This window comes from Plantibacter flavus (assembly GCF_051487245.1).
Lineage (GTDB): Bacteria > Actinomycetota > Actinomycetes > Actinomycetales > Microbacteriaceae > Plantibacter > Plantibacter flavus_B.
Window position 1 is genome coordinate 112,246 of the sequence record NZ_JAHVDH010000002.1, and the last position, 115,343, is coordinate 227,588.

Annotated in this window: 105 protein-coding genes and 1 tRNA gene (2 of these 106 only partly in view); 63 read left to right on the plus strand and 43 right to left on the minus strand. The window is 67.6% G+C overall.

Annotated elements, in window-relative coordinates; genetic code table 11:
* The 3 genes from KXS11_RS04385 to KXS11_RS04395 form a co-directional block, all read left to right on the plus strand.
* On the plus strand, positions 1–3,334 hold the 3' portion of the coding sequence (locus KXS11_RS04385) for a pyruvate carboxylase (RefSeq protein WP_437384241.1). Its footprint begins 74 nt before the window's first position; only the last 3,334 of its 3,408 coding nucleotides appear in the window; the start codon falls outside the window, past its left edge; the stop codon is at positions 3,332–3,334.
* 170 nt (positions 3,335–3,504) lie between these two features.
* Positions 3,505–4,851, plus strand: coding sequence for a MinD/ParA family ATP-binding protein (locus KXS11_RS04390; protein ID WP_437384242.1), 1,347 nt, complete (start codon positions 3,505–3,507; stop codon positions 4,849–4,851).
* A 17-nt stretch (positions 4,852–4,868) separates the two neighbouring features.
* Positions 4,869–5,360: a peptide deformylase gene (locus tag KXS11_RS04395; RefSeq protein WP_437384243.1), complete on the plus strand. Its 492-nt coding sequence runs from the start codon at positions 4,869–4,871 to the stop codon at positions 5,358–5,360.
* A 54-nt stretch (positions 5,361–5,414) separates the two neighbouring features.
* Here KXS11_RS04395 and KXS11_RS04400 read toward each other — a convergent pair whose 3' ends face one another.
* Positions 5,415–7,244: an AMP-dependent synthetase/ligase gene (locus KXS11_RS04400; protein WP_437384244.1), complete on the minus strand. Its 1,830-nt coding sequence runs from the start codon at positions 7,242–7,244 to the stop codon at positions 5,415–5,417.
* Positions 7,245–7,426: 182 nt separating this feature from the next.
* Here KXS11_RS04400 and KXS11_RS04405 point away from each other — a divergent pair, with 182 nt between their 5' ends.
* The 3 genes from KXS11_RS04405 (at position 7,427) to KXS11_RS04415 (ending at position 10,581) form a co-directional block, all read left to right on the plus strand.
* On the plus strand, positions 7,427–8,380 hold the full coding sequence (locus tag KXS11_RS04405) for an ROK family glucokinase (protein ID WP_437384245.1): 954 nt from the start codon (positions 7,427–7,429) through the stop codon (positions 8,378–8,380).
* Between the two features lie 50 nt (positions 8,381–8,430).
* Positions 8,431–9,120 carry a lysophospholipid acyltransferase family protein gene (locus KXS11_RS04410; protein WP_437384246.1) on the plus strand — a complete coding sequence of 230 codons (690 nt, stop codon included), beginning with the start codon at positions 8,431–8,433 and terminating at the stop codon, positions 9,118–9,120.
* A 114-nt stretch (positions 9,121–9,234) separates the two neighbouring features.
* The gene (locus KXS11_RS04415; RefSeq protein WP_437384861.1) at positions 9,235–10,581 is read left to right on the plus strand and encodes a class II 3-deoxy-7-phosphoheptulonate synthase; all 1,347 of its coding nucleotides are present in this window, start codon (positions 9,235–9,237) and stop codon (positions 10,579–10,581) included.
* 77 nt (positions 10,582–10,658) lie between these two features.
* Here KXS11_RS04415 and KXS11_RS04420 read toward each other — a convergent pair whose 3' ends face one another.
* The 3 genes from KXS11_RS04420 to pknB all read right to left on the minus strand — a co-directional run bounded on the left by KXS11_RS04420 (position 10,659) and on the right by pknB (position 13,550).
* On the minus strand, positions 10,659–11,060 hold the full coding sequence (locus KXS11_RS04420) for a VOC family protein (RefSeq protein WP_437384247.1): 402 nt from the start codon (positions 11,058–11,060) through the stop codon (positions 10,659–10,661).
* A gap of 10 nt (positions 11,061–11,070) precedes the next feature.
* On the minus strand, positions 11,071–11,529 hold the full coding sequence (locus tag KXS11_RS04425; RefSeq protein ID WP_437384248.1) for a helix-turn-helix transcriptional regulator: 459 nt from the start codon (positions 11,527–11,529) through the stop codon (positions 11,071–11,073).
* A gap of 74 nt (positions 11,530–11,603) precedes the next feature.
* Positions 11,604–13,550, minus strand: coding sequence for a Stk1 family PASTA domain-containing Ser/Thr kinase (gene pknB / locus KXS11_RS04430; RefSeq protein WP_437384249.1), 1,947 nt, complete (start codon positions 13,548–13,550; stop codon positions 11,604–11,606).
* A gap of 162 nt (positions 13,551–13,712) precedes the next feature.
* Between pknB and KXS11_RS04435 the strand changes: the two genes are divergently transcribed.
* Positions 13,713–14,054: an Rv2175c family DNA-binding protein gene (locus KXS11_RS04435; protein ID WP_437384250.1), complete on the plus strand. Its 342-nt coding sequence runs from the start codon at positions 13,713–13,715 to the stop codon at positions 14,052–14,054.
* A 54-nt stretch (positions 14,055–14,108) separates the two neighbouring features.
* On the opposite strand, the gene KXS11_RS04440 is transcribed toward KXS11_RS04435, so the two are convergent.
* The gene (locus KXS11_RS04440; RefSeq protein WP_437384251.1) at positions 14,109–15,209 is read right to left on the minus strand and encodes a polyprenyl synthetase family protein; all 1,101 of its coding nucleotides are present in this window, start codon (positions 15,207–15,209) and stop codon (positions 14,109–14,111) included.
* 75 nt (positions 15,210–15,284) lie between these two features.
* On the opposite strand from KXS11_RS04440, the gene KXS11_RS04445 reads away from it, so the two are divergent.
* From KXS11_RS04445 to KXS11_RS04560, 24 genes are all read left to right on the plus strand, one after another.
* Positions 15,285–15,659, plus strand: coding sequence for a DUF3040 domain-containing protein (locus tag KXS11_RS04445; RefSeq protein WP_437384252.1), 375 nt, complete (start codon positions 15,285–15,287; stop codon positions 15,657–15,659).
* Positions 15,660–15,973: 314 nt separating this feature from the next.
* Positions 15,974–16,405, plus strand: a complete 432-nt coding sequence (gene mraZ / locus KXS11_RS04450) for a division/cell wall cluster transcriptional repressor MraZ (protein WP_437384253.1) — start codon at positions 15,974–15,976, stop codon at positions 16,403–16,405.
* Between the two features lie 104 nt (positions 16,406–16,509).
* Entirely contained in the window at positions 16,510–17,463 is a 954-nt protein-coding gene (gene rsmH, locus KXS11_RS04455; protein WP_437384254.1) for a 16S rRNA (cytosine(1402)-N(4))-methyltransferase RsmH, read from the plus strand.
* Positions 17,460–18,053, plus strand: coding sequence for a hypothetical protein (locus KXS11_RS04460; RefSeq protein ID WP_437384255.1), 594 nt, complete (start codon positions 17,460–17,462; stop codon positions 18,051–18,053). The genes rsmH and KXS11_RS04460 overlap by 4 nt, the downstream gene beginning before the upstream one ends.
* Before the next feature lie 73 nt (positions 18,054–18,126).
* Complete coding sequence (locus KXS11_RS04465; protein ID WP_437384256.1) at positions 18,127–19,899, plus strand: peptidoglycan D,D-transpeptidase FtsI family protein; 1,773 nt, start codon at positions 18,127–18,129, stop codon at positions 19,897–19,899.
* A 26-nt stretch (positions 19,900–19,925) separates the two neighbouring features.
* Positions 19,926–21,470 carry a Mur ligase family protein gene (locus KXS11_RS04470; RefSeq protein WP_437384257.1) on the plus strand — a complete coding sequence of 515 codons (1,545 nt, stop codon included), beginning with the start codon at positions 19,926–19,928 and terminating at the stop codon, positions 21,468–21,470.
* A 1-nt stretch (position 21,471) separates the two neighbouring features.
* Positions 21,472–22,878 carry a UDP-N-acetylmuramoyl-tripeptide--D-alanyl-D-alanine ligase gene (locus KXS11_RS04475; protein WP_437384258.1) on the plus strand — a complete coding sequence of 469 codons (1,407 nt, stop codon included), beginning with the start codon at positions 21,472–21,474 and terminating at the stop codon, positions 22,876–22,878.
* Positions 22,875–23,972 carry a phospho-N-acetylmuramoyl-pentapeptide-transferase gene (gene mraY, locus KXS11_RS04480; RefSeq protein WP_437384259.1) on the plus strand — a complete coding sequence of 366 codons (1,098 nt, stop codon included), beginning with the start codon at positions 22,875–22,877 and terminating at the stop codon, positions 23,970–23,972. Before KXS11_RS04475 ends, mraY begins: the two co-directional genes overlap by 4 nt.
* Positions 23,969–25,480 (plus strand): UDP-N-acetylmuramoyl-L-alanine--D-glutamate ligase, encoded by a 1,512-nt coding sequence (murD, locus tag KXS11_RS04485; RefSeq protein ID WP_437384260.1) that lies wholly within the window; start codon positions 23,969–23,971, stop codon positions 25,478–25,480. Before mraY ends, murD begins: the two co-directional genes overlap by 4 nt.
* Positions 25,458–26,708 carry a putative lipid II flippase FtsW gene (gene ftsW, locus KXS11_RS04490; RefSeq protein WP_437384261.1) on the plus strand — a complete coding sequence of 417 codons (1,251 nt, stop codon included), beginning with the start codon at positions 25,458–25,460 and terminating at the stop codon, positions 26,706–26,708. The genes murD and ftsW overlap by 23 nt, the downstream gene beginning before the upstream one ends.
* Entirely contained in the window at positions 26,705–27,802 is a 1,098-nt protein-coding gene (locus tag KXS11_RS04495) for a UDP-N-acetylglucosamine--N-acetylmuramyl-(pentapeptide) pyrophosphoryl-undecaprenol N-acetylglucosamine transferase (RefSeq protein WP_437384262.1), read from the plus strand. The genes ftsW and KXS11_RS04495 overlap by 4 nt, the downstream gene beginning before the upstream one ends.
* Before the next feature lie 27 nt (positions 27,803–27,829).
* Positions 27,830–29,242, plus strand: a complete 1,413-nt coding sequence (gene murC, locus KXS11_RS04500) for a UDP-N-acetylmuramate--L-alanine ligase (protein ID WP_437384263.1) — start codon at positions 27,830–27,832, stop codon at positions 29,240–29,242.
* A gap of 10 nt (positions 29,243–29,252) precedes the next feature.
* On the plus strand, positions 29,253–30,296 hold the full coding sequence (locus KXS11_RS04505) for an FtsQ-type POTRA domain-containing protein (RefSeq protein ID WP_437384264.1): 1,044 nt from the start codon (positions 29,253–29,255) through the stop codon (positions 30,294–30,296).
* A 156-nt stretch (positions 30,297–30,452) separates the two neighbouring features.
* On the plus strand, positions 30,453–31,700 hold the full coding sequence (gene ftsZ / locus KXS11_RS04510; protein WP_437384265.1) for a cell division protein FtsZ: 1,248 nt from the start codon (positions 30,453–30,455) through the stop codon (positions 31,698–31,700).
* Positions 31,700–32,410 (plus strand): YggS family pyridoxal phosphate-dependent enzyme, encoded by a 711-nt coding sequence (locus tag KXS11_RS04515; protein ID WP_437384266.1) that lies wholly within the window; start codon positions 31,700–31,702, stop codon positions 32,408–32,410. The genes ftsZ and KXS11_RS04515 overlap by 1 nt, the downstream gene beginning before the upstream one ends.
* A gap of 44 nt (positions 32,411–32,454) precedes the next feature.
* Positions 32,455–32,970, plus strand: coding sequence for a cell division protein SepF (locus KXS11_RS04520; RefSeq protein WP_437384267.1), 516 nt, complete (start codon positions 32,455–32,457; stop codon positions 32,968–32,970).
* A 7-nt stretch (positions 32,971–32,977) separates the two neighbouring features.
* Positions 32,978–33,274 (plus strand): YggT family protein, encoded by a 297-nt coding sequence (locus tag KXS11_RS04525; protein WP_437384268.1) that lies wholly within the window; start codon positions 32,978–32,980, stop codon positions 33,272–33,274.
* A gap of 157 nt (positions 33,275–33,431) precedes the next feature.
* Positions 33,432–34,067, plus strand: coding sequence for a DivIVA domain-containing protein (locus tag KXS11_RS04530; RefSeq protein WP_437384269.1), 636 nt, complete (start codon positions 33,432–33,434; stop codon positions 34,065–34,067).
* A 13-nt stretch (positions 34,068–34,080) separates the two neighbouring features.
* The gene (gene lspA, locus KXS11_RS04535) at positions 34,081–34,698 is read left to right on the plus strand and encodes a signal peptidase II (RefSeq protein ID WP_437384270.1); all 618 of its coding nucleotides are present in this window, start codon (positions 34,081–34,083) and stop codon (positions 34,696–34,698) included.
* Positions 34,695–35,618, plus strand: coding sequence for an RluA family pseudouridine synthase (locus KXS11_RS04540; RefSeq protein ID WP_437384271.1), 924 nt, complete (start codon positions 34,695–34,697; stop codon positions 35,616–35,618). Before lspA ends, KXS11_RS04540 begins: the two co-directional genes overlap by 4 nt.
* Before the next feature lie 193 nt (positions 35,619–35,811).
* The gene (dnaE, locus tag KXS11_RS04545; protein ID WP_437384862.1) at positions 35,812–39,276 is read left to right on the plus strand and encodes a DNA polymerase III subunit alpha; all 3,465 of its coding nucleotides are present in this window, start codon (positions 35,812–35,814) and stop codon (positions 39,274–39,276) included.
* 87 nt (positions 39,277–39,363) lie between these two features.
* Positions 39,364–40,716 carry a histidinol dehydrogenase gene (gene hisD, locus KXS11_RS04550; RefSeq protein ID WP_437384272.1) on the plus strand — a complete coding sequence of 451 codons (1,353 nt, stop codon included), beginning with the start codon at positions 39,364–39,366 and terminating at the stop codon, positions 40,714–40,716.
* Entirely contained in the window at positions 40,716–41,201 is a 486-nt protein-coding gene (nrdR, locus tag KXS11_RS04555) for a transcriptional regulator NrdR (protein WP_437384273.1), read from the plus strand. Before hisD ends, nrdR begins: the two co-directional genes overlap by 1 nt.
* A 57-nt stretch (positions 41,202–41,258) precedes the next feature.
* Positions 41,259–42,296 carry a quinone-dependent dihydroorotate dehydrogenase gene (locus KXS11_RS04560; RefSeq protein ID WP_437384274.1) on the plus strand — a complete coding sequence of 346 codons (1,038 nt, stop codon included), beginning with the start codon at positions 41,259–41,261 and terminating at the stop codon, positions 42,294–42,296.
* Positions 42,297–42,358: 62 nt separating this feature from the next.
* Here the strand turns inward: KXS11_RS04560 and KXS11_RS04565 are convergent, their stop codons facing one another.
* Positions 42,359–42,958, minus strand: coding sequence for a DUF3043 domain-containing protein (locus tag KXS11_RS04565; protein WP_437384275.1), 600 nt, complete (start codon positions 42,956–42,958; stop codon positions 42,359–42,361).
* Between the two features lie 43 nt (positions 42,959–43,001).
* On the opposite strand from KXS11_RS04565, the gene KXS11_RS04570 reads away from it, so the two are divergent.
* The 6 genes from KXS11_RS04570 (at position 43,002) to KXS11_RS04595 (ending at position 48,603) form a co-directional block, all read left to right on the plus strand.
* Entirely contained in the window at positions 43,002–44,462 is a 1,461-nt protein-coding gene (locus KXS11_RS04570) for a dipeptidase (protein ID WP_437384276.1), read from the plus strand.
* A gap of 101 nt (positions 44,463–44,563) precedes the next feature.
* Positions 44,564–44,935 carry an iron-sulfur cluster insertion protein ErpA gene (erpA, locus tag KXS11_RS04575; protein WP_437384277.1) on the plus strand — a complete coding sequence of 124 codons (372 nt, stop codon included), beginning with the start codon at positions 44,564–44,566 and terminating at the stop codon, positions 44,933–44,935.
* Positions 44,936–45,098: 163 nt separating this feature from the next.
* Positions 45,099–46,001, plus strand: a complete 903-nt coding sequence (gene ctaC / locus KXS11_RS04580; protein WP_437384278.1) for an aa3-type cytochrome oxidase subunit II — start codon at positions 45,099–45,101, stop codon at positions 45,999–46,001.
* Entirely contained in the window at positions 45,998–47,725 is a 1,728-nt protein-coding gene (gene ctaD, locus KXS11_RS04585; protein WP_437384279.1) for an aa3-type cytochrome oxidase subunit I, read from the plus strand. Before ctaC ends, ctaD begins: the two co-directional genes overlap by 4 nt.
* Positions 47,726–47,728: 3 nt before the next feature.
* The gene (locus KXS11_RS04590; RefSeq protein ID WP_437384280.1) at positions 47,729–48,151 is read left to right on the plus strand and encodes a cytochrome c oxidase subunit 4; all 423 of its coding nucleotides are present in this window, start codon (positions 47,729–47,731) and stop codon (positions 48,149–48,151) included.
* Positions 48,151–48,603 carry a GNAT family N-acetyltransferase gene (locus tag KXS11_RS04595; RefSeq protein WP_437384281.1) on the plus strand — a complete coding sequence of 151 codons (453 nt, stop codon included), beginning with the start codon at positions 48,151–48,153 and terminating at the stop codon, positions 48,601–48,603. Before KXS11_RS04590 ends, KXS11_RS04595 begins: the two co-directional genes overlap by 1 nt.
* Before the next feature lie 742 nt (positions 48,604–49,345).
* Here the strand turns inward: KXS11_RS04595 and qcrB are convergent.
* From qcrB to ctaE, 4 genes are read right to left on the minus strand one after another with little or no spacing between them, the layout of a single operon-like run.
* Complete coding sequence (gene qcrB / locus KXS11_RS04600; protein ID WP_437384282.1) at positions 49,346–50,980, minus strand: cytochrome bc1 complex cytochrome b subunit; 1,635 nt, start codon at positions 50,978–50,980, stop codon at positions 49,346–49,348.
* Positions 50,977–52,062 (minus strand): cytochrome bc1 complex Rieske iron-sulfur subunit, encoded by a 1,086-nt coding sequence (gene qcrA, locus KXS11_RS04605; RefSeq protein WP_437384283.1) that lies wholly within the window; start codon positions 52,060–52,062, stop codon positions 50,977–50,979. Before qcrA ends, qcrB begins: the two co-directional genes overlap by 4 nt.
* Positions 52,063–52,097: 35 nt before the next feature.
* The gene (gene qcrC, locus KXS11_RS04610; protein WP_437384284.1) at positions 52,098–52,943 is read right to left on the minus strand and encodes a cytochrome bc1 complex diheme cytochrome c subunit; all 846 of its coding nucleotides are present in this window, start codon (positions 52,941–52,943) and stop codon (positions 52,098–52,100) included.
* 18 nt (positions 52,944–52,961) lie between these two features.
* Positions 52,962–53,591, minus strand: a complete 630-nt coding sequence (ctaE, locus tag KXS11_RS04615; protein WP_437384286.1) for an aa3-type cytochrome oxidase subunit III — start codon at positions 53,589–53,591, stop codon at positions 52,962–52,964.
* 183 nt (positions 53,592–53,774) lie between these two features.
* On the opposite strand from ctaE, the gene trpD reads away from it, so the two are divergent.
* From trpD to dhaM, 4 genes are all read left to right on the plus strand, one after another.
* Positions 53,775–54,839 carry an anthranilate phosphoribosyltransferase gene (gene trpD, locus KXS11_RS04620; RefSeq protein WP_437384287.1) on the plus strand — a complete coding sequence of 355 codons (1,065 nt, stop codon included), beginning with the start codon at positions 53,775–53,777 and terminating at the stop codon, positions 54,837–54,839.
* Positions 54,840–55,001: 162 nt separating this feature from the next.
* Complete coding sequence (gene dhaK, locus KXS11_RS04625; RefSeq protein ID WP_437384289.1) at positions 55,002–56,003, plus strand: dihydroxyacetone kinase subunit DhaK; 1,002 nt, start codon at positions 55,002–55,004, stop codon at positions 56,001–56,003.
* 6 nt (positions 56,004–56,009) lie between these two features.
* Positions 56,010–56,651 carry a dihydroxyacetone kinase subunit DhaL gene (gene dhaL / locus KXS11_RS04630; RefSeq protein WP_437384291.1) on the plus strand — a complete coding sequence of 214 codons (642 nt, stop codon included), beginning with the start codon at positions 56,010–56,012 and terminating at the stop codon, positions 56,649–56,651.
* Positions 56,648–57,361 carry a dihydroxyacetone kinase phosphoryl donor subunit DhaM gene (gene dhaM / locus KXS11_RS04635; RefSeq protein WP_437384293.1) on the plus strand — a complete coding sequence of 238 codons (714 nt, stop codon included), beginning with the start codon at positions 56,648–56,650 and terminating at the stop codon, positions 57,359–57,361. The genes dhaL and dhaM overlap by 4 nt, the downstream gene beginning before the upstream one ends.
* A 305-nt stretch (positions 57,362–57,666) precedes the next feature.
* Here dhaM and KXS11_RS04640 read toward each other — a convergent pair whose 3' ends face one another.
* The 3 genes from KXS11_RS04640 to KXS11_RS04650 form a co-directional block, all read right to left on the minus strand.
* Positions 57,667–58,326 carry a TetR/AcrR family transcriptional regulator gene (locus KXS11_RS04640; RefSeq protein WP_437384294.1) on the minus strand — a complete coding sequence of 220 codons (660 nt, stop codon included), beginning with the start codon at positions 58,324–58,326 and terminating at the stop codon, positions 57,667–57,669.
* Positions 58,327–58,427: 101 nt separating this feature from the next.
* Complete coding sequence (locus KXS11_RS04645; protein WP_437384296.1) at positions 58,428–58,763, minus strand: YciI family protein; 336 nt, start codon at positions 58,761–58,763, stop codon at positions 58,428–58,430.
* 255 nt (positions 58,764–59,018) lie between these two features.
* Positions 59,019–61,391 carry an ATP-binding cassette domain-containing protein gene (locus KXS11_RS04650; RefSeq protein ID WP_437384298.1) on the minus strand — a complete coding sequence of 791 codons (2,373 nt, stop codon included), beginning with the start codon at positions 61,389–61,391 and terminating at the stop codon, positions 59,019–59,021.
* A 177-nt stretch (positions 61,392–61,568) separates the two neighbouring features.
* Here KXS11_RS04650 and KXS11_RS04655 point away from each other — a divergent pair, with 177 nt between their 5' ends.
* Positions 61,569–62,168, plus strand: a complete 600-nt coding sequence (locus KXS11_RS04655) for an HdeD family acid-resistance protein (RefSeq protein WP_437384300.1) — start codon at positions 61,569–61,571, stop codon at positions 62,166–62,168.
* A gap of 65 nt (positions 62,169–62,233) precedes the next feature.
* On the opposite strand, the gene KXS11_RS04660 is transcribed toward KXS11_RS04655, so the two are convergent.
* A complete protein-coding gene (locus KXS11_RS04660) occupies positions 62,234–62,998 on the minus strand; it encodes an SDR family oxidoreductase (protein ID WP_437384301.1) in 765 nt (254 codons plus the stop codon).
* A 193-nt stretch (positions 62,999–63,191) separates the two neighbouring features.
* On the opposite strand from KXS11_RS04660, the gene KXS11_RS04665 reads away from it, so the two are divergent.
* The 4 genes from KXS11_RS04665 (at position 63,192) to KXS11_RS04680 (ending at position 65,940) form a co-directional block, all read left to right on the plus strand.
* Positions 63,192–63,689 carry an NfeD family protein gene (locus KXS11_RS04665; protein ID WP_437384303.1) on the plus strand — a complete coding sequence of 166 codons (498 nt, stop codon included), beginning with the start codon at positions 63,192–63,194 and terminating at the stop codon, positions 63,687–63,689.
* Positions 63,686–64,666, plus strand: a complete 981-nt coding sequence (locus KXS11_RS04670; protein WP_437384305.1) for an SPFH domain-containing protein — start codon at positions 63,686–63,688, stop codon at positions 64,664–64,666. The genes KXS11_RS04665 and KXS11_RS04670 overlap by 4 nt, the downstream gene beginning before the upstream one ends.
* A 7-nt stretch (positions 64,667–64,673) precedes the next feature.
* On the plus strand, positions 64,674–65,456 hold the full coding sequence (locus KXS11_RS04675) for a glycerophosphodiester phosphodiesterase family protein (protein ID WP_437384306.1): 783 nt from the start codon (positions 64,674–64,676) through the stop codon (positions 65,454–65,456).
* Positions 65,457–65,577: 121 nt separating this feature from the next.
* On the plus strand, positions 65,578–65,940 hold the full coding sequence (locus KXS11_RS04680; protein WP_437384308.1) for an RNA polymerase-binding protein RbpA: 363 nt from the start codon (positions 65,578–65,580) through the stop codon (positions 65,938–65,940).
* A gap of 83 nt (positions 65,941–66,023) precedes the next feature.
* On the opposite strand, the gene lnt is transcribed toward KXS11_RS04680, so the two are convergent.
* The 9 genes from lnt to KXS11_RS04725 form a co-directional block, all read right to left on the minus strand.
* A complete protein-coding gene (gene lnt, locus KXS11_RS04685) occupies positions 66,024–67,520 on the minus strand; it encodes an apolipoprotein N-acyltransferase (RefSeq protein ID WP_437384310.1) in 1,497 nt (498 codons plus the stop codon).
* 65 nt (positions 67,521–67,585) lie between these two features.
* Entirely contained in the window at positions 67,586–70,006 is a 2,421-nt protein-coding gene (locus KXS11_RS04690; RefSeq protein WP_437384312.1) for a DEAD/DEAH box helicase, read from the minus strand.
* Positions 70,003–70,764, minus strand: a complete 762-nt coding sequence (tatC, locus tag KXS11_RS04695) for a twin-arginine translocase subunit TatC (RefSeq protein WP_437384314.1) — start codon at positions 70,762–70,764, stop codon at positions 70,003–70,005. The genes KXS11_RS04690 and tatC overlap by 4 nt, the downstream gene beginning before the upstream one ends.
* A gap of 137 nt (positions 70,765–70,901) precedes the next feature.
* Positions 70,902–71,168 carry a Sec-independent protein translocase subunit TatA gene (gene tatA / locus KXS11_RS04700; RefSeq protein WP_437384315.1) on the minus strand — a complete coding sequence of 89 codons (267 nt, stop codon included), beginning with the start codon at positions 71,166–71,168 and terminating at the stop codon, positions 70,902–70,904.
* A gap of 79 nt (positions 71,169–71,247) precedes the next feature.
* A complete protein-coding gene (locus KXS11_RS04705) occupies positions 71,248–72,255 on the minus strand; it encodes a helix-turn-helix transcriptional regulator (RefSeq protein WP_437384317.1) in 1,008 nt (335 codons plus the stop codon).
* Positions 72,248–73,288, minus strand: coding sequence for a helix-turn-helix transcriptional regulator (locus KXS11_RS04710; protein WP_437384319.1), 1,041 nt, complete (start codon positions 73,286–73,288; stop codon positions 72,248–72,250). The genes KXS11_RS04705 and KXS11_RS04710 overlap by 8 nt, the downstream gene beginning before the upstream one ends.
* Before the next feature lie 79 nt (positions 73,289–73,367).
* Positions 73,368–74,330 carry an FKBP-type peptidyl-prolyl cis-trans isomerase gene (locus tag KXS11_RS04715; protein WP_437384321.1) on the minus strand — a complete coding sequence of 321 codons (963 nt, stop codon included), beginning with the start codon at positions 74,328–74,330 and terminating at the stop codon, positions 73,368–73,370.
* A gap of 72 nt (positions 74,331–74,402) precedes the next feature.
* Entirely contained in the window at positions 74,403–75,452 is a 1,050-nt protein-coding gene (locus KXS11_RS04720; protein ID WP_437384323.1) for a tRNA (adenine-N1)-methyltransferase, read from the minus strand.
* A complete protein-coding gene (locus KXS11_RS04725; RefSeq protein WP_437384325.1) occupies positions 75,449–76,156 on the minus strand; it encodes an HAD family hydrolase in 708 nt (235 codons plus the stop codon). Before KXS11_RS04725 ends, KXS11_RS04720 begins: the two co-directional genes overlap by 4 nt.
* Before the next feature lie 81 nt (positions 76,157–76,237).
* On the opposite strand from KXS11_RS04725, the gene KXS11_RS04730 reads away from it, so the two are divergent.
* Positions 76,238–77,188: a PAC2 family protein gene (locus KXS11_RS04730; protein WP_437384327.1), complete on the plus strand. Its 951-nt coding sequence runs from the start codon at positions 76,238–76,240 to the stop codon at positions 77,186–77,188.
* A 12-nt stretch (positions 77,189–77,200) separates the two neighbouring features.
* Here KXS11_RS04730 and mshC read toward each other — a convergent pair whose 3' ends face one another.
* From mshC to KXS11_RS04745, 3 genes are all read right to left on the minus strand, one after another.
* A complete protein-coding gene (mshC, locus tag KXS11_RS04735) occupies positions 77,201–78,439 on the minus strand; it encodes a cysteine--1-D-myo-inosityl 2-amino-2-deoxy-alpha-D-glucopyranoside ligase (protein ID WP_437384329.1) in 1,239 nt (412 codons plus the stop codon).
* A complete protein-coding gene (locus KXS11_RS04740) occupies positions 78,436–79,260 on the minus strand; it encodes an undecaprenyl-diphosphate phosphatase (protein ID WP_437384330.1) in 825 nt (274 codons plus the stop codon). Before KXS11_RS04740 ends, mshC begins: the two co-directional genes overlap by 4 nt.
* Before the next feature lie 137 nt (positions 79,261–79,397).
* The gene (locus KXS11_RS04745; RefSeq protein WP_437384332.1) at positions 79,398–80,717 is read right to left on the minus strand and encodes a M20/M25/M40 family metallo-hydrolase; all 1,320 of its coding nucleotides are present in this window, start codon (positions 80,715–80,717) and stop codon (positions 79,398–79,400) included.
* Between the two features lie 174 nt (positions 80,718–80,891).
* On the opposite strand from KXS11_RS04745, the gene KXS11_RS04750 reads away from it, so the two are divergent.
* Positions 80,892–80,974: transfer RNA gene (locus tag KXS11_RS04750), tRNA-Leu, on the plus strand.
* Positions 80,975–81,150: 176 nt separating this feature from the next.
* Here KXS11_RS04750 and KXS11_RS04755 read toward each other — a convergent pair.
* Entirely contained in the window at positions 81,151–82,968 is a 1,818-nt protein-coding gene (locus KXS11_RS04755; RefSeq protein WP_437384334.1) for a DEAD/DEAH box helicase, read from the minus strand.
* Positions 82,969–83,115: 147 nt separating this feature from the next.
* On the opposite strand from KXS11_RS04755, the gene KXS11_RS04760 reads away from it, so the two are divergent.
* Positions 83,116–83,925, plus strand: a complete 810-nt coding sequence (locus KXS11_RS04760; RefSeq protein ID WP_437384335.1) for an SGNH/GDSL hydrolase family protein — start codon at positions 83,116–83,118, stop codon at positions 83,923–83,925.
* Between the two features lie 33 nt (positions 83,926–83,958).
* On the opposite strand, the gene KXS11_RS04765 is transcribed toward KXS11_RS04760, so the two are convergent.
* A complete protein-coding gene (locus tag KXS11_RS04765) occupies positions 83,959–85,203 on the minus strand; it encodes a D-alanyl-D-alanine carboxypeptidase family protein (protein WP_437384337.1) in 1,245 nt (414 codons plus the stop codon).
* A 55-nt stretch (positions 85,204–85,258) separates the two neighbouring features.
* Complete coding sequence (locus KXS11_RS04770; protein WP_437384339.1) at positions 85,259–86,062, minus strand: TrmH family RNA methyltransferase; 804 nt, start codon at positions 86,060–86,062, stop codon at positions 85,259–85,261.
* 143 nt (positions 86,063–86,205) lie between these two features.
* Here KXS11_RS04770 and KXS11_RS04775 point away from each other — a divergent pair, with 143 nt between their 5' ends.
* Positions 86,206–87,108 carry a Sir2 family NAD-dependent protein deacetylase gene (locus tag KXS11_RS04775; RefSeq protein ID WP_437384340.1) on the plus strand — a complete coding sequence of 301 codons (903 nt, stop codon included), beginning with the start codon at positions 86,206–86,208 and terminating at the stop codon, positions 87,106–87,108.
* Positions 87,109–87,147: 39 nt separating this feature from the next.
* Here KXS11_RS04775 and KXS11_RS04780 read toward each other — a convergent pair whose 3' ends face one another.
* A complete protein-coding gene (locus KXS11_RS04780) occupies positions 87,148–88,047 on the minus strand; it encodes an alpha/beta fold hydrolase (RefSeq protein ID WP_437384341.1) in 900 nt (299 codons plus the stop codon).
* A 107-nt stretch (positions 88,048–88,154) separates the two neighbouring features.
* On the opposite strand from KXS11_RS04780, the gene KXS11_RS04785 reads away from it, so the two are divergent.
* On the plus strand, positions 88,155–88,922 hold the full coding sequence (locus KXS11_RS04785; protein WP_437384342.1) for an exonuclease domain-containing protein: 768 nt from the start codon (positions 88,155–88,157) through the stop codon (positions 88,920–88,922).
* A gap of 79 nt (positions 88,923–89,001) precedes the next feature.
* Here the strand turns inward: KXS11_RS04785 and KXS11_RS04790 are convergent, their stop codons facing one another.
* The 3 genes from KXS11_RS04790 to glgA form a co-directional block, all read right to left on the minus strand.
* Entirely contained in the window at positions 89,002–89,250 is a 249-nt protein-coding gene (locus KXS11_RS04790) for a type B 50S ribosomal protein L31 (protein WP_056005588.1), read from the minus strand.
* Between the two features lie 170 nt (positions 89,251–89,420).
* Entirely contained in the window at positions 89,421–90,233 is an 813-nt protein-coding gene (locus tag KXS11_RS04795) for an ABC transporter ATP-binding protein (RefSeq protein ID WP_437384343.1), read from the minus strand.
* A gap of 66 nt (positions 90,234–90,299) precedes the next feature.
* The gene (gene glgA / locus KXS11_RS04800; RefSeq protein ID WP_437384345.1) at positions 90,300–91,481 is read right to left on the minus strand and encodes a glycogen synthase; all 1,182 of its coding nucleotides are present in this window, start codon (positions 91,479–91,481) and stop codon (positions 90,300–90,302) included.
* Between the two features lie 45 nt (positions 91,482–91,526).
* Here glgA and KXS11_RS04805 point away from each other — a divergent pair, with 45 nt between their 5' ends.
* Together KXS11_RS04805 and serB are read left to right on the plus strand one after the other, a co-directional pair.
* Positions 91,527–92,771, plus strand: coding sequence for a glucose-1-phosphate adenylyltransferase (locus KXS11_RS04805; RefSeq protein ID WP_437384347.1), 1,245 nt, complete (start codon positions 91,527–91,529; stop codon positions 92,769–92,771).
* Positions 92,768–93,475, plus strand: a complete 708-nt coding sequence (gene serB / locus KXS11_RS04810; protein WP_437384349.1) for a phosphoserine phosphatase SerB — start codon at positions 92,768–92,770, stop codon at positions 93,473–93,475. Before KXS11_RS04805 ends, serB begins: the two co-directional genes overlap by 4 nt.
* Before the next feature lie 33 nt (positions 93,476–93,508).
* Here the strand turns inward: serB and fabG are convergent, their stop codons facing one another.
* Entirely contained in the window at positions 93,509–94,219 is a 711-nt protein-coding gene (gene fabG / locus KXS11_RS04815; RefSeq protein WP_437384351.1) for a 3-oxoacyl-ACP reductase FabG, read from the minus strand.
* A 162-nt stretch (positions 94,220–94,381) separates the two neighbouring features.
* On the opposite strand from fabG, the gene KXS11_RS04820 reads away from it, so the two are divergent.
* From KXS11_RS04820 to KXS11_RS04830, 3 genes are read left to right on the plus strand one after another with little or no spacing between them, the layout of a single operon-like run.
* Positions 94,382–94,690, plus strand: a complete 309-nt coding sequence (locus KXS11_RS04820) for a DUF3099 domain-containing protein (protein WP_437384352.1) — start codon at positions 94,382–94,384, stop codon at positions 94,688–94,690.
* On the plus strand, positions 94,687–94,911 hold the full coding sequence (locus KXS11_RS04825) for a hypothetical protein (protein ID WP_437384353.1): 225 nt from the start codon (positions 94,687–94,689) through the stop codon (positions 94,909–94,911). The genes KXS11_RS04820 and KXS11_RS04825 overlap by 4 nt, the downstream gene beginning before the upstream one ends.
* Positions 94,908–95,756 (plus strand): SURF1 family cytochrome oxidase biogenesis protein, encoded by an 849-nt coding sequence (locus tag KXS11_RS04830; protein WP_437384355.1) that lies wholly within the window; start codon positions 94,908–94,910, stop codon positions 95,754–95,756. The genes KXS11_RS04825 and KXS11_RS04830 overlap by 4 nt, the downstream gene beginning before the upstream one ends.
* Before the next feature lie 39 nt (positions 95,757–95,795).
* Here KXS11_RS04830 and KXS11_RS04835 read toward each other — a convergent pair whose 3' ends face one another.
* The 7 genes from KXS11_RS04835 to sufB all read right to left on the minus strand — a co-directional run bounded on the left by KXS11_RS04835 (position 95,796) and on the right by sufB (position 102,841).
* A complete protein-coding gene (locus KXS11_RS04835; RefSeq protein ID WP_437384863.1) occupies positions 95,796–97,394 on the minus strand; it encodes an ABC-F family ATP-binding cassette domain-containing protein in 1,599 nt (532 codons plus the stop codon).
* Positions 97,395–97,494: 100 nt separating this feature from the next.
* The gene (locus KXS11_RS04840; protein WP_437384356.1) at positions 97,495–98,661 is read right to left on the minus strand and encodes a MalY/PatB family protein; all 1,167 of its coding nucleotides are present in this window, start codon (positions 98,659–98,661) and stop codon (positions 97,495–97,497) included.
* Positions 98,662–98,755: 94 nt separating this feature from the next.
* Positions 98,756–99,085 carry a metal-sulfur cluster assembly factor gene (locus KXS11_RS04845; RefSeq protein ID WP_437384358.1) on the minus strand — a complete coding sequence of 110 codons (330 nt, stop codon included), beginning with the start codon at positions 99,083–99,085 and terminating at the stop codon, positions 98,756–98,758.
* A gap of 28 nt (positions 99,086–99,113) precedes the next feature.
* Positions 99,114–99,890 (minus strand): Fe-S cluster assembly ATPase SufC, encoded by a 777-nt coding sequence (gene sufC / locus KXS11_RS04850; protein ID WP_437384359.1) that lies wholly within the window; start codon positions 99,888–99,890, stop codon positions 99,114–99,116.
* Positions 99,891–99,894: 4 nt separating this feature from the next.
* Positions 99,895–100,218, minus strand: coding sequence for a non-heme iron oxygenase ferredoxin subunit (locus tag KXS11_RS04855; RefSeq protein WP_437384361.1), 324 nt, complete (start codon positions 100,216–100,218; stop codon positions 99,895–99,897).
* Positions 100,215–101,423, minus strand: coding sequence for a Fe-S cluster assembly protein SufD (sufD, locus tag KXS11_RS04860; RefSeq protein WP_437384363.1), 1,209 nt, complete (start codon positions 101,421–101,423; stop codon positions 100,215–100,217). The genes KXS11_RS04855 and sufD overlap by 4 nt, the downstream gene beginning before the upstream one ends.
* Positions 101,423–102,841, minus strand: coding sequence for a Fe-S cluster assembly protein SufB (gene sufB, locus KXS11_RS04865; protein ID WP_437384365.1), 1,419 nt, complete (start codon positions 102,839–102,841; stop codon positions 101,423–101,425). The genes sufD and sufB overlap by 1 nt, the downstream gene beginning before the upstream one ends.
* A gap of 246 nt (positions 102,842–103,087) precedes the next feature.
* On the opposite strand from sufB, the gene KXS11_RS04870 reads away from it, so the two are divergent.
* Positions 103,088–104,092 carry a COX15/CtaA family protein gene (locus KXS11_RS04870; RefSeq protein WP_437384367.1) on the plus strand — a complete coding sequence of 335 codons (1,005 nt, stop codon included), beginning with the start codon at positions 103,088–103,090 and terminating at the stop codon, positions 104,090–104,092.
* Between the two features lie 15 nt (positions 104,093–104,107).
* Here KXS11_RS04870 and KXS11_RS04875 read toward each other — a convergent pair whose 3' ends face one another.
* Positions 104,108–106,657 carry a DEAD/DEAH box helicase gene (locus KXS11_RS04875; protein ID WP_437384368.1) on the minus strand — a complete coding sequence of 850 codons (2,550 nt, stop codon included), beginning with the start codon at positions 106,655–106,657 and terminating at the stop codon, positions 104,108–104,110.
* Positions 106,658–106,661: 4 nt separating this feature from the next.
* Complete coding sequence (locus KXS11_RS04880; RefSeq protein WP_437384369.1) at positions 106,662–107,582, minus strand: heme o synthase; 921 nt, start codon at positions 107,580–107,582, stop codon at positions 106,662–106,664.
* Between the two features lie 331 nt (positions 107,583–107,913).
* Here KXS11_RS04880 and tkt point away from each other — a divergent pair, with 331 nt between their 5' ends.
* The 6 genes in view from tkt to pgl are tightly spaced (at most 25 nt apart) and all read left to right on the plus strand, a layout consistent with a single transcriptional unit that may run on beyond the window.
* On the plus strand, positions 107,914–110,004 hold the full coding sequence (gene tkt / locus KXS11_RS04885) for a transketolase (protein ID WP_437384371.1): 2,091 nt from the start codon (positions 107,914–107,916) through the stop codon (positions 110,002–110,004).
* 24 nt (positions 110,005–110,028) lie between these two features.
* Positions 110,029–111,138: a transaldolase gene (gene tal / locus KXS11_RS04890; protein ID WP_437384373.1), complete on the plus strand. Its 1,110-nt coding sequence runs from the start codon at positions 110,029–110,031 to the stop codon at positions 111,136–111,138.
* Positions 111,135–112,748 (plus strand): glucose-6-phosphate isomerase, encoded by a 1,614-nt coding sequence (locus tag KXS11_RS04895; RefSeq protein WP_437384374.1) that lies wholly within the window; start codon positions 111,135–111,137, stop codon positions 112,746–112,748. Before tal ends, KXS11_RS04895 begins: the two co-directional genes overlap by 4 nt.
* Before the next feature lie 25 nt (positions 112,749–112,773).
* Positions 112,774–114,318 carry a glucose-6-phosphate dehydrogenase gene (gene zwf, locus KXS11_RS04900; RefSeq protein ID WP_437384376.1) on the plus strand — a complete coding sequence of 515 codons (1,545 nt, stop codon included), beginning with the start codon at positions 112,774–112,776 and terminating at the stop codon, positions 114,316–114,318.
* Positions 114,315–115,277: a glucose-6-phosphate dehydrogenase assembly protein OpcA gene (locus KXS11_RS04905; RefSeq protein WP_437384378.1), complete on the plus strand. Its 963-nt coding sequence runs from the start codon at positions 114,315–114,317 to the stop codon at positions 115,275–115,277. Before zwf ends, KXS11_RS04905 begins: the two co-directional genes overlap by 4 nt.
* Positions 115,277–115,343, plus strand: partial view of a 6-phosphogluconolactonase gene (gene pgl / locus KXS11_RS04910; protein WP_437384380.1) — the 5' end (the start) only. Its footprint extends 722 nt past the window's final position; 67 of the gene's 789 nt are visible here — the first part of the coding sequence; the start codon lies at positions 115,277–115,279; the stop codon falls past the right edge of the window. The genes KXS11_RS04905 and pgl overlap by 1 nt, the downstream gene beginning before the upstream one ends.

The window sequence follows — 115,343 nt, forward strand, 5'->3', positions numbered from 1 at the left end:
GGCGAAGACGGTTGCGGTGTTCCCGTATGAGGACCGCAATTCGATGCATCGGCTGAAGGCCGATGAGGCCTACCAGATCGGTACCGAGGGCCACCCGGTGCGGGCATACCTCGACGTCTCGGAGATCATCCGTGTCGCCAAGGAGTCGGGTGCCGATGCGATCTACCCCGGATACGGCTTCCTGTCGGAGAACCCCGAACTCGCCGAGGCGGCCCGGGCTGCCGGCATCACGTTCATCGGTCCGCCGTCGTCGGTGCTCGAGATGGCCGGCAACAAGGTGACGGCCAAGGAGCACGCCATTGCGGCGGGCGTTCCGGTCCTGAAGTCCACGCCCGCCAGCCGCGACATCGAGGAACTCCTCGCTGGCGCTGCCGAGATCGGTTTCCCGATCTTCGCCAAGGCCGTCGCCGGTGGTGGCGGACGTGGCATGCGTCGCGTCGACACCGCTGAAGAACTGCGCGGCGCACTCGAGGCGGCCATGCGCGAGGCGGACAGCGCGTTCGGCGACCCGACGATGTTCCTCGAGCAGGCGGTCGTCCGCCCCCGGCACATCGAGGTGCAGATCCTCGCGAGTGCCGACGGCGAGACGATCCACCTCTTCGAACGCGACTGCTCGGTCCAGCGCCGGCACCAGAAGGTCGTCGAGATCGCTCCGGCGCCGAACCTCGACGAGGACACCCGTCAGGCCATGTACCGCGACGCGATCGCGTTCGCCAAGTCGATCGGCTACGTCAACGCCGGCACGGTGGAGTTCCTCCTCGACACCGCCGGTGAGCGCAAGGGTCAGCACGTCTTCATCGAGATGAACCCGCGTATCCAGGTGGAGCACACGGTCACCGAGGAGGTCACCGACGTCGACCTCGTCCAGTCGCAGATGCGCATCGCCGCCGGTGAGTCGCTCACCGACCTCGGTCTCACTCAGGACTCGCTGCAGCTGCGTGGCTTCGCACTCCAGTGCCGTATCACCACGGAAGACCCGACGGCCGGGTTCCGCCCCGACACCGGCAAGATCACCACCTACCGCTCGCCCGGTGGAGGCGGCATCCGCCTGGACGGCGGAACGGTGGCCTCCGGCGCCCAGATCAGCCCGCACTTCGACTCGATGCTCGCGAAGCTCACCTGCCGCGGACGCACCTTCGAGGCGGCGGTCACGCGCGCCAAGCGTGCACTCGCCGAGTTCCGCATCCGTGGCGTGTCCACCAACATCCCGTTCCTGCAGGCCGTCCTGGAGGATGACTCCTTCGTCGCTGGCGATCTCAGCACCTCCTTCATCGACGAGCGCCCGCAGCTCCTCCGCGGCCACGTCTCGAAGGACCGCGGTACGAAGGTTGTCAACTGGCTCGCCGATGTCACGGTCAACCAGCCGAACGGTGCCCGTCCGGCTGGCGCGGACCCTGCCGCCAAGCTGCCGTCGATCGACATCTCGACCGAGGCCCCGGCCGGTTCGCGCCAGCGCCTGCTCGAGCTGGGTCCGAAGGGCTTCGCCGACGCGCTGCGCGCTCAGAAGGCCCTCGCGGTCACGGAGACCACCTTCCGCGACGCCCACCAGTCGCTCCTCGCGACGCGGGTGCGCACGAAGGACCTGCTCGCGGTCGCGCCGTACGTCTCGCGCCTGACACCTGAGCTCCTCTCCGTCGAGGCCTGGGGCGGCGCGACCTACGACGTCGCCCTCCGGTTCCTCGGCGAGGAGCCGTGGGAGCGCCTCGCCTCGCTGCGACAGGCGATGCCGAACATCGCGATCCAGATGCTGCTGCGCGGCCGCAACACGGTCGGGTACACGCCGTATCCGACCGAGGTCACGAGCGCGTTCGTGCACGAGGCGGCTGCGACCGGTATCGACATCTTCCGCATCTTCGACGCCCTGAACGACGTCTCGCAGATGCGGCCGGCGATCGACGCGGTCCTCGAGACCGGCACCACGATCGCCGAGGTCGCGGTCTGCTACACGGGTGACCTCCTGAATCCGGCCGAGGACCTCTACACCCTCGACTACTACCTGCGACTCGCCGAGAAGATCGTCGAGTCCGGTGCCCACGTCCTCGCGATCAAGGACATGGCCGGTCTCCTGCGCCCCTCAGCCGCCGCGAAGCTCGTCTCGGCATTCCGCGAGCGCTTCGACCTCCCGGTGCACGTGCACACGCACGACACCCCGGGTGGCCAACTTGCCACGCTGCTCGCCGCGAGCAACGCCGGAGCCGACGCGGTCGACGTCGCAAGCGCCCCCATGGCGGGCACCACGAGCCAGCCGTCGGCGTCATCGCTCGTCGCGGCCCTCGCCCACACCGAGCGCGACACCGGGATCTCCCTCAAGGGCATCTCCGACCTCGAGCCGTACTGGGAGGCCGTCCGGGCCATCTACCGTCCGTTCGAGTCCGGACTCGCCGGCCCGACCGGTCGTGTCTACACGCACGAGATCCCGGGTGGTCAGCTCTCGAACCTGCGTCAGCAGGCCATCGCCCTCGGCCTGGCCGACCACTTCGAGCTCATCGAGGACATGTACGCCGCGGCGAACAACATCCTCGGACGGGTCCCGAAGGTCACCCCCTCGAGCAAGGTCGTCGGCGACCTCGCACTGCACCTCGCAGCAGTCAAGGCCGACCCCGCCGACTTCGAGGCGAACCCCGAGAAGTACGACGTGCCGGATTCGGTCGTCGGTTTCATGGCGGGCGAGCTCGGCGAGCTGCCCGGTGGATGGCCCGAGCCGTTCCGCTCGAAGGTCCTCGCCGGACGCTCGGTCGACATCGGTGTCACGCCGATCTCGGCGGAGGACCAGGCAGCGCTCGACGGCGAGTCGGCCGAGCGTCGCGCGACGCTCAACCGGCTGCTCTTCCCGGCGCCAACGAAACAGTTCGAACAGCAGCGCGAGCTGTACGGCGACCTCTCCGTCGTCGACACGGCCGACTACCTGTACGGTCTCGAGCCGGGGGTCGAGCACGTCGTCGAGATCGACAAGGGCGTCCGCCTGTTCGTCGGCCTCGAGGCGATCGGTGCCGCAGACGAGAAGGGCATGCGAACGGTCATGGCCACGCTCAACGGTCAGCTCCGTCCCGTGTTCGTCCGTGATCGCAGCATCGAGGTCGACTCGAAGGCGGCCGAGAAGGCCGACGCCTCGGTGCCCGGGCACGTCGCCGCACCGTTCTCCGGTGTCGTGACGGTCAAGGTCGCTGTCGGCGACCGTGTGGAGGCGGGTCAGCCGGTCGCGTCGATCGAGGCGATGAAGATGGAGGCGGCGATCACCACGCCCGTCTCCGGTGTCGTCGAGCGACTTGCGATCCCGGCCACCCAGCAGGTGGAGGCCGGTGACCTGCTGGTCGTCGTGAAGCCGAACGCCTGAGCTCCGACCGCCGTCTGACCCGGCCTGAACCGGCCGGAGACCCCGCAGAGGGGTCTCCGGCCGGTTTTTCCGTCCCCTTACGCTCCCGCAGCCCCGTGAGTATGCTGTGTGCCCTGAGCAGTGCCGCGCCGCACCGCACGAGCGCGGGCCCGACCGAGCAGGGGGCACCGATGTCCGAAGCATCTCAGCCGCGTGACCGGCGTCACGCCCTCCTCCGCGACCCGGAGACCGGCGCGGTCGTCACCGGGTCGGTCTCGACTCCGGTGCCGCTCGTGACGGCGGCGATCGAGCTGCCCCCGCCGGCGCGACGGGTACCGCCGGCCGATGAACTCGCCATCACCCTCGACCGGTTGCCGGTCGATCCCGGGGCCGCGGGTGGACCTCGGAGTACGACCAGGTCCATCCGGATCGTTCCGGACGACGGGGACGTGGATTCCGCCCCGGCGGCGGCGGACGTGCGCGGTTTGGGGGAGACCCCGCCCGGGCTCGTCGACGACGAGACGCTCTCGACGGGGGAGATCCGCCTGCGGGCCAGACGGCGACGCGACGGCAGCACCCCGGAGCGTTCCGATGAGCTCACGGCCGATCGCCTGTTGGCTGGGTCGAAGTCCCTCCGGATCCCGCCGAAGGGCTTCTGGCGCAGCCGTCTGTACCGTTGGACGGGAGGCACGGTGCGGTTGCAGGACTCCCGCGAGGTTCGCGCGGAGACCGCTCTCGACCTCAGGATCGCGAAGGCGCTCGACGGAGGCGCCCGGTACGTCCCGGTCCTCACCCGCAAAGGCGGCGTCGGGAAGACCACGGTGACGACACTGCTCGGCATGGCGCTTGCGAGCACGAGGGAGGACCGAGTCATCGCGATCGACGCGAACCCCGACCGGGGGACGCTCGCCGAGCGGATCGCGAAGCCCGCGCGGTACACGGCGAAGGACGTCGTGGAGCGCGCCGACCACCTCGGCGGGTTCACCGACTTCTCGGAGATGGTCGCGCGCGATGCGACGCGGCTCGACGTCATCGCCTCCGACACCGACCCGCACCGCTCGGAGGCGTTCGACGACCACGACTACGACATCGTCGCCGATCTGGCGGCCCAGCACTACTCGATCGTGCTCACCGACTGTGGGACCGGCATCGTCCACTCGGTGATGCGCGCGACCCTGCGCCGTGCGGATACGATCGTAGTCGTGACGGGTGGCAGCGTCGACGAAGCCAGATCGGCGTCGGAGACGCTCTCCTGGCTCGAGTCGAACGGGTATCCGGAGCTCGTGCGGAACGCCGTGGTGGCGCTCAACACGGCGACACAGGGCACTCAGCTCGTGAACCTCCGGGAGATCGAGACGCACTTCGCCTCGCGTGTCAGACACATCGTCCGCATCCCCTATGACCCCCGGCTCGCCGCCGGAGGCCCCGTCTCGTTCCGCGACCTCAGTCCCGTCACCCGCCATGCGGCCCGCACGCTCGCCGCACTCGTGCTGGAGGGACTGCCCGCGACGAGGAGGGAGCCCGTGCGCGAGGCCTGACCTGGAAGGACCCGCCCGTGGCGACACGCACCATCAGACTCTTCGGCGATCCCGTGCTGAAGTCGCCGACGGCCGAAGTGGACGTCATCGACGACGACATCCGGGGCCTCGTCCGTGACCTGGTCGACAGCGTTGAACTCCCCGGCCGAGCCGGCGTCGCCGCGACGCAGATCGGCGTCGGCGTGCGCGTGTTCAGTTACAACGTCGACGGCGTCATCGGTTACCTCATCAACCCGCGGCTGGTCGAGACCAGTGGCGAACTCGAGGAGATCGGCGAAGGGTGTCTGTCGGTGCCCGGACTCTGGTTCCCCACGCCGCGCTACCCGTTCGCGAGGGCCGTCGGTCTCGACCTCGACGGCGAGGAGGTCGTCGTCGAGGGCGAGGGGCTGCTCGCGCAGGCGTTGCAGCACGAGACCGACCACCTCGACGGCATGCTCTACCTCGACCGCTTGTCGAAGGAGCACCGTCGCGAGGCCATGAAGCAGGTCCGCGAGAGCGACTGGTTCTGAGAACCGCACTCGGCGGGTCCGGTGACGCGGATCGTCACCGAACCCGCCGAGGGGTCACTGCAGCGACATGCCCTGCGTCTCGGGGGAGCCAGCACCGACGTACATGCTGTCGATCGTCTCCGCGAAGTCCTTGAGGATCACGTTGCGCTTGATGCTGAGCTTCGGCGTCAGGTGGCCACTCGCCTCGGTGAGCTCCTCGTCGAGGATGACGAACTTGCGGATCGACTCGGCGCGGGACACCTTCGTGTTGGCCTCGTCGATCGCACGCTGCACCGCTGCGAGCACGGCGGGATTGCGAGCCGCCTGAGCTGCGGTCAGCGTGCCGTCCTCGCCGTTGTTCGCGAGCCAGGTGGGCAGCATCTCCGTATCCAGCGTGATGAGCGCGCTGATGAACGGCTTCTGGTCGCCGACGACGACGACCTGGCCGACGACGGGTGTCGCGCGGATCGGGTCTTCGAGTGCCGCGGGGGCGACGTTCTTGCCACCGGCTGTGACGATGATCTCCTTCTTCCGGCCCGTGATGGTGAGGAAGCCGTCGTTGTCGAAGGAGCCGATGTCACCGGTGCGGAACCATCCGTCGTCGAAGGCGTCCGCGGTCGCCTCCGGGTTCTTCCAGTACTCCTTGAACACGTTGATCCCGCGCACCTCGACCTCGCCGTCGTCGGCGATCCGGAGCGAGACGCCCGGGAGTGCAGGCCCGACGGTGCCGATCTTGGACTTCTGAGCGAGGTTCACGGTCGCAGGCGCCGTGGTCTCGGTGAGGCCGTAGCCCTCGAGGATCACGATGCCGAGCGCGTGGAAGAAATGCCCGAGGCGCGGCCCGAGCGGTGCGGAACCGGAGACCGCGTACCGCACGCGGCCGCCCATCGCGGTGCGGATCTTCGAGAGCACGAGGCGGTCGAGGACCTTGAACTTGAGCTTGAGGCCGAGCGGAACCGAACCGGCCTCCAACGCCTTCGAGTACGCGATCCCCGTCTCCGCGGCGGCGCGGAAGATCTTGCCCTTGCCCCCTGCCTCTGCCTTCTGCTCTGAAGAGTTGTAGACCTTCTCGAACACCCGCGGGACGGCGAGCAGGAAGGTCGGCTTGAAGGTGCCGAGCGAGGGGAGGAGCTGCTTGGTGTCGGGCTGGTGGCCCGTCTTCACGCCGGAGTGCACGCAGAGCACCGCGATGAAGCGGGCGAAGATGTGCGCCGTGGTGATGAACAGGAGCGTCGAGGCGCCCGGCATCGACACGACCTCCTTGAGCGCGACCGCCGAGTTCCGGGACAGCTCGACGAAGTTGGAGTGGGTGAGCACACACCCCTTCGGACGCCCGGTGGACCCGGAGGTGTAGATGAGCGTCGCCATGTCGGAGCCCACCGCGAGGTTGCGGCGGCGTTCGATCTCGGCATCGGGCACGTCGCCACCGGAGGCCGAGAGCTTCTCGAGGTCGCCGAGGTCGATCTGCCACACTCGACCGACCGCGGGGAGGTCGCCGTGCACCTCGTCGAAGCGGGCGAACTGGTCCGGTGTCTCGACGATGACGCTCGTCGCACCGGAATCGCTGAGGATCCACTGCACCTGGCTGGGGGATGACGTCTCGTAGATCGGGACCAGGAGGGCTCCTGTGAACCAGACGGCGAAGTCGATCAGCGTCCACTCGTAGCGGGTCTTGCACATGAGCCCGATCTTGTCGCCGGGCTCGATGCCGGCAGCGACCAGGCCCTTCGCGAGGGCCACGACCTGGGCATGGAACTCGGCCGTGGTCACATCCACCCACTCGGAGCCGCGCGGAACGGCGAACAACGGGGCGTTCGGGGCCGCCGCGAGGCGCCCCATGAGCAGATCGGTCGCATTGGCGGACGGGTCTGCTGCGACGACTGCGGGGACGTCGAACTGTTCCACGGCAACTCCTTCGGTACCAGGGTCGGCAAGATGTCCGACCATCCTATGTCACGCGTCGTTGCGCGGTTTCTGTGGCGCGCAGACGCTCAGTAGACTCGACTGCGGCGCGCGCAACGGTAGCCGACCTCCAGGTCGACCTCGCCCGCCCGAACAGCACCACCAGTAGAGGAGGCAGCACCGTTATGGGCAATGCGATCGGGATCGACATCGGCGGAACGAAGATCGCAGGCGGTGTCGTCGACGACGACGGTCGGATCCTCGCTGCAGCGCGGACGCCCACGCCGGCCAGCGACCCCGACGCGATCATCGAAGCCGTCGTGGGCATGGTGCGCGAACTCGACACGGGTGACATCTCCTCCGTCGGCGTCGCGGCACCCGGTTTCTTCGACGCCGACCGCTCGACGGTGTACTACTCGCCCAACATCGCCTGGCGCAACGAGCCGCTGCGCGACCGCCTGGCCGAGCGGCTCCCCGACAAGGCCGTCGTCATCGAGAACGACGCGAACGCGGCGGGGTGGGCGGAGTTCCGCTACGGTGCCGGCCGCGCCGAGCGCAGCATGGTGATGGTCACGATCGGTACCGGGGTCGGCGGAGCGATCGTCCTCGACGACCGCCTCCTAACGGGCGGTTTCGGCACGGGCGCCGAGCTCGGACACATGCGTCTCATCCCTGACGGACTGCCCTGCGGGTGCGGCGCGCGCGGCTGCGTCGAGCAGTACTGCTCGGGCAGCGCCCTGCTCCGGCTCGCGAACGAGGCCGCGGACGCCGGCGGCGACGGCGCGGCGCTGGCCCGTGCCAGGGAGGCCGCCGGTGGCGTGCTGAACGGCCACCACGTGTCGGCACTGCTTGAAGCCGGCGATCCCGGGGCACTCCGTTGCCTGACGGGTCTCGGCAACCACCTCGGTGAGGCGCTCGCGAGTTTCTCGGCGATCCTCGACCCCACCGTCTTCGTCATCGGCGGGGGAGTCGCTCAGGCCGGCGACCTCCTGCTCGACCCGGTGCGTGAGGCCTTCCTCTCGCATCTGCCTGCCCGAGGGTTCCACCCGGAGCCGTCCTTCAGTATCGCGGAGCTCGTCAACGACGCCGGCGTGATCGGAGCTGGCGACCTCGCCAGACGGGCCACCATCGCCGGCTAGCAGCACATCCCTGTTCGCCGGCACCAGCCGACGGGAAGACGGAGCAGCACATGTTCTACTGGTTCATGAAGTACCTGGTGGCGGGTCCCATCCTGAAGACGATCTTCCGTCCCTGGGTGATCGGTGCTGAGAACATCCCCGAGCACGGCGGCGCGATCATCGCGAGCAACCACCTGTCGTTCATCGACTCCGTGATCCTGCCGCTCTGCGTCGACCGCAGGATCTCCTTCCTCGCCAAGAGCGAGTACTTCCGCGGCAAGGGATTCGGCGGGTGGGCCACGAAGACCTTCATGCTCGGCACCGGTCAGCTCCCGATCGACCGGTCGGGTGGCAAGGCCTCCGAGGCCTCGCTCAACACCGGACTGGCGGTGCTCGGGGGCGGCAACCTCCTCGGGATCTACCCGGAGGGTACCCGCAGCCCGGACGCCAAGATGTACCGCGGTCGGACGGGCGTGGCGCGCATGGTCCTCGAGGCCGGCGTGCCGATCGTGCCCATCGCGATGATCGACACCGAGAAGGTCATGCCGATCGGCACGAAGCTGCCCCGGATCCGCCGCATCGGCATCGTCATCGGCAAGCCGCTCGACTTCTCACGCTTCGAGGGCATGGAGGGCGACCGCTTCATCCTGCGGAGCGTCACCGACGAACTCATGGTCGAACTCCGACGTCTGTCGGGTCAGGAGTATCGCGACGTGTACGCCACCAGCGTCAAGGAGCGAGTGGCCACGCCGTGGCGCTAAGCTGACAAACCGGGCCGCGTTCGCGGTCCATCCCCTCCGAGCACGCGCTCCGGAGCGCGTCGCCGGTCAGAGAGAAACAGGAAATCCGTGTCCCACGCAACAGAACCAGTCGTCATGGCCGAACCCTCGGTGATCGCCGGACTGGACTATTGGCGTGAACTGCCGATCAAGCAGCAGCCGTCGTGGCCCGATCAGGCCGCGGTCGAGCGCGCATCGGCAGAACTGGCCACGCTCCCGCCCCTCGTGTTCGCCGGTGAAGTGGACATCCTGCGCGATCGACTCGCCCGAGCGGCGAGCGGCAACGCGTTCCTGCTGCAGGGCGGCGACTGCGCCGAGACCTTCGCCGGTGCGACCGCCGAGCAGATCCGCAACCGTGTGAAGACCGTCCTGCAGATGGCCGTCGTGCTCACCTACGGCGCCTCGATGCCGGTCGTGAAGATGGGCCGCATGGCGGGTCAGTTCGCGAAGCCTCGGTCGAACGACTCCGAGACGCGCGGCGACATCACCCTTCCCGCGTACCGTGGCGACATCGTCAACGGCTACGACTTCACGCCGGAGTCACGCGCCGCCGACCCAGCTCGGCTGGTGAAGGGGTACCACACCTCCGCTTCGACGCTGAACCTCATCCGTGCGTTCACGCAGGGTGGCTTCGCCGACCTGCGCGAGGTGCACAGCTGGAACAAGGGGTTCGCAGCCAACCCCGCGAACCACCGCTACGAGGGGCTCGCCCGCGACATCGACCGCGCCATCAAGTTCATGGAGGCTGCGGGCGCCGACTTCGATCAGCTGCGCGGCGTCGAGTTCTACTCGAGCCACGAAGCACTCCTCATGGACTACGAACGTCCGATGACGCGCATCGACTCCCGCACGGGCACGCCGTACAACACGTCGGCGCACTTCGTGTGGATCGGTGAGCGCACACGCGATCTCGACGGTGCGCACGTCGACTTCCTCTCGCGGGTCCGCAACCCGATCGGTGTGAAGCTCGGCCCGACCACCTCTGCAGACGACATGCTGCGCCTGATCGACAAGCTCGACCCCGAGCGCGAGCCCGGTCGCCTGACGTTCATCACCCGAATGGGTGCTGGCAAGATCCGCGACGCCCTGCCTCCGCTGCTCGAGGCGATCAAGGGTGCCGACGCCACGCCGCTCTGGGTCACCGACCCGATGCACGGCAACGGGCTCACCACGCCGACGGGCTACAAGACGCGTCGCTTCGACGACGTCGTGGACGAGGTCAAGGGCTTCTTCGAGGCGCACCGCGCGGCGGGGACGCACCCGGGTGGTATCCACGTCGAGCTCACCGGCGACGACGTCACCGAGTGCCTCGGTGGTTCGGAGCAGATCGACGAGGCGACCCTCGCGACCCGCTACGAGTCCCTGTGCGACCCGCGACTGAACCACATGCAGTCCCTCGAGCTGGCCTTCCTGGTGGCCGAGGAACTCGCCGCAGCGAAGTAGTCCATCAGGCAGCGAAGCGCCCGTCCCGATCCGTCGGGGCGGGCGCTTCGGCGTTGCGTCGTGATCCGGGCTGATCCTCACGCCTGCGAGATGCGCACCATGTTGCCCGACGGGTCGCGGAACGCGCAGTCACGTGCACCCCAACCCATGTCCATCGGCTCCTGCAACACCTCGGCCCCCGAAGCCCGGACGGTCTCGAAGGTGGCGTCGAGGTCATCGGCCCGGAAGACGAGCATGGGGAGCACACCCTTCGTCAACAGTTCCTGCAGGGCGTCGCCGTCGGCCTGTGACCGTCCTGCGTGGGGTGCCGAGAGCACGATGTCGAGCCCGGGCTGTGCGTCACTGCCGAGCGTGACCCACCGGAACCCGCCGTTCGCGACGTCGTTGCGCACCTGCAGGCCGAGTGCGGCGCCGTAGAAGGCGATCGCCTCGTCGACGTCGTTGACGGTGATGTTGCAGTACTGGAGTGAGATGGTCATGGGGACGACGTTACGCCGCGCCCGTGCCGCCCGCTTCTCGGATCCTGCTCGATGCCCGCGACGGGGAGACGGGCCGGTGCGCGGGTTTCGTCGTCGTCTTCGCGACGCAGCCGGGCATGGCGTCGACTGCCCGGTGTTCGCGCGCACGATACGCGCTGGGGGTCTCGCCGGTGATGGCGGTGAACGCGGTGCTGAACGAACCGAGGGACGTCGCGCCGACGGCGATGCACGCGTCCGTCACCGTACTCCCGCCACGGAGGAGGGCCATCGCCCGCTCGATGCGCCGCGTCATGAGGTAGCCGTAGGGCGTCTCGCCGTAGGTCGCCCGGAATCGGCGCGAGAAGTGCGCCGGCGACATGAGCGCCTTCGCCGCCATCGTCGGCACGTCGAGTGGTTGGGCGTAGGCCCGGTCGATCAGATCGCGCGCGCGTCGGAGGTGCGCGAGTTCCGCGAGGTCCTCTGGCGTCATGACGCGAGCGTACCAGCCTGCCCACGCTCCCCGAGAGGCAGCCTGTTCGCTGAGCCCGTCGATCGCGTCGAAGCTCAGAGACCGAAGTCGGTGATGTTGATCGTCGAGCCCTTCTTGACCGACTTCCCGGCCGCAGGGTCGGTCTTCTTGACCTTGAAGATGTCGCGGAACGCCTCGGCGACAGCGATGTCGCCCACGGTGAACCCGGCGTCCTGGAGCGTGGTGATCGCCTGGTTGATCGTCTGCCCGGTGGTGTCGGGGACGGCGATGAGCTCGACGCCCTTCGACACGATCAACGTCACATCGTCGCCCGGGATGAACGCGGCCTCGTTGCCGTCGGCGTCGGTCTTCGGCTGGATACCGACGACCTGACCCGCGGGAATCGTGTCGTCGAACGCCTCGCTCGATGCACCGACCCCGAGTCCCACCGCTTGCAGTGCGTCGCCGGCCTGTCCCGGAGTCATGCCGGACACGTCCGGCACCTGTCCAGCGGACACGAGCAGCGTCACTTTCGAGCCCTCGAAGGACGGTCCGCCCTGGCCGAAGTCCGCACCGGAGATCGAGTCCGAGGCCGCGAGGACGATGTCCTTCGCGACGCTCGCGTCGAACTGCTGGTTCACCGTGTCGACGCTCACGCCGATGGCCTTCAGCTGAGCTTCGGCGTCACTCTGCGTGAGCCCGGCGAGGACCGGGATGTCGACGGGCTGCGGCCCCTTCGAGACGAGGACGGTGACGGAGGTGCCCTTGTCGACCTTGGTGCCTGACGCGGGATCGCTGGCGGCGACGGTGCCTGCGGGCACCGTGAGACTGAACGTGGCTCCCTCGACCGGGACGAACCCCTCGGCGCTCAGGGCGGCGGCGGCCTGGTCGTAGCTTCCGCCGGCGACCTCGGGTACGGCGACGAGGGACCCCGGACCCTGACCGAAGTACCAGCCGGCGCCACCGGCGAGGGCCGCGAGCATGAGCACGATCGTGAACATGGCGACACCGATCCGGCGTCGCTTCCGGGCCTTGGTCGCGAGTCTGCCGGGGCCGTCGGTCGCGTCGGGTCGAGCCGCCACCTTCTGCGGCTTCGTGTTGCGACCGATGACCTGGGTCGCGTCGTCCGCGAGCTCGCTCGAGTAGGAGGCGGGCATGACGATCGTCGGCTGGGCGCCCGTGGCAACGGACGTGAATCCGAGGTTCGACTCGATCGAGCGCAGCCGTTCGAGCATGACGCCGGCGTCGGCCGGCCGGTCGTCCGGTTCACGCTCGGTGGCCCAGAACACGAGGTCGTCGAGTTCCTTCGGCACCGCCGGGTTCTTCGCGCTCGGCGCCGGCACCGACTCGTTCGCGTGCTGATAGGCGATCTGCATCGGCTGTTCGCCCTTGTAGGGCTGCTCGCCGGTCAGCATCTCGTAGAGCATGATGCCGAGCGCGTAGATGTCGCTGCGGGCGTCGGCCTGGCCGCGGGTGACGAGTTCGGGGGAGAGGTACGCGATCGTGCCGAGCAGGGCTTGTCCGGTCGCGGTGTTGGCGCTGGCGGCGCGGGCGAGCCCGAAGTCGCCGATCTTGATCCGCCCGTCGTCGGCGAGGAGGACGTTCTCCGGCTTGACGTCGCGGTGCACGATGCCTGCTCGGTGTGCTGCGGCGAGACCGGAGAGCACGGCGTCGAGGATGTCCGCGGCCTGGCGTGGTGTGAGCGTGCCGTTGTCGCGGATGAGGTCGCGGAGCGTGATACCGGGGAGGTGTTCCATGACGAGGTACGCCATGTCGGAGTCCTGGCCCTGGTCGAACACGCTGACGACGTGCGGGTTCGCGAGCCGAGCCGCTGAACGCGCCTCCTGGATGAAGCGGTTCTTGAACGTCGTGTCGTCGGAGAGGTGTCCGTGCATGACCTTGATCGCGACGCGGCGCTCGAGGCGCAGGTCGGTGGCGAGGTACACCGTGGCCATGCCGCCGCGCGCGATGCGTGAGCGCACCTGATATCTCCCGTCGAGGAGACGTCCGATCATGGGATCGGTCTGCTGATTGGTGCTCACCAGACGAGTGTATGGAACGAGCGGCGGGAAGCGCTGACAACACCCCGGGAGCCGGGCGACGTCGTCCGATCGTTACGCGAACGCGATGCTGGCACCCGTGGGCACGGTCGCCAGCGATGACCGGTATGCCGTGAGCTGCGCAGTCGTGGCAGACTGCTGTGCGTGACTGAGCAGAATTCCGAACTCGTATGGTTCACCCTTCCCGATCTGGCGACCGAACTCGGCCTCCAGATCCGCCGCATCCGGCAGTACCTCGACGAGCGAGACCTCCTCGCCGTCCGCCGCGACGGGGTACTCCAAGTGCCGTCGTCGTTCATCAAGGACGGTGCGCCGGTGCACAACCTCCGTGGCACGCTCATCCTCCTCGCCGACAACGGCTTCGACGACGAGGCCGCGATGGTGTGGATGCTCGAGGAAGACGACGCCATCGGAACCTCTCCCATCGAAGCCCTCCGCGCCGGACGTCGCTCCGAGGTTCGCCGGGTGGCACAAGCCCTGGCCTGATCCAGCCGGTCCTGCGCGATTGCAGGAGCTGGCCAGGGTCACCGCGACGTCGGCTCAGGTGTCGCGGCGCGCCACCGCGACCGCCAGCCCGCGCAGATGCGCCCGGGCGTCGTCGTTGATCGGAGCCTCGCCGAGGACGGTGAGTGCTCGGGCGACGTGCTCCTGGATGAGCTTCTCCACCTGGTCGACCGCACCGCTGTCGCGGATGGTCGCCTGCAGGAGACCGATCTGGTCGTCGTCGAGCTCCGGGTCGCCGAGGAGTTCGTCGAGGATCGCGCGCGAGCCGGGCTGCAGGTTCTCCCGTGTGAGGGCGATGAGGATCGTCCGCTTGCCCTCCCGGAGGTCGTCCCCGCTCGGCTTGCCGGTCACTGCCGGGTCGCCGTAGACGCCGAGCAGGTCGTCGCGCAGCTGGAAGGCGATACCGAGGGGGAGCCCGTAGGCGCGCAGCGAGGCCAGCTGCTGCTCGCTCGCGCCGCCGAGCAGGGCGCCGAGCGCCAGCGGCGACTCGATGCTGTACTTCGCCGACTTGAAGATCAGCACGCGTTCAGCGCGGCTCCGGTGCTCGTCCTCGGCCGCGTCGCGCCAGGCGCGCTCCTCGAGGATGTCCAGGTACTGTCCTGCAGTGACCTCGGTGCGCATCCGGTTGAACTCCGCGCGGGCGGCCCGAGCTGCACGGCGGTCGTCGAGGAGGTCCAGACCGTCGTCGAGCATCTCGTCGCTCCAGCCGAGGAGGAGGTCGCCGAGGAGGGTCGCGGCTCCGGTGCCGAACGATCTGGCGTCGCCGTCCCAACGACTGCTGCGGTGCAGTTCGGCGAAGGCGGCGTGCGCGGACGGGGCGCCGCGGCGGGTGTCGGAGTTGTCGATGATGTCGTCGTGGACGAGCGCCGCAGCGTGGAAGAGTTCGAGCGCTCCGCAGGCTGAGACGACCGTGTCGAGGCCGCTCCGGCCGCTCGCATGACGCCCGGCGGAGACGGCCTGCCAACCGCGGAAGCAGAACTGTGCGCGGAACCGCTTTCCAGCGCTGAGAAAATCCCGGGAGAAGTCGAGAAACGGGGAGAGCTCCGGCCCGATCTGCGCGACAATGGAGCTGCGCGAAGAGAGAAAGTCGGTGAGCCCGCGGCCTACCATGGTGGCGAGTTCAGTACTTTCGATCACGCACCTAGCCTAGTCATGCTTCGGTGACTAGACTTGATCAACTACGTCGCGTCGTGTGACCTTGAGGGGAATCAGATGCCACTTTCAGAGCAGGAGCAACGGCTCCTCGATGAGATGGAACGCCACCTCTACCGCAGCGATGCCGAATTCGTCTCCAAGGTCAGTGCTGGCGCAGGCAAGCCGAGCTATCGCGGAATCGCTCTCGGCTCACTCATCGCTGTGGTGGGAGCGATCGGCCTCGTGCTCGGGGTCGTGATCCAGCAGCCCATCGTCGGTCTGCTCGGCTTCGCCATCATGCTGACCGGAGTCCTCGTGGCCACCAAGCCGACGCGCGCGCCGCTCGAGCAGCCGCGCCCGCGGCAGGCGGCCCCCGCCGGTCAGAAGTCGTCACGACTCATGGACCGCTTCAACGACCGCTGGGACAAGCGCCAGTCCGGCGACCAGCAATAGCGCGCCACGGGCAGGGTCGTCTGAGACTCCCGCCCACCAGACTCCACTTCGCTCCACCGCGGCCTCGTCGCCGGAGGGGTGTGAACGGGGCTGATCTTCGGATCGGCCCCGTTTTGTCGTTCCAGGCGCTCCCGTCCGCCCCTCGGTGATACCAAAGCCCTCCATTTCCCTCCACCCCGAGAAACATTGATTTCTCGGGGTATTTCTATGCCCATGTTCCTCATAATCACTCAGATCGCTGTGTTTGTGGGGGAAAGTGGAGTAAAGTGGAGCCCAACCAAGATGTTGGCCGGAACGATTGGGGGTGGGGACGCGTGTTCCTCGGTAGCCATGCCCCCAAGCTCGACGAGAAAGGCCGCATCATCCTGCCGGCCAAGTTCCGCGATGAACTGTCCGGTGGGGTCGTCATGACCAGGGGCCAGGAGCACTGCATCTACGTCTTCAGCACGCGCGAGTTCGAAGCGCTCCACGACAAGATCCGGCAGGCACCGGTCACGAGTAAGCAGGCCAGGGACTACCTGCGCGTGTTCCTCTCCGGGGCCAGCGCGGAGACCCCCGACAAGCAGCACCGTGTGACCATTCCGTCCAACCTCCGCCAGTACGCCGGACTCAGCCGTGACCTGGTGGTCATCGGTGCCGGGAGCCGCGCGGAGATCTGGGACGCCGAGGCCTGGGAGTCCTACCTCGCCGAACAGGAGAGCGTCTTCTCCGAGACCGCCGAGGAGGTGATTCCCGGACTCTTCTAGTGCCTGCCCCCTGACGCCCAGCCGTCCCTCGCCCTGACACACTTCCCCGGTGCCAGGTCGGAACGGATGGGGATCAGGGGCCAGGGACCGTCCGGAATACGCATATGGCAATCAACGACATCCACACCCCGGTGGTCCTGCAGCGGTGCATCGATCTGCTCGAGCCGGCGATCTCGCATGAGGGAGCCGTGCTCATCGACGCGACCCTCGGCATGGCCGGGCACGCCGAGGCGATGCTCGAACGATTCCCCGGGCTCACCCTGATCGGGCTCGACCGCGACCTCGACGCGCTGACGATCGCCGAGGAGCGTCTCGCCCGCTTCGGCTCTCGGGCACGCTTCGTGAAGGCCGTGTACGACGACATCGACGAAGCGGCTGAGGAGCTCGGCTTCCCCCAGGTCGACGGCATCCTGTTCGACCTCGGCGTCTCGAGCCTCCAGCTCGACCGCGCTGAACGCGGATTCTCCTACTCGCAGGACGCGCCACTCGACATGCGGATGGACGCGTCGAGCGAACTCACCGCAGAGACGATCCTGGCCACCTACGACGAGATCGCGCTGCGAAAGATCTTCTGGGAGTACGGCGACGAGAAGCTGGCGCAGCGCTATGCCCGCCGCATCGTCGAGGAGCGTCAGCAGCGCCCGCTCACGAGCTCCGGTCAGCTCGTCGACCTCATCGACCGTGCGACCCCGGCCGCGGCCCGCCGCACCGGCCACCCTGCCAAGCGGGTGTTCCAGGCATTGCGGATCGAGGTCAACGCGGAGCTGTCGGTCCTGGAGGACGCGGTACCTCGCGCCCTCGACCTGCTGCGCGTCGGTGGACGCATCGTCTTCCTCGCCTACCAGTCCCTCGAGGACAAGATCGTCAAGCGCGAGCTGCAGGCGAGGGCGAAGTCCACGACACCTCCCGGTCTCCCCGTCGAGCTGCCGGAGCACAGCGCTGAACTGAAGCTCCTGGTCAAGGGTGCGGAGCTCGCCACGGAGGCCGAGATCGAAGAGAACCCGAGAGCGAAGCCCGTGCGTCTGCGCGCGGCGGAACGGCTGAGGAGGCCAGCATGAGCGGAGCGACGGCAGCACTCGATCTCGCGCCCGAGCGACTCGGCCGCCTGAAGCCGCAACCGGAGCGCACCGCTCCGGAGCGGCGGCACATCCGCGCGGTGCTGCCGGGCGCCCTCGCCAGGACCCGCCCGCGTCCGATGTACGCGGTCATCGTGGTCGGAGCGGTCGTCGCCATCGTCGCAGGTCAGCTGCTGTTGAGCGTCGGGCTCAGCCAGGGTGCTTACCAGATCCAGCAGTTGGAGGGCGAGCAGGTGGAGCTGAGCCGTACCTCCGCGGCCCTCGCCGAGGACCTCGACCGCCTCGCCTCGCCGCAGTACCTCGCGGTGAACGCGCAGGCACTCGGGATGATCGGCAACTCGTTGCCGAGCTACCTCCGGCTCTCCGACGGAGCGGTGCTCGGCGCGCCGACGCCGGCCTCGGCGGCGACGAGTCCCATCTTCGGCGCCTCGCTCGTCCCGAACTCGCAGACGGCCACGATCCCGCTCGTCGGTGGGCAGAACGCTCCCGCGGCGGACGGCGCGTCGAGCCAGGATGCGGCATCGACGCCCGTACCGTTGCAGGACGGGCTGCCGTCGCCGACCACGCGATGATCGCACGGCTCCGCACACAGGGTCAGTCACCCCATCGGGACGCTGGGCAGCGAGAGGACGCGGTGAAGGCAGCATGGTGAGGCACTCGAAGACCACCAGACGTCGGTTGGCCTTCACGATCGTGTCGGTCGCCATCGTCATGACCCTCTTCGTCCTCCGGCTCGTCGACATCCAGGTGGTGCGGGCGAGCGAACTGAGCGCGGAGTCGCTCGAGAAGACCGAGACCGGCGACACCATCCTCGCGACGCGGGGCAGCATCCTCGCATCCGACGGCTCGGTGCTGGCCGAGGCGGTCATGCGCTACACCGTGCAGGTCTCGCCGAAGGATGCGGGCGACTTCGAGCGCGACGTCGACGGCACGGAGCAGACGATCACGCTCGAGCAGGCGACGAACGAAATCGGCGCGATCGTGGGCAAAGCGGGGCCGGAGGTGCTCGCGCTCATCACCGATGCACTCGCGGCCGACAAGGACTCGCTCTACGCGCTCATCGCCAAGAACCTCGACCTCGAACAGCTCAGGGCGCTGAAGGCGCTCGACATCCCGTGGACGACCTTCAGCGAGGTGCCCTTCCGTGTCTACCCGAACGGTGCCGTCGCCGGCAACATCGTGGGTTTCGTGGGCGAGGAGGGTGAGGCGCAGGCAGGCGTGGAGCTCATGGAGAACTCCTGCCTCGCCGGCGAGAACGGGCGAACGACCTACGAGAAGGGCAGCGGCGGACTGCCGCTCCCCGGTACGACGGTCACCAAGGACGCCAAGGACGGCGGCGACGTCGTCCTGACCATCGACAAGGACATCCAGTGGTTCGCCCAGCAGTCGCTGGCCGCGCAGGCGCAGGCTGTGGGTGCGAGCTGGGGCGTCGTGACCGTCATGGAGGTCTCCACGGGCAAGCTCCTGGCTGTTGCCGAGTACCCGGCGGTCGATCCAGGAAACGTCAGCGCCACGCCGGCCGAAGACCGCGGTTCGAGGGCGTTCGCCGCGCCGTTCGAGCCTGGATCGACCTACAAGTCGCTCACGGCCGCTGCGCTCATCGACCAGGGGATCGCGAGCCCGAACTCCCAGGTCGTCGCTCCGTTCCGGTACCTGCCGTCGAACGGCGCCGACATCAACGACAGCGAGTTCCACGACGACGAGAACCTCACGCTCGCCGGAGTCATGGTGCAATCCTCCAACACCGGCATCTCCCAGTTCGGGGAGAAGATGAGCGCCGACACGCGCTATGCGTACTTCCAGAAGTTCGGTCAGCTGCAGAAGACCGAGGTCGACTTCCCGAGCGAGTCCGGCGGACTCATGGCGGACGCGGACGACTGGGACAACCAGACCACCTACGCGACCATGTTCGGGCAGGGGTTCTCCACCACCGCCATCCAGGGTGCGAGCCTCTACCAGACGATTGCGAACGGCGGCGTGCGCATGCCGGTCCAGCTCGTCGAGGGATGCCGGAACGCCGACGGCACCGTGACAGAGGTCCCCGACGCCACCGGCAAGCGCGTCGTCTCCGCCGACGCCGCGAAGCAGGTCAGCGACATGCTCGAAATGGTCGACCAGCAGAGTTGGGTCGCGAAGAACGTCGACGTCCCGGGCTACCGTGTCGCGATGAAGACGGGTACCGCCCAGCAGCCGGACGGCGACGGTGGATACAGCTCGAGCTACCTCGTCTCGATGGCGGGCTTCGCCCCGGCAGAGGCTCCACAGTTCGTCGTTTCGGTGAACCTGGCCGACCCGGTTAAGATGAATTCATCGGCTGCTGTCGCTCCCATCTTCCGGGACGTGACCACCCAGGTGCTGAAGAGCAGGGGAGTGCAGCCCTCGACCGAGCCGGCTCCGAATCTGCCGCTCGATTTTTGAACGACCTCATGAAGGATGGGCTCAGCGTGAACAATCAGGGCCCGATCAGCCTCAGACCAGAGCATCCCCAGCTGCGGGCGCTCTCGCAGCTGGTGACGGAATTCGACCTCGACCTCGTCGGATCAGCCGACGGCGTCGAGATCAGCGGCGTGAGCCTGAGCTCGGGAGCGGTGGAACCCGGTGACCTCTACATCGGCATGCCCGGTGTGCGAGCCCACGGCGCCGCGTACTCGCTCCAAGCCAAGGAGCGCGGCGCGGTCGCCGTGCTCACCGATGCCGCAGGCCGCGAGCTCGCGGCTGAAGCCGGTCTACCGATCATCGTGGTCCCCGAGCCGCGCGCGGCGCTCGGGCACATCGCCGCATGGGTCTACCGCACGGCGGAGGAACCCCCCACCCTGTTCGGCGTCACGGGGACGAACGGCAAGACGAGCGTCGTCTACCTGCTGAGCGGCATCCTCTCGCAGCTCGGGGTCGTCTCGGGGCTCAGCTCCACCGCCGAGCGCCGCATCGGTGAGCTCGCCGTCACGAGTTCGCTGACCACGCCGGAGGCGAGTGAGTTGCACGCCCTGCTCGCCCGGATGCGCGAGTCCGAGGTCCGGTCCGTCGCCATCGAGGTGTCTGCGCAGGCGCTCACCCGTCATCGGGTCGACGGCATCGTGTTCGACGTCGTCGGGTTCACGAACCTCAGTCATGACCATTTCGACGACTACGGCGACTTCGACGAGTACTTCGCCGCCAAGCGCGAGCTGTTCGAGCCGGATCGTGCCCGCCGCGGCGTCGTGACGATCGATTCAGACTGGGGCAGTCGCCTCGTCGAGCAGAGCCGTATCCCGGTGACGACGCTCACCACGCGCGATGACGTCGAAGCCGACTGGCGCATGACCATGCTCGATGAGACCGTGGGCTCCACCACGTTCCGTCTGGACGGTCCAGAGGACCGTTCGCTCGTCACGAGCATTCCCCTGCTCGGTTGGTTCATGGCCGCGAACGCGGCGCTCGCGATCGTGATGCTCGTCGAGTCCGGGGTCGAGTTCGACATGATCGCCCAAGCGCTCGAGCGGGATGGCGGGATCGACGCGTACATCCCCGGCCGCGCGGAACGGATCAGCGGGGATCGAGGCCCGGTCGTCTACATCGACTACGGGCACAGCCCCGACGCCTTCCTGAACACGCTCGAGGCGATCCGGGCCGTGACCCCGGGGCGCGTGCTCATGGTGTTCGGTGCCGACGGTGATCGCGACACGACGAAGCGAGCCGACATGGGCGCGATCGCTGCGCGCGGTGCCGACGTCGTCGTCATCACCGACTTCCACCCGCGCAGTGAGGATCCCGCCTCAATCAGGCGCGTCCTGCTGGACGCCGCCCGCGAGGCCGTCCCGGAGCGCGAGCTGCACGAGGTCGCGGATCCTGCGACGGCGTTCCGTGCTGCACTGTCGCTCGCCGGTCCCGGCGACGCCATCCTGTACGCAGGTCCCGGCCATGAGGACTACCACGAGGTCGCGGGCGTGAAGATCCCCTACTCTGCTCGAGACGATTCGCGGGAAGCACTGCGGGAAGCTGGCTGGCTCTGACATGATCGACCTCACCCTGAGCGAGATCACCGCCGCTGTCAGCGGTCGTCTGATCCCTGCGTCCGCGTCGCCCGAGCTCGTCGTCAACGGCTTCTCCGACACGGACTCCCGCCTCATCACCCCCGGTGACATCTTCGTCGCGAAGCCCGGCGAGGAGACCGACGGCCACCTCTTCGCCGACGCCGCCGTGTCGAACGGCGCCGCACTGCTCATCGTCGAACGCGAACTGCCCGTCGAGGTGCCCCAGATCGTCGTCGCCGACTCGGTGACGGCTCTCGGCGACCTCGCGACCGAGGTCATCCGTCGGGTGCGTGCGCTCGGCGTCCTCCGGATCGTCGGTATCACCGGTTCGAACGGCAAGACGACGACGAAGAACCTCCTGGCCGCCGTCCTCGAGCAGCTCGGTGAGACGGTCAGCCCGAAGGCCTCGTTCAACAACGAGGTGGGTGCGCCGATCACGATGCTGCGGGTCACCGAGACCACGCGGTTCCTGGTCGCGGAGATGGGTGCGAGCGGTATCGGCGAGATCGCGAGGCTCATCCGCATGGCCAAGCCCGACATCGGTGTCGTGCTGAAGGTCGGCCTGGCCCACGCCGGAGAGTTCGGCGGGATCGAAGCCACGGTGACGGCGAAGACCGAGATGGTCGCCGAGCTGCTCCCGGAGGACCTCGCGGTCCTCAACCTCGACGACCCCAGGGTCGCCGGCATGGCCGAGGCCACGGCGGCGCGGGTGCTGTGGTTCGGGCTCGACGACCGGGCGTCCGTCCGGGCGACCGACATCGCAGCCACCGCCTCCGGCACCGCGTTCACGCTGCACCTCGCGGACGGTTCGACCGCACCGGTGCGGTTCAAGGTGCTCGGCGAGCATCACGTGATGAACGCCCTCGCGGCGGCGGCCGCAGCACACGAGCTCGGTGCGACGATCGAGGAGATCGTCGTGGCGCTCGAGGGTGTGAGCCGGGCCGAGCGTTGGCGCATGGAACCGCTCGGCGGCCGCGACGACGTCTCGATCATCAACGACGCCTACAACGCGAGCCCTGACTCGATGTCGGCGGCGATCCGCACGCTCGCACAGATCGGCGCCGAGCGTGGTCGCACGATCGCCGTGCTCGGGGCGATGAGCGAGCTGGGCGACTGGGCGGGTGAAGAGCACGACCGCATCGGGCTCCAGGTGGTTCGTCTCGGGATCGGCCGTCTCGTCGTCGTCGGACCCGAGGCCCGCCGGATGCACATCACGGCGATCAACGAGGGCTCGTGGGACGGCGAATCGGTCTATTTCCCGACCGCCGACGAGGCTTTTGCATATCTGAGCGCGGAGATCGCCCCCGGCGACACCGTGCTCGTCAAGTCGTCCAACGCAGCCGGTCTCCGGTTCCTGGGCGATCGACTGGGGGAGCTGTACGCATGAGGGTCCTATTGGCGGCGGGCGCGATCTCGCTGGCGTTCTCGCTCTTCTTGACGCCGTTGTTCATCAAGGCGTTCCGGAAGCTCGCGTGGGGCCAGTTCATCCGCGACGACGGCCCGCAGAGTCACCACACGAAGCGTGGCACGGCGACGATGGGCGGCGTGATCATCATCGTCGGGACCCTCGTCGGCTTCTTCGCGAGCTATCTCATCTTCCAGGAGCGGGTCGGCGTCTCGGCGCTGCTGGTCCTCTTCATGATGGTGGGCCTCGGCGTCGTCGGGTTCATCGACGACTTCCTGAAGGTCCGGAAGAAGCAGAGCCTCGGTCTCGGCGGCTGGGCCAAAGTCGCCGGCCAGTTGATCGTCGCCACGGTGTTCGCCGTCCTCGCGATCAACTTCCCCAACACCGAGGGCTTCACGCCCGCATCGACCAACATCTCCGTCATCCGGGACCTCCCCATCAACTTCATGGCGGTCGGCATCCCGGCGGTCGGCATCCTGCTCTACGTCCTGTGGACCTCGGTCATCGTTGCGGCGACGTCGAACGGTGTCAACGTCACGGACGGACTCGACGGACTCGCCACCGGTGCCTCGATCCTCGCGATCGGGTCGTACATCATCATCGGCTTCTGGCAGTTCAACCAGTCGTGCTTCAGCTCGACACTCGCCGACGAGGTCGCGTACAAGTGTTACGACGTCCGGGATCCCCTCGACCTCGCGGTCGTCGCCGCTGCGATCGTCGGTGCACTCATCGGGTTCCTCTGGTGGAACACCTCACCCGCTCAGATCTTCATGGGCGACAGCGGTTCGCTCGCGCTCGGTGGTGCACTCGCGGCCCTCGCGATCCTCAGCAAGACCGAGCTCCTGCTCGTCCTCGTCGGAGGTCTGTTCGTGATCGAGGCGGGCTCGGTGATCGTCCAGCGGGCGTACTTCAAGGTCACCCACGGGCGCCGCATCTTCCTCATGAGCCCGATCCACCACCACTTCGAGCTGAAGGGCTGGGCCGAGGTCACCGTCGTCGTCCGCTTCTGGATCATCGGCGGACTGCTCGTGGCCGCCGGCGTCGGCTCCTTCTACCTCGAGTGGCTGAGCCGATGAGCATGGCGCGGCTGGACGGGCTGCACAGCTGGCACGCCGATTGGAGCGGCCTGCGCGTCGCCGTGCTCGGTCTCGGCATGACGGGCTTCTCGGTCGCCGACACCCTCACCGAGCTCGGTTCCGAGGTGCTCGTGCTCGCCGGTACGGCGGCGGACGAGCGCGCGGAACTCGTCCGGGTGATCGGTGCGACACTGCTCCAGCAGGACCTCTCGACGGTGCCGCAGGCGCTCGTCGACTTCGACCCGGAGCTCGTCGTGGTCTCGCCGGGGTTCCACCCCGACCACCCGATCATCGCGTGGTCGAAGGAGTCCGACATCGCGGTGTGGGGCGACATCGAACTCGCTTGGCGGGTGCGGGACAAGGTCGGTACGCCGGCCGAGTGGATCTGCGTGACCGGGACGAACGGCAAGACCACCACGGTGCAGCTCACCGCATCGATGCTCGTCGAGGCCGGCTTCCGAGCGGCCCCGTGCGGCAACATCGGTGTGCCCGTCCTCGATGCCGTCCGGGATCCGCAGGGGTTCGACTTCTTCGTCGTCGAACTGTCCAGCTACCAGCTGCACACGCTCGGTCTGCTCGGGCGTCGGAGCATCGTCTCCCCGCTCGCGAGCGTCTGCCTGAACGTCGCCGACGACCACCTCGACTGGCATGGTTCCGCTGAGGCGTATCGCGCGGCGAAGGCGGTCGTCTACGAGAACACGCGGATCGCCTGCGTGTACAACCGTGCCGACGCCGCGACGATGTCGATGGTCGAGGAGGCGGAGGTCGTGGAGGGTGCGCGTGCCGTCGGATTCGGTCTCGACGTTCCGGGGCCGAGCGACTTCGGCGTCGTCGACGGCATTCTCGTCGACCGTGCCTTCCTCGACGAGCGCCGAACCAGCGCCCTCGAGATCTCCACTGTCCAGGAACTGTCGGCGCGCGGCCTGGCCGCCCCGCACATCGTCGCGAACATCCTCGCGGCCGCTGCGCTCGCCCGCGCGGCAGGCGTCACCGTCGAGGCCGTCCGCGACACGCTCCTGTCCTTCGGGCTCGACGCGCACCGTATCCAGCTCGTCGCACGCAATCTCGAGATCGACTGGATCGACGACTCGAAGGCGACGAACCCGCACGCTGCCGACGCATCGCTCGCCGCATACCGTTCGGTGGTGTGGATCGTCGGGGGTCTCCTCAAAGGCGTCTCGATCGACCGCCTGGTCGAGCGGCATGCCGATCATCTCCGCGGTGTCGTCGTGATCGGTGCCGACCGGAGCGAGGTGCTCGAGGCGTTCGCACGACACGCGCCGTCGCTGACGGTCATCGAGGTCAGCGAAGCGCAGACTGAACTCGTCATGCCGGAGGCCGTACGCCGTGCCGCCGAGATCGCGCAGGCGGGGGACACCGTCCTCCTCGCCCCAGCAGCGGCCTCGATGGACCAGTTCACGGACTACGGGCACCGTGGCCGCCTGTTCCAGGCGGCGGTCGAAGCACAGCTGGGAGGTGAGGCGGATGGGCGATCCGCCTCGCGCTGATCGGGTGACCGGCGGCCAATCCGCGGGCGGCGCGATGTCGAGCGCCCGCATCTCCCTCGGCAAGGTGCTGAGGCCCGAGTCGAAGAACTACTTCCTGCTGCTCGGCGTCACGCTGTTCCTCGTCGGACTCGGTCTGGTGATGGTGCTGTCGTCTTCTTCGGTCGAGTCGTACGAAGCGGGTGACGGATACTTCGGACTCTTCTGGCGCCAGGCGACGTTCGCCCTGATCGGTGTGCCACTCATGCTCATCGTGAGCCGCTTCCCAGCACGGTTCTGGAAGAAGTGGGCCTGGGTGTTCCTGCTCGGCGCGATGGGGCTCCAGCTGCTCGTCTTCACCCCGCTCGGGTACGAGATCGGCGGGAACCGCAACTGGATCGAGATCGGGAGCTTCACGGCTCAACCATCCGAGGCGGTCAAGCTCGCTCTCGTCGTCTGGCTCGGACTCGTGCTCACCGTCAAACAGCCGCGCCTGCTCGAGTGGAAGCACGCGCTCATCCCCGTCATCCCGTTCGCAGGGATCTCTATCGGTCTGGTCCTGCTCGGCGGCGACCTCGGAACCGTCGTCATCATGGCACTCATCGTCTTCTCGGCCTTGTACTTCGCCGGAGTCCGCCTCCGTTTCATCGCCATACCGGTGCTCGCCGGCGTCGTGCTGTTCCTCATCATGGCCGTCACGAGCGCGAACCGCATGCAGCGGATCATGGCGTTCTTCGGTGATGGGAAGGGTGACTACGAGAACGCCGACTGGCAATCGACGCACGGCACCTGGGCACTCGCGAACGGCGGTCTGTGGGGCGTCGGCCTCGGGAACTCCCGGGCCAAGTACGGCTGGCTGCCGGCGATCTCCAACGACTTCATCTTCGCCGCGATCGGTGAGGAACTCGGCCTCATCGGGGCGATCCTGGTCCTCGGCCTGTTCGTGTTCCTCACGATCATGTTCATCCGGGTCATCCGTTCGAGCGACGACTCCTTCGTCCGGATCACGACGGGCGCCATCATGGCCTGGATCATCGGCCAGGCACTCGTGAACATCGGTGTCGTCCTCGGCGTGCTTCCGGTCCTCGGCGTCCCGTTGCCCCTCCTCTCCTCGGGCGGCACAGCCCTGCTCACCACCCTCGTCGCGATCGGGATCGTCCTGTCCTTCGCGCGTGAGCGGGGCCGCCCGACCTCCCAGCAGCCGAGGCGGTCCTCCGCCAGGCGCCTCCAGCCCTCCGGAGCAACTCGATGACCACCTATCTCCTGGCCGGCGGCGGTACCGCTGGTCACGTCAACCCCCTGCTTGCCGTCGCGGACGGACTGCGCGCGCGTGATCCTGAGGCGACCGTGCTCGTCGTCGGTACGGCGGAGGGGCTCGAAGCGCGGCTCGTGCCGGAACGTGGCTATGAGCTGCTCACGATCCCGAAGCTCCCGTTCCCCCGACGTCCGAACGCGGACGCCCTCCGGTTCCCCGGCCGGCTTCGGAGTGCAGTCTCCGCAGTCGTCGCGATGATCCGCGAGCACGATGTCGATGTCGTGATCGGGTTCGGCGGATACGCTGCAGCGCCGGCGTACCTCGCTGCCAAGCGTGCGAAGGTCCCGCTCGTCATCCACGAGGCGAACGCCCGTCCGGGACTCGCGAACCGCCTCGGCGCCCGCTACACGCCGTTCGTGGGCGTGGCGTTCCATCACACGCCGATCCGCAACGCCCGCTTCGTCGGGATGCCGCTGCGGCACGAGATCGAGGTCCTCGATCGCGACGCGCTCCGGCCCTCCGCACGACAGGAGTTCGGGCTCGCCGCAGACCGGCCCCTCTTGCTCGTCACCGGTGGTTCGCTCGGCGCTCGGCGCATCAACGCGACGATGAGCGCGGCCGCGGCCGAGCTGGTCGCCACCGGCTGGCAGGTGCTGCACATCACCGGTGCGAAGAGCGAGATCTCCGACCCAGGGGTCGAGCACTACCACCTGCTCGAGTACTGCTCGCGGATGGAACTCGCGATCGCCGCTGCCGACCTCGCGGTGTCCCGAGCCGGCAGCGCAACGGTGAGCGAGCTGTGCGCTGTCGGTGTTCCGGCGATCTACGTGCCCTATCCGGTCGGGAACGGTGAGCAGCGCTTCAATGCCGCCGACGTCGTCCGGGCCGGGGGAGCGGTTATGGTAGATGACGCGCGGTTCGTGCCGGCGTGGGTGCGCGAGCACCTCGTTCCGTTGCTCGCCGATCGGCACCGGGTCGACGACCTGGCTGCCCAGTCGAAGAGCGTCGGTGTCTCCGACGGCACCTCCCGCGTCATCGCCCTCATCGATGAGGCGCTCCAACCATCGGTGCAGCGCGTGCGCGGCCGGTGATCCAGACTTCTCAGAAAGCGTGACCCTGTGATCAAGCCAGACCCCACCGTCGAGATCCCCGCCGACCTCGGCGTCGTGCACTTCGTGGGCATCGGCGGCAGCGGCATGAGCGGCATCGCCCGACTGTTCGTGGGAGCGGGGTCGCGGGTGACGGGTTCCGACGTCCGCGAGTCGAAGAACATCGACGCGCTGCGTGCCCTCGGCGTCCCGGTCGCGATCGGACACGACGCCTCGAACGTCGGTGCCGCTGACACGCTCGTCGTGACCGGTGCGCTCTGGGCCGACAACCCCGAGTACCTCCTGGCGAAGGAACGCGGGCTGACGATCCTGCACCGCTCGCAGGCACTCGCGTGGCTCACCTCCGGCACACGCCTCGTCTCGGTCGCCGGCGCACACGGCAAGACCACCTCGACCGGCATGATCATCACCGCGCTCCTCGAACTGGGAGCCGACCCGAGCTTCGTCAACGGCGGTGTGATCGAGTCGCTCGGTCTGAGCGCCGGACGGGGCGAGGGCGAGCTCTTCGTCGTCGAAGCGGACGAGTCCGACGGTTCGTTCCTGCTGTACGACACAGCGATCGCGCTCATCACCAACATCGATCCCGACCACCTCGACCACTACGGCTCCCTCGAGGCGTTCGAACAGGCGTTCGTGACCTTCGCCGAGCAGGCTCGCGAACTCGTCGTGATCTCCTCGGACGACGCTGGAGCCGTCCGGATCACCCCCGCGCTGCGGGCGGTCGCGGGCGACAAGCGCATCCTCACGTTCGGTGAGGCCGCCGACGCCGACGTCCGACTGCACGACGTCGGGTCTCAGGGCCCCGTCGCGTTCACGCTCTCGTACCTCGGTGAGGACTACTCCGCGACCCTCCGGGTCCCCGGTCGGCACAACGCACTCAACGCCGCTGGAGCCTTCGCCGTGCTCGTCGGCGTCGGGTTCGAGCCCGCCGCAGCACTGCAGGCGATCACCGCGTTCGGCGGTACGCAGCGTCGGTTCGAGCTGCACGGGGTGGCGAAGGGCGTGAGCGTCTACGACGACTACGCGCACCACCCCACGGAGGTCGCGGCTGCGCTTGCGGCCGCGCGCACCGTCGTCGGCGAAGGCCGGATCATCGCGGTGCACCAGCCGCACCTGTACAGCCGTACCCGCCTGTTCGCTCAGGAGTTCGCGGATGCCCTCGAGCGCTACGCCGATCACACGGTCGTCCTCGAGGTGTATGGCGCGCGGGAGGACCCCGAGCCGGGTGTCACCGGTGCGACGGTCTCGACCCGCTTCGCAGACCAGGCGCATGTCGCCTACATCGACGACTGGCAGCGTGCCGCCGACTACACGGCGACGGTCGTCCGTCCCGGCGACTTCGTGATCACCCTCGGCTGCGGAGACGTCTATCGGATCGTGCCGCAGCTCCTCGAGGCCATCGCCGGTCACGAGTCCGCCTGATGGGTCTCCGGTGAAGCGCCCGGACGGCTTCGATCCGAACGTCCGTCCCCGGACGGAGCGTGCCGCGGAGCGTGGAACACCGAAGCCGTCCAGGCCGGTCCGCGGCGATTCGTCGGCGCGGTCGTCGGATCCGGATCGGGCCGAACCGGACCAGGAGGCGACCGACGTCCTCGACCTCGACGTCGCGCGACTCCGTGAACAGCGCGCGACCGTCGCGCCGACTGCGCCGAAGCGCGTCGCGGCAGCGTCGACCGTGAGCTCGGAGGATGTCGCGAACGCGCCGACATCCGACGACTCCGTCCTCGACCCGCGAACGGCTGCCAAGCTCCGTCGTCGGCACGAACGCCAGGAGATCCGACGATTCACCGCGCGGAAGCGTGGTCGCCACCGGCCATGGGTCGTCGCGGCAGCCATCATCGGCGCGCTCGTCCTCGTGTCGCTCGCCGGCGCCTACTCACCGCTGCTCGCGGTGCGGACCATCGAAGTGGTCGGAGCGTCGCGGGTGAGTCAGGCTGAGCTCACCGAGGCTCTGTCCTCCCAGCTCGGGCGACCACTCGCCCTCGTCGATGCCGGCGAGGTCAAGGCGGTGCTCGTCGGGTATCCCTTGATCGCCAGTTACTCGCTGGAGTCGCAGCCGCCGTCGACGCTCGTCGTCCGCATCGTCGAGCGCGAGCCGGTCGGTGTGTTGCAGTCCGGCACGGTGTACACCCTCGTGGACGGCGCCGGGGTCACGATCGAGCGGAGTGATCAGCCGATCACGGGGTACCCGACCCTCATGGTCTCAGGCGGTGCGACCTCGAAGGGCTTCGTCGCCGCGGCGGCCGTGGTGCGCGCACTGCCCGCCGAGCTGCGCGCGCGGGTCGCCTCGGTCTCCGCGACGACCGCAGACGACGTGACCTTGACGCTCGTCGACTCGCCTGCCGAGGTGGTGTGGGGGAGTGCCGAGGATTCCGCGAAGAAGGCGCTCATGCTCGAGCGTGCCATGGCCGCGACCGACCCTTCGCAGGTCAACCAGTACGACCTCTCGTCGACGTCGAGCGTCATCGTCCGCTGACGACGCTCGCGGATTGCGCATTCGATGTGCCGACACGCGGGGGCGCGTCCCGGACGGTTCCCGGGATCGCCCTAACGTCGTGCTCAAGGACAAAATGCATACGCAGCATGACTTTAAACCTGAACTAGAGGTTGAGAGTTCTCACGGAGGCCGGAAGTGACTACAAACCAGAACTACCTCGCCGTCATCAAGGTCGTCGGTATCGGCGGCGGTGGCGTCAACGCGGTCAACCGCATGATCGAGCTCGGCCTTCGCGGGGTGGAGTTCATCGCCATCAACACGGACGCGCAAGCGCTGCTGATGAGCGATGCCGACGTCAAGCTGGACGTGGGTCGAGAGATCACCCGCGGCCTCGGCGCCGGCGCGGACCCCGAGGTCGGCCGTCGTGCCGCCGAGGACCACGCCGAGGAGATCGAGGAGGCCATCGCGGGAGCGGACATGGTCTTCGTGACCGCCGGTGAGGGTGGTGGTACTGGAACCGGTGGTGCGCCCGTCGTCGCGCGCATCGCGAAGTCCATCGGCGCCCTCACGATCGGTGTCGTCACCAAGCCCTTCGGCTTCGAGGGACGGCGTCGCCAGGCGCAGGCCGAACTCGGTGTCGCCCGCCTGAAGGAAGAGGTCGACACCCTCATCGTCGTGCCGAACGACCGCCTGCTGGAGATCAGTGACCGCGGTATCAGCATGCTCGAGGCGTTCGCAACGGCCGACCAGGTCCTCCTCGCCGGTGTGCAGGGCATCACGGACCTCATCACGACACCCGGGCTCATCAACCTCGACTTCGCGGACGTCAAGTCCGTCATGCAGGGGGCTGGGTCAGCCCTCATGGGCATCGGGTCCTCGCGTGGCGCCGACCGCGCCATCAAGGCTGCGGAACTCGCGGTCGCCTCGCCGTTGCTCGAAGCGAGCATCGAGGGAGCGCACGGTGTGCTGCTGTCCATCCAGGGCGGGTCGAACCTCGGCATCTTCGAGATCAACGATGCAGCCAAGCTGGTCCAGGAAGCCGTGCACCCCGAGGCCAACATCATCTTCGGTGCCGTCGTCGACGACACGCTCGGTGACGAGGTCCGGGTCACCGTCATCGCCGCAGGCTTCGACGGTGGCGAGCCGCTCACCCGGACGGCTGCGTCGCCCGCGGACGCTGTGATCTCCGGTGGAGTCATGAGCTCCTCCGACGAGGCCTCGAGTGCGCCGATCAGCTCGCCGGCACCAGCAGCCGCCGAGTCCGCAGAACGCTCGTCGGCATCCGCGTCCACCGGTTCTTCCGACTGGAGCGCGAACCGCGGATCGTCCTCCGCCTTCTCCGGCGGAACCGCTCGTCAGTCGGAGACGGTCGTCGAGACCGTCGTCGTCGACCCGTCGTTCGACGACGAGGGCGAACTGGACATCCCTGATTTCCTGAAGTAGTGGGAAACGAACTGACGGCGACCGGGTCCGGCTCCATCGAGCCGGACCCGGCGCTGCTCGCCCGTCTCGACGAGGTCCGCGACCGCGTGGCGCAGGCGACACGCGATGCAGGTCGGAGCGATGAGCCCACACTGATCGTCGTGACCAAGTTCCACCCTGTCGACCTGGTCGAGCGGCTCGCCGCGGCTGGTGTGAGCGACGTGGGCGAGAACCGGCACCCTGAGGCGCGAGACAAGGCGTCGGCCGCGGAGGGGCTCGGCCTGACATGGCACTTCATCGGCCAGCTGCAGACGAACAAGGCCAAGCAGGTTCGTCGGTACGTCGACGCCGTCCATTCGGTCGACCGCCCCGAACTGCTCAGGGCACTGTCCTCGCAGGAGCGGCCACTCGACGTGTTCCTCCAGCTCAACCTCACCTCCGATCCCGGACGCGGGGGAGTCGTCGGGGACGCTGCACTCGAGGAGCTCGCCACCGAGGCGCTCCAGACCGAGGGCGTGGTGCTGCGTGGCCTGATGGCCGTCGCTCCACTCGATGAGCCGCCCGCGGCCGCCTTCGCCCGCGTGGCTGCAGCGTCCGAACGCCTGCGCGCGCTCGCGCCGCAGGCGAACGCCCTGTCGATCGGGATGAGCCACGACTTCGTCGAAGCCGTCCAGGTGGGCGCGACACACCTTCGGATCGGCACGGCAATCACCGGGAAACGCCCCACGTGACGTTAATCTCGTAGGAGCACGGACCGCAGATCACGGAGGAAACGATGTCGAACCCACTGAAGAAGACCATGGTGTACCTCGGGCTCGCCGACGATGATCTCGACTACGAGCAGCAGCACTCGGCCCAGGCGGAACCCGCCCAGCAGGCTGAACCGCGCCGGACCGAGCGCGCAGAGCGCACCGAGCGTGTGGAGCACGTCGCCAAGCCGGCCCCGGTGACGCCGCTGCGCAAGCCCGTCCCCGTGCGTCAGCCGGTCGCCCCGAGCTCGGACCTCAACGAGATCCTGACCGTGCACCCCAAGCAGTACCGCGACGCACAGATCATCGCGGAGAGCTTCCGTGACGGCGTGCCCGTCATCATCAACCTCTCGCAGATGAGCGATGGAGACGCCCGCCGGCTCATCGACTTCGCCAGTGGACTGTCGCAGGGTCTCTACGGCAAGATCGAGCGCGTCACCAGCAAGGTCTTCCTCCTCTCGCCGGAGCACGTCGCCGTCTCCGGTGACAACGGACAGGGTGCGCCGGAGGCGACCGAGGCCACGTTCTTCGCACAGTCATAATTGAGGGGTGGCTTCTCTCATCTCCCTGATCGGCACGATCCTCTATTTCGCGCTGCTGCTGTACTTCTTCGTGCTCTGGGCGCGGTTCATCCTCGATCTCGCCCGAGTGCTCCGTCCGCAGTGGCGCCCCTCTGGCGTTGGCCTGGTGCTCGCTGAGCTCAGCTTCACGGTCACCGACCCGCCGATCCGGTTCTTCCGACGGGTTCTGCCGCGCGTGGCCATCGGTCCGGTCGCGCTGGACTTCGGGTGGACGCTGACGATGCTGTGCTGCATCATCGCCATGACACTCGTGCAACTCCTGTAGTCATCGACCGGTCGCTCACGATTGTGTGGCTACGATAGAACGTCCGTCACCAGGCGGCAGCCTCCACTCGCGGCAACATGTCTCACCCTCTGGGTCAGACTTTGCTAGCGTGGGGGCGTTGTACAGATTTTCGATTCGACAGTGAAGGTGGTTCGCTATGGCGCTCACTCCCGAAGACGTGGTCCAGAAGCGGTTTCAGCAGACCAAGTTCCGCGAAGGCTACGACCAGGACGAGGTGGACGACTTCCTCGACGAGGTCGTCGTCGAGCTCCGTCGACTGATCCAGGAGAAGGACGAGGTCCAGCAGAAGCTGACCGCGGCCGAGGCCAAGGTCGCCGAACTCCAGTCCGGTGCCCCCGCCGCTCCTGCGGCTCCCGCCAAGGTCGAAGCAGCTCCTGCTCCGGTCGTCGCCCCCGTCGCGGCCCCGGCTGCCGCGTCGGCCGACGACACGGCTGAGAGCTCCAACAACCTGCTCCAGCTGGCGCGTCGTCTCCACGACGAGCACGTCGCAGAGGGTGCCCAGCGCCGCGACTCGCTCATCGCCGAAGGTCACGCCACCGCAGCTCGTGTCGTCGCCGAGGCCGAGGCCAAGCAGCGCGCGCAGATGCAGGTCCTCGAGCAGGAGCGTTCCGTGCTCGAGCACAAGATCGACGAACTCCGCAACTTCGAGCGTGAGTACCGCTCCCAGCTGCGCGGCTACATCGAGGGTCAGCTCAAGGATCTCGACGCGTCGTCGTCGAGCTCCGCTCCCGACGCGCAGGCCGGCGTGACCGCCGACAGCGCAGCGGTCTAGCGCAGACACCCGGTTGTCTCCCGCATCACCGTCGAAGACCAGCGCCAGGACTCTTGGAGTCCTGGCGCTGGTTGCCGTCGTGGCCTACTCCGCCGATCAGTTCACCAAGTTCCTCGTCACCACCAATCTCACGGTCGGTGAGTCCGTCCCTGTCCTCGGTAACGCCCTCGTGCTGTACTTCGTCAAGAACTCGGGCGCGGCGTTCTCGCTCGGTGCCGGGTACACCTGGATCTTCTCGATCCTCGCCGCGGTCGTCGTCGTCGTCATCGTCTGGTTCGCGCGGCGCATCCGGTCGCTCGCCTGGGCCATCGTCTTCGGGCTCCTGCTCGGTGGCGTGCTCGGCAACCTCACCGACCGGTTGTTCCGTGAGCCGTCCTTCGGCCTCGGCCACGTCGTCGACTTCATCTCGACGCCCTGGATGCTGCCGGCCATCTACAACGTCGCCGACATCTGCATCGTCGTGAGCATGGCGCTGTTCATCCTCCTGACGCTGTTCGGAGTGAACCTCGACGGGACGCGCACGACGCGAGCCAGCGAGGCGGCCGCCGCTCCGGCGGCTGCGGACCCCGCTTCCGTCGAGGACGCCGAGGCTGGCCCGGAGTCCCACACGCCGAAGCCGGACGCACCGTGAGCGAGTCTCGCAGCCTGTTCGTTCCGGACGGGCTGGACGGCGAACGCGTCGACGCCGGTCTCGCAAAGCTCCTCGGCTTCTCCCGGAGCTACGCCGCGGAGGTCGCACTCGCCGGCGGCGTCAGCATGAACGGCAAGTCCGTCGACAAGTCCGACCGCCTGCTCGCCGGCGCCTGGCTCGAGATCGAGTGGGCGCCCCGCCGCGAGGCGGTCATCGTCCCGATCGCGGTACCTGAGCTGGGGATCGTGCATGATGACGACGACATCGTCGTGGTCGACAAGCCGGCTGGGGTCGCGGCCCATCCCTCGGTGGGGTGGGAAGGGCCGACCGTGCTCGGCGCCCTCGCCGCCGCCGGATTCCGCGTCTCCACGTCGGGCGCAGCGGAGCGAGCGGGGATCGTCCACCGCCTCGATGCCGGGACGAGCGGGCTCATGGTGGTCGCGAAGACCGAGCGCGCCTACACCTGGCTGAAGCGGCTGTTCCATGACCGCGAGGTCGAGAAGATCTACCGGGCGGTTGTACAGGGCCACCCGGATCCGCTCGCCGGCACCATCGACGGCCCGATCGGTCGCCACCCGCGGCACGACTGGCGGTTCGCGGTGACGGTCGACGGCAAGCCGTCGATCACCCACTACGAGACGCTCGAGGCGTTCCCGTACGCATCGCTGCTCGAGGTCCACCTCGAGACGGGTCGGACACACCAGATCCGTGTCCACATGGCCGCCCAGCGTCACCCGTGTGTCGGCGACACCATGTACGGGGCGGACGCCGCGCTGTCTGCACGACTCGGGCTCACGAGGCAGTGGCTGCACGCCACGAAGCTGGGCTTCGCGCACCCCTCGTCGGGCGAGTTCGTCCGTTTCGAAGCGCCGTATCCGGCAGATCTCCAACACGCGCTCTCGGTCCTCGAACTGGACTGAACGTCTCCAGCCGCCGTGCTGTCCGTCGGCGTTCGTGCACCTGATCCAGGAGCCCGACGTCGGCGGTCCCGGTTAGGCTGGAACCCTTCCACCTCGGCTTCTGGCCGACCCCACAGCACGATCTCCGGAGGCGCCGTCCGTGCCCACGTCCACCGATTCGTTCGTCCATCTGCACGTCCACAGCGAGTACTCGATGCTCGACGGCGCAGCCCGCGTGAAGCCGTTGATCGCCGCCGCGGTCGAACAGGGCATGCCGGCCGTCGCGGTCACCGACCACGGCAACATGTTCGGTGCATTCGACTTCTGGCGGACGGCCACCGACGCCGGGATCAAGCCGATCATCGGCACCGAGGCATACATCACGCCGGGTACCGCCCGCGGCGACCGCACGCGCATCAAGTGGGGCGACGGCGGCGGAGACGACGTCTCGGGTGCGGGTGCCTACACGCACATGACGCTGCTGTCCGAGACGACCGAGGGGATGCACAACCTCTTCCGACTGTCCTCGAAGGCGTCGATCGAGGGCTATTACTTCAAGCCGCGCATGGATCGGGAGATCCTCAGCCAGTACGGCAAGGGCCTCATCGCGACCACCGGTTGTCCGAGTGGCGAGGTGCAGACGAGGCTCAGGCTCGGGCAGTACGACGAAGCGGTCAAGGCCGCGGCGGACTTCCGCGACATCTTCGGAGCCGAGAACTACTTCTGCGAGATCATGGACCACGGCCTCGGCATCGAGCGCAGGATCATGTCCGACCTCATCAAGCTGTCGAAGGACCTCGGTCTGCCGCTGCTCGCGACGAACGATCTCCATTACACGCATGCGGCCGACGCGAAAGCACACGCGGCGCTCCTCTGCGTCCAGTCCGGTTCGACGCTCAACGACCCGAACCGTTTCAAGTTCGACGCGGACGAGTTCTACCTGAAGTCGGCCGAGGAGATGCGCCGTCTGTTCCGGGAGTACCCCGAGGCGTGCGACAACACCCTCGCGATCGCCGAGCGGTGCGACGTCGCCTTCGACACCTCGGCCAACTACATGCCGCGCTTCCCGGTGCCGGAGGGCGAGAACGAGGAGAGCTGGTTCATCAAGGAGGTCGAGACGGGGCTCCAGCAGCGCTACCCCGACGGCATTCCCTCCGACGTCCGTGAGCGCGCGAACTACGAGACCGGCGTCATCGTCCAGATGGGTTTCCCCGGGTACTTCCTCGTCGTCGCCGACTTCATCCAGTGGTCGAAGCGGAACGGTATCCGCGTCGGTCCCGGACGTGGCTCGGGTGCCGGCTCGATGGCGGCGTACGCGATGCAGATCACCGACCTCGACCCGCTTCGCCACGGCCTCATCTTCGAGCGCTTCCTCAACCCCGACCGCGTCTCCATGCCCGACTTCGACGTCGACTTCGACGACCGTCGCCGCGGCGAGGTGATCAAGTACGTCACCGAGAAGTACGGCGATGAGCGCGTCGCCCAGATCGTCACCTACGGCACGATCAAGGCGAAGCAGGCGCTCAAGGACTCCTCGCGGGTCCTCGGGTTCCCGTTCGGCATGGGCGACAAGCTCACGAAGGCCATGCCACCCGCGGTCATGGGCAAGGACATCCCGCTCGAGGGCATCCTCGATCCGAAGCACCCCCGGTACAAGGAAGCGGTCGATCTCCGCGGCATCATCGACACCGATCCGGAGGCACGCACGGTCTTCGAGACCGCGCTCGGCATCGAGAACCTCAAGCGCCAGTGGGGAGTGCACGCGGCCGGCGTGATCATGTCGAGCGATCCGCTCATCGACATCATCCCGATCATGAAGCGCGAGCAGGACGGCCAGATCGTCACGCAGTTCGACTACCCGGCATGTGAGTCCCTCGGCCTGATCAAGATGGACTTCCTCGGTCTCCGGAACCTGACGATCATCAACGACGCACTCGACAACATCAAGAGCAACCGCGACTTCGACCTCGTCCTCGAAGACCTCGAACTCGACGACCGCGGCGCCTACGAGCTCCTCTCCAGGGGCGACACGCTCGGGGTGTTCCAGCTCGACGGCGGGCCGATGCGTGCGCTGCTGCGCCTCATGAAGCCGGACAACTTCGAGGACATCTCCGCTCTCATCGCGCTGTACCGCCCGGGGCCCATGGGGGCGAACTCCCATACGAACTACGCCCTGCGGAAGAACGGGCAGCAGGAGATCACCCCGATCCATCCGCAGCTCGAAGAACCGCTGTCGGAGATCCTGTCGACGAGCTACGGCCTCATCATCTACCAGGAGCAGGTGATGGCGATCGCCCAGAAGGTCGCTGGCTTCTCGCTCGGGCAGGCGGACATCCTCCGTCGTGCAATGGGTAAGAAGAAGAAGTCCGAACTGGACAAGCAGTTCGAGGGCTTCTCGGGCGGAATGATGGAGAACGGCTTCTCCATGGAGGCCGTCAACAAGCTGTGGGAGATCCTGCTCCCCTTCTCCGACTACGCGTTCAACAAGGCGCACTCGGCTGCATACGGCGTCATCTCCTACTGGACGGCATACCTGAAGGCGCACTACCCGGCCGAGTACATGGCTGGACTGCTCACGAGCGTCGGCGACTCCAAGGACAAGATGGCGCTCTACCTGAACGAGTGTCGTCGCATGGGTATCCAGGTACTGCCGCCCGACGTCAACGAGTCCATCGGGTTCTTCGCGGCCGTCGGCGAGGACATCCGCTTCGGGCTCGGGGCGGTGCGCAACGTCGGCTCGAACGTCGTCGAGCTCATCCGCCAGGCGCGCGAGGAGAAGGGACGCTTCACGTCCTTCCACGACTTCCTGCGGAAGGTGCCGTTGCCGGTGGCGAACAAGCGCACGATCGAGTCACTCATCAAGGCGGGCGCGTTCGATTCGATGGGCGACAGCCGTCGGGCCCTCTACGAGATCCACGAGGACGCGGTCGACTCCGTCGTGAAGGACAAGCGTGCCGAGGCCTCCGGCAGCATCGGTTTCGACTTCGACAGTCTCTTCGCCGAAGTGGGTGAGGTGCCCCTCGCGAGTGTTCCCGAGCGTCCCGACTGGGGCAAGCGCGACAAACTCAACTTCGAACGTGAGATGCTCGGCCTCTACGTCTCTGACCACCCGCTCGCGGGACTCGAGATCGAACTGGCGAAGCATGCGTCGACGACGATCACCGACCTGATGGCCTCTGAAGCAGCGGACGGCGAGACGGTCGTCATCGCGGGGCTCGTCACGAGTGTGCAGCACCGTATCGCGAAGGCGTCCGGAAACCAGTACGGCATGATCCAGGTCGAGGACTTCGGCGGGGAGATGACCGCGATGTTCATGGGCAAGGCGTATCAGGAGTTCGCACCTGAGCTCGTGGGCGACTCGATCGTCGTCGTGCGCGGCCGGGTGAGCGTCCGCGACGATGGCATGAACCTGCACGCGTACAGCATCTTCTCACCCGAGTTCCCGGAGACCGGTGGCGACCGGATGCTGCAGCTCTCGATGGCCGACGCCCGCGCCACCACGGAGATCGTCACCACCCTGAGCGACGTGCTGACGCGGCACGCCGGGCCGACCGAAGTCCGGTTGAAGCTCATCCGGGGCGAGATCGCGCGCGTGTTCGAACTGCCGTACCGCGTGAACCTCTCTTCCGGCCTGTTCGGCGAGCTCAAGTCGTTGCTCGGACCGAACTGCCTCGGTTGAGCGGATCCGGCTGCGCCGCTGGGGGAGTGCTCCGAGCATGGTTCCGGCGGCGCCCCGGTCCCGCGTGGGCGGTAGGCTGTGACGGCCATGATCACCACCATTGACCTCAGGGGAGTGCGGCCGACCCGCACCGAGCTCCTGGAGATGCTGCCCCGTCCCGTCGTCGACATCACCGCCGCCGCTCAGTCCGCGCACACCCTCATCGAGGACGTCCGCGCGCATGGCAGCGCCGCACTGCTGGACCAGGCCGACCGGTTCGACGGTGGCCGCCCGGAGCACCTGCGGGTGCCGCAGGTCCAGATCGACGAGGCGGTGCGCGCGCTCGACCCCGCGGTGCGCGCCGCGCTCGTCGAGGCGATCGAGCGGGTCCGTGAAGCCACCCGTGCCCAGATTCCGCCGCAGCGCACGACCACGCTCGGTGACGGCGCGACGGTCGTGCAGCGTTGGGCACCGGTCGGCCGCGTCGGACTCTACGTCCCTGGTGGCAAAGCGGTGTACCCGTCGAGCGTCGTCATGAACGTCGTCCCCGCGCAGGAGGCCGGTGTCGGTTCGGTCGCCCTCGCCTCCCCGCCGCAGCGCGAGTTCGATGGCCGCGTGCACCCCACGATCCTCGGCGCCGCAGGGCTCCTCGGCGTTTCCGAGGTGTACGCCATGGGTGGCGCCGGTGCGATCGGTGCGTTCGCCTACGGTGTGCCCGATGCCGGACTGGACGTGGTCGACGTCGTCACCGGTCCAGGCAACATCTTCGTCGCGGCGGCGAAGCGTCTCGTGAAGGGACAGGTCGGAATCGATGCGGAGGCCGGCACGACGGAGATCCTCGTCATCGCCGACGCGACCGCTGACGCCCGTCTCGTCGCCGCCGACCTGGTCAGCCAGGCCGAGCACGACGAAGCTGCGGCCTCGCTGCTCGTCACCGACAGCGTCGAGCTCGCGCACGCCGTCCAATCCTGGCTCGCGGACTATGCCGCCGGAACCCGCCACGGCGCGCGTGTCGTCGAGGCGCTCGGCGGACCGCAGTCGGCGATCGTCCTCGTCGACGACCTCGATGCAGCGGTTGCGTTCAGCAACGCCTACGGGCCTGAGCACCTCGAGGTGCAGACGGCGGATCCGGAGTCGCTCCTCGACGTCATCACGAACGCCGGCGCGATCTTCCTCGGCGACCACACGCCGGTGAGCCTCGGTGACTATCTCGCCGGTTCCAACCACGTCCTGCCGACGGGCGGTCAGGCCAGGTTCTCCGCAGGGCTCGGTGCGTTCACCTTCCTCCGCCCGCAGCAGATCATCCGATACGACGAGGAGGCACTCCGTCAGGTGTCAGCGCACATCGTCGCGCTCTCGGCTTCAGAGGACCTTCCTGCGCACGGCGAGGCCGTCACCGCCCGGTTCGGTCTGGTGCCAGCGGAGCTCGCCGCTCCGGTCGACGCTGAGGGTGGTCGCTGATGTACTGCCCGTTCTGCCGTCATCCAGACTCCCGTGTCATCGACTCTCGAACGAGCGACGACGGCCTCGCGATCCGACGACGCCGGCAGTGCCCGGAGTGCGGTCGCCGGTTCAGCACGATGGAGACGTCGAGTCTCGGCGTGATCAAGCGGTCTGGCGTGGTCGAGCCCTTCAGCCGGGAGAAGGTCGTCAGTGGCGTCCGCAAGGCCTGTCAGGGCCGGCCGGTCACCGATTCCGACCTCGCTGTGCTCGCGCAGCGTGTCGAGGAATCGATCCGGGCGACCGGTGCATCGCAGATCGACGCGAACGACATCGGACTCGCCATCCTCGCTCCGCTGCGCGAGCTCGACGAGGTCGCCTACCTGCGCTTCGCGAGCGTCTACCAGGCCTTCGAATCGCTCGATGACTTCGAGGCCGCGATCGGTCTCCTCCGCGTCGAGCACGCCGCAGGGAAGAGCCGGGACGTGTCGTCGACCGAGCTCTGAGCCTCGACGAGGGCGTCGAGGTGCTGGCCCGCGTGAGCCGCTACGCTTGCCTACGGTATGTACGGTCTCCTCTTCACCCATGTCCTGTCGAAGCTCGACCCTGAGCGCGCCCATCACCTGGCCTTCGACGTCATCCGCGCGCTCCCGGTCACGGGACTCGGGTTCTTCGTGAGGAGGTTCACCGCTCCTCGTCTCGACCAGTCGGTCGAGACGCTCGGGCTGCGATTCGAGACGCCGTTCGGCGTCGCTGCCGGGTTCGACAAGGATGGGAAGGCCGTCCTCGGTCTCGGCCAGCTCGGCTTCGGGCACGTCGAGGTCGGGACCATCACCGCGATCCCGCAAGCGGGCAATCCGACTCCGCGGCTGTTCCGCTTGATCCCCGACCGCGCGGTCGTGAATCGCATGGGCTTCAACAACGCGGGGGCTTCGAGCGCTCAGCGCCGGCTCGAGCGCACGTCCCGTGTGCGTCGGCGCCCTGTCCTCGGCGTCAACATCGGCAAGAGTCGCGTCGTCGACGTCCAGGACGCGACGGCCGACTACGTGCAGAGTGCCCGTCTGCTCGCGCCGTCGGCCGACTACCTCGTCGTCAACGTGAGTTCGCCGAACACCCCGGGTCTCAGGGGACTGCAGGAGCTCGATCAGTTGGCGCCACTCCTCGAGGCGGTCCAGGAGGCGGCCGGTTCGACGCCGCTCCTGGTCAAGATCGCACCCGATCTCACCGACGACGAAGTCGACCGGATCGCCGAACTCGTCGTGCGACTCGGGCTCGACGGCATCATCGCGACGAACACGACGATTGCTCGCACCGGTCTGCGGACCGATCCGGCCGTGGTCGAGGCCGCAGGCGCCGGCGGGCTCTCGGGTGCGCCGCTCGCCGCACGGTCACTGGTGGTGCTGCGCCGTATCCGCGCCGTCGTGCCACCAGAGCTCTGCGTGATCTCCGTCGGTGGCATCGACACCGCTGAAGACGTCCAGGAGCGCTTGGACGCGGGTGCCACGCTCGTCCAGGGGTACACGGCGTTCCTGTACCGCGGTCCGCTCTGGGCGCGCCAGATCAATCGAGGGCTCGACCGCCTCGCACGCGCCAGGCGGTAGCCGGACACACGAGAACGCCCGCTGGTCCGAGACCAGCGGGCGTTCTCCGTCGGAGGGCGTGTCTACTTGTTCGGGAACTGCCCGCGCTTGACCTGCGGCTTCGGCAGGCGCAGCGGACGCAGCTGCAGAGCGCGCATCGCCGCGTACCACCGCACACCGCGCTCGTCCTGACCGAACTTCACGCGAAGCGCCTTCCGCACGCGGAAACCGAGGAACACGCAGTCAGCGATGGCGATGATGAAGAAGACCCAGAGGGTGAGCATGCCGTAGACCTGGATCTCGGGGACCGGCATGAACGTCAGGATGATCACGAGGAACATGACCGGGATCATGAACTCGCCGATGTTGAAGCGCGCGTCGACGTAATCGCGCACGAACTTCTTCTGCGGGCCGCGTTCGCGGGCCGGGAGGTACTTGTCGTCGCCCGCAGCCATACCGGCCTGGGCCCGACGGCGTGCCTCGGCCTGCTGCGCCTTCGCGGCCTTGCCTGCCTCCTTCCGGTCGGAGGGCACGAGCGGACGCTTGTTCTGCGCCTCGCGCTCGGCGCGCGATGGGGTCGGGCGTCCCTTCGCCTCGGTGACACCGCGCGCGAGCCGCTCGGCGGTCTGCGCTGCGGTCTCGACGATTGGGTCGGATGCTGGGGTGCTCTGCTGTTTGGCCACGATGCGACGTCCTTGATTGGTGGATTCGCTTAAGATTACTCGCATGACGACAGGTACCACGACGGAATCCACCCAACACCCACCTGCTGACCAGGAACTGCTCGACCGCCTGCGCGAATCGGTCGCCGGTGCGTTGCCCGCCTCGATCGCCGATCTCTCGGCCCTCGTCCGCATTCCCTCGGTCTCCTGGTCCGCATTCGACGCCGCAGAAGTGGCCAGGAGTGCTGAGGCGGTCGCCGAACTGGCTCGAGGGCTCGGCATCTTCGACGACGTGTCCGTGCGTCGATCGGCCGTCGCAGGTGGGACCGAGCTCGGGCAACCGGCGGTCCTGGCACGACGTGAAGCCCGCAACGGTCGGCCGACCGTCCTGCTGTACGCGCACCACGACGTCCAGCCGCCCGGGAGCGACGACAAGTGGGATTCGCCGCCCTTCGAGCCGACTGTCCGCGACGGGCGCCTCTACGGCCGCGGCGCCGCCGACGACAAGGCCGGGGTGATGTCGCACATCGCCGCGATCCGTGCCGTCACCGAGGTCCTCGGGCCCGACCTCGACCTCGGCATCGTGCTGTTCATCGAGGGGGAGGAGGAGTTCGGTTCGCGCTCGTTCGCCAACTTCCTCGAGGAGAACCGCGACATGCTCGCCGCAGACGTCATCGTCGTCGCCGACAGCGACAACTGGGACGAGCGGACGCCTGCGCTCACCATCGGGCTGCGCGGCAACGTCACGTTCCGCCTGCGCGTCAAGACCCTCGAGCACGCCTCGCATTCAGGGATGCTCGGGGGAGCGGTGCCCGATGCGATGCTCGCGGCGATCACCCTGCTCGCCACCCTCTGGGACGCCGATGGGTCTGTGGCCGTCGACGGCCTGACCTCGCACGACGCCGTGACGCCTGAGTTCAACGAAGCACAGCTGCGCGCGGAGTCGGGGCTCGTCGACGGTGTCTCGCCGATCGGCCGCGGCTCGATCCTCAGCCGCATCTGGTCGCAGCCGGCCATCACCATCACCGGGATCGATGCGCCGAGCGTCGCCAACGCCTCGAACACGCTCGTCCCCGAGGTGGCTGTGCGGCTGAGCGCGAGGATCGCACCCGGGCAGGATCCTGCAGAGGCCTACCGCGCGCTCGAGTCCCACCTGCGCGCCAACGCTCCGTTCGGGGCGCAGCTGACGATCGACGAGGTCGACCAGGGCGCGCCGTTCCTCGTGGACACGAGCGGGTGGGCGGTCGCGGAGGCGAAGCGAGCGATGGCCGACGCCTGGGAGGTCGAGCCCGTGGAGACCGGGATCGGTGGATCGATCCCGTTCATCGCCGACCTCGTGCGCGTCTTCCCCGAGGCCCAGATCCTCGTCACCGGGGTTGAAGACCCGCACTCGCGGGCCCACAGCCCCAACGAGTCGCTCCACCTCGGCGTGTTCCACAAGGCGATCCTCACGGAGGCGGTGCTCCTCGGCCGTCTCGCCGGGGCGCCGACCCCTGCAGAGCGCGCTACGGCGAGCCGCAACTGATCGGGCGTGCCACCGGGAATCCCGGGGGTGCGCCCGGCGTTGCACGGGTTAGAATCTGTCAACGGCGCCGTCCGGCGCACCCAGACCTCGCGAGGAGCATCATGAGCGACACCATCCTGACCGAGACCGCGTCCACGACCACGGCAGCCCACGGCGTCGGCTTGTCAGACACGGCCGCACAGAAGGTCAAGAGCCTCCTCGAGCAGGAGGGGCGGGACGACCTCCGGCTTCGCGTCGCCGTGCAGCCCGGCGGTTGCTCGGGCCTCATCTACCAGCTCTACTTCGACGAGCGCATGCTCGACGGCGATGCGACGGTCGACTTCGACGGCGTCGAGGTCATCGTCGACAAGATGAGCGTGCCCTATCTCGACGGCGCCTCGATCGACTTCGAGGACACGATCCAGAAGCAGGGGTTCACGATCGACAACCCGAATGCTGAGGGCAGCTGCGCCTGTGGCGACAGCTTCCACTGAGCAAGATTCTTCCTCGAAGGGGAAATCGCCCGGTCCCGGGCGGTTTCCCCTTCGTGTTTCCGGCCCGTCCTCCGGCGCGCGGGCTGGAATGGTCCGGCGCTCACCGCGCTTCCCCACTAGACTGGGGGGCGATCCACAGGTGTGTATTCGAAAGGTTTCAGAGGTGCGCTCGACTCGTCGTCTCAGATGGGCTGCCATTCCGGTCGCAGCCACACTCGCCATAGTCCTGGCGGGTTGTACGCAGGCGGAACTGCATGGTTACCTGCCGGGATTCGTCGAGGGCGAATCTCCCGTCACGAACCACACGGACCGCATCGCGGGCCTGTGGGTGACGGCATGGCTGGTGCTGCTCGCAGTCGGTGTCGTGACGTGGGGGCTCATCATCTGGGCCGTCATCGTCTACCGCCGTCGCAAGGGCCAGACCGGTCTCCCGGTTCAGCTGCGATACAACATGCCGATCGAGATCTTCTACACGATCGTCCCGCTCATCCTGGTGCTCGGCTTCTTCGCCTTCACCGCGCGAGACCAGAACGCCATCGAGACCCAGTACGAGGATCCCGACGTCGCGATCGAGGTCTTCGCCAAGCAGTGGGCTTGGGACTTCGTGTACGACGAGGCCGTCGACGGCCAGGATGTCTGGACCGCGGGCGTGCAGGCCGATGAGGGCCCCGGCGGCGTCATCGACCAGGACGCGCTCCCGACCCTCTACCTGCCTGTCGGCAAGACGGTGAAGATCGCGCTGCAGTCGCGCGACGTCATCCACTCCTTCTGGGTCATCGACTTCCTCTACAAGAAGGACATGTTCCCCGGCAAGATCAACTACATGTCGTTCACCCCTGAACGCGAGGGCACCTACGCCGGCAAGTGCGCCGAGCTCTGCGGCGAGTACCACTCGCTCATGCTCTTCAACGTGAAGGTGGTGTCGCAGGCCGAGTACGACCAGCACCTGGCCGATCTGGCCGAGTCCGGCAACATCGGCGACTACGGCACCGACTACGACCGCAACAGCAACCTCCCCGGCACCAAGGCGCCGGCAGGTCTCGAAGAGCATGGAGACGCGGAATGACCTCCACCACGCTTCCCGCAGGTCAGGCGAGCGTCATGGGACGCAGCACTGCCGAGCGCAAGGGCAACGTCCTGGTCAAGTGGATCACCTCCACCGACCACAAGACCATCGGGTACATGTACCTGATCGCCTCGTTCATCTTCTTCTGCCTCGGCGGCGTGATGGCCCTCATCATCCGTGCACAGCTCTTCGAGCCCGGCGGAACGATCGTCGAGACGAAAGAGCAGTACAACCAGCTCTTCACCATGCACGGCACGATCATGCTGCTGATGTTCGCGACGCCGCTCTTCGCCGGTTTCGCGAACGCGCTCATGCCGCTCCAGATCGGTGCTCCCGACGTCGCGTTCCCGCGCCTCAACGCCTTCGCGTTCTGGCTCTACGCGTTCGGTAGCCTCATCGCCGTCGGTGGCTTCCTCACTCCGCAGGGTGCTGCTGCATTCGGGTGGTTCGCGTACGCGCCACTGTCGAGTACGACCTTCTCACCAGGGCTCGGAGGCAATCTCTGGGTACTCGGCCTCGCGTTGAGCGGTTTCGGCACCATCCTCGGTGGCGTGAACTTCATCACGACCATCATCACGATGCGCGCCCCCGGCATGACGATGTTCCGGATGCCGATCTTCACCTGGAACGTCCTGGTCACGTCGATCCTCGTGCTGATGGCCTTCCCGGTCCTCGCAGCGGCGCTGTTCGCCCTCGCGGCCGACCGCGTGTTCGATGCGCACATCTACGATGCGGCCAACGGTGGCGTGATCCTCTGGCAGCACCTGTTCTGGTTCTTCGGTCACCCAGAGGTCTACATCATCGCTCTGCCGTTCTTCGGCATCGTCTCCGAGATCTTCCCGGTGTTCAGCCGTAAGCCGATCTTCGGTTACAAGACCCTCATCTACGCGACGATCGCGATCGCCGCTCTGTCGGTCACGGTGTGGGCCCACCACATGTACGTCACCGGTTCGGTGCTGCTGCCGTTCTTCGCCCTGATGACCATGCTGATCGCCGTGCCGACAGGTGTGAAGATCTTCAACTGGCTGGGCACCATGTGGCGCGGTTCGGTCACCTTCGAAACCCCGATGCTCTGGTCGATCGGCTTCCTGATCACCTTCGTCTTCGGTGGCCTCACCGGTGTCATCCTCGCGTCGCCGCCGCTCGACTTCCACGTGTCCGACTCGTACTTCGTCGTCGCTCACTTCCACTACGTCGTCTTCGGCACCGTCGTGTTCGCGATGTTCGCAGGCTTCTACTTCTGGTGGCCGAAGTGGACCGGCAAGATGCTCAACGAGAAGCTCGGCTACTGGCACTTCTGGCTGCTCTTCATCGGCTTCCACACCACGTTCCTCATCCAGCACTGGCTGGGCGTCATCGGCTTCCCCCGCCGTTACGCGACCTACTCGCCCGAGGACGGCTTCACCTGGATGAACCAGCTGTCGACGGTCGGTTCCTTCATCCTCGCGATCTCGCTGCTGCCGTTCTTCCTGAACGTGTACATCACCACTCGGAAGGCGCCGCGCGTCACCGAGGACGACCCGTGGGGCTACGGTGGTTCGCTCGAGTGGGCGACCAGCTCGCCGCCGCCGCGTCACAACTTCGTGTCCATCCCGCGCATCCGCTCCGAGCGCCCCGCGTTCGACCTGCACCACCCCGAGGTGGGTATGCCGGTCGGTGTCGGTCCGGCGAAGGACGCCCCCGACGCGCCGACGCTCGACATCGACGCAGGAAAGGTGCAGTAGTCCATGCGCGCGAACATCATCCTCTTCACGATCCTCACCGTCTTCTGTGCAGCGCTGTGCGCGACGTACACGATCTGGTCGCTCGTCGACCCGCTGCACGGCCGCGTCGAGTGGGTCGGGACCGTCACGCTGGCACTGGCCGCTATCCTCAGTGCATTCCTCGGGTTCTACCTGAGCCGCGTGCACAAGAGCCAGGGCGCTGAGCTGCCCGAGGACACGCTCACGGCGAACATCGATGACGGCGACCCGGAGATCGGGCACTTCAGCCCGTGGAGCTGGTGGCCCATCATCCTCGCCGGCGCCTGCGCACTGCTCGTGCTCGGCCTCGCGGTCGGCTTCTGGATTGCCATCATCGGCATCCCGGTCGTCGTCATCGCGGTCGTCGGATGGAACTACGAGTACTACCGCGGATACTTCGCCCGCTGATGGTCACCTCCTTCATCATCCGTCGTGGGCAGCCAGACGACCGTTCCGCGGTTTTCGGACTCGCCGGTCAGCTCATCACCGGCTCCATTCCGCCGGCAGCAGACGACTTCGTGACGGCCTACAACAACGTGATGCGTCCTCGTGAAGACGAGACGAACGTGCTGTATGTTGCGGTGGACCAGGATGAGAACGTCGTCGGCTACACCCTGATGACGGTCTCACGGCTGCTGCACGCCGCGGGACTCACTGCCCACCTCCAGGAGCTCGTCGTTGACGAAAGCGCCCGCGGTGCCGGCATCGGTTCGGCTCTGGTTGAGGCGAATGAGCACTATGCGGTCGAACGTGGTGCGCGTCAGCTGACGATGTCGACGTCGCGTGCCGGCGACTTCTACCGGCGACTCGGGTACAACGTGACCGCGGAGTTCTACAAGAAGATCCTGCCGCTCGGCTAGGAGCCGGCACAGTGTCAGAAACGCCCCGGAGATATATCTCCGGGGCGTTCTGTCGTTGCTGGAGCGCCTGCAGGAGCAGCGCTGCGGCTCGCGGGCTGCGGAGCTCCACGGTCAGGAGATCGGGGAGCTCCGAGCGTGCGGCATCGCCCAGGCGCGGCACGACGTCGTGCCGCCGCCAAGACCACCCGATGATGTGTTCAGAATCTGACAACATCGTGCGGAGCGGTGGCTCGACGGAGCCGTGCCAAAGCTCCTCGCGCATGATTCTGCGGCGGAGCGTCCTGACGATCACGCGTCGTATGACGATCGCTCGACGATAGCGGATATGCAGCAGGAGATCTGCACGTTCGGCAGGCCAACGGGCGTGCCGGAGCATCCTGCCACTCCGTGGTCCACCTCGCTCCGCTGCTGAACGCTTCGACGTCGGTCGTGAAGGCGGGCGGGGCGTCCATCCGGCACCGTGGTGCCGCCCGTCGATCTCGGTTGTGGGGGAGTCCAATCGTCGTTGACACCGCGCCCGCAAGCGTGGTCTTCCCGGCGCCGGACGCGCCGGCCACGATGATCCTCTGAGCAGCTCCTCTTCGTGCGAGCACTGCAGGGGTGAGGGGCGTTCGCCGCAGCGGTCTGGAGACGGTGAATGGTAGGTCCGAGGCGTACCCGTGGTCAGAGCAGCGTTGAAATGCCGAGAGCCCCGCTGTCCGTGTGGACGGCGGGGCTCTCAAGGGCCGAAGCGGCGGTCGACCTAGTGGTGGTCGCCGTGCGACTTCTCGATCTCGGTCTGCGTGACCGGGGCGATGCGATCTTCGAAGAACCAGCGCGAGAGCGCTGCGCGAGCTCGCTGAGCGTTCGTGATCTTGCCCTTGGCGTTCGGGCGGATCATGAGCGGCTGGTGGTCGTTGTAGCTCGCCAGGCGCCAGCGTTCGTACTCGTCGACGGGCTCGTGCACCTCGATGTACTCACCACCGGGCAGACGGACGATGCGTCCGGTCTCGTAGCCGTGAAGGAGGATCTCGCGGTCCTTCTTCTGCAGTGCGAGGCAGGTGCGCTTCGCGAGGAAGTACGCGATGAACGGGCCGATGATGAGGATGGCCTGCAGGGTGTGGATCACGCCCTCCATGCTCACCTTGAAGTGCGTGGCGATGATGTCGGAGCTCGCGGCAGCCCACAGGGCCGCGTAGAAGGTGACACCGGCTGCGCCGATACCCGTGCGGGTCGGAGCGTTGCGCGGACGGTCCAGGATGTGGTGCTCGCGCTTGTCACCCGTGACCCAGCCCTCGATGAACGGGTAGATCAGCACCGTGACGATGAAGAGACCCAGGACGAGGACGGGCAGGATGATGTTGAACGAGAACGTGTGGTCCCACAGGACGAACTCGAGGTGTGGCGGGACGAGTCGGAGCGCACCGTCGGCGAAGCCGATGTACCAGTCCGGTTGCGTACCTGCCGACACCGGCGAGGGATCGTAGGGGCCGTAGTTCCAGATCGGGTTGATCGTGAACAACGAAGCGATGAGCATCACGACACCGAAGACGATGAAGAAGAAGCCACCGGCCTTCGCGGCGTACACCGGGAGCACGGGGAAGCCGACGACGTTCTGCTCGGTACGGCCGGCGCCCGGGAACTGCGTGTGCTTGTGTACGACCACGAACACGAGGTGCAACGCGATGAAGAGGAGCACCATCGCGGGCAGCAGCAGGATGTGGAGCGTGTACAGGCGACCCACGATGTCCGTGCCGGGGAACTCGCCGCCGAAGAGCAGGAAGGTCGTCCACGTGCCGATGATCGGGAGACCCTTCACCATGCCGTCGATGATCCGCAAGCCGTTACCGGAGAGCAGGTCGTCGGGGAGCGAGTAGCCGGTGAAGCCCTCTGCCATGGCGAGGATGAAGAGCACGAAGCCGATCACCCAGTTGAGCTCGCGCGGCTTGCGGAAGGCACCCGTGAAGAAGATGCGCAGCATGTGCAGACCGATGGAGGCGACGAAGAGCAGAGCAGCCCAGTGGTGCACCTGACGCATGAGCAGGCCACCGCGGATGTCGAACGAGATGTCGAGGGTCGACGCCATGGCGACCGACATCTCGATGTTCTTCAGCGGGACGAACGAGCCGTCGTAGTGCACTTCAGCCATGGAGGCCTGGAAGAAGAAGGTCAGGAACGAACCGGACAGCAGGATGATGACGAAGCTGTACAGTGCGACCTCGCCGAGGAGGAAGGACCAGTGGTCGGGGAAGATCTTGCGACCGAACTCCTTGACCGCGACCGACACCGAGGTTCGTTCTTCGATGTAGTTCGCTGCGGCGGCAGTGAAGCCACCGGATTTCTGCGCCGAGGCGGCCGGAGCCTGCTCAGGGGCGCGTGTTGCGGTCGAGGTGCTCAATGACGCTCCCAGAAGCTCGGGCCGACAGGTTCGTGGAAGTCGCTCCGCGCGACGAGGTAGCCCTCGTCATCGACGGTGATCGGCAGCTGCGGCAGCGGCCGGGCGGCCGGTCCGAAGATGACCGCGCAGTGGTTCGTGACGTCGAACTGCGACTGGTGGCAAGGGCAGAGGAGGTGGTGGGTCTGCTGCTCGTAGAGCGCGACCGGGCAACCGACGTGCGTGCACACCTTGGAGTACGCGACGATGCCGTCGTAGGACCAGTCCTTCTTGGACTCCTCCTCGACGAGATCTTCCGGCTTCAGCCGCATGAGCAGCACGATCGCTTTGGCCTTCTCGTTGAGGACGTGCTCCGCTTCGTGGAGGTTCTCGGGGATGACGTGGAACGCGCTGCCGAGGGTGACGTCGGATGCCTTGATCGGCGTGCCCGATGGGTCGCGGGCGAGACGCGTGCCTTCCTTCCACATCGTGTGCTGCATGAGCTCGACCGGGTCTTCGTCGTACGGAGCGAGACCGCGGAAGAGGGCGATGCCGGGCAACGGGAACACGATGAGTGAACCGATGAGGCTGTTGCGGATGAGCGTGCGTCGGCCGATGCCGGATTCGACGTTCGCCTCGTGCAGGATCTCGACGGCGCGGTCGCGGCTCTCCTGGTTCCCGCCGACCTTGTGGCGGTAGTCGATGCCTTCCTCGTCGTGCATGAGGGCCTTGCCCCAGTGCACGGCACCGATGCCGATCGCGAGCAGCGCGAGCGCCATGCCGAGACCGATGAACAGGTTGTTCAGTCGGACCGAGGCGATGTCCTCCGGCTCGATCGGGAACGCCATGTAGGCGGCGACCGCCCAGACGCTGCCGACGATCGACAGGTAGAAGAGCGTGTAGACGGTGCGCTCGGCCCGCTTGTCCTTCTTGGGGTCGAGGTCCGTGACGCGCTTGCGGTGGGGCGGCAGACCGGGGTCGACCACGGCATCGCGGGTGATGACCCCGGTGCCGGTCGAGACCTGCAGCTCCTGCCCGCGGGCGGACGGATCGGCAGACGAGTCGGCGGCTTGAATCTCCGAGCCGCTCGAGTTGTCGTGAGCCATTGTGCTCCTTCTTACGTGTTGTCGATCCGCGTCGGTCAGTTCGACTTCGCGGTGATCCAGACGGTGAGGGCGACGATCGAGCCGAGGCCGAAGATCCAGAGGAAGAGGCCTTCGGACACAGGCCCGAGCGAGCCGAGGTCGTTACCGCCCGGTGACGGGTTGTTCTCCATGAACTTCAGCGCGGTGATGATGTCGCGCTTGTCCTCGGGGGAGAGGTTCATGTCGTTGAAGACCGGCATGTTCTGCGGGCCGGTGATCATGGCCTCGTAGATGTGCGCAGCGCTGACACCGACGAGGGACGGAGCATACTTGCCCTCGGTCAGGGCGCCACCGGCGGCGGCCACGTTGTGGCACATCGCGCAGTTGATGCGGAACAGCTGGGCGCCGTTCGAGGCGTCGCCTTCGCCGTCGAGGTACTGCTCGTCGGGGATCTCGGGGCCGGGAGCGACCGAGGCGACGTAGGCCGCCAGCGAGGAGATCTGCTCGTCGGTGAACTGGACGGGCTTCTCGGGCGCCTGGGGACCCTGGTTCTGGAGCGGCATGCGACCGGTACCGACCTGGAAGTCGACCGCGGCTGCGCCGACGCCGAGGAGGCTCGGGCCGGCGGTGGTGCCCTGCATGTCGAGGCCGTGACAGGTGGCGCAGTTGGCCGAGAAGAGCTTCTCGCCTTCGTCGACCGAGGCCTGGGTGTTCGCCGCCGAGGCGGGTTCGGCACTGGCCGTGCTCACGCTGAACGCCGCGTACGCGCCGCCCGTGACGAGCAGGCCGATCGCGAGCAGTGCCGCAGAGGCGAGTGGGCTGCGACGCCCGCTCTTGCGGCTCTTGCGCGCGGTCTTCTTCGTCGCCTTGGTGGCGGCCGGTTGGATGGGTTCAGTCTTCATGGAGTCAGTCATTCCGGGTTATCGCAGGATGTAGATGACGAAGTAGAGGCCGATCCACACGACGTCGACGAAGTGCCAGTAGTACGAGACGACGATGGCGCTCGTCGCCTCCTTGTGGCCGAATCGTTTGACCGCGTAGGCGCGGCCGATCACGAGCAGGAAGGCGATGAGCCCACCGGTCACGTGCAGACCGTGGAAGCCCGTCGTGAGGTAGAAGGCCGAGCCGTAGGCGTTGGAGCTGAGGGAGATGCCCTCGCTCACGAGCGTGGCGTATTCGAGGACCTGGCCCGCGACGAAGATCGCGCCGAGGGCGTAGGTGAGGAAGAACCACTCGACCATGCCCCACTTGCGCGGGCTCCAACCCGTCATGCGCGGCTGCATCCGCTCTGCAGCGAAGACGCCGAACTGGCACGTGAACGACGAGGACACGAGGATGATCGTGTTGATCGTCGAATACGGGACGTTCAGGCGTCCGGCTTCCGCAGCCCAGAGTTCGGGTGCCATCGACCGCAGCGTGAAGTAGATCGCGAAGAGGCCGGCGAAGAACATGACCTCGCTGCCCAGCCAGACGATCGTTCCAACCGCGACCGGGTTCGGTCGGTTGATCCGGGGCGCGCTCGGCGCAAGGTTGATTGAGGTGCTCGTCACCCCTCCATTATGGCCGAAAGCCAGAGCGATTTTTCGCATTTCGGGGGTCCGGAGGGCAGTCTGATCAGTAAGGCTAGCCTTAGTTCCTGACCGAAATCTCCGGTTCTGCTGCGGGATTCATGTGATTCGTGAGGTTCGGAGCGACTTCGAAGCTCGGCGGGTCGGCCCCGTAAGATCTTTGATATGCCTCTCACGACCTGGCCGACGCTCATCGGCGACCTCCTCGCCGGAACCGATCTCAGCGTGTCGGAGTCCACGTGGGCCATGGAGCGCATCATGACCGGGCAGGTCACCGACGCTCAGCTGGCCGGATTCCTCATCGCTCTCCGCACGAAGGGGGAGACCGTCGACGAGATCGTGGGCTTCCGCGACGCGATCCTCGATCACGCCCGGCCGCTCGTCGCCCCCTCGCGGGCGCTCGACATCGTCGGTACCGGCGGCGACCGGTTCGGCACCGTCAACATCTCGACGACCGCGTCGATCGTCGCCGCCGCGACCGGGATCCCGGTGATCAAGCACGGCAATCGGGCGGCGAGCTCGGCCTCGGGGTCCTCCGACGTCCTGTCCGCCCTCGGCGTGGACCTCGCGCTTCCGACGGAACTCGTGGGGGAGGTGCTGGCCTCGACCGGCATCACCTTCGCCTACGCGGCTGCCTTCCACCCTGGTTTCGGTCATGCCGGTCCTGTCCGGGCCGAACTCGGGGTGCCGACCGTGTTCAACTTCCTCGGTCCGCTCGTGAACCCTGCACGCCCCGAAGCCTCGGCGGTCGGGGTCGCCCACGCCGACCGCATCCCGCTCTTCGTCGGCGTGTTCCAGACCCGTGGAGCGACGGCTCTGGTGTTCCGTGGCGACGACGGCCTCGACGAACTCACGACGACCGGCCACAGCCACCTGTGGGAGATCTCGCGCGGAGCGGTCACCGAGCACGATCTCGACCCGCGCGAGCTCGGTATCCCGAGAGCGAGCATCGACGACCTGATCGGCGGCGACGCAACGCACAATGCGGCGGTGGTCCGCGCGACACTCGCCGGTGAGACCGGCCCCGTGCGCGACATCGTCCTGCTGAACGCCGCCGCAGGCATCGTGGCGTTCGAACTGTCGGAGGACTCGTCCCAGGCGCAGCGTCCGCTCCTCGAGCGGTTCGCCGGCGCCCTCCTGGTTGCGGCTGAAGCGATCGACTCCGGTGCGGCGACGGCTCGCCTGGACGCCTGGGTCGAGGCCACGCGGACCCTCGGCGCACGCTCGTAGGTCATCGCCGGCGGCTCTCGGGCACTCCGACCTTCCCGTGGGGCGATCCTCGCTCGATCAGGGTCTTCGGACCCTACCGTCGTGAGCCAGCACGGCGTAGGTTGAGTGGCGATGCCGGCGCACCCGGTCGGCGGTCCCGATCCGATCTTGCAGGAGGATTCAATGAAGAAGCTCATCAATGATCCGAAGGACGTCGTCGACGAGGCGGTGGCCGGGTTCGGCGCGGCGCACCCCGATCTCGTGACGGTGTCGCTCGACCCGGTGTTCATCGCGCGGGCGGATGCTCCGATCGCGGGCAAGGTCGGGATCGTGAGCGGTGGCGGCAGCGGACACGAACCGTTGCACGGCGGTTTCGTGGGATACGGCATGCTCGACGCAGCCGTCCCCGGACCGGTGTTCACCTCACCGACGCCCGACCCGATCCTGGCTGCGACGAAGGCCGTCGACGGTGGCGCGGGTGTCCTCCACATCGTGAAGAACTACACGGGCGACGTCCTCAATTTCGAGACGGCGGCCGACCTCGCCCTGGCCGAGGGCATCGAGGTCCGATCCGTCATCATCAACGACGATGTGGCCGTGAAGGACTCGCTCTACACGGCCGGGCGGCGCGGTGTCGCCGGCACCGTGCTCGTGGAGAAGATCGCCGGCGCCCGCGCGGAGGCCGGTGGCAGCTTGGAGGAGGTCGCCGACCTCGCGGTCAGGGTCAACGACCGGACCCGCACGATGGGTGTCGCACTCACACCGTGCGTGGTGCCGCACGCCGGAGAGCCGAGCTTCACGCTCGCCGATGACGAGATCGAGATCGGCATCGGCATCCACGGCGAACCCGGTCGGGAGCGCATCAAGCTCGAACCAGCCGACCGAATCGTCGACCGCCTGCTCGAAGCAATCCTCGAGGACTTGCCATACGAATCGGGCGAGCGTGCGCTCGTCCTCGTGAACGGGATGGGTGGGACGCCGCAGGTGGAGCTCTTCATCGTCTTCCGACGGGTCGCAGAAGCCCTCGCGGAGCGCGGTGTCGACGTCGCACGGTCGCTCGTCGGCAACTACACGACGAGTCTGGAGATGCAGGGTGTGTCGATCACGCTCCTGAAGCTGGATGACGAACTGATCGAACTGTGGGACGCCCCCGTGCAGACGGCGGCGCTCCGGTGGGGAAGGTAGGCACGGATGGGTCTCGACGGAGCATGGGCGATCTCGTGGATGCGGGGGAGTGCGGCGGTGGTCGCCGAGCATCGGGTGGAGTTGATCACCCTCGATCGCGAGATCGGCGACGGTGACCACGGCGAGAACCTCGACCGCGGGTTCTCCGCCATCCTGCCGAAGCTCGAGGAGCTCTCGGCCGACGCGACGCCTGCCGACATCTTGAAACTCGCCGCGACGACACTGATCTCCACGGTAGGAGGGGCCAGCGGACCGCTCTACGGGACGGCGTTGCTCAAGGCCTCGATCGCTGTGACCGGGCTCACCTCCCTCGACGCCGATGGAGTGGTCGCGATGCTCGCAGCCGCTCGGGATGGCATCGTGCTCCGTGGCAAGGCGTCTGCCGGAGACAAGACCATGGTCGATGCCTGGACGCCTGCTGTGGATGCGGCGACGGCCGCGGCAGCTGAGGGTGCCTCCCCGGCGGCAGTGCTCGATGCAGCTGCAACCGCTGCATCGGCAGGTGCCGTGGCGACCGAGCCGCTCGTCGCCCACAAGGGTCGCGCGAGCTACCTGGGGGAGCGGGCCATCGGTCATCGGGACCCCGGGGCGCAATCGACCGCGTATCTGCTTCGTGCAGCCGCTGTTGCGGCGGAGACCGCAGCGTGAGCGGAGGAAGAGTCGGCGTGGTCTTCGTGTCTCACAGTGCGAAGATCGCCGACGGACTCATCGATCTGGCGCGCCAGATGGCGCCGGATGCCCGCCTCGCCGCTGCCGGTGGAACGGACGACGGTGGCATCGGGACGAGCTTCGAGCTGGTGTCTGCCGGAATCGGCGCGGTCGACAGCGGAGCCGGTGTCGTGGTGCTCTGCGACCTCGGCTCGGCCATCCTGACCGCCGAAACGGCGCTCGACTTCCTCGACGATGCGGTCAGGGAGCGGGTCGAGATCGTCGACGCTCCGCTCGTGGAGGGGGGCGTCGCTGCTGCGGTCGCCGCGCAGACCGGCGCACCGCTCGCCGAGGTCGTCGCTGCGGCCAGGTCTGCGGCCGGCGAGGATGACGCTCAGCGCCAGCCGGTTCCCGGTGACTCGAGTGACCCCGGTGCATCCACGACGACCGTGTCACATGCCGGTACGACGGTGACCCTCAGGAACAAGGACGGTCTCCACGCGCGGCCGGCCGCCGAGTTCGTGAAGCTCGCGAGCACCTTCTCGGCGAAGGTGGTCGTCAACGGCAAGGACGCGAAGAGCCTGCTCGGCATCATGGCGCTCGGGCTGGTGAAAGGGGCGGACGTCGAACTCCAGGCGGACGGCCCGGACGCCGCCGCCGCGGTCGATGCGCTCGGCTCGTTGATCGAATCGGGATTCGGCGAACTCTGAGCCCCTGGCGTGCTCGGCCGGTGTCGTACCGCGGAGCACGTCGGGATGCGCTGCGCAACGGGGTGGCCTCGACCGCTGTCAGGCGTACGATGCCGCCATGAATGAGCAGACGACGGCGTCGGAGACCTCGGACCAGCAGTGCACCGTGTGCGGACATGCCCTCTCGGAGCATGCCTTCGACCGATCCTCAGGCCACGACCATTTCATGTATTGTCCGAGCGCGGATCGACTGCCGGATCCGTCGCAGTCGGCCGTCCCGGTCAACGAGTTCGGGATGGCTCAGTGGGATCGCGATCCCGATCGGGTCAGCGCACCGACCGACTGAGCCCCTCCGCCGGCGACGTCGCCGGCGTCGCCTCGAGCGCGACCAGAGCGTCGCGTTCATGCGGGGTGACGAGGAGGCTGAGCGCTGCTCGGATGAGCCCGCCGGGGGAGTGAGCTCCCTTCAGGGCGCCCTGGAGGGCTCCGTCGACCAGCCAGGTCAGCCACTGGGCGAGCACATCGGCGCGGACATCGATCCTGATCTCTCGCGCATCGGCCGCCTCGCGCAACTTGGCGCGCAGGAACACATCGATTCGTGCGGCCTCGGTCCGACGGGCGTCGGCGATCTCGGGGAGATGTGCAGCGCCGCGCACGGCATCGGCGAAGCCGGCGAAGTGGTCCGTTGCCATGCGGTGTTCCACAGCGCGCAGGTGGCCGAGGACTGCTTCGAGTCCGCGGGTGGTCTCGTCGAGCGTGCCGAGGTCCGCCTCGGTGGTCTCGTCGCTCGAGCCGATGAGCATGAGCAGGATCGCCACCTTCGTCGGGAAGTAATGGAACAGCGTCCCCGAGGACACGCCGGCCGCACGACAGATCGCCGCGGTCGACGTCCCCTCGTAACCGTGCTCGGCGAACTGGAGGTACGCAGCTCGCAGGATGACGGTGCGTTGGCGAACGTGACGTATGGGATCGACTGGGCGGGCCATGACGCGAGTCTAGCGATTTCTAGAGCACGTGCTCTAGAGTATGCACTCTAGGAATTTAACCCCGGAACTCCAGTGATTTCGGCTGACACCTCCCGGCTGATTCAACTGTCGGGGTCGTCGCCGAAGGCGCGCAACTCCTGAGGGCACCTGCAGCCTCGGGCGAATCGTGCGGCCCACTCTCGAGCTTCTTCGGGGGAGTCGACGTCGATGACGGCGAGACCGCCGTCGAGTCGGGTCATCGTGGGAGGGGAATCCACCACGCCGCTGGCGTCGACGAGGACCGGAGGGATCCCCTCGTCGATACCGCCGCCGAACACCCACACGCCGGCGTGTTTCGCCTCGCGAACCACCGCGTGGGACGACTCGACCACCTCGGGGAGATCCTCGGGGGAGAGGACCAGGGCCGCGCTGGGGAACGAGATGAGGTACTTCGTCATGATGTGTCCTCCACGGTTCGGTCGACGAGTGTCTCGGCCTGTGTGCGCTGCACCCGTCACTGGACGCCACGATCGCACAGGCGGCCCGGTACGTCCATGGCCTCGATGCCGCCGACGGCTGTGTTCTGCAGCCAGGGAAGCGGTTGTTGACATCTGAGTTGACATAATGTGCATTATCAGCGCTTTCAGGCCCGCCGCGAGAGCGGTCCATGACGACTCCCGATGCTTCGTGGAACGAACCTCGACGACGATGCGTCAGGAGGCGACGTACCGAGCGAGATGCTCGCCGGTGAGCGTCGAGCGCGCTGCGATGAGTGCAGCCGGAGTTCCCTCGAAGACGAGCCGCCCGCCGTCGTGACCGGCACCTGGCCCGAGGTCGACGATCCAGTCGGCATGCGCCATGACGGCCTGGTGATGCTCGATGACGATGACCGACTTGCCCGAGTCCACCAATCGGTCGAGCAAGCCGAGCAGGTTCTCGACATCGGCGAGGTGCAGGCCGGTCGTCGGCTCGTCCAGGATGTAGACGTCGCCCTTGTCGGCCATCTGGGTGGCGAGTTTCAGGCGTTGACGCTCGCCACCGGACAGCGTCGTCAGTGGCTGGCCGAGACTCACATACCCGAGTCCGACGTCTGCGAGGCGCGCCAGGATCGCGTGGGCGGCCGGTGTCCTGGCGGGCCCGCTGGCGAAGAACGCCTCTGCCTCGGTGACGGACATCGCCAGCACCTCACTGATGTCCCGCTCCCCCAAGTGATATTCCAGAACGGAAGCGTCGAACCGGCGGCCCTCGCAGACCTCGCACACCGTCGACACGCTCGCCATGACGCCGAGGTCCGTGAAGATGACGCCGGCACCGTTGCAGTTCGGGCAGGCTCCCTCCGAGTTGGAACTGAACAGGGCGGGCTTCACGCCGTTCGCCTTCGCGAAGGCCTTCCGGATCGGTTCGAGCAGGCCCGTGTAGGTGGCCGGGTTGCTGCGTCGCGAGCCGCGGATCGCACTCTGGTCGACGGTGACGACGCCCTCTCGTTTCGCGACCGAGCCGTGGATGAGTGAACTCTTGCCGGATCCGGCGACGCCCGTCACGACGACGAGCACGCCGAGCGGGATGTCGACGTCGACGCCCTGCAGATTGTGTGCCGTTGCGCCGCGGATCTCCAGGACACCGGTCGAATCGCGGAGGACGGACTTCACGGCTGCTCGGTCGTCCAGGTGGCGACCGGTGAGCGTATCGCTCGTACGCAGACGCTCGACCGTCCCCTCGAACATCACCTCTCCCCCGCGGCTGCCGGCTCCGGGCCCGAGGTCGACGACGTGGTCGGCGATCGCGATGGCTTCCGGTTTGTGCTCGACGACGAGCACGGTGTTCCCCTTGTCGCGGAGGCGCAGGAGGAGCTCGTTCATGCGCTGGATGTCGTGCGGGTGCAGGCCGACGGTGGGCTCGTCGAACACGTAGGTGACGTCGGTCAGTGACGAGCCGAGGTGCCGGATCATCTTCGTTCGCTGAGCCTCGCCTCCGGAGAGGGTGCCTGTGGCGCGATCGAGTGAGAGGTAGCCCAACCCGATGGTCACGAAGGAGTCCAGGGTCTCCTGGAGCACGGCGAGCAGCGGCCCGACCGAGGGTTCGTCGAGGTCGCGCACCCACTCCGCGAGGTCGCTGATCTGCATGGCGCAGAGCTCCGCGATGTTGCGACCCGCGATCCTCGAGCTCCGTGCACCCTCGTTGAGCCGCGTGCCGGCGCAGTCCGGGCACGTCGTGAAGGTGACCGCACGGTCGACGAACGCCCGGATGTGCGGTTGCATCGCCTCGCGGTCCTTCGAGAGGAACGACTTCTGGACCTTCGGGATGAGCCCCTCGTAGGTCATGTTGATGTCGCCGATCCTCACCTTCGTCGGCTCGTGCCGGAGGAAGTCGTGGAGCTCCTGTTCGGTGTAGTCGCGGATCGGTTTGTCGGCGTCGACGAAGCCCGAGCCAGTGAAGATCTTCACGCCCCAACCATCCGCGGTGTAGCCGGGGATCGTGAGCGCGCCTTCGTTGAGGGACTTCGAGTCGTCGTAGAGCTGGCTCAGATCGATGTCGTTGACGAGGCCCATGCCCTCGCAGCGCGGACACATCCCGCCGGTGATCGAGAAACTCCGACGCTCCTTCGTGCTCTGTCCCCCGCGCTCGATCGTGACCGCTCCGGCGCCGCTGATCGAGGCGACGTTGAACGAGTAGGCCTGCGGCGAGCCGATGGACGGGTCCCCGAGCCGGCTGAAGAGGATGCGCAGCATCGCATTGGCGTCGGTGGCGGTGCCGACGGTCGAGCGGGAGTTGGCGCCCATCCGTTCCTGGTCGACGATGATCGCCGTCGTCAGTCCCTCGAGGACATCGACGTCGGGGCGCGCCTGCGAGGGCATGAATCCCTGGACGAAGGCGCTGTAGGTCTCGTTGATCATGCGCTGCGACTCGGCGGCGATCGTGCCGAAGACCAGCGAACTCTTGCCCGAGCCTGAGACACCCGTGAAGACCGTGAGACGACGCTTCGGGATCTCGACGCTGACGTTCTTGAGGTTGTTCTCCCGTGCGCCCTGCACGCGGATCAGGTCGTGGCTGTCGGCGATCTGCTGTGCGGGCGTGTTGGCATCCATGACAGACATATTAGCTGGGAAGCATGCGCCGGAACCGTCCGGATCCTCGCGCACCGGCACCGCGCGGCATCGACACGAGAGGTCATGCTGGGAAAACGCTGTGTCCATGCGCCACACTGGAGCTACGCGTCCGTATCGCCGCCGCGCACCGTTCTGTTCGTCTGTCAGGAGCCGACCATGTCTGAACCGTCCATCGTCACCACCACCTACACCTTGAACTCGTCGAAGCTCTCCGCCAGTGCGATCACCGGCATCCGCTGGGCGTTCGCGATCGGCGGCATCCTCACCATCGCGCTCGGTGTCTTCCTCCTCGCAGCGCCGAAGGCCTCACTGGTCGCCGTGGCCTGGATCTTCGCGATCTACTTCCTGATCGCGGGCGTCGTCCGGATCACGCGCGGGATCGTCGCCAAGGAACTCGGCGGCGGATGGCGCGTGCTCACGGTCGTCTTCGGCGTCCTGCTGGTGCTGGCGGGCATCTACATCTTCATCGACCCGCTGGTCGGGATCGGCGCTCTGGTGTTCGTCATCGGCATCTCCTGGATCATCGAGGGCGTCGCATCGCTCTTCGACTCATCCCCCGACGTGTCGCGCTGGATCACCGTCCTCTACGGCGTCATCAGCGTCGTCGCGGGTATCTTCGTCCTGGCGAACCCGGTGCTCGCCGCGGTCACGCTCCTGCTGGTGACGGCGTTCTTCCTGATCGCGGCGGGCATCGTCGAGATCGTGCAGGCGATCACCTTCGGCAAGCAGGCCAAGAAGGCCGGCCTCGCCGCCTGATCGAGCATGCAGAACGGCCGGCACCCGAAGGTGCCGGCCGTTCTGCATGTCTGGAGGGAAAGTCGCTACTCGGCGATGAAGTCGCTCGTGTCGCCGACATACCGGGTGTGGCTGTCGGGGATCGGGTCGACCGCGGCGGCGGCGACCTCAGCGGCGAACTCGCCGACGTTGTAGAGGCGGCCGGCGGATTCCTTGCGTGAACTGATCGCACCGGGGTTCGCCCGCTCGAGCAGGGTCGCCGTGATGGTGCCCTCGATCATGTCGCCGGAGACGACGACGAAGTCGATGCCGGCTGCGTCGAACTCGGCCTGCTTCGCACGCAGCGCGTCCTCTCCGGCACGCTTCGACGTGGCGACCGGGACGTACTCCGGCATCGTCGGAGTCGTGCGGATGAAGTGTGCCTGGTGGCTCGTCACGAACACGATGCGCGAACCGGCACCGAGCAGCGGGAGCGCGTGCTCGACGACGCTCACCTGGGCGTCGCGGTTCAGCTGCATGGCGTAGTCCTCGGCCATGCCGCTCTCCATGCCACCCGAGGCGTTGAGCACGAGCACGTCGAGGTCGCCCAACTCGGCCTTCGTGGTCGCGAACATCGCTGCCACCGAAGCCGGGTCGGTGAGGTCGGCGCCGACGACGACCGCCTTGACCCCCAGCGCTCGCACCTCGTCGGCGAGCTTGACTGCACGGGCCTCCTTGTTGCGGTAGTTGATGACGACGTTCGCGCCGGCACCGGCGAAGTAACGGATGGTGTCAGCCCCGATGCCGCGCGAGGAGCCCGTCACGAGGACGTTCTTCCCGGCGAGGGATCCGGCGGCCAGGGGGTTCGTCACAGGGAGCTCCTTCAGATCTGGGGCCGCTCGTCGGCGGCGGGTTCCAGCCATCGACCCTATCAACAACGACGGTCCGGAACGGGTCCACCGGGCCGGGCTGCTGCTAGCGTTGAGGTGAACCGGCGCAACGTCTCGCGCTCCACGGATCGCCGAGGCGGCCGATCCGAGAGCCGGTTCGGGAGGAAGCGGCACCATGGACGTCATCACCGAGTACGCGTGGATCGCCTGGTTGGTGTTGATCCTCGTCTTCGTCATCATCGAGGTCCTGTCGCTGGAGTTCACGTTCCTGATGCTCGCCATCGGCAGCGTCGTCGGTCTCCTGTCCGGCCTGGTCGGAGCTCCGTGGTGGCTGCAGCTGCTCATCGCTGCCGCTGCCGCCGTGCTCCTGCTCCTGGCCGTGAGACCCCCCTTGCTTCGCGCGCTCCAACGTGGGGCTGATCCTGCGAGGAGCAACGTCGATGCGCTCCTCGGGATGCCGGGGATCGTCGTCGAGACCGTCACACCGCACGGCGGCCAGGTCAAGCTCGCGAACGGAGAGACGTGGACGGCCCGGACGCCCCACGACTCCCCCGCCTCCTCGCTCGAACCCGGCACCCGGATCATCCTGTCCATCGTCGACGGTGCCACCGCCGTCGTCGTCCCCGTCCCATCCCGGCCGGTAACGCCGGACGAGCAGAAGGAGCAGTCGTGAACGACATCACACCCGGAGCCGTCATCGGTTGGGTGATCGCCGCCGTCGTCGTCATCTTCGTCCTGGTGGTGCTCTTCCGGTCCATTCGGATCATCCCTCAGGCGAGCGCAGGGGTCGTCGAACGGCTCGGCAAGTACCACAAGACCCTGCTGCCGGGCTTGAACCTGCTCATCCCCTTCATCGATCGCCTGCGTCCGCTCATCGATCTGCGCGAGACCGTCGTCTCCTTCCCTCCGCAGCCGGTGATCACCGAGGACAACCTCGTCGTCTCGATCGACACCGTCGTCTACTTCCAGGTGACCGACGCCCGGGCCGCGACCTACGAGATCGCCAACTACCTCGGCGCGGTCGAGCAGTTGACCACCACGACGCTCAGGAACGTGGTCGGCGGTCTCAACCTCGAGGAGGCTCTCACCAGCCGCGACGAGATCAACAGCAAGCTGCGGATCGTCCTCGACGAGGCCACCGGCAAGTGGGGTATCCGCGTCGGACGCGTCGAACTCAAGGCCATCGATCCGCCGCTGTCCATCCAGGACTCGATGGAGAAGCAGATGCGCGCGGAACGCGACCGTCGAGCGCTGATCCTGACCGCCGAAGGTACGAAGCAGTCGGCGATCCTCACTGCTGAGGGAGCGCGCCAGGCGGAGATCCTTCGGGCAGAGGGCGACGCCCAGGCGGCCGTCCTGCGCGCGCAGGGTGAGGCGTCGGCGATCCAGACCGTCTTCAAGGCGATCCACGACGGCGACCCGGACGAGAAGCTCCTCGGCTATCAGTACCTGCAGATGCTGCCGAAACTCGCCGAAGGTCAGGCGAACAAGCTCTGGGTCATCCCGAGTGAGCTCACCGAGGCGTTGAAGGGTATCGGCGCTGCTTTCGGCCCGGGCAACACCCGCGATCCCGCGGCGGCGGCCCGCGCCGCAGCTGCAGCCTCAGCGCAGGTGCCTCCGGTCGTTCCGCCCGCAGCAGGCCAGCTGTAGGCCGGCGGTGCTCCCGGCGGACTCCCTCCCCTACTTCGCGCCGGCCGGTCCGCGAGTCCTCGCACATCGCGGGCTCGCGGGACCGGATGCGCCGGAGAACACCCTCGCCGCGTTCGCTCGTGCGGTCGAAGCGGGGGCCGCCTACCTCGAGACCGATGCGCAGTGCACGCGGGATGGGTACGCCGTACTGTTCCATGATGCGTCGCTGCGACGAGCGACCGGCGACCCTCGTCCGATCGCCGAACTCGACCTGAGCGAGGTGCAACGGATCGACCTCGGAGGTGATCGAGTGCCGACCTTCGCGGAGGCACTTGCGGCCTTCCCCGACGCACGCTTCAACCTCGACATCAAGGCGATGCCCGCAGCGGCACCGGCTGCCGCTGCGATCCTCGAGGCCGACGCCGTCGACCGGGTGCTGGTCACGTCGTTCGACGAGGGACGCCGATCAGCCATCGCCAGTGCGCTCGGCTCAGCTGCCGGGTCCGCGCAGGTGGTCAGCTCAGCATCTGCGGCGATGCTGCTGCGGGCCCTCCCCGCGGCCGCCTTCCGGCTGACCGGATCCTTGGCCCGTTCGCTCGCCGAGGTGCAGGCGATCCAGGTGCCCGAGCGATTCCGCGGCGTCCGGATCGTCTCCAGACGTCTCGTCGACCAACTGCATTCGCTCGGCGTCGAGGTGCACGTCTGGACGGTCAACGACCCGCAGGACATGGCCAGACTGCTCGCCCTCGGGGTCGACGGCCTCGTGACCGACCGATGTGACCTCGCGCTCGCGGTCGTCGCGTCCCGCTGAAGCGCCGCGGGCACTCCCTCCCACTAGCTGGGCACGAGCTGGGAGCTGAATGGGTGAACGGAACACTTTACCCAGCTTGTGGGTTTATAACTGTGGGTGCCGAGCGAGAGGAGACCACACAATGGCAGATCGCAGTTTGCGCGGAATGCGCCTGGGCGCCCAGAGTCTACAAACGGAAGAGGGCGTCATATTCTCGGCGCGAAGCAACCACACCTACCGGTGCCAGAGTTGCGAGCGCGAGACCACGATGACGTTCGCCGCCGATGCGGAAGTGCCCGAACTCTGGGAATGCCGTCATTGCGGCGCGGAGGCTGTCCTCCTCGTCGATTCGAAGCCGGTGGTCGTCGACCGCGGCGATGTGAAGACCCCCAGGAGCCACTGGGACATGCTGCTCGAGCGTCGCTCGCGCGATGAACTCGAAGAACTGCTCGAAGAACGCCTCGCCTACCTGCGTGCCCGGCGCGGCCAGCAGAAGAGCGCGTAGCACCGAGCCACCAGGCCTCCCTCGATCGGCCGATCCGGAAACGGGTCGGCCGATCGTTCTGTGTGTGCTCCGCGTTCATCCACTCAGCGGCGCGGTCGACGCGACGCGACGCCCGCGAGCACGAGCGTGGCGAGACCCATGCCGCCGATGAACAGCTCGAGCTGGTGACCGAAGGCCATCGACGGTGTGACCGTGTCGGCGAGCGGGACGTCGGCGACCATGGAACCCGGCACGAACGCCGGGATGCTCGAGATCGTCGACCCGTCCGGTCCGATGATCTGGCTCGTGCCGACCGTCGAGATGTTGACGACGGAACGCGCTGATTCGATGGCGCGAAGCCTCGCGATGGCCAGCTGTTGTTCGTTCTCATCGGTCTGGCCGAAATCGGCGTTGTTCGTCTGGGCGAACACGATGCGCGCTCCCCCGGCGACCGCGTCGCGGGTGAGCTGATCGTCGGCGATGTCGAAGCAGATACTGATCCCTGCGATGACGCCGTCGATGTCGAAGACGTTGTCCTTGGTGCCCGGCGTGTACTCGCGCTGGATCAGCCCGATGAGATCGGGTGAGAGCGGCTCCCAGAAGTCGCGGTCCGGCACGTACTCTCCGAAGGGCACCGGGTGCTTCTTGTCGTAGACGTCCTGGACGCCGTCCGGATAGCTCCACAGCAGCGACGAGTTGAAGTACCGAGCGTCGCGCGCCGAGATGGTGCCGACCACGAACGGTGCGTCCATGCGGCGGCTCAGGTAGTCGAGCGCAGCAGCCGACTGCGACACGCGCTGTGGGTCGAGGTCGGCAGAGCCCTCCGGCCAGACGACGACGTCGACGTCCTCGTCGATGATCTTGAGCGTCTCGTCGATCTGGGTCTGCATGACGGTGCCGGGGGCCGCAGCATCGAAGTAGCCGGCGGGTCCGTTGCCTTGGACGGCCCCGACCCGCATGCTGCCGGTCGTCGCGGTCGGCCAGGCCGGGACGATCAGCACGGCGACGACGGCGAGGACAGCGATGCCGATGCGGGTCATCGCCGAAAGCTCAGCAGCCGCCGCGAGTTGCAGCGCCAGCGCGACGAGCAGGACCATGAGGAAGGACAGCCCTGAGAACCCGACCCACGCGACGAGCGGTGCGAACGGACTCTCCGACTGGCTGAGGGCCATCCGCGCCCAGGGGAATCCGCCGTACGGCCAGGTGCTCACGAGCGTCTCGCGGGCGGTCCAGACCGCGGCGACGACCGCTGCAGTGAGCCAGACGCGACCGGCCGCGCCGGGGAACGCTCGAGGGATCCAGCGGTAGGCGAGCGTGATGAGGACCGCGCCGAGTGCGAAGAAGATCGACTCGACCGTCGAGAGGGCCACCCAGGGGATCGGACCGAGGTACGCCGTGGCCCACTCGATGTGGATGAGGTAGAAGGCCTCGCCCGCGACGAAGCCGACGAGCAGTGCCCCACCGACGCTGCGCCCCATGAGGCAGAGGAGCACGAGTGCGATGCCGACGAAGGTCAGCGGCCAGACGCCCTGGTCGGGGAAGCCTCCGTCGAGGATCGGGCCGGCAGCGATCGCGACCACGACGGCGAGCCAGAGCGGCAATGGTGGACGTCCGGCAGATCGGTCTTCGTGGCCGCGGAGCAACGCGCCACCTGGCCGCCCGCCGATCACAGCGAGCTGTACGCGACGATGCCGCGACGGATCGAGTCGAGCGCCTGCCGCGAGGTGCGGCCGACGGGGCCGTCCACGATGCGGAGTTGGTCAAGGAGGTCGATCGTCTGCTTGCACCAGCGCACGAAGTCTCCCGCCGCGAGCTCCGCCTCGATCAGGACCACATCGAGGTTGGCGCCCTTCGACCACTGATGCATGGCGAGCGAGAGCCCGGTGGAGATCGGGTTACTGCCGGGAAGGCGGTTCTCGCGCTCGGTGTCATCGAGGCGGCTCCAGATCTCCTGGGTCCGCTCGAGTGCTGAACGGAAGGCTCCTCGTGGGAGGAACCGCTCCGGCGTGTTCTGCTCGTCGCGACGAGGCTCGTAGACGATCGCGGCAGCCATGGCTGCGAGTGAGGCCGGATCGAGTTCGTTCCAGGCGCCGGTCCGGAGGCACTCGGCCACGAGGAGGTCCCGTTCGCCGTAGATGCGCTTCAAGGTGCGGCCTGCCGGTGCCACCATCACGGCACCGTGCTCGTCGCGGGTGAGGTACTCGTACTCGAGGAGGACGTCGACGACGCGGTCGAACACCCGCGCCACCGCCCCGGTGCGGGTCTGGATCTGCTGTCGCAACTGATCGGTCTGTTTCTTCAGCTTGAACCAGCGTTCAGCCCAGCGCGCGTGGTCCTCACGCTGCGGGCAGACGTGACACGCGTGGGCGCGCATCCGCTTCCGCAGCTCGGCGAGCTTGCGCTGGCGGCGGTCCTTCGACGCGCGCGAACCGTGTGCCTCGCCCTTTCGCTCGAGGTCGGTGAGCTCGCGGCGGATGCCTGCATACTCGGCGAAGTCGCCGAGATGGCAGGTCATCGACTTCTCATATCCGGCGAGCGACGACTCCTGTTCGCGCACCTTCCGGGCGATCCCGACGACTGCGCGGTCGGCCTGGAACTGCGCGAATGAGGACTCGAGGATCTGGCGGGTCCGCTGTCGGCCGAACTGGTCGATCAGGTTCACGGCCATGTTGTAGGTCGGGCGGAAGCTGGAGTTGAGCGGGTACGTTCGCCGTGAGGCGAGCGACGCCACCGACTGCGGGTGGAGGCCCTCGGTCCACTGGATGACGGCGTGGCCCTCGACGTCGATGCCTCGGCGTCCGGCGCGTCCCGTGATCTGGGTGTACTCCCCCGGTGTGATCGGGACGCGCGCCTCGCCGTTGAACTTCTCGAGCTTCTCGAGGACGACGGTGCGCGCCGGCATGTTGATGCCGAGTGCGAGCGTCTCCGTCGCGAAGACGACCTTGACCAGTTTGCGCTGGAAGAGCTCTTCGACGACCTCCTTGAACGCCGGCAGGAGCCCGGCGTGGTGGGCGGCGACGCCACGTTCGAGGCCGTCCAGCCACTCCCAGTAGCCGAGCACGGCGAGGTCCTCGTCGAGGAGCGTCCGGCAGCGTTCGTCGACGATCTGACGGATCTCGTCGCGTTCGTGCGCTTCGGTCAGCCTGATGCCGGATCGGAGGACCTGCTTGACCGCCTGATCGCACCCGATGCGGCTGAAGACGAAGAAGATCGCCGGCAGCAGGTGGTGGTCGTCGAGCATCTGCACGAAGGGACCGCGCTCGAGCTTCTCGGTGCGATGCGGCGCACGCCGCTGGTTGTAGCGGCTGACATCCTTGTACTGGCGGCTGTTGGGGGCACGGCCGCCGAACTGGGCCATCCGCACGAGCTCCGGGTTCACCTGATGGGTGTCCGCGAGGCTCGGGGCGGCGAACAGGTCGATGAGCTTGTTCCGCATGAGCACATGTTGCGTGAGTGGGACCGGGCGCTCCTCCGACACGATCACGGCCGTGTCGCCTCGGACCGCCTGGAGCCAGTCTCCGAACTCCTCGGCGTTCGAGACGGTTGCGCTGAGCGACACCATCCTGACCGTCGGCGGGAGGTGGATGATGACCTCTTCCCAGACCGCTCCGCGGAAGCGGTCCGCGAGGTAGTGGACCTCGTCCATGATGACGAACGCGAGGTCCTGGAGTGCGTCCGAGTCCGCGTACAGCATGTTGCGGAGGACTTCGGTGGTCATGACGACGATGCGTGCGTTCCCGTTGGCGTTCGTGTCTCCCGTGAGGAGTCCGACGTTCTCCGGACCGTACTCGGCAGTGAGCTCCTGGAACTTCTGGTTGCTGAGCGCCTTCATCGGTGTGGTGTAGAACACCTTGTCGCGGGCTCCGTGCATCGCCAGCGCGATCGCGAACTCGGCGACGATCGTCTTGCCTGCACCCGTCGGTGCCGCGACCAGCACACTGCTGCCTGACTCGATGCGTTCGCAGGCCTCGAGCTGGAACGCGTCCAGGTCGAAGCGCTGCCGTTCGCGGAACTCCTGGAGCCTGGGCGTCGCATTGCGAGCCGCTGCCGCCCGATACCGCTCGGCGGGGGAAGCGGTGTCGCTCATGCAAGGTCCTTGCTGCCGAGTTCGGCGTCGATGCGCTGCTGCCGCTTCTTCGCGCGGCGGTCGTGGAGCCAGGCGACACCGTACGCCGCGAAGTACAGCACCACCATGGGAATCGCGAGGACGAACATCGACACGATGTCGGCCGCGGGAGTCGCGATCGCGGTGAACAGCACGATGACGAGGATGGCGATGCGCCAGGCCTTGATGATCGAGGCCGCTGAGAGCACACCCACGAAGTTGAGGAGGACGAGGAAGACCGGGAGGACGAACGCGACGCCGACGGCGAGCACGAGCTTCAGGACGAAGTCGTAGTAGGTCGTCGCGTCCAGGAAGTTCGCGGCAGCCGTCGGCGTGAACCCGAGCATGAGTTCCACGATGTGGGGTAGGACGAACCAGCCGGCATAGCATCCGGCGAGGAACAGTGGCACAGCCGTCGCGAAGAATCCGACAGCGTACTTGAGCTCCTTGCGCGTGAGACCCGGGACGAGGAACGCCCAGATCTGGTACAACCACACCGGACTCGACAGGACGACGCCGGCCGTCAGCGCGATCTTCATGCGCAGGTCGAACGCGCTCGTCACGTTCGTGAAGTTCAAGAACGCCTGCCCACGATCGTCGGCGATGACGAGGATGGGGGCGCTCATCGCTTCGATGATCCACTCGGAGGCGATGAATCCCGCGACCATGCCGACGACGATGCCGATCGCGGCGTAGAAGAGTCGCTTGCGGAGCTCGACGAGGTGTTCGCCGAGTGACATGCGTCCTTCGCGGTTCTTCTTCTTCGGACGTTTCTCGGTTATCGCCACGGTCGGACGACCTGTCTGCGACCGGTGTTCCGGAGGCGCACTCGTCCGGTGCCAGATGCTGGCGTCATCACGCTCGAGTGGTCCTCAGATTATGGCTTGACGGGCGGATCGGTCGGCTTGGGCTGGGCCGCCGCCTGATCCGTGACGCCCGGGGTGGGGCCAGGCGTGGTGGTGCCCTGCGCGGTGTCGGTCGACTCAGGGTCGTCGTCGCGCATGCTCTTGACCTCGCTCTTGAAGATGCGCATGGACTGGCCGACGCTGCGCGCGAGGCCCGGGAGCTTCGGTGCTCCGAACAGCAGCAGCACGATGAGAAGGATGATGACGAGGTGCCACCCAGTGAAAGCGTTGCCGAACATAGTCTTCGTTCCTGATCTTCGAGGTCGAGGTGCCCCCACTCTACCCTGCATCCGCGTGCGTGCCGCGTGAGTGGAGAGGTCAGTCGGAAGGGGGTGTCCGGTACTGCGCGAGTCCGGCGGCAGCCCAGTCGGCGACGGCGACTCGGGCGTCCTCCGGACCGAGCACCGTGATGAGGCCGGGGTGGGCTGCGACGAGTCTCTTGAGTCCGTGGTGATGAGCCAGTCGGAGCGTCGCCGTGACGTCCGGATCCGCCGCTTCGAGCGACGCGGCCCCGGTCGGTCGGTCGACGGCGACCACGTAGTCGTCGATGAGCGCGAGGACCGAGTTGCGAACGAGGACGGTCACCGTGCGGTCGGAGTCGCTCGGCTCGAAGAGCGCCGTCGGGACCACGACGTCGGCTTCGCGGAAGACGACCTCCGCGGCACTCTCCCGGAGCTGCGTCATCCGGTCGAGCCGGAAGCGCCTCGTCGCCTCGCGCAGATGGCACCAGCCGTACAGGTACCAGTCCTGGTCCTGGGACTCGAGTCGGAGCGGGTCGACGAGTCGCGCCTCGGTGGAGCCCCGGGCGTCCACGTAGTCGAACTCCACGCTGCGGCCGGCGGCCAACGCCGACCTGATGATGCCGACGGCGGCGGCCGAGTAGGACTCGGTGACGGCGAGCTGTCCAGGGGCGGAGGACGCGCCGCGGGCGAGCTTCGCCATGACGCCGCCGATCACATCGCTGTCGACGAACTCGGGGAGACGCTGGAGCGACTGCAGTCCGGCGATGAGGGCCGAGGCCTCCCTCGCGGAGAACCGCGGGCTGTCGTCGAGTGCGACACGGTGGGTGAGGACGATCTCGTCGTCCTCTTCGAAGCTGCCCCAGTCGATGTCGAAAAGGTCTCCGGCCAGGTACTGGCGGGTGTCGCCGGGCACGCCCGAGACGGTGAGCAGTTCGACCGCCTCGCGGATCTGCTGCGGTGGCAGCCCGAAGTGGCGGGCGGCCTCATCGACGGTCACGCGTTCGCGATCGATCAGGTACGGCACGAGGGAGAGGAGGAAGATGAGCTTGTCCTGGGCGCGAGGCGCGCCTGGTCGCTTAGCCACGGGTGTCCTCCTCGGTGGATCCGGCGGTGACGGCGTCGCTGTGTCGGGCGACGACGAGCGCGAGGCGGGACGACACGGCCTCGACCAGTTCCGGGGGCGACACGACCAGCACCTCCGGACCGAAGCCGGAGAGCTCGTCGGCGAGGATGTTGAGGTCGAGGTACGGCAGCGTCAGCTCCGACGGGTCGGTGCTGCTGCCCTGGTACCGGTTCCCGAGCCGGGCTGCGGCATCGGTACCGGGCTGTACCCGCACGATCGCACGCTGAGATGCCGAGACGCGCCGAAGTCCTTCGACCGCTTCGGCCGCGTGGTCGCGGTCGTCGGTCGTGAACGTCGTGCCCGTCGGCTTCACCGCGCCGACGATGCGCGACAGGAGGAAGGTCCGGGGTTCGTCGACGGTCTGGTCGGTGGCGAAGAGGTGCCAGCGACCCTCGTGCTGCACGAGGGCGAGCGGGGCGACCGTCCGGACGCGCGGCCGTTCCTCACCGGGCTTCAAATACGGGAAGGTGACGACGGCACGGCGCTCCAGAGCGGCGTCGAGGGGTTCGAACGACGCCTCCCGCGTGCGCAGCCGCGGCGCGTAGCCGATGATCGGTTCATCGGGGTCGATGCCGAGCGAGCGAAGCTTCGTCATCGCGCGCTGCGATTGTCCCGACAGCGAGCCTTCGCGCCAGACGGTCGCGGCGAGGGACAGCAGCGAGAGCTCGGCGGGGGTGAACCGGACGTCTGCCGGCAGCTCGTAGGCGCCCTTCGGGATGCGGTAGCGCATCGACTGGTTGTTGCCCGGCTCCCCCGGCTGCTCGATGGTCTCGAGGGGAACGCCGAGCTCGCGGATGTTGTCCTTGTCTCGCTCGAACTGCCGCTCGAGGCTCGCGTTCGCGCCGTCGCTCGAGAACTGCTGACGGTAGCCCTGCACTGTGGACAGGATCTCGTTCTTCGTCAGGCCGGTCTGTGTGGCGAGGAGGGCGAGTACGAGGCTGAAGAGCCGCTCCTCCACCGGGACCGGCTTCGGGGATTCACGGGCTGAGGACACCCGACCAGTCTACCGACGGACGGCCCGTCCCCTCCCGCACGACGCGGGTGGAGACGGGCCGTCCGATGGCTGGAGGGTGCTACTTCGGCGGGCTGACCGTGCCCAGCACGTCGATGACGAACACGAGCGTCGAGTTCGCCGGCACCTGCTGCGTTCCCTGGTCGCCGTAGCCGTCCTTCGGCGTCACCACCAGGATGACCTGGGAGCCGACCTTCGTGCCCACCACGGCGTCGTTGAAGGCCTTGATCGTCTGCCCGCCGCCGGCGGTGAAGACGAACGGCTCGCCCTTGTCCCAGCTGCTGTCGAAGACGCTCTTGCCGTCCCAGAGCACGCCGGTGTAGTTCACGATGACCTGGTCGCCCTCCTTCACGGTCGCGCCGTCGCCCACACGGGAGAGCGTGTGCTTCGTCGTCTTGGGGGCGCCCGTCGAGGGGATCGTGACGCCGGGCTGGCCGTTCGGTGCGGTCACCACCGAGGGGAAACCGGACGGGATGGGCTGTTCGGCGCCGTCGGCACGACCGAGGGCCGCGCCTTCGATGTCGGCCACGATGACGAGGGTGTCATCCTTCTTGATGCCTTCGGCCTCGCTGCCGCCGCTGGCGGCAAGGCCGTCTTCTGGGGAGATCGCAGCGACGACGCGTGACCCGACGGTCGCGCACGCGAAGGTCTTCTTGAAGCCTTCGAGCGTCTGGGGCGACGACAGGTAGCTGGCGGAGCTGCCGCCGGCGGTGTACGGCGTCTGGGTGATGACCTCGCCGGTGCGTCCGTTGAAGACCGTCCAGTTGACGATTGCCGTGCCGTCGGCCGGAACGGTGGCCCCGTCACCCTGGATGACGACCTCGCGCTCAGTCGTCTTGGTGTACAGCGGGGTCGGGAGGTCGACGGTCGGCGCGGTGCCGAACGCTCCGGAGACCGAGACGGCCTTGGTCGCTGCCCCGGGCGCAGCCGCTGGTTCGCAGGACGCTGCCGCTGATGCGGTGCAACCCGTCAGGGAGACCAGAAGCAGGCCTGCTGCGGCGATGAGAGCTGGTGCAGTGCGCACGGATCCTCGTTTCGGTGATGCGGGTGGGACGGCAGGGCGCCGTCGCACAGTTTAGTGGACGTTGGGTTGTGGTCAGCGCTCGTCGTCGACGGCGCCGAGGTCGCTTTCATCGGTGTCCGACGAGGTGCCCTCGAGCCCACGGCCACGGGAGAGTTCGGCGCTCGCCCCGGCCGCGCGTGCGCGCTTCCGGAGGATCTTCGCGCTGGCCGACCGCTCACCGAGCGCACCGGGCGTCCAGAGCTCGACGTCCTCGTCCTTGAAGTCCGTCTTCGACGCGCGTCGCTTGAGCTCGGGCAGGATCGTGCCGGGCGCGAGTTTGCGGGCGGTGATCAGGAAGCCGGTGTGGGCGACCATGCGGTGGTCGGGTCGGACGGCGAGGCCTTCCACGTGCCAGCCGCGGACCATCGTCTCGTTCGACTGCGGGTTGGTGAAGCCACCGGTCGCGCGGAGCGCTTCGGCGACCCGCGACAGCTGGGTGACGGTCGCGACATAGCAGAGGACGACTCCACCGGGCTTGAGCGCCTCCCACACGACGTCGAGGCACTCCCACGGTGCGAGCATGTCGAGGACCACTCGGTCGACGGACTCCGCGGGCATCGTGGCGGGCAGCGCATCCTGGAGGTCACCGACGGTGACGGACCAGTTCTCCGGGTCGTAGCCGAAGAAGGTCGCGGCGTTGCTCCGGGCGACCTCGGCGAAGTCGTCGCGGCGCTCGAACGAGGCGAGTCGGCCGGATGGTCCGATCGCACGCAGGAGCCACAGCGAGAGCGCGCCGGAACCGACACCGGCCTCGACGACCGTCGCTCCGGGGAAGATGTCCGCCTGTCCGATGATCTCGGCGGCGTCCTTCGGGTAGATGATCGCCGCGCCGCGGGGCATCGACATCACGAAGTCGACGAGCAGCGGACGGAGGGCGAGGTACTCGATGCCCTCGGTGTTCGCGATGACACTGCCGTCGGGCAGACCGATGATCTCCGTGTGCTCGATGACACCGCGGTGCGTGTGGAACGCCTTGCCGACCTCGAGGGTCACGGTGTTCTTCCGTCCCTTGGGGCCGGTGAGCTGGACGCGGTCGCCCGCGCGGAAGGGTCCGCTGTTCTGCGGCTGGTGGTTCGCGCTCATCGGCGTGCTGCCTCGTCTTCGTGGGAGTGTTCGGTGGTCGAGCCTGCTGCGGAGCGCAGCTCGGCGAGGTCGGCGAGGCCACGACCGACGAGGGTGTCCCACGTCGTGTGGCCGGGGCCGGCCGGGATCGGGATGATGTGCGGTACGGACACCGCGATGGTGCCGGCGGCCACAGCTGAAGCGAGACCGGTCGCGGAGTCCTCGATGGCGACGCAGTCGCCGGGGTCCACGCCGAGGGCCTTGGCCGCACGCAGGTACGCCTCGGGGTGCGGCTTCGGTTCGTCGACCTCGTCACCCGCGACGATCAGGTCGAAGGCGTCGAACGGGATGCCGCGAGCGATGTCCTCGGCCATCGATCTGATCGACATCGTCACGAGTGCGGTCGGCACTCCCGCGGCACGCAGCGACTTCAGCAGATCCTGGGCACCTGGGCGGAACGGGACGCCGCGTTCCTCGATGAGACGCCGCACGTGGTCTGTGAGATGGGCGACGATGCCGTCTGCATCGAGGTCGACGCCACGGCTCTGCAACACGGCCGCGGAGTTCCAGAGGCCGGAACCGACGAGCAGGAGGCCGTCCTCGTGCGTCCACACTCCCCCGTGGGCCGCGACCAGCTCGGTCTCGGCCTCCATCCAATAGGGCTCGGTGTCGACGACGGTGCCGTCCATGTCCCAGAGGACTGCGGCGGGGAGGAGAGTGGTCACGGGGTGCCATGCTACCGGGTGGTGGAGCGCCTATCCTGGATGGATGGTCGCGGGAGGTTCCCGTGCGCCGAGGAGTGTGACGTGACCGAAGACACCAAGGGACCGCTCAGCGGTCGCCTGCTCGTGGTGGCGTTCGAGGGATGGAACGACGCCGGTGAGGCGGCCAGCGGCGCCGTGCGCGTCCTGCGTGACTCGCTCGCGCTGCAGCCACTGCTCGAGATCGACCCCGAGCCCTATTACGACTATCAGTTCAACCGTCCGACGGTCGGCGTCGACGAGGACGGGAAACGCTCCCTCACCTGGCCGGGCACGACCATCTCCGGCCCCGACCCCGCAGCGGCGAAGCCCGCGACTCCGCTCGCCGAGGACGCCGAGCTCAGGGTGAGCGCCGACGGCGGCGACAACGTGTTCGTCCTCCTCGGCTCCGAGCCGTCACGCGGCTGGAGGGCCTTCGTCGACGAGATCCTCGCCGTGGTCGCGGAGCACCGCATCACGAGCATGGTCATGCTCGGTGCGATGCTCGCCGACGTCCCGCACACGAGGCCCATCTCCGTCTTCGCCTCGAGCGAGAGCGCCGAGCTCCGACAGGAGCTGTCACTCGAACGCAGTACCTACGAGGGTCCCGTCGGTATCCTCAGCGTGCTCGCCGACGCCGCAGAACGGCAGGGTGTGCAGAGCCTGTCGGTGTGGGCGTCGGTCCCGCACTACGTGCACAGTGCGCCGTCACCGAAGGCTGTGCTGGCCCTCATCGACAAGCTCGAGGAGCTCATCGACGTCGTGATCCCCCGTGGCGGGCTCATCGAGGAGTCCGGCGAGTGGCAGAGCGGGATCGACACGCTCGCGGCAGAAGACGAGGACATGGCGGCCTACATCCACCAGCTGGAGCAGGCACGCGACACCGTCGAGTCGCCGGAGGCGAGCGGCGAGGCGATCGCCAAGGAGTTCGAACGATACCTCCGACGCGACGAGGGCAAAGGCGACGGCAAAGGCGACGGCAAGGGCGACGAGCCCTGGCGCAAGGACCGAGAGTAGCGAGGTCTCGGCTCAGCGCACACCGAGCAGCGCATCGATACTGGCCCGTGTGAGGGCGGCGTCGTCGACGCCGGTCTGCGCGGCCGCATCGAGCAGCGCGATCGCGCCCGGCGTGTCGAGGTCGTCAGCGAGGCGTTCGCGGAGGCCGGCGAGCAGTGCGGTCGCGGACGCGCCATCGACGACGCTGCCGGCGAAGGCCGCACGCCACCGCGCGATCCGCGCCTCGCCTTCGTCGAGGTGGCGATCGTGCCACTCCCAGTCGGTGCGGTAGTGGTTCGCCAGGATCGCCAACCGGATGGCCGCCGGATCCGCGCCGTCGGCGGCTAGTCGAGAGACGAGGACGAGATTGCCCAGCGACTTCGACATCTTGGTTCCCTCGTAGGCGACCATCCCGGCATGGCTGAACACCTTCGCGAGCGGGTGCCCAGACAGCGCTGCGGCGTGACCGGCGCTCAGGTCGTGGTGCGGGAACACCAGGTCCGAGCCGCCTCCCTGCACCGTGAAGTCGGAACCGAGGTGCTGGAGGGCGATGACGGAGCACTCGATGTGCCAGCCGGGACGGCCACGACCGACGACGGAGTCCCAGCTGGGTTCGTCGTCACGGGCGGCACGCCACAGCAGCGGGTCGAGCGGGTCGCGCTTCCCGGCTCGGTCGGGATCTCCCCCGCGCTCGGCGAAGTACGCGGCCATCGTGGCCTCGTCGAGGCCACTCTCCGCGCCGACATGCCACACGTCGTCGCCCGCTGCTCGGACATCGAAGTAGATGTCGTCGCCCACTGCGCTGTCGGGTGTCTCGACCCGGTACCCGACACCGCGCTCGATGAGGAGCGCCACGGCTTCCGCGATCGGATCGATCACTTCCGTGACGGCGACGTAGTCCTCGGGTGGGAGGATCCGCAGTCGTTCCATGTCGCTGCGGAACAGATCGACCTGACTGGCGGCGAGTTCGCGCCAGTCGACGCCCGTCGCGTTCGCCCGTTCGAGCAGTGGGTCGTCGACGTCGGTGATGTTCTGCGCATAGTGCACCTCGTAGCCGGCGTCGAGCCAGACCCGCTGCAGCGTGTCGTACGCGAGGTAACTCGATGCATGGCCGAGGTGGGTCGCGTCGTACGGGGTGATGCCGCAGACGTACAGCCGTGCCGTGCGCTCCGCCGAAGCCTCGATGAGACTGGCGCTCGGGGTGTCCCAGAGGCGTGGAGCGGTGCCGGAGCCGGGGAGGGCCGGGACGTCCGGGGCGGGCCAGGCCCTCACGCGGCGATCACGCCCGTGCCGAGGAGCACGAGGAGGACGACGCCGAGCACGATGCGGTAGATGACGAAGGGCAGGAAGCTGCGCTTCGAGATGTAGCCCATGAAGAAGACGATGACGGCCAGGCCGACGACGAATGCGATGATCGTCGCGACGAGCGTCTCCAGTGGGCCGTACGCGCTCGGTTCACCGACGCTCTTGAACACCTGGTAGAACCCGCTCCCGAAGACCGCGGGGATGGCGAGCAGGAAGGCGTAGCGAGCGGCTGCACGGCGCTCGTAGCCCATGAAGAGGCCCGCAGTGATCGTGCCGCCCGAGCGGGAGACGCCGGGGATCAGGGCGAGCGCCTGAGCGCCGCCGAAGATGGCGCCGTCACCGTACGTGAGGTTCTTGAGGCGACGCTTCTTCGCCCCGACATGGTCGGCGATGCCGAGCAGGATGCCGAAGACGATGAGCATGATCGCGACGATCCAGAGTGAACGGAAGGTCGTCTCGATCTCGTCTTGGAAGAGGAGGCCGAGGATGACGATGGGGAGGCTGCCGATGATGATCAGCCAACCCATCCGGGCATCAGGGTCGTTGCGCGGGATCTTGCCGACGAGGGCCTTGCACCAGGAGCTGACGATCCGGACGATGTCCCGCCAGAAGAAGACGACGACAGCCGCCTCGGTACCGATCTGGGTGATCGCGGTGAATGCTGCCCCTGGGTCCTTCGCGCCGGGCAGGAACTCGCCCAGGATGCGCAGGTGCGCGCTCGAGGAGATCGGCAGGAACTCGGTGAGTCCTTGCACGAGCCCCAGGATGATGGCGTTGATGAGGTCCACAGCGCACCTTTCTGTAGCCAATCGGCTCAGTCTGCAGCCGGATGGCTGATGTTCGGCCGGATCCGGCAATCGTCGGCGGGGCGGCTCGGGAGGGGGCCTGGCGCGCTCGTGACGACGACAGGCGACTTGCTAGTATATCAGTAGTCGAGGAGGAGGTCCGTCAGGACCTGCCTGCCAAACCCTAGCGCGTCGAGCGGGACCCGCTCGTCCACTCCGTGGAACATCGCAGGGAAGTCGAGGTGCTCGGGCAGGCGCAGCGGCGCGAACCCGTAGCCGGTGATCCCGAGGAGCGAGAGCGCCTTGTTGTCGGTGCCACCGGACAGCATGTAGGGCAGGACTGGAGCGCCGGGGTCGTGCCGACCGAGGGTTGCGATGACGGCGTCGACGAGCGGCCCGGAGAACGGGGTCTCGAGCCCGATGTCGCGGTGCATGACGACGATCTCCACGTCCTCGCCGACGATGTCGGCAACGCGGGCGAGGACCGCCTCCTCTTCCCCGGGCAGGGTCCGGATGTCGATGAGTGCCTCGGCGCGGTCCGGGATGACGTTGTGCTTGTAGCCCGCCTGGAGCAGGGTCGGGTTGCTCGTCGTGCGCAGGGACGCCTGGATGAAACCGGAGGCGGTGCCTGTCGCGAGCGCGAGTTCGTCGGGGCCGAGCTGCTCGGGCGTGGTGTCGAGGATGCGCGCGATCTCCGAGAGCAGCTGTTCGGTCGTCGCGGTCAGGCGGATGGGCCACTCGGTGCGGCCGATCGCCGCGACGGCCTCCGCGAGCCTGGTGACGGCGTTGTCGTGGACATATCGCGATCCGTGGGCTGCACGACCGGTCGCGACGAGCTTGATCCACAGCAGGGCCTTCTCGGACGTCTGCAGGAGGTAGGAGCGCTGACCGCCGAACGTGATCGAGTATCCCCCGACCTCGCTGATCGCCTCGGTCGCACCCGCGAAGAGTTCCGGACGTTCGGAGACGATGTGGTGCGAGCCGAAGACGCCGCCGTTCTCCTCGTCGGAGAACATCGCGATCACGAGGTCGCGTTCGGGTCGGCGTCCGCTGCCGAGGATCTCGCGGAGCGAGGCGAGGATCATCGCGTCCATGTTCTTCATGTCCACCGCGCCGCGGCCCCACAGCAGCCCGTCCTTGATCTCCCCGCCGAACGGGTCGACCGACCAGTTCGCCGCATCCGCTGGGACGACGTCGAGGTGGCCGTGGACGACGAGGGCCGGCTTGTTCGGGTTCGCGCCAGGCACTCGAGCGACGACGCTTGTGCGACCGGGGGCCGCGTCGATGAGCTCGGGTTGGAGACCGAGCTCCTGGAGATACGCCTCCACGTACTCTGCGGCCTCGGTCTCGCCGTTCGAGCGGCCTTCGCCGTAGTTGGTGGTGTCCATGCGGATGAGGTCGCGCGCGATACGGGTCGTCTCGTCGAGCTGCGGGCTGGATGCATCTGGGCCGGAGGTCATGCCTCCACGCTACCCGCCGCACGACTTTCCGGCGCCTGGCTGCCGGAACGACGCGGGTTTCGTCGCTTCGATCGTCCTACCCGTCGCCGAATGGGGTGAAGTGGCAAACACGTCTCAAAATCCGTGATAGTGTTTCTTCTCGTGCCCGGCGAAAGCCGGAAACGAACACAACACGCGCGAGTGGCGGAATGGCAGACGCGCTAGCTTGAGGTGCTAGTGCCCTTACGGGCGTGGGGGTTCAAGTCCCCCTTCGCGCACACCGTGTTGAGACGGCGAACGGCCGGAGCGAAAGCTCCGGCCGTTCTTGTTTTCCAGACACGATCCGGTGCCTGCGTGACCGTCGACGGTCACGCGATCATGGTCGAGAGCCAGGCTCTCCCACAGCAGCACCGACGCGCGGAACGTGGTCGATCGCGCAGTTGGATGGCGCCGACTAGTGCCCGTGGCCGAGCCGACGCCGCAGGAGGTCGATCCTCGCCTGCAGCTGCGTGACGCTCGCCTGTGCGACCGCCGGTCCACCGCACACTCGTCGCAGCTCCGCATGGACGAGACCGTGTGGTTCCTTCGTGTGCTTCGCGTACAAACCGACGAGGGTGTTGAGCACCGAGCGCTGTTCCTTGAGCGTGCGGTACAGCGGAGCCGGGATGTCCGCCTCGGGTTTCGGCGACGCGGCGTTCTTGTCGACGAACGCGCCACGCTTGGCCTGGCGGCTCTGGCGCTGGACGAGGAGTTCATGCACCTGCTCGGGCTCGAGGAGTCCTGGGAACCCGATGAAGTCGAACTCCTCCTCGGTGCCGGGCTGGGCGAGCTCGCCGAACTCGGCACCGTCGAACACGACGCGGTCGAAGTGTGCGTTCGAGGAGACCGCCTGCCAGGTGAACTCCTCGAGCAGCGAATCCGACGCCTTGTCCTCGCGCTCGGCGGCCGCCATCATGGCGTCCTCCGGGTTGAACATGTCGCCTTCGGCGTCCGGATCGCTCGGGCGGTCGAGGGCGTGGTCGCGTTCGAGTTCGAGCTTTTCAGCCAGTGCCATCAGGTTCGGGACGTTCGGCAGGAAGATGCTCGCGATCTCGCCTCGACGGCGTGCTCGCACGAAGCGTCCGATCGCCTGCGCGAAGAACAGCGGCGTCGCCGAGGAGGTCGCGTAGACGCCGACGGCGAGGCGTGGCACGTCGACGCCTTCGGACACCATGCGGACGGCGACCATCCAGCGCTTGTCGTTCGCGGAGAAGTCCGCGATCCGGTCGCTCGCCTCCTTCTCGTCGGAGAGCACGATCGTGGGCAGCTCCCCCGTCAGCTCGTGGAGGATCGACGCGTAGGCGCGGGCGGTCATCTGGTCGGTCGCGATGACGAGGCCGCCGGCGTCTGGGACGGACTGACGGACCTCGGACAACCGGAGGTCGGCAGACTTCAGGACGGCGGGGATCCAGTCGCCCTGGGGGTCGAGCGCCGTCCGCCAGGCCGCGGAGGTGATGTCCTTGGTGTTGCCCTCGCCGAGCCTCGCCTCCATCTCGTCGCCGGCCTTCGTGCGCCAGCGCATGTGTCCCGCATAGACCATGAAGAGGACGGGTCGGACGACGCCGTCCTGGAGCGCACGGCCGTAACCGTAGTTGTAGTCGGTGACCGAGGTACGGATGCCCTGGTGGTCGGGCTGGTAGACGACGAACGGGATCGGGGCGGTGTCGGAGCGGAACGGCGTCCCCGTGAGCGACAACCGCCGCGTCGCACGGGAGAACGCCTCGTGGATGCCGTCGCCCCAGCTGAGGGCGTCGCCGCCGTGGTGCACCTCGTCGAGGATGACGAGCGTTCGGCCCGAGTCCGTGGTGCGCTGGTGCACCGGAGGGTTCGCTGCGACCTGGGCGTAGGTGACGGCGACGCCGTGGTAGTGGCGACCGAACACCTGGTCGCGGTTGGCGAAGTTCGGGTCGAGTCGGATACCCACGCGGCTCGCCGCCTCCGCCCACTGGCGCTTCAGATGGTCGGTCGGAGCGACGACGGTGATGCGGTCGACCGTGCCGCGGTGCAGGAGTTCCGAGGCGAGTCGGAGGGCGAAGGTCGTCTTGCCTGCGCCGGGTGTCGCAGCGGCGAGGAAGTCGCGGGGTTCGGTCGCGAAGTACTGTTCGAGCGCTTCGGCCTGCCAGGCTCGCAGCTTGCTGGCCGTACCCCAGGCGGCACGCTCCGGGAAGGCCGGCGAAAGGTGTTCGGCTGCGGAGCTGCCCAGATGCTGGGTCGATGGGTTTTCCGCGTTCACTGGAGACCAATGTACCCGAGACGGACGACACCGCCGACCATCGGGGACGCGTCCCAGCCGATCCGGATCTCCGTCGCGCGGCTGATCCGCGCGGTCGGCACGAGGCGTACGCTGGAGGTTCTGGGTCGGCATCTGGAGGAGCGCAGCATGAGCGGACAGCACCATCCCTGGTCACGGTACGTCGCGATCGGCGACTCCTTCACCGAGGGCATCGGCGACCCGGAGCCCGGAACGCCGGGCGGCCATCGCGGTTGGGCCGACCGCGTCGCCGAGGTGCTCGACGCCCAGAACTCCGAGTTCTCGTACGCCAACCTCGCGGTCCGCGGCAAGCTCGCCCAGCAGATCCTCGACGACCAGATCGAGCCGGCCCTGGAGTTGCGCCCCGACCTCATCACGATCTCCGCTGGCGGCAACGACGTCATCCGTCCGGGCACCGACCCCGACGACATCGCACGTCGCCTGGAGCAGGCCATCGTCCGGCTCCGGAGCGACGGAGCGACGGTCGTCCTCTTCACCGGGGTCGATGTCGGCTTCTCCCCCGTCTTCCGCAGCATCCGTGGCAAGGTCGCGATCTACAACGAGAACCTCCGCGCGATCGCGAAGCGTCATGACTGCATCATCGCCGATCAGTGGTCGCTGTCCGCGATCCAGGACCCCCGCATGTGGGCTCCCGACCGTCTGCACCTGAACGCCCTCGGACATCACGAGGTCGCGCGAATGGTGCTCGAGGCGCTCAACGTCGAGAACGAGCTGAAGCCGCTGCAGCCGGAACCGCTTCCGGCAAGCCGCTGGCGTCAAGCCCGCACGGAAGACCTCGCGTGGGCACGTGAGTACCTCGTGCCCTGGGTGCTGCGTCGGATCCGTCACCAGTCGTCCGGCGATCACATCACCGCGAAACGACCGCTGGCGGGCCCATTCCACCCTGGCGAGGTGCAGGAGCAGGAACTCGACGTCTGACGAGCGCACCCGCGCGCTGGACGGCCTTCCTGCCTACGGGTTGGTGAGACGCCACCACGGCGTCACGGGCGCGATGTCGCCGTCGAGCGCGATCGGCACCTCGATCGTCGTCGCACCGCCCTCAGCACCGGGACCGACCGCGTAGCTGAGCGAACCGACCGTCGAACCGGAAGCGCCGGCTTCGATCGGGCGGGCCTTCGCGGTGACGGTGATCGGCGTGTCCTGCCAGACGAGCACGGAGGCGTCGGAGGCGACGACGATCTGTGCGGCCTCATCCCACCCGGTCGCGTACGAACCCACCGGTTCGCCCGTGGTGGCGAGCTGCACCTGGTGGAACCCGGCAGGCATGCTCTGCAGGAGCGCGAGGACCGCCTGATTGAGAATCGAGTGATTGTCGGCACCGAGGATGACCCCGACCACGGTGACCGTCCGGCCCTCGACCTGGAGGTCCGCGGAGAACAGTAGGCAAGCGCCTGACGCGTCGTCGGTGCCGGTCTTCAAACCGGTCACCCCGTTCTGGCCGAGGATGGTGTTCGTGTTCTCGACCTCTCCGATGGCGGGGAGGACCGCGCTCGTCTCCGAGACGATGGTCGACAGCACCGGATCGGCGAGCACGAGCTTGCCGATGGTGATGAGGTCGCTCGGCGTGCTCACGTTCGTCGCGCCGAGGCCGCTCGTGTTCGTGACAGTGGTGCCGGTGAGGCCGTGGGCGTCGAGCCAGGTCCGTGCCGCGTCGAGGTAGGCGTCGACCGAGCCGAAGGCCCACACCGCGAGCGAGATGCTGTAGTTGTTCGCCGACGGGAGCAGGAGCGCTTCGAACATCTGGCGTTGGGTGAAGACCGAGCCGGCCACGACGGGTGCTGCCGAGCCGTTCTCGGCGATCGTGTCGTAGTAGAAGTCGACGTCGTCCTCGGTGAGGGTGATGGAGGGACCGTCCTCGCCCGCGGCCATGGGCTTCGCATCGAGGACGACGAGCGAGGTGATCGTCTTGGTGAGGCTCGCGATCGGGAAGGGCGTCTGCTCCCCCGTCGTGCTCAGGACGCCGTCGAAACCGACGGCGCCGATGGCACCGCGCCCGAATCCCGGCCATGACACGGGAGCCGTCTGCTGGACCAGTGACGCGGCGAGGGCGTCCGGTGCCTCGAGCGTCGCAGCGGCCGCGGGGACCGGGCGGATGAGCGCGCCCGTGCCGTAGCCGAGGACGCCGATGAGGACGGCGGCGATGCCGAACACGAGGAGTCTGCGGCGGCGGTAGATCTGTCGTCTCGTGAGTGGCACCCGGTCATGGTACCCGCTCGGCCTTGGCGTCCCCTGGTGGCTCGCGCGGGCCCGGTCAGCGGACGCGGAGCTCCCAGAGGGCGACGGCGCTTGCGGAAGCGACGTTCAGCGAGTCGACACCGTGCAGCATCGGGATCGTGACGATCGTGTCCGCCGCCTGGAGCGCCTTGGGACTGAGCCCGTCGCCCTCGGTGCCGAGGACGATCGCGAGGCGTTCCGGGGCGGACGCGGCGTAGACGTCGAGGTCGACGGCGTCATCGGCGAGAGCCAATGCGGCCGTCTGGAACCCGGCATCTCGCAGGATCGTCGCAGCCTCGTCCCACTCGGGCAGGCGGGTCCACGGCACCTGCAGAACCGTGCCCATGCTCACACGCACACTGCGACGGTAGAGCGGATCGGCACAGCGGGGTGTGATGAGCACGGCGTCGGCACCGAGGCCGGCGACCGACCGGAAGATCGCCCCCACGTTGGTGTGGTCGACGATGTCCTCGAGGATCACGACGCGTCGGGCGGCGCGGAGGAGATCTGCGGGGTCGGCGAGCGCCGGGCGGTGCATCGAGGCGAGCGCGCCGCGGTGGAGGTGGAATCCGGTCAGCTGTTCCAACAGCTCGGGTGCGCCGACGAACACCGGCACGTCGTGCTCCTCGAGCAGCGGCGCGACGTCGTCGAGCCACTTCTCCTGGAGGATGACCGAGCGGGGGCGGTGTCCGGCTCGGAGCGCCCGCTCCATGACCTTCGTGGACTCGGCGATGTACAGACCCCCGGCGGGTTCGGACACGCGGCGGAGGGCGACATCCGTCAATCGCGAGTAGTCGGCGAGCCGTTCGTCGTCGAGCGCGGTGATGCGGATGACCTGCATGCGGATGGTCCTCTCGGGGCTGTGTGCGACCTCCACCTTGCCAGAGTCCGGAAACACAATCGAAAACCAGGCCGTTTAGACTCAGGGGCAGGGCGACGGCTCTGGAATCCTCCGGAGGCGCGGCGCACGGGATGGAGCACTGCATGAGCGCGTTGATCGAAGCGGCCGGTTCCGCCGGTGAGACGACCGACGCCGCCCGCGAACGCGCGATCGAGCTGCTCAACGGACGTCGAGTCGCGTTCCTCACCGGTGCAGGCGTGAGCACCGACTCCGGTATCCCCGACTACCGCGGACAGGGCGCGCCGAAGCGCACCCCGATGACCGTCGACCAGTTCCTCTCGAACGACGACGCGGCCCGAAAGCGGTACTGGGCGGGGAGCCACCTCGGCTGGAAGCGCTTCGACGGCGCCCGCCCGAACGCCGGACACCGGGCCATCGCGGCGTTGGAGGAGGCGGGGATCGCGGACGGGGTGATCACGCAGAACGTCGACGGCCTGCACGTGCGCGCCGGTTCCCGCCGCGTGGTGGACCTGCACGGCTCGATGGACCGTGTGAGCTGTCTCTCCTGTGGCCAGAGCTACGCTCGTGCGAGCATCGCCGAGCGCATGACGGCACTGAATCCGTGGCTCGACACCGAAACGGACGTGACGATCAACCCCGACGGCGACGCCGAGGTCGGCCGAGTCGATGAGATCGTCATCCCGATGTGCACGGTGTGCGGTGGCATGCTGAAGCCCGACGTGGTGTTCTTCGGTGAGTTCATCCCGACCGAGAAGTTCGCCGAGGCCGCGTCGCTCGTGCGTGGTGCCGAGGCGCTCGTCATCGCCGGCTCCTCCCTCGTCGTGAACTCGGGAATCCGCCTGCTGGAACTCGCCCGCAGGAAGCGGCTCCCGGTGGTCGTCATCAACCGCGGGCCGACGAAGGCCGATGGCCGTGCCGAGGTGAAACTCGACGCCGGCGCCAGTGAGACACTCACCGAGATCGCCTCACGTCTCCTCCCGCCGTCGTTCACGAGTGTGATCGCGCAGGACGCCACCGACGCCTGATCGCGCTCGTCCCCTGGCCCACCTGGCGAATGGCCTCGCTCAGGCCTCCGGGGTCTCGGCGAGGAATGCCATGAGCCGCGCGGCGGCGTCGTCCGGTTCCTCGTAGTGGATGAGGTGGCCGACGTTCGGAATGACGTGGAGCTGGGCGTCGTCGAATCGCTCGGCGAGCGTGAACTGCGCCGTAACCGGCGTGATGTCGTCGCGTTCTGCGGCGATGAGCAGGGTCCTGGTCGGGATGTGCTCGGCGTACTCGCTCACGTCGTGGCTCACTGACGCCGTGAACGATTCGAGGACGACCTCGCGGTCTGAGAAGGCGCTGAAGTACTGATCGTGCTGGTCGTGGATCCACCGGCGCAGTGTGGGGTCCTTCGTCTTCGCCATCGCGACGCTCATGATGCGGACGACGCCCTTGTTGCGGAGGAAGGCGAAGCCGAGGCGCTTCGGGAGCTTCGCCGAAGACCAGTAGTAGAAGACCGCGAGTCGGGTGAGGATGCCGCGGGGGCCTTGCAGGGCGGGAGCCGCGATCGGGTTCACGAGCACGAGGTCGTCGGGCCGGAGCCCACCTGCGACCGCGGCGCTGACGACGATCGAACCGAAGGAGTGGCCGAGGACGACGATCCTGCCGGTGGGCGCGAGCGCTTCGATGAAGTGCGCGAGCCAGGTCGCATACCCCTCGACCGAGTGGGTGCCCGAGACGAACGGTGCCGAGCTGCCGAATCCGGGGAGGTCCGGCGCGACGATGCGGACGCCGGACAGCTGGGCGACGACCGGCTCGAGACCGTGGTGGTCGCCGCGGAAACCGTGCACCATGATGATCGTCGTGTCGGAGGCGGGATCTCCGTAGTCCCAGAATCGGGTCTCAGCGCCATCGACGTCGAGGGAACGCTCCACGACGGGGATGCGTTCGAGCAGGGCTGCGTACGGGGATTCGACGGGCATCTGCTCAGTCTAAGCAGTTCCCTCCTGGGAGCCGCCTCACGCCGCCGCCGGTGGACCGACCCGGCGTGGCACGCCGCCCTGTCGGAGGCTCGACGTATGGTGAAACCGTGAACACGGCCGAGACGAACCCCAGTTGGACGGACCGCCTCGCGGTCTTCGACCTCGAGACGACCGGGATCGAGGTCGAGACGAGCCGGGTGGTGACGGCGTTCGTCGGCGTCCTCCGCGCCGACGGCTCACTCGACCAGTCCTGGTCGTGGATGGCTGATCCCGGCATCGAGATCCCCGCTCGGGCGACCGAGGTGCACGGCGTCACGACGGAACGTGCGCGTCTCGAGGGGCGTCCGGCCGCAGCGGTCGTCGGCGAGATCGTCGCAGTCCTCGGGAGCCTGCTCGACGCAGGTGTCCCCGTCGTCGCCTACAACGCGCCCTACGACTTCTCGCTGCTCCACTTCGAAGCGCAGCGCCACGGCGTTCCGCCGATCACCGATCCGTCTCCGGTCGTCGATCCGCTGATCCTCGACCGGCGGCTCGACAAGTACCGCAAGGGGAAGCGCACGTTGGAGGTCGTCGCCGCACTGCACGGCGTCCCGCTCGATGGCGCGCACGACGCGGGGGTCGACGCGGTGGCTGCAGGGCGGGTCGCCCAGGCGATCGGCCGTCTGTACGCGGCCGAGCTGCCTGCGTCCGTCGGCGAGCTGCACGACGCCCAGCGTGCGTGGTCGCTCGAACAGGCCGCGGACTTCCAGTCCTACATGCGCCGCGTCCGCGACCCGGAGTTCGTCGCGGAGGGTGATTGGCCGATCCGACTCGGCCGGGAAGCAGCTCCTGCGCCGAGCGAGGTCCCGGCCGGTCAGCTCCCGATCGGGATCTGACCGACCACGTCCGCTGCACACGACGAAGAACGCCCCGATCCGAGGATCGGGGCGTTCTTGTTGCAGCGGAAGCTTGTGACTACTTGCCGAAGCCCTTGAAGCGCTGGTTGAACTTCTCGACGCGGCCGGCCGAGTCCATGATGCGCTGCTTACCCGTGTAGAACGGGTGCGACTCAGACGAGATCTCGACGTCGATCACCGGGTAGGTGACACCGTCGAGGTCGATCGTCTTGCCCGACGAGACCGTCGAGCGCGTGAGGAAGGTCGCGCCGGAAGCGAGGTCGCGGAAGACGACGGCTTCGTACGTGGGGTGGATGTCAGATTTCATCAGCAGTCCTTGTTGAGTGGATGGTGTGGGCAATACCAGCGCCCGAAGCTCCGGTGAGGAGGCAGCGCGCACAGGCAGAAAACTCTCGGCTCCGCGAGCCAAAGGTCAACTTTACCAGACTCGGCAGGACTCTGCTCGCCATCGGCGACAGGCGTGCCGAGCGGTAGGCGTCAGGCCGAGGTGACCGCCGCGCGGCCGGCGCGAGCGGATCGCGCGTGGAATCGGCCATCCTGCTCGGTCAGTTCGATCGGGAGGTCGAACGTCTCGCTCAGCGTCTCAGAGGTCAGTGTCTCGGCGATCGGGCCGGCGCCGACGATCTTGCCGCCTCGGACGAGCAGCACATGGGTGAACCCCACCGGGATCTCCTCGACGTGGTGAGTGACCATGATGATCGCGGGTGAGTCGTCGGCGCTGGCGTAGCCGCCGAGCAGCTCGACGAGCTCCTCGCGCGTGCCGAGGTCGAGGCTCGCGGCCGGCTCGTCGAGCAGCAGCAGCTCCGGGTCGGTCATGATCGCGCGGGCGATCTGGACGCGCTTCTGCTCACCGTCGCTCAGGGTGCCGAAACGACGGTCCGCCAGATGGTCGAGCTTCCACTCGGCGAGGACGCGCGTGGCGCGCTTCACGTCGATGTCCTCGTACTGCTCGACCCAACGGCCGGTGACCGAGTAGGCGGCGGTCAGGACGACGTCGAGAACCGTCTCCTCCGGCGGGACACGCTTCGCGAGCGCGGAGGACGCGAATCCGATGCGGGGGCGCAGCTCGAACACGTCGACGCGACCGAGGGTCTCGTCGAGGACCCCGACCGTACCCTTCGACGGGTGGATCAGCGTGGCGGCGAGCTGGAGCAGCGTCGTCTTGCCGGCACCGTTCGGGCCGAGGACGATCCATCGTTGGTCGCCTGTCACCGTCCAGTCGACACCATCCAGGATGGGGTTGAGATTGCGGACCACGGACACGTCGGAGAACTGCAACACGCTCGGCATGCTCCTAGCCTATCCGCCCGAACCGACGACACGCGTCCGGGCGATGCGGTGTCCGTGGTCCTCGTATCAGACGAGGCGCCGGTACAGCTCGGCGGTCTGCGAGGCGATGCGAGACCAACTGAAGTCGGTCTCCGCACGGCGTCGTCCCGCTTCGCCGTAGGCCCGCGCCTGAGCGGGATCCTGCACGACCTCGGTGAGGGTCGCCGCGAGGTCCGCGACGAACCGCTCCGGGTCGAGCGGTGTGCCCGTACCGTCGGAGGCCTGGGCGATCGGGACGATCCGGCCGGTCACGCCGTCCTGCACGACCTCGGGGATCCCGCCCGTGCCGGTGCCGACGACCGCGGCTCCGCACGCCATGGCCTCGAGGTTCACGATGCCGAGCGGCTCGTAGACGGAGGGACACACGAAGGTCGTCGCCGCCGTCAACACCGTGCAGAGTTCGTGACGCGGAAGCAGACGCTCGATCCAGACGACTCCCGTGCGTTCGGTCTGCAGCTCCTCGACCAGCCCCTTGACCTCGGCGAGGATCTCGGGGGTGTCCGGCGCTCCGGCGCACAGCACGAGCTGGACGTCCGGAGGAAGGAGCCGCGCGGCGCGCAGCAGGTACGGAAGGCCCTTCTGCCTCGTGATGCGACCCACGAAGACCACCGAGGGTCGGGTCGGGTCGATGCCGAGGGAGCGGAGCAGATCGTCGTCGACACGAGGCTGCCAGTCGGTCAGGTCGATGCCGTTGTAGATGACCTCCACCTTCGCCGGATCCAGCGCCGGGTAGGAGCGGAGGATGTCCCGACGCATGCCGTCGCTCACGGCGATGACCGCCGCAGCGCCCTCGTAGGCGGACCGCTCGATCCAGCTCGAGACCCGATAGCCGCCGCCCAGCTGTTCCGCCTTCCACGGCCGCAGCGGTTCGAGACTGTGCGCGGTCACGACGTGCGGGATTCCGTGCAGCATCGAGGCGAGGTGTCCTGCCCCGTTCGCATACCAGGTGTGGGAGTGCACGAGGTCGGCACCCGCAACGTCCTGGGCGATGAGCAGATCGGTTCCGAGCGTCGTGAGAGCCCCGTTCGCGCCCTGCAGTTCGACCGGAGTCCCGTACGCGATGGTGTCGGGTTCGTCCCGTGGCGCACCGAAGCACCGGACGGTGACGTCGATGTCGCTGCGCAGGGATTTCACCAGCTCCGCGACGTGCACACCCGCGCCGCCGTAGATCTCCGGCGGATACTCCTTTGTCACAAGATCGACTCGCATGTCTAGACGCTAGTACAGGTCTCGTCCTCCATCTATTGTGAACCCATGGCCGCATCAAAGAAGATCTTCGGAATCGTCCTTGCAGGTGGGGAAGGAAAGCGGTTGATGCCGCTGACCGCAGACCGCGCGAAACCGGCCGTACCGTTCGGCGGGCAATACCGTCTGATCGATTTCGCGCTGTCGAACCTCATCAACTCAGGACTCACCCAGATCGTCGTCCTCACGCAGTACAAGTCGCACAGCCTCGACCGCCATGTCTCGCAGACCTGGCGCCTGTCGGGCCTGCTCGACTCTTATGTGGCGTCTGTGCCCGCGCAGCAACGCCTCGGCAAACGCTGGTTCAGCGGTTCGGCGGACGCGATCCTGCAGAGCCTCAACCTGATCCGCGACGAGAAGCCCGACATCGTGGTCGTCGTCGGTGCGGACCACGTGTACCGCATGGACTTCGCGCAGATGATCGACGCCCACATCGCCTCGGGGAAGAAGGCGACCGTCGCCGCGATCCGTCAGCCGATCTCACTCGCCGACCAGTTCGGCGTCATCGACGTCGACGCCGACGATCCCACGACGATCGCGCGGTTCCTCGAGAAGCCGCTCGACGCGCCGGGACTGCCCGACTCCCCCGGCGAGGTGCTCGCCTCGATGGGCAACTACGTCTTCGACGCCGACGCCCTCATCGAGGCCGTCATCGCCGATGGCGAGCTGACGAGCTCCAACCACGACATGGGAGGCGACATCGTCCCCTACTTCGTCGGGCAGGGCGAGGCCGGCGTCTACGACCTCCAGCGCAACGACGTCCCCGGCTCGACGGACCGCGACCGCTACTACTGGCGGGACGTGGGGACCATCGACTCGTTCTACGAGGCGCACCAGGACCTCATCTCCACGCTGCCCGTCTTCAACCTCTACAACCGCGACTGGCCGATCTTCAGCCAGCAGCTCAACTCGCCACCGGCGAAGTTCGTGCGCGACGCGAAGGGCAACCTCGGCCAGACGATCGATTCGATCGTGTCCCTCGGCTCGCTGCTGTCGGGCGCGCACATCGAGCGGAGCGTGCTCGGGCCGTGGGCACTCGTGGAGTCGGGAGCACACGTCTCCGACTCGGTCGTCTTCGACAAGGTCCACATCGAACCGGACGCCGTGGTCAAGCGGGCTATCCTGGACAAGGATGTGGTGGTCACCTCCGGCGCCCGCGTCGGTGTCGACCACGACCGTGACCGCGCACGCGGGTTCACCGTCACCGAGTCCGGTCTCACCGTTGTTGGCAAGGGAGTACGCGTCGTTCCATGAGTACCGAGCGTTCGGCGTTGGCGGATCCCCAGACAGCACCACCCGCACCTACCGGACCAGGCGTCCGATTCCTCGCGGTCCTCGACGCCGACTCGACGCTCATCCAGAACGAGGTGATCGAACTGCTCGCCGAGGAGGCGGGCAGTCTGGCCGAGGTCGCCGACATCACCGAGCGCGCGATGCAGGGTGAACTCGACTTCGCGGAGAGTCTGCGCGCTCGCGTCGCGACGCTGGCGGGCCTCCGGGTCGATCGCATTCCGGTGATCGCCGAGCGGATCCGGCTCACTCCTGGTCTCGAGCAGCTGATCGCCACGCTCCATGGGCACGGATCGCGGATCGGCGTGGTGTCAGGTGGCTTCCACGAGCTGCTCGACCCCCTCGCCGAACGGCTCCGGCTCGATCATGTCCGCGCGAACCGGCTCGAGGTCGTCGACGGCGTCCTCACCGGCTCGGTGAGCGGACCGATCATCGACGCGGCGGCGAAGGCCGCGGCGCTCACCGAGTGGGCGGACACCGACGGTGTGCCGTTGCAGCGCACCGTCGCCGTGGGCGACGGAGCGAACGACCTCGAGATGATGGCGGTCGCTGGACTGTCGGTGGCGTTCAACGCCAAACCGATCGTGAAGCAGCGTGCGGACCTGGTTGCAGGTCGGGTCGACCTCACGGAGATCCTGCCGCTGCTCGGCTACGCCGCCGGGCACTGATCGGTCAGTGCCCGGCGTGCGTCGCGTTCCTGGTCAGTGCCCCATGCCGAGACCGCCGTCGACCGGGATCACCGCGCCTGAGATGTAGCCGGCGTCGTCGCCGGAGATCCACGTGACGACCTTCGCGACCTCGTTGGCGCTCGCGAACCGCGCGGCCGGGATGCTCTTCTTGTACTCGGCCTGCGTCTCGGCGGGAAGTTCCGCCGTCATGTCGGTCTCGATGAATCCCGGAGCGACGACGTTGGCCGTGATGCCCCTGGCCCCGAGTTCACGAGTGATCGAGCGCGCCATGCCGACGAGTCCGCTCTTGGAGGCCGCGTAGTTGACCTGGCCGGCGGAGCCGTAGAGGCCGACGACGCTCGAGATCAGGACGATGCGCCCGAAGCGTGCCTTGAGCATGCCCTTCGACGCGCGCTTGACGACACGGAAGGAACCGCCGAGGTTCGTGTCGACCACCTGGTCGAAGTCGTCTTCGCTCATGCGCATGAGCAGGGTGTCCTTCGTGATGCCGGCATTCGCCACGAGCACCTCCACCGGGCCGAGCTCAGCCTCGATCGCGGTGAACGCGGCGTCGACGGAGGCGGCGTCGGTGACGTCCGCACGGACCGTGAGTGCGCCGACAGGGCCCTCGCCGGAGCGGGCGGTGACGGCGACGCGGTGGCCCTGGGCGATGAACTCCTCGGCGATGGCGTAGCCGATCCCGCGGTTGCCTCCGGTGACGAGCACGGTGCGTGGCGTGGTCATGGTCGATTCCTCTCTGCAGCGGTGCCGGTCGCACTGGAGCAGCGGACCGTCGGGGCCGACGCGCACTCCGGCGGCAGGCCCGTACCAGCATATGCGGCGAGCTGATCGAGGCGTCGCAACAGGGCCGCCATGGGGCGGGGAAGCGCGTAGGCTGGGGGTGGAATGAAGCAGCAGAGCATCACCTCACTCCCACCGTCGCCCGATCAAGAGCGACGGCAGCGGATCATCAAGTACTCGATCACCATGGGTGTTCGGTTGCTCTGCCTCGCCGCGCTCCCATTCGTCCACGGTTGGTGGATGTTCGCGGTCGCAGCCGGCGCGATCTTCCTCCCCTACGTCGCCGTGATCCTGGCCAACGCGGGGTCACTGCCCACTCGAGGCGTCATCGAGCGACCGACCGGCATCGTCGTCTCGCAGCGTCCGACCGCGCCCGACGCCACACCGCCGTCCAGTCCGGCGGATGACGCATGATCGGGTTCGGTGCCGAGCCCGACGGCGTGATCTGCTCCCGCGCGGGTTGCCGCGCTGCCGCGTCCTGGCGTATCGAGTGGCGGAACCCGAAGATCCACACGGCGGACCGGGTCAAGACCTGGACCGCGTGCGATGAGCATGTCGGCTTCCTGCAGGCGTTCCTCGAAGCACGCTCGTTTCCGCTGGCGACGCTGCCGATCGACGCGGAGGTGCTCTCGTGAGCGCGGGGTGGCGGTTCGCCTTCAGCCGACGCTGGCTCGGCTACCTGGGTGTCGCGATCGTCTTCGCGATCGTGTGCGTCCTGCTCTCGAACTGGCAGCTCTCCCGAGCCTCGGAGAAGGAGGCGGAGGTCGAGCGCATCGCGGTCAACTGGGACGCCTCCCCCATCCCGATCGATGAAGCGCTGCCGAGCCTCGACTCGTTCAGCCTTGCCGACGAGTGGCACCCTGTGTCGATGACCGGGACCTACCTGGTCGACGAGCAGCTCCTCGTCCGGAACCGGCCGCGGAACAACACGGCTGGCTTCAACGTCCTCACGCCGCTGCGCCTCACGAACGGCGACGTCTTCGTGGTCGACCGCGGGTGGGTGGCCGCCGGTGACTCGCTCGAGGCTCCGGAATCCGTTCCTGCGCCGCCGAGTGGTGAGGTCTCCGTCGTCGTGCGCATCAGGCCCGGAGAACCGACCCTGCCTGGGCGCGGCGCTGCAGACGGTCAGGTCGCGACGATCAACCTGCCACAGATCGCGGAACTCCGCGGTGAGACGGTCTACTCCGGCGCATACGGCATGCTGCTGTCCGAGAGCCCGGCTCCCGCCGAGACCGCTCCGCTCGGCCCGATCAAGCCGGAACCGAACGAGGGCATGCACCTCTCGTACGCCCTGCAGTGGGTCGTGTTCGCCCTCATGGGCTTCCTGTTCCTCGCGTACGCCATCCGTCAGGAGTACCGCATCCTCAACTCGGACGACCCGAAGGAACAGCGTCGAGCGGCCGTGCGGGCCGCCAAGCAGGCTGCGAAGGAGCGGTCGGACGCGGACATCGAGGACGAGATCCTCGAGACCAGCCGCTGAGCAGGACCGCCGACGGCTGGACTCGACGATGGCGCCCGACTACGCCAGGCTGACGAGGTCCTGGTAGTCCTTGTTCCAGTGGTCTTCGACACCGTCGGGCAGGATGAGCACCCGCTCGGGGTTCAACGCCTCGACAGCGCCCTCGTCGTGACTCACCAGGACGACAGCTCCCTCGTAGTGCGCCAGAGCGTCGAGGATCTCGAGTCGGCTCGCGGGGTCGAGGTTGTTGGTCGGCTCGTCGAGCAGGAGCATGTTGGCGCCGGAGACCACGATCATCGCGAGCGCGAGGCGGGTCTTCTCGCCACCCGACAGCACCCCGGCGAGCTTGTTGGAGTCGTCGCCGGTGAACAGGAACGAACCGAGGACCTTGCGGGCCTCCATCTCGGTGATGTTCGGTGACGACGACACCATGTTCTGCAGGACGGTGCGCTTGACGTCGATCGTCTCGTGCTCCTGCGCGTAGTAGCCGACGCGGAGCCCGTGGCCGGGTTCGAGCTGACCGGTGTCCGGCTTGTCGACGCCTGCGAGGATCCGCAGCAGCGTCGTCTTGCCGGCACCGTTGAACCCGAGGATGACGACCTTGGAACCGCGGTCGATCGCCAGGTCGACGGCTGTGAAGATCTCGAGCGAGCCGTAGCTCTTCGAGAGGTTGCTCGCCATGAGCGGGGTGCGACCGCAGGGGGCCGGGGTCGGGAAGCGCAGCTTGGCGACGCGATCGGCAGCACGCACCTCCTCGAGGCCGGACAGCATCTTCTCGGCGCGGGCGACCATCTGGTGCGCCGCAGCGGCCTTGCTGGCCTTCGCGCCGAACTTCGCCGCCTGCAGCTGCAGCGCCGTCGCCTTCTTCTCGACGTTGGTGCGCTCCTTCTTACGGCGCTCCTCGTCGGCCTCTCGCTGACGCTGGTAGTTCTTCCAATTCATGTTGTAGATGTCGATGACGGTGCGGTTCGCGTCGAGGTAGAAGACGCGGTTGACCGTCTCGCCGACGAGCTCGATGTCGTGGGAGATGACGATGAAGCCGCCCTTGTACTGCTTGAGGAACTCGCGCAGCCAGACGACCGAGTCGGCGTCGAGGTGGTTGGTGGGCTCGTCGAGGATCAGCGTCTGCGCGTCGGAGAAGAGGATGCGGGCGAGCTCGATCCGGCGTCGCTGGCCACCGGAGAGCGTCTTCAGCTGCTGGTCGAGGATGCGGTCGGGCAGGTTGAGGTTCGACGCGATCGATGCTGCCTCCGCCTCGGCCGCGTATCCGCCGAGAGCGTTGAAGCGGTCGGTGAGGTTGCCGTACTTCTTCATCGCGGCTTCGGCGACCTTCGGGTCGTCGCTCGCCATCGCCATGCTCGATTCGTGCATGCCGAGCGCGAGCTGTCCGAGCCCACGGGCGTCGAGGATGCGGGTGCGTGCGAGGTCTTCCGGGTTTCCGGAGCGCGGGTCCTGGGGCAAGTAGCCGATCTCGCCACCGCGATCGATCTTGCCGGACGTCGGGAGGGTCTCGCCGGCGAGCGTCTTCGTCAGGGTCGTCTTCCCGGCGCCGTTGCGGCCGACGAGACCGATCTTGTCGCCGGCGGAGACACGGAAGTTCACGTGCTCCATGAGCACGCGTGCCCCCACGCGGATCTCGAGGTCGTGCACACTCAGCACAGGCATAGTCCATTTCTTCAGGTGCGTTTCGACAACGCGGAGGGTGGGGGTCAGCCTCCCAGTATAAATCCTGTGGCGGGGGCTCCTGACCGCGAACGGATCAGCGGAGCGCCGAGATCCTCATGATCGCCTCGGTGAGCAGATCTGGGGAGCAGGCGAGGTTGAGCCTGGCGTGCCCGCGGCCGGCGGCACCGAACGGTGCCCCCTCCTGGAGGGCGACCCTCGTCTCTCGGAGGATGCGACGCGCCGGAGCCTCCGTCCAGCCGAGGTGCGAGAAGTCGAGCCAGGCAAGATAGCCCGCGGCCGGCATGCGGTAGCCGACCTCGGGGAGGTGCGTCTCGAGCAGCGCTCCGAGTGATCGACGGTTGCCGTCGAGCAGGTCCAGCAGTCCGTCGAGCCAGGGCTCTCCCTCCTCGAACGCCGCGATGGATGCCAGGACACCGAACTGCCCGGTGCGCCAGAACACCTCGACCGGCATGCCCGCGACCAGATCGCGGGTCGCGGCGGCGGCCGTGACCATGACGGCGCACTTGAGGCCGGCGAGGTTCCAGGCCTTGCTCGCGGACAGCACGGCGTACCCCTGCGCCGCGGCCTCGTCGGACACGCTGAGGTACGGGACGAACCGCTCACCCGGTTGGGTCAAGGGAGCATGGATCTCGTCGCTGACGACGGTGACGCCGTACCTCGCGGCGAGCGAGGCGACGGCGCGCAGCTCGTCGGCGGTGTGCGGACGACCGACGGGATTGTGCGGGTTGCAGAGGAGGAACGCTTTGGCGCCGGCACGGAAGGCGGCCTCGAGAGCGTCGAGGTCGAGTCGGAGGGGGCCGGCTTCATCGTCGGCGGCGGTCGCGCCGACGAGCGGGACCTCGACCACGACTCCCCCGGCCTCGGGGATGAGCTCGAAGAACGGCGGGTAGATCGGCGGGGTGATCACGACACCGTCGCCCGGTGTCACCACGCGGCGGAGGATCTCGACGATCCCCATGCTGACGTCGGCGGTCGTGAACACTCCGGCCGGATCCACCTGCCAGCCCCAACGTCGGGCGGCGAAATCGGCGAACACCTGCGGGAGCCTCGTCCGGCTCGCGACGTACCCGGCGTCGCCGCGGTCGATCGCGGCATGCAACGCCGTACGGATGACTGGCGCGAGGGGGACGTCCATCTCGGCGACGAACATCGGCAGGACGTCGTCCGGGTACTCGGACCACTTCTCGCTCGTGCGGCTGCGGAGGACGTCCAACGGGGCTGCGGAGACGGTCTCGGTCATGGGTCGACCCTAGCCGCACCATGCGCCGGTCCGCTGCCGGACGCACGACGGCGGGTGGCCCCCACGAGGGACACCCGCCGTCGAGACGAGACGATCAGATCGAGAAGCCGAGCGCGCGCATCATGTCGCGCCCGTCGTCGGTGATCCGCTCAGGACCCCACGGCGGCATCCAGACCCAGTTGATGCGGAACGCGTCCACGACCCCGTCGAGCGCCTGCCCCGTCTGCTCTTCGAGCACATCGGTGAGCGGGCAGCCGGCGGAGGTCAGCGTCATGTGGATGATGAGCGCATCGTTCTCGTCGTCCCAACCGAGGTCGTAGATGAGCCCCAGATCCACCACGTTGACCCCGAGCTCGGGGTCCATGACGTCCTTGAGCGCTTCCTCGACCTCATCGAACTTCTGCGGACTCAGCGTTGTTACCATGTCGTTATCTTAGACCGGCGAACCGGGCTCAAGCACCCTCTGGTGCGACGACCTCTTCGACGAGGAAGCGATCGTAGCCCTCGTTCTCGAGACGGTCCGCGAGCTCGGGGCCACCCTGCTCGGCGACCTTGCCGTTCACGAACACGTGCACGAAGTCCGGCTTGATGTAGCGAAGGATGCGCGTGTAGTGGGTGATGAGGAGCACGCCGAGGCCGGTGTTCTCCTTCGCGCGGTTGACACCCTCGGAGACGATCTTCAACGCGTCGACGTCGAGCCCGGAGTCGGTCTCGTCGAGGACCGCGAACTGCGGCTTGAGCAGCTCGAGCTGGAGGATCTCGTGGCGCTTCTTCTCGCCGCCGGAGAAGCCCTCGTTGACGTTGCGCTCGGCGAACGCGGCGTCCATGCGGAGGTTCTTCATGGACTCGCGGACGTCCTTGATCCACCCGCGGATGGCCGGAGCCTCGCCGTCGACCGCGGTCTTGGCGGTGCGGAGGAAGTTGGTGACCGTGACGCCCGGGATCTCGACGGGGTACTGCATCGCCAGGAAGAGACCGGCACGTGCACGCTCGTCGACGCTCATCGCGAGGACGTCTTCACCGTCGAGAGTGATGGAGCCGCTGTCGACGGTGTACTTCGGGTGCCCTGCGATCGTGTACGCGAGCGTCGACTTGCCCGAACCGTTCGGGCCCATGATGGCGTGCGTCTCGCCCTTGCGGATGGTGAGGTCGACCCCGCGGAGAATCGGCTTCGTGCCCTGTTCGGTTTCGACACTGACGTGCAGGTCGCGGATTTCGAGGACTGACATGGTGCTAGATCTCTTTCGTTGCGGTCGGGTCGATGTAGATGTCGCCGTCGATGACCTCGACGGTGTAGACGGGGACCGGCTCATACGCCGGGAGGGTGAGCGGCTTGCCGGTGGTGAGGGAGAACTGGGAACCGTGCGCCCAGCACTCGAGGTTGCCGTCTTCGACGAAGCCCTCGGACAGTGAGATGTCACCGTGGGTGCAGACATCTCCGATCGCGAACAGCTCGTCGGAGGCATCGCGGACGAGCGCGATCGGCACGCCGTCCACCACGACCCGCTTGGCCTGGTTGACGGCGAGCTCGTCGAACGAGCACACCTTCGTCGTCACGAGTCCTGCGCTCCGCCCGTGCCGGCGTCGGCCCCGAGGAGCTCGGCCTCGATGGCGTCGGACAGACGTTCCTGCAACTCGGCGTCGCCGATCTGCTGGATGATCTCGACGAGGAAGCCGCGCACGACGAGACGACGTGCCTCGTCCTCGGGGATGCCTCGCGCCTGCAGGTAGAACAGCTGCTCGTCGTCGAAACGACCGGTCGCGCTCGCATGCCCGGCGCCTGCGATGTCACCGGTCTCGATCTCGAGGTTCGGTACCGAGTCGGCGCGGGTGCCGTCGGACAGCACGAGGTTGCGGTTCTGCTCGTAACTGTCGGTGCCGACTGCGCGGTTGCTGATGAGGACGTCGCCGATCCAGACGGAGCGTGCACCCTCACCCTGCAGCGCACCCTTGTAGGTGACGCGGCCGCGCGTGTTCGGCGCGTCGTGGTGCATGTACACCTGCTGCTCGAGGTGCTGACCTGCGTCGGCGAAGTACACGCCGAGGGAGTCGAGGTCGGATCCCTGGCCGGCGAGGTGCAGCGTCGGGTTCACCCGGACGACCTTGCCGCCGAGTGACACGACGACGTGCTTGAGGTGCGCGTCGCGGCCGATCGAGGCGAAGTGGCTCGCGAGGTGGACGGCTTCATCGTCCCACCACTGCACACTGACGACGGTGATGTCTGCCTGATCGCCGACGACGATCTCGACGTTCTCGGTGAGGCGGGCGTCGCCGCTGTTCTCGATGATGATGAGGCCACGGCTGAACGGCGCCGCAGTGATCACGGTGTGTGCGGCACGGGCGGCCCCGCCGAGGCCACTGCGCTCGACGCGCAGGGTCTTCGCCTCCTCACCGGTGACGGTGATCGCAAGAGCCTGCTCGAAGTTCGTCCAGGCGTTGGCCGATGCACGCTCCTCCGGGATGCCGGCGTTGCCGACTCGGGAGTCGTCGCGCGCGATCCACTCGACGGAGAATCCGTCGACCTCGTCGTGCTGCACAGCGATGGGCGAGCCGTCGAGTTCGCCTGCGGTGAGATCAGTGAAGGCGGCGACAGGGCTGAGCTTCCAGACCGCTTCGCGCCCCGTCACCGCGGGGAAGTCGGCGACGTCGAAGGAGCTGAAGCGCTCCGATCGGGTCTGCACAGGGATGACGCGTCCTGCACCGTCGCTGTGGGCCGTGATGCCGTGCTGTCCTTCGGTCTGAGTGGGTGTTGCGATCGTCATTAACCGACGGATCCTTCCATGCCCATCTCAATGAGCTTGTTGAGTTCGAGTGCGTACTCCATGGGCAGCTCACGAGCGATCGGTTCGATGAAGCCACGGACGATCATGGCCATCGCCTCGTCCTCCGGCATTCCTCGGCTCATGAGGTAGAAGAGCTGCTCCTCGCTGACCTTCGAGACGGTCGCCTCGTGGCCGAGCTGGACGTCGTCGACCCGGATGTCGATCGCCGGGTAGGTGTCACTCCGGGAGATGGTGTCGACGAGCAGCGCGTCACAACGCACCGTGTTCGCCGAGTGGTGCGCATTCGCGTCCACGCGGACCTCGCCACGGTACCCCGCGCGTCCGCCGCCTCGGGCGATCGACTTCGAGACGATCGAGGACTGCGTGTACGGCGCCATGTGGATCATCTTCGCGCCGGCGTCCTGGTGCTGGCCCGGGCCGGCGAACGCGACGGACAGGGTCTCGCCCTTGGCGTGCTCGCCCATCAGGTAGATAGACGGGTACTTCATGGTGACCTTGGAACCGATGTTGCCGTCGATCCACTCCATGGTGGCGCCTTCGGCGGCCGTGGCCCGCTTGGTGACGAGGTTGTACACGTTGTTCGACCAGTTCTGGATCGTCGTGTAGCGGACGCGGGCGTTCTTCTTCACGATGATCTCGACGACAGCCGAGTGCAGGGAGTCCGACTTGTAGATCGGTGCCGTGCAGCCTTCGATGTAGTGGACGTAGCTGCCCTCGTCCGCGATGATCAGCGTCCGCTCGAACTGGCCCATGTTCTCGGTGTTGATCCGGAAGTAGGCCTGCAGCGGGATCTCGACGTGCACGCCGGGCGGCACGTAGACGAAGGAGCCGCCGGACCAGACCGCGGTGTTGAGCGCTGCGAACTTGTTGTCACCGGACGGGATCACCGTGCCGAAGTACTCCTCGAAGAACTCCGGGTGCTCCTTGAGCGCCGTGTCGGTGTCCATGAAGATGACGCCCTGGGCCTCGAGCTCCTCGTTGATCTGGTGGTAGACCACCTCGGACTCGTACTGCGCAGCGACGCCTGAGACGAGGCGTTGGCGCTCAGCCTCGGGGATGCCGAGCTTCTCGTACGTGTTCTTGATGTCGTCGGGCAGGTCTTCCCAGGTCTGGGCCTGCTTCTCCGTGGAACGGACGAAGTACTTGATGTTGTCGAAGTCGATCTCGGAGAGGTCTGCACCCCAGGTCGGCATCGGTTTGCGCTCGAACAGCTGAAGCGCCTTCAGACGCCGCTTCAGCATCCACTCCGGTTCGCTCTTCAGCGCCGAGATGTCGGTGACGACCTCGTCCGAGATGCCGCGGCGCGCGGAGGCGCCGGCGACGTCGCCGTCATGCCAGCCGAACTCGTATTGGCCGAGTCCGTCGAGCTCCGGGCGATCGATCAGGATGTCTGACATAAGTCCCTCTTTCCTCCCTGGAGACAACCGCCGGTCGGAGGTCGTCATTCCCTCCACCGGGACGCGCCGAATCGAAGCGGGTTGGGGAGGGATGTGCGGGCGGCTTCATTGCGTACCTACAATGTTCATGAACCATGGCGCTTCTCGCGCGCACCGTGAACCTGATAATCCTACAGCTTCCTGTGGGTTCTAGGTGAGGACGGTGCATCCCGCCGTGGTCTCCCCCGAGAACGAAGGACCGACTCCGTGTCACAGCAGCCCCCGGCAACCACTCGACCGACGCTCCTCAGGAGGTTCGTCGCCTGGCTCCCCGACACGATCGACAAGCGCGTCCGGGTCATCGCGTGGCTGTCGTTCGTCTTCCAGCTCGTCCTCATCGGCACCGGTGGAGCCGTGCGCCTCACCGCCTCGGGGCTCGGCTGCCCCACCTGGCCGCGTTGCACAGCCGACTCCTTCGTGAACACGCCCGAGATGGGTATTCACGGCTTCATCGAGTTCGGCAACCGTCTGCTGACGTTCGTCCTCGCGTTCATCGTGATCGCCGCCTTCCTCGCCGTGATCCGCATGCGCAAGACGCGCAAAGACCTCTTCTGGCTGACGCTCCTCCAGGGTCTCTCCATCCCGGCCCAGGCGGTGCTCGGCGGCATCACCGTCCTCACTGGTCTCAACCCGTACGTGGTGGGCCTGCACTTCGTCGTCTCGATCGTGCTCGTCTCGCTGACGACGATGCTCGTGCATCGGGTCTACCGCGGCCCGCGCGGCACCCGCAAGGTCATGCCGTCCTGGTACGTCGCCATCGTCCACCTCACGAGCCTGTTCGTCGCCATCACCGTCGTGTTCGGGATCCTCACGACGGGTTCCGGGCCGCACGCGGGAGACAACTCGAAGGAGGTTCCCGCTCCGCGGAACGGATTCGACCCCGAGTTCCTGCAGCACCTGCACAGCTGGCCGGCCTATGCGACACTCGCCGGGACCCTGGTGCTCCTCATTGGCGTCCTGACGCTGCGGGAGCGGACAGGGGCCAGGGCGCTCCGCACGGCCGTGTCCGCACTGTTGGCCGTCGAGGTCGTGCAGATCATCGTCGGACTCACCCAGGCACGCCTCGGCCTGCCGGAGGTGCTGGTCGGGCTGCACATGGTGCTTGCCGGACTCCTCGTGGCTGCGATGACCTGGGTCGTGCTGCAGCAGCGTCTCCCGCAGGCTGCCGCGTCCGCGGTCGAGGATTCACCGATCCTCAGCGCGGCGCGGTAACGCGGGAATCCGAACTCAGAGCATACCGACGGCAGTGACCCGCACGACGGCAGTCCCGGTCTCGTCGGAGGCGTCGAGGTCGACGACGGCGTTGATGCCCCAGTCGTGGTCGCCGGCGGGGTCTGCGAACACCTGACGGACACGCCACACGCCACCGCTGTCGCCGACGGGAACCTCGTCCTCGTCGTCGATCACGAGCAGGGCAGGGCTGCGCGCCGCCGCGCCCGTCGGGAGTTCTCCGTGCTCCTCGAAGTACGGATCCATCGCATCGGCCCAGGCATCGGCGTCGAAGCCGGCGGACGCATCGAGTTCACCGAGCGCCTCGTAGCGCTCCAAGGCGGCGAGCTGCACACGGCGGAACAGCTCATTGCGCACGAGCACCGTGAAGGCGCGTCGGTTCGCGAGCACGCTCCGAGGTGTCGGAGGCAAGGAGTGGGCTGCCTGCTCGTGGCGTGCCGGGTCGGGGTGGGACAGCTCCTCCCACTCGTCGAGCAGGCTCGAGTCGACCTGACGGACGAGTTCGCCGAGCCACTCGATGAGGTCCTGCAGCTCCTCGTCCTTGAACTCGTCGGGAACGCTCTGGCGGATCGCACGGAACGCGTCGGAGAGGTACCGGAGCACGAGCCCCTCCGACCGCGAGAGGCTGTAGAACGAGACGAACTCACTGAAGTTCAAGGCGCGTTCGATGAAGTCGCGGACGACCGCCTTGGGGCGCAGCTCGAGGTCGAGTGCCCAGGGCTGGGCCGCCGTGTAGCTCGCGAAAGCCGCACCGAGCAGTTCCGCGAGTGGCTTCGGGTGGGTGACCTCCTCGAGGAGTTCCATCCGCTGGTCGTACTCGATGCCCTCCGCCTTCATGGCTTGGACCGCTTCACCGCGTGCAAGGTGCTGTTGCGCCATCACGATCGCGCGCGGGTCGTCCAGGGTGGACTCGACGACCGAGACGACGTCGAGTGCGAACCCCGGCTGCTCCGGGTCGAGGAGTTCGAACGCGGCGAGGGCGAACGGTGACAGCGGCGCGTTCAGCGCGAAGTTCGGCTGCAGTTCGACGGTCAGACCGATGACCGTCGCGCCGGTGTCCGGGTCGACCGTCTGCGTGATGACGCCGGCCGTCCGCAGGGTGCGGTAGATCTCGAGTGCGCGTCGCGCGAGCGCGAACTGTTTCGCGCGCGGCTCATGATTGTCGAACACGAGCGAGCGGATGATGCCGAAGCTGTCGCCGCCGCGCGCGATGACGCTGAGCATCATCGCGTGGGTCAACTGCATGTGGCTCGTGAGGGTCTCGGGCTCCGCTGCGACGAGCCGCTGGAAACTCGGCTCCCCCCACGACACGAATCCCTCCGGCGCCTTCTTCCGGATGATCTTCCGGCGCTTCTTCGGGTCGTCGCCCGCCTTCTCGATGAGCTTGAGGTTCTCGGTCTCGTGCTCGGGGGCCTGCACGACGACCGTGCCCGCCGTGTCGTAACCGGCCCGCCCTGCCCGCCCGGCGATCTGATGGAACTCGCGGGCGTTCAGCTGCCGCATCTTCGTGCCGTCGTACTTCGTGAGCGCGGTGAAGAGCACCGTGCGGATGGGGACGTTGATGCCGACACCGAGCGTGTCGGTGCCGCAGATGACCCTGAGGAGTCCGCGCTGGGCGAGTTGCTCGACGAGGCGGCGGTACTTCGGGAGCATGCCCGCGTGGTGCACACCGATACCGCTGCGAACGAGGCGGGAGAGGGTCGTGCCGAACGCAGTACTGAATCGGAAGTCGCCGATCGCCGCGGCGATCTCGTCGCGCTGCTCGCGCGTGACGACCTTGAGGCTCGTGAGCGCCTGTGCGCGCTCGAGCGCGGCGGCCTGGGCGAAATGCACGATGTACACGGGCGCCTGCCCGGTGTGCAGGAGTTCCTCGACCGTCTCGTGGATGGGCGTCGTCGCGTAGGAGAAGTGCAGTGGGACGGGACGTTCGACGCCCGTGACGACCGCGGTCTCCCGACCGGTCCGACGTTCGAGGTCGGCCGAGAGGTCGCTGACGTCGCCCAGCGTCGCCGACATGAGCACGAACTGCGTGTTCGGCAAGGTGAGCAGCGGAACCTGCCACGCCCAGCCGCGGTCGGGGTCGGCGTAGAAGTGGAACTCGTCCATGACGACCTGGTCGATACCGGCGTCCTCGCCGTGCCTGAGCGCCAGGTTCGCGACGATCTCCGCTGTGCAGCACACGATCGGTGCATCGGCGTTGACCGAGGAGTCGCCCGTGACCATGCCGACGTTGGCGGCGCCGAACATCTCGACGAGGGCGAAGAACTTCTCGCTCACGAGCGCCTTGATCGGCGCCGTGTAATAGCTGCGCCTGCCTGAGCTGATGGCCGCATAGTGTGCGCCGGCGGCGACGAGGCTCTTGCCGGTCCCGGTCGGTGTCGACAGGATCACATTGGCACCGTCGACGATGCCGATGAGCGCCTCCTCCTGTGCCGGGTAGAGGCGGATGCCTCCCGCTTCCGCCCAGGAGACGAATCGGTCGAAGACGACGTCGGGGGTCTCCCCCGTCGCTGCGATCAGTCGGCCGCGTTCCGGTGCGTCGCCCACCGGGTCAGAACGGGAGCAGCGGGTCGATGCCGACGGCCAGGAACAGCAACGTCAGGTACGTGATCGAGCCGTGGAACACCCGCATGGGCGACACCTGCTCGTGGCGGATCGCCAGGTTGTAGAGACGGTGGGTCTCGTAGATGAACCAACCGCCCGAGAGGACGGCGACCGCGCTGTAGACGAGCCCCATGTCGGCTACCGGGATGAGCAGCAGCGAGCAGACGACCGTGGCCCACGCGTACAGGATGACCTGGAGGCCGACCTGCGCGCGTCCGCGCACGACGGCCAGCATCGGGACACCGACAGCCTGGTAGTCGCTGCGGTACTTCATCGACAACGGCCAGTAGTGCGGCGGCGTCCAGAGGAAGACGACGCCGAAGAGGATGATCGGAGCCCAGCTGAGCGAGCCGGTCACGGCGGCCCAGCCGATGACGACCGGGAAGCAACCGGCGATGCCGCCCCAGATGATGTTCTGCTGGGTGCGACGCTTCAGCCACAGGGTGTAGACGAACACATAGAAGAGGATCGCGCCGACCGACAGGGTCGCTGCGAGCCAGTTGGTCGTCGCCAGAAGCCACACGGTGGAGACGACGCCGAGCGTCCAGGCGAACACGAGCGCTTCACGGGGGGTGAGTTCGCCGGTGACGAGCGGCCGCTTCTTCGTGCGGTCCATGACGGCGTCGATGTCGCGATCGATGTAGCAGTTGAAGGCTGCGGCGGAACCGGCACTCAGCGAACCGCCGATGACGGTCGCGATGACGAGCCACCAGTTGGGCAGTCCGCCCTCGGCGAGGATCATCACCGGGATGGTCGTGACGAGCAGCAGCTCCATGACCCGCGGCTTGGTGAGAGCGATGTACGCCTTCGCCTTGCGTCGGAAACCGAGCCTCGGGCTCGACACACGTTCTGCTACAGCGACGTCCATTGCTCCTCTAACGGTCGGTTCGCCGCGCGCTGTTCGCACGGTGCGCGGTCCGCAGACGATTCTACGACACCGCGACGCCGCACTGTACTCACGGTGCCGGCGACCGTTCCGTGACGTTCGCGGTCATCGAACATGGGCCGACGACTGTGGTGGTTCGCTATGCTGGGAGTGCTCGCCAGCCACCTCGCTCGCGTACGCCTCCCTTCACACAGCTCTTCGAAGTGCGGTAACGCCTGCGCGGACGCCGATGACGTCGTGGGCCGCGAACGCACAGAAGAAGGCTCGACCGAAAGCGTCGACCTCCTGTTCCGATGAGAAGGGTCAGTATTCAGTGGCAGCTCTGCAGTGGGAATCCATTGACAACCAAGCAGTCGACACGGCGCGTATCCTCGCCGCCGACGCGGTAGAGAAGGTCGGCAACGGCCACCCCGGCACGGCGATGAGCCTTGCACCGGCGGCCTACCTGCTGTTCCAGAAGGTCATGCGACGTGATCCAAAGGATCAGGACTGGCTCGGCCGCGACCGCTTCGTCCTGTCCGTCGGGCACAGCTCGCTGACGCAGTACGTGCAGCTCTACCTCGGCGGCTACGGCCTCGAGCTCTCCGACCTCGAGGCACTCCGCACCTGGGGATCGCTCACGCCGGGTCACCCGGAGTACGGCCACACCGACGGTGTCGAGATCACCACGGGCCCGCTCGGCCAGGGCCTCGCGTCCGCAGTCGGCTTCGCCTACGCCTCCCGCTTCGAACGTGGGCTCTTCGACCCGGAGGCGGATGCGGGCACGAGCCCGTTCGACCACTTCGTCTACGTCATCGCCGGCGACGGCGACCTGCAGGAGGGCGTCACCAGCGAGGCCTCCTCGCTCGCCGGTCACCAGCAGCTCGGCAACCTCATCGCGATCTACGACTCCAACCAGATCTCGATCGAGGACGACACCAACATCGCCTTCACCGAGGACGTCAAGGCACGCTACGAGGCCTACCACTGGCACGTCCAGGTGGTCGACTGGAAGCAGACCGGCGAGTACGTCGAGGACGTCCACGCCCTCAACGACGCGATCGAGGCCGCCAAGGCCGAGACCGACAAGCCCTCGCTGATCATCCTCAAGACGATCATCGGCTGGCCTGCACCGAAGAAGCAGAACACCGGCAAGATCCACGGCTCCGCCCTCGGTGCCGACGAGCTCGCAGCCGTCAAGAAGGTGCTCGGCTTCGACCCCGCACAGAACTTCTTCGTGGCAGACGAGGTCATCGAACACACCCGCAAGGCTGTCGACCGCGGTGCGGCGGCGCGTGCCGAGTGGCAGGTCTCGTTCGACGCGTGGGCAGCCGCGAACCCCGAGCGTGCTGCACTGCTCGAGCGCCTCGAAGCAGGCGAGCTGCCCGAAGGCATCGAGTCCGCCCTCCCCGTGTTCGAAGCAGGCAAGGACGTCTCGACCCGCGCCGCCTCCGGCAAGGTCCTCAACGCCCTCGGCCCCGTCATGCCTGAGCTGTGGGGTGGCTCCGCCGACCTCGCGGAGTCGAACAACACCACCATCGAGGGAGGTGCGTCGTTCATCCCGAGCGAGCACTCCACCCACGAGTGGACGGGCAACCCGTACGGCCGTGTGCTGCACTTCGGCATCCGCGAGCACGCCATGGCTGCGATCCTCAACGGCATCGTGCTCCACGGTCCCACCCGTGCGTTCGGCGGCACCTTCCTCATCTTCAGCGACTACATGCGCCCGGCAGTCCGTCTCGCCGCGCTCATGAACGTGCCGTCCATCTTCGTCTGGACCCACGACTCCGTCGCCCTCGGTGAGGACGGCCCGACCCACCAGCCGATCGAGCAGCTCGCGACCCTCCGTGCCATCCCGAACCTCGCCGTCGTGCGTCCGGGTGACGCCAACGAGGTCGCCTACGCATGGCTCGAGATCCTCAAGCGTCGCGGCGGCCCCGCCGGCATCGCCCTGACCCGTCAGAACATCCCCGTGTTCGAGCGTGGCACCGGCGCAGCGGACGGCGACACCTTCGCCAGCGCGTCCAACGTCGCGAAGGGTGCCTACATCCTCGCCGAGGCACCCGGCGGTACGCCGGACGTCATCCTCATCGCCACCGGCTCCGAGCTCCAGCTCGCTGTCGAGGCGCGCGAGGTCCTGCGCGGCGAGGGCGTCAACGCCCGCGTCGTGTCGGTCCCGGCCCTCGAATGGTTCGAGGAGCAGTCCGCCGAGTACCGCGAGTCGGTCCTCCCGAAGACGGTCACCGCACGGGTCGCCGTCGAAGCAGGACTCGGCCTCACCTGGAACAGCATCGTCGGCGACGCCGGACGGATCGTCTCGATCGAGCACTTCGGTGCCTCGGCCGACTACAAGACGCTCTTCCGCGAGTTCGGCATGACCACGGAGGCCGTCGTCTCCGCAGCACACGAGACGCTCGGCAAGTAGCCCGGGCGAAGGAGACAGAAGAACATGACTGAAACCCCAACCGCCAAGCTCTCCGCCGCAGGCGTCAGCATCTGGCTCGACGACCTGTCCCGCGGACGCATCCAGTCCGGTGGCCTCGAGCAGCTCATCGCCGACCGCAACGTCGTCGGTGTCACCACGAACCCCACCATCTTCGCTGCGGCGCTCACCAACGGTGACGTCTACGCGGAGCAGGTCGCCGCGCTCGCGGCTGCCGGTACGTCGGTGACCGACGCGGTCTTCGAGATCACGACGGACGACGTGGCTGCCGCCTCGAAGATCTTCCGCCCGATCTACGACTCGTCGAACGGTTACGACGGCCGCGTGTCGATCGAGGTCGAGCCCGGCTTCGCCCACGATGCCGCCGCGACGATCGAGCAGGCCAAGCAGCTCTGGGCCAAGGTCGACCAGCCCAACGCGATGATCAAGATCCCGGCGACGGTCGAGGGCCTCGAGGCCATCACCGCCGTCATCGGCGCCGGCATCAGCGTCAACGTCACGCTGATCTTCAGCCTCACCCGGTACCGCGAGGTCATCAACGCCTTCCTCGCCGGTCTCGAGCAGGCCAAGGCCGCCGGTCACGACCTCTCGACGATCCACTCGGTCGCCTCCTTCTTCGTGTCGCGGGTCGACACCGAGATCGACAAGCGCCTCGACGCGATCGGCAGCCCCGAGGCCGTCGCACTGAAGAGCAAGGCCGGCGTGGCCAACGCCCAGCTCGCCTACGAGGCGTTCGAGCAGGAGTTCTCGAGCGAGCGCGCGACCGCACTCCTCGAAGCCGGTGCGAACAAGCAGCGTCCGCTCTGGGCATCGACGGGCGTCAAGTCCGCTGACCTCCCCGACACGCTCTACGTGACCGAGCTCGTCGCCGACGGCGTCGTCAACACGATGCCCGAGAAGACGCTCGAGGCGACCTTCGACCACGGCGTGATCACCGGCGACACCGTCACCGGCTCCTACGCCGCCGCCAACGAGGTCCTCGACGCCATCGCGGCACTCGGCATCTCGTACGACGAGGTCACCGCGCTCCTCGAAAGCGAGGGCGTCTCGAAGTTCATCGTCTCCTGGAACGAACTCCTGGACACGGTGACCGCCGCTCTGGAGTCCTCCAAGTGAGCTTCAAGATCCACGTGAGCGGCGCGGCCGAGGCCGCTGTCGAGTCGGTCGTCCCGGCTCTCGTCAGCGACCTCGTCGCGTCGCGTATCACGGACCAGGACCCCACCCTGTGGGGTCCTGCGGCCGAGGCCGAGGCGTCCAAGCGCCTCGGCTGGGTCGAGGCGGTCTCCGTCTCCCGTCCACTCGTCGAGCCCATCCTCGCCCTGCGTGAGGAACTTCACGACCAGGGCGTCGACCACATCGTGCTCGCGGGAATGGGCGGCTCGTCGCTCGCCCCCGAGGTCATCACGAACACGCTCGACGGCAGCCTCACGGTCCTCGACTCGACCGCGCCCGGTCAGGTCCTCGCTGCCCTCGCCGACCGCCTCGAGAGCTCCGTGCTCGTCGTGTCGTCGAAGTCCGGCTCCACCGTCGAGACCGACAGCCAGCGTCGCGCCTACGAGGCTGCGTTCACTGCTGCGGGTATCGACCCCGCCGGCCGCATCGTGATCGTCACCGACCCGGGCTCCCCGCTCGAGGCCGCGGCGAACGAGGCCGGCTACCGCGTCTTCAACGCCGACCCGACTGTGGGCGGCCGGTACAGCGCGCTGACCGCGTTCGGTCTCGTGCCGTCCGGTCTCGCCGGCGTCGACATCGGCGCCCTGCTCGACGAGGCCGACTCCGTCCTCGGCGAGCTGGCGATCGACGACGCGTCGAACCCGGGACTCATCCTGGGCGCAGCGCTCGGCGGTACCACTCCCCTGCGCGACAAGATCGGTCTCGTCACCGACGGCACGCACATCGTCGGCTTCCCCGACTGGGCCGAGCAGCTCATCGCCGAATCGACCGGGAAGTCCGGCCGTGGCCTGCTGCCGGTGGTCCTGAACACGCTCGCTCCCGAACTCGAGGCGAAGCCGGCCGATCTCCAGATCGTCCGCATCGTCGACGACGCCCACGAGCTGCACCTGTTCCCGCGCGACCGCCACGAAGGTGAGATCCTCGTCAGCGGCAGCCTCGGCGCGATGATGCTGGTCTGGGAGTACGCGACGGTCGTCGCCGGTCGTCTCCTCGAGATCGACCCGTTCGACCAGCCGGACGTCGAGTCCGCGAAGGTCGCCACCCGCGGTCTGCTCGACAACCGGCCGGAGCCTGAAGCCCCGGCGTTCGTCGAGTCCGGCATCGAGGTCCGCGGATCCTCCGGTCTGCTGAGTGGTGTGACCACGCTATCCGGCGCCATCGAGGCGCTCCTCGCGCAGCTTCCGGCCGACGGCTACGTCGCCATCCAGGGCTACGTCGACCGCCTCGCCTCCCCGCAGCTCGAGAGCGTCCGCGACCTCGTCGCGGCGAAGGCCGGCCGCCCCACCACCTTCGGATGGGGTCCGCGCTTCCTGCACTCGACCGGTCAGTACCACAAGGGTGGACCCGCCAACGGCGTGTTCCTGCAGATCACCGAGACGGCACCCGTCGACCTCGAGATCCCGGAGCGCCCGTTCACGTTCGGTCAGCTGATCGAGGCCCAGGCAGGCGGCGACGCGCGCGTCCTCGCCGAGCACGGCCGCCCGGTCCTCACGCTGACGCTCACGTCACCGGACCAGAACATCGTCACCCTCTTCGACGCCGTCAACGACTAGCGCGCGTCACAGTACAAGGAGCTTCATGTCCCCGGTGGAAATCACCCCGGAGTCCAACCCGTTGCGGGTGGACACCGACCGACGCCTCAACCGGATCGCGGGTCCGAGCGGCCTCATCATCTTCGGCGTGACAGGTGACCTGTCACGCAAGAAGCTGATGCCGGCCGTATACGACCTCGCGAACCGCGGTCTGCTGCCGCCCGGGTTCTCCCTCGTCGGGTTCGCCCGACGCGACTGGGAGGACCAGGACTTCATGCAGGTCGTCCACGACTCCGTGAAGCAGTACGCACGGACCGAGTTCCGTGAGGACGTCTGGAACCAGCTGGCCCAGGGCATCCGTTTCGTCCCCGGCGAGTTCGGCGACGACGCGGCCTTCGAAAAGCTGAAGTCCACGATCGAGGAACTCGACGCCGACCGCGGAACGATGGGCAACCATGCGTTCTACCTGTCCATCCCGCCGAAGGCGTTCCCGCAGGTCACCGAGCAGCTCCGCCGTTCCGGACTCGCAGAGCCCGACGACGGCCAGTGGCGCAGGGTCGTCATCGAGAAGCCGTTCGGGAGCGACCTCAAGACGGCTCGCGAGCTCAACGACATCGTGCAGTCCGTGTTCCCATCGGACTCGATCTTCCGGATCGACCACTACCTCGGCAAGGAGACCGTCCAGAATATCCTGGCGCTCCGGTTCGCGAACCAGCTGTACGAACCCATCTGGAACGCGAACTACGTCGACCACGTGCAGATCACGATGGCCGAGGACATCGGTGTCGGGGGCCGTGCCGGCTACTACGACGGCATTGGTGCGGCACGAGACGTCATCCAGAACCACCTCCTCCAGCTCCTCGCGCTCACCGCGATGGAGGAGCCCATCTCCTTCAACGCCGCGGATCTGCGCGCTGAGAAGGAGAAGGTCCTGGCGGCCGTCCGCCTGCCTGACGACCTCGGCGCCGCAACCGCTCGCGGTCAGTACGCCGGCGGTTGGCAGGGTGGCGAGCACGTCACCGGTTTCCTCGACGAGGACGGGATGGATCCCCAGTCGACGACGGAGACGTACGCGGCCATGCGCCTGGACATCGGCACGCGTCGGTGGGCCGGTGTGCCGTTCTACCTCCGTGCCGGCAAGCGCCTCGGTCGCCGGGTCACCGAGATCGCCGTCGTCTTCAAGCGCGCTCCGCAGTACCTCTTCGCGGAGAGCCAGACCTCGGCGCTCGGACAGAACGCACTCGTGATCCGGGTCCAGCCCGACGAGGGCGTCACGATCCGGTTCGGCTCCAAGGTCCCCGGGGCCGGCACGCAGGTGCGCGACGTCACGATGGACTTCGGGTACGGCCACGCCTTCACCGAGGCGAGCCCCGAGGCGTACGAGCGACTCATCCTCGACGTGCTGCTCGGCGACCCGCCGCTGTTCCCCCGCCACGAGGAGGTCGAGCTCTCCTGGAAGATCCTCGACCCGATCGAGGAGTACTGGGCCGCTCAGGACACGCCGCTCGAGCAGTACGCTCCCGGCACCTGGGGCCCGTCTTCGGCCGATGACCTCATGACCCGCGACGGACGTCACTGGAGGCGACCATGATCGTAGACCTGCCCGACACCACCACCAGCAAGCTCTCGAAGGCCCTCGTCACCATCCGTGAGGATGGCGGCGCGGTCGCTCTCGGGCGTGTGCTCACCCTGGTGATCTCCACCCGGCTTGGCGCTGAAGAGGAGGCCATCGAGGCTGCCAACGAGGCGTCTCGCGAGCACCCGATGCGTGTCATCGTGCTGTCGACCGAGGCCGACGGCGAGCCGTCCTCCGTCGGCGACCGCCTCGACGCCCAGATCCGCGTCGGCGGTGACGCAGGCGCGAGCGAGGTCGTCATCCTCCGCGCCTACGGTGCCGTGGCCGACAACGAGGAGAGCCTCGTGACCGGCCTCCTGCTCCCAGACGCACCAGTGGTGGCATGGTGGCCCGGAGAGGCCCCTGAGCGTGTCTCGACGTCGCCGATCGGTCGTATCGCTCAACGGCGGATCACGGACGCCTCCGCGGCGGCGGACACCCACGCCGCGCTGCGGGGTCGTGCGGAGAACTATGCGCCCGGCGACACCGACTTCGCCTGGACGCGCCTCACGCTGTGGCGGGCTCAGTTGGCAGCGGTCCTCGACCAGCCGCCGTACGAACCCGTGACAGCCATCGAGGTCTCCGGAGCGTCCGACTCCCCGTCGACCGAGCTGCTCGCAGCCTGGCTGCAACTGCAGCTGCAGGTCACGGTGACCCACGAGTTGAGCATGGCGCACGGTTCGAGCGGCATCCACGGTGTCCGCCTCACGCGGGCGTCGGGGAACGTCGTCCTCGAGCGTCCCGTGCCGGATATCGCGACCCTCATCCAGCCGGGCCAGCCGACGCACGACCTGTCGCTCCCCCGCCGGAGTCTGCGCGACTGCCTCGCTGAGGAACTCCGCACGCTCGACCCGGATGTGCTCTACGGCCAAGTCATCACCGAGGGCCTTCCCGGCCTCGGTCAGCCCGTCACGTTGCGCGCTCGGGCGAACTGATGGCCACCGAGCGACGCGTCCTCGTCTACCAGGACCGTGACCAGCTGACGACCTCGGTCGCCAAAC

Bases quoted from the DNA above. Each gene is read 5' to 3' on its own strand.
- KXS11_RS04390 (WP_437384242.1), top strand. From the start codon at position 3,505: ATGTCCGAAGCATCTCAGCCGCGTGACCGGCGTCACGCCCTCCTCCGC.
- KXS11_RS04405 (WP_437384245.1), top strand. From the start codon at position 7,427: ATGGGCAATGCGATCGGGATCGACATCGGCGGAACGAAGATCGCAGGC.
- KXS11_RS04410 (WP_437384246.1), top strand. From the start codon at position 8,431: ATGTTCTACTGGTTCATGAAGTACCTGGTGGCGGGTCCCATCCTGAAG.
- KXS11_RS04415 (WP_437384861.1), top strand. From the start codon at position 9,235: ATGGCCGAACCCTCGGTGATCGCCGGACTGGACTATTGGCGTGAACTG.
- KXS11_RS04420 (WP_437384247.1), bottom strand. From the start codon at position 11,060: ATGACCATCTCACTCCAGTACTGCAACATCACCGTCAACGACGTCGAC.
- KXS11_RS04425 (WP_437384248.1), bottom strand. From the start codon at position 11,529: ATGACGCCAGAGGACCTCGCGGAACTCGCGCACCTCCGACGCGCGCGC.
- KXS11_RS04445 (WP_437384252.1), top strand. From the start codon at position 15,285: ATGCCACTTTCAGAGCAGGAGCAACGGCTCCTCGATGAGATGGAACGC.
- rsmH (WP_437384254.1), top strand. From the start codon at position 16,510: ATGGCAATCAACGACATCCACACCCCGGTGGTCCTGCAGCGGTGCATC.
- KXS11_RS04460 (WP_437384255.1), top strand. From the start codon at position 17,460: ATGAGCGGAGCGACGGCAGCACTCGATCTCGCGCCCGAGCGACTCGGC.
- KXS11_RS04465 (WP_437384256.1), top strand. From the start codon at position 18,127: ATGGTGAGGCACTCGAAGACCACCAGACGTCGGTTGGCCTTCACGATC.
- KXS11_RS04475 (WP_437384258.1), top strand. From the start codon at position 21,472: ATGATCGACCTCACCCTGAGCGAGATCACCGCCGCTGTCAGCGGTCGT.
- mraY (WP_437384259.1), top strand. From the start codon at position 22,875: ATGAGGGTCCTATTGGCGGCGGGCGCGATCTCGCTGGCGTTCTCGCTC.
- murD (WP_437384260.1), top strand. From the start codon at position 23,969: ATGAGCATGGCGCGGCTGGACGGGCTGCACAGCTGGCACGCCGATTGG.
- ftsW (WP_437384261.1), top strand. From the start codon at position 25,458: ATGGGCGATCCGCCTCGCGCTGATCGGGTGACCGGCGGCCAATCCGCG.
- KXS11_RS04495 (WP_437384262.1), top strand. From the start codon at position 26,705: ATGACCACCTATCTCCTGGCCGGCGGCGGTACCGCTGGTCACGTCAAC.
- KXS11_RS04520 (WP_437384267.1), top strand. From the start codon at position 32,455: ATGTCGAACCCACTGAAGAAGACCATGGTGTACCTCGGGCTCGCCGAC.
- KXS11_RS04530 (WP_437384269.1), top strand. From the start codon at position 33,432: ATGGCGCTCACTCCCGAAGACGTGGTCCAGAAGCGGTTTCAGCAGACC.
- dnaE (WP_437384862.1), top strand. From the start codon at position 35,812: ATGCTCGACGGCGCAGCCCGCGTGAAGCCGTTGATCGCCGCCGCGGTC.
- hisD (WP_437384272.1), top strand. From the start codon at position 39,364: ATGATCACCACCATTGACCTCAGGGGAGTGCGGCCGACCCGCACCGAG.
- nrdR (WP_437384273.1), top strand. From the start codon at position 40,716: ATGTACTGCCCGTTCTGCCGTCATCCAGACTCCCGTGTCATCGACTCT.
- KXS11_RS04560 (WP_437384274.1), top strand. From the start codon at position 41,259: ATGTACGGTCTCCTCTTCACCCATGTCCTGTCGAAGCTCGACCCTGAG.
- KXS11_RS04570 (WP_437384276.1), top strand. From the start codon at position 43,002: ATGACGACAGGTACCACGACGGAATCCACCCAACACCCACCTGCTGAC.
- erpA (WP_437384277.1), top strand. From the start codon at position 44,564: ATGAGCGACACCATCCTGACCGAGACCGCGTCCACGACCACGGCAGCC.
- ctaD (WP_437384279.1), top strand. From the start codon at position 45,998: ATGACCTCCACCACGCTTCCCGCAGGTCAGGCGAGCGTCATGGGACGC.
- KXS11_RS04590 (WP_437384280.1), top strand. From the start codon at position 47,729: ATGCGCGCGAACATCATCCTCTTCACGATCCTCACCGTCTTCTGTGCA.
- KXS11_RS04595 (WP_437384281.1), top strand. From the start codon at position 48,151: ATGGTCACCTCCTTCATCATCCGTCGTGGGCAGCCAGACGACCGTTCC.
- qcrA (WP_437384283.1), bottom strand. From the start codon at position 52,062: ATGGCTCACGACAACTCGAGCGGCTCGGAGATTCAAGCCGCCGACTCG.
- qcrC (WP_437384284.1), bottom strand. From the start codon at position 52,943: ATGAAGACTGAACCCATCCAACCGGCCGCCACCAAGGCGACGAAGAAG.
- trpD (WP_437384287.1), top strand. From the start codon at position 53,775: ATGCCTCTCACGACCTGGCCGACGCTCATCGGCGACCTCCTCGCCGGA.
- dhaK (WP_437384289.1), top strand. From the start codon at position 55,002: ATGAAGAAGCTCATCAATGATCCGAAGGACGTCGTCGACGAGGCGGTG.
- dhaL (WP_437384291.1), top strand. From the start codon at position 56,010: ATGGGTCTCGACGGAGCATGGGCGATCTCGTGGATGCGGGGGAGTGCG.
- KXS11_RS04640 (WP_437384294.1), bottom strand. From the start codon at position 58,326: ATGGCCCGCCCAGTCGATCCCATACGTCACGTTCGCCAACGCACCGTC.
- KXS11_RS04645 (WP_437384296.1), bottom strand. From the start codon at position 58,763: ATGACGAAGTACCTCATCTCGTTCCCCAGCGCGGCCCTGGTCCTCTCC.
- KXS11_RS04650 (WP_437384298.1), bottom strand. From the start codon at position 61,391: ATGGATGCCAACACGCCCGCACAGCAGATCGCCGACAGCCACGACCTG.
- KXS11_RS04655 (WP_437384300.1), top strand. From the start codon at position 61,569: ATGTCTGAACCGTCCATCGTCACCACCACCTACACCTTGAACTCGTCG.
- KXS11_RS04665 (WP_437384303.1), top strand. From the start codon at position 63,192: ATGGACGTCATCACCGAGTACGCGTGGATCGCCTGGTTGGTGTTGATC.
- KXS11_RS04680 (WP_437384308.1), top strand. From the start codon at position 65,578: ATGGCAGATCGCAGTTTGCGCGGAATGCGCCTGGGCGCCCAGAGTCTA.
- KXS11_RS04690 (WP_437384312.1), bottom strand. From the start codon at position 70,006: ATGAGCGACACCGCTTCCCCCGCCGAGCGGTATCGGGCGGCAGCGGCT.
- tatC (WP_437384314.1), bottom strand. From the start codon at position 70,764: ATGTCACTCGGCGAACACCTCGTCGAGCTCCGCAAGCGACTCTTCTAC.
- tatA (WP_437384315.1), bottom strand. From the start codon at position 71,168: ATGTTCGGCAACGCTTTCACTGGGTGGCACCTCGTCATCATCCTTCTC.
- KXS11_RS04720 (WP_437384323.1), bottom strand. From the start codon at position 75,452: ATGAGCGCGAACCACCAGCCGCAGAACAGCGGACCCTTCCGCGCGGGC.
- KXS11_RS04745 (WP_437384332.1), bottom strand. From the start codon at position 80,717: ATGACCTCCGGCCCAGATGCATCCAGCCCGCAGCTCGACGAGACGACC.
- KXS11_RS04760 (WP_437384335.1), top strand. From the start codon at position 83,116: ATGAGCGGACAGCACCATCCCTGGTCACGGTACGTCGCGATCGGCGAC.
- KXS11_RS04770 (WP_437384339.1), bottom strand. From the start codon at position 86,062: ATGCAGGTCATCCGCATCACCGCGCTCGACGACGAACGGCTCGCCGAC.
- KXS11_RS04775 (WP_437384340.1), top strand. From the start codon at position 86,206: ATGAGCGCGTTGATCGAAGCGGCCGGTTCCGCCGGTGAGACGACCGAC.
- KXS11_RS04780 (WP_437384341.1), bottom strand. From the start codon at position 88,047: ATGCCCGTCGAATCCCCGTACGCAGCCCTGCTCGAACGCATCCCCGTC.
- KXS11_RS04790 (WP_056005588.1), bottom strand. From the start codon at position 89,250: ATGAAATCTGACATCCACCCCACGTACGAAGCCGTCGTCTTCCGCGAC.
- KXS11_RS04795 (WP_437384343.1), bottom strand. From the start codon at position 90,233: ATGCCGAGCGTGTTGCAGTTCTCCGACGTGTCCGTGGTCCGCAATCTC.
- glgA (WP_437384345.1), bottom strand. From the start codon at position 91,481: ATGCGAGTCGATCTTGTGACAAAGGAGTATCCGCCGGAGATCTACGGC.
- KXS11_RS04805 (WP_437384347.1), top strand. From the start codon at position 91,527: ATGGCCGCATCAAAGAAGATCTTCGGAATCGTCCTTGCAGGTGGGGAA.
- serB (WP_437384349.1), top strand. From the start codon at position 92,768: ATGAGTACCGAGCGTTCGGCGTTGGCGGATCCCCAGACAGCACCACCC.
- fabG (WP_437384351.1), bottom strand. From the start codon at position 94,219: ATGACCACGCCACGCACCGTGCTCGTCACCGGAGGCAACCGCGGGATC.
- KXS11_RS04820 (WP_437384352.1), top strand. From the start codon at position 94,382: ATGAAGCAGCAGAGCATCACCTCACTCCCACCGTCGCCCGATCAAGAG.
- KXS11_RS04825 (WP_437384353.1), top strand. From the start codon at position 94,687: ATGATCGGGTTCGGTGCCGAGCCCGACGGCGTGATCTGCTCCCGCGCG.
- KXS11_RS04840 (WP_437384356.1), bottom strand. From the start codon at position 98,661: ATGACCGAGACCGTCTCCGCAGCCCCGTTGGACGTCCTCCGCAGCCGC.
- KXS11_RS04845 (WP_437384358.1), bottom strand. From the start codon at position 99,085: ATGGTAACAACGCTGAGTCCGCAGAAGTTCGATGAGGTCGAGGAAGCG.
- sufC (WP_437384359.1), bottom strand. From the start codon at position 99,890: ATGTCAGTCCTCGAAATCCGCGACCTGCACGTCAGTGTCGAAACCGAA.
- sufD (WP_437384363.1), bottom strand. From the start codon at position 101,423: ATGACGATCGCAACACCCACTCAGACCGAAGGACAGCACGGCATCACG.
- sufB (WP_437384365.1), bottom strand. From the start codon at position 102,841: ATGTCAGACATCCTGATCGATCGCCCGGAGCTCGACGGACTCGGCCAA.
- KXS11_RS04880 (WP_437384369.1), bottom strand. From the start codon at position 107,582: ATGGACGTCGCTGTAGCAGAACGTGTGTCGAGCCCGAGGCTCGGTTTC.
- tal (WP_437384373.1), top strand. From the start codon at position 110,029: ATGACTGAAACCCCAACCGCCAAGCTCTCCGCCGCAGGCGTCAGCATC.
- zwf (WP_437384376.1), top strand. From the start codon at position 112,774: ATGTCCCCGGTGGAAATCACCCCGGAGTCCAACCCGTTGCGGGTGGAC.
- KXS11_RS04905 (WP_437384378.1), top strand. From the start codon at position 114,315: ATGATCGTAGACCTGCCCGACACCACCACCAGCAAGCTCTCGAAGGCC.